At 41.8% G+C, this 115343-nt stretch carries 99 protein-coding genes, 1 riboswitch and 1 other annotated feature (2 of these 101 only partly in view); of the genes, 24 read left to right on the top strand and 75 right to left on the bottom strand.

Going from position 1 to position 115343, the window contains the following annotated elements:
- Positions 1-223 carry the 5' portion of a pyridoxal-phosphate dependent enzyme gene (locus IGJ01_RS06795; RefSeq protein WP_086332249.1) on the bottom strand. Its footprint begins 746 nt before the window's first position, so only the first 223 of its 969 coding nucleotides appear in the window; it begins with the start codon at positions 221-223; its stop codon lies off the left edge, out of view.
- A gap of 209 nt (positions 224-432) precedes the next feature.
- On the opposite strand from IGJ01_RS06795, the gene IGJ01_RS06790 reads away from it, so the two are divergent.
- The 3 genes from IGJ01_RS06790 (at position 433) to IGJ01_RS06780 (ending at position 3256) form a co-directional block, all read left to right on the top strand.
- Complete coding sequence (locus tag IGJ01_RS06790; RefSeq protein ID WP_244733476.1) at positions 433-1452, top strand: branched-chain amino acid aminotransferase; 1020 nt, start codon at positions 433-435, stop codon at positions 1450-1452.
- 149 nt (positions 1453-1601) lie between these two features.
- Positions 1602-1775 (top strand): hypothetical protein, encoded by a 174-nt coding sequence (locus IGJ01_RS06785; RefSeq protein WP_005236653.1) that lies wholly within the window; start codon positions 1602-1604, stop codon positions 1773-1775.
- A 185-nt stretch (positions 1776-1960) separates the two neighbouring features.
- Positions 1961-3256, top strand: coding sequence for an ISL3-like element ISEfa11 family transposase (locus IGJ01_RS06780; RefSeq protein ID WP_429972316.1), 1296 nt, complete (start codon positions 1961-1963; stop codon positions 3254-3256).
- A gap of 160 nt (positions 3257-3416) precedes the next feature.
- Here the strand turns inward: IGJ01_RS06780 and rplL are convergent, their stop codons facing one another.
- The 4 genes from rplL to rplK all read right to left on the bottom strand — a co-directional run bounded on the left by rplL (position 3417) and on the right by rplK (position 5817).
- On the bottom strand, positions 3417-3788 hold the full coding sequence (gene rplL / locus IGJ01_RS06775; protein WP_003127081.1) for a 50S ribosomal protein L7/L12: 372 nt from the start codon (positions 3786-3788) through the stop codon (positions 3417-3419).
- 60 nt (positions 3789-3848) lie between these two features.
- Positions 3849-4349, bottom strand: a complete 501-nt coding sequence (gene rplJ / locus IGJ01_RS06770) for a 50S ribosomal protein L10 (RefSeq protein ID WP_005236672.1) — start codon at positions 4347-4349, stop codon at positions 3849-3851.
- A 65-nt stretch (positions 4350-4414) separates the two neighbouring features.
- Positions 4415-4541, bottom strand: a sequence feature (ribosomal protein L10 leader region).
- Positions 4542-4604: 63 nt separating this feature from the next.
- Positions 4605-5294: a 50S ribosomal protein L1 gene (rplA, locus tag IGJ01_RS06765; protein WP_005229790.1), complete on the bottom strand. Its 690-nt coding sequence runs from the start codon at positions 5292-5294 to the stop codon at positions 4605-4607.
- Between the two features lie 100 nt (positions 5295-5394).
- On the bottom strand, positions 5395-5817 hold the full coding sequence (rplK, locus tag IGJ01_RS06760; protein WP_005229787.1) for a 50S ribosomal protein L11: 423 nt from the start codon (positions 5815-5817) through the stop codon (positions 5395-5397).
- 318 nt (positions 5818-6135) lie between these two features.
- Between rplK and sdaAB the strand changes: the two genes are divergently transcribed.
- A complete protein-coding gene (gene sdaAB, locus IGJ01_RS06755; protein ID WP_005229781.1) occupies positions 6136-6801 on the top strand; it encodes an L-serine ammonia-lyase, iron-sulfur-dependent subunit beta in 666 nt (221 codons plus the stop codon).
- Positions 6802-6814: 13 nt separating this feature from the next.
- Complete coding sequence (gene sdaAA, locus IGJ01_RS06750; RefSeq protein ID WP_244733409.1) at positions 6815-7687, top strand: L-serine ammonia-lyase, iron-sulfur-dependent, subunit alpha; 873 nt, start codon at positions 6815-6817, stop codon at positions 7685-7687.
- A 153-nt stretch (positions 7688-7840) separates the two neighbouring features.
- Here the strand turns inward: sdaAA and IGJ01_RS06745 are convergent, their stop codons facing one another.
- The 4 genes from IGJ01_RS06745 to rpmG all read right to left on the bottom strand — a co-directional run bounded on the left by IGJ01_RS06745 (position 7841) and on the right by rpmG (position 10457).
- A complete protein-coding gene (locus tag IGJ01_RS06745; protein ID WP_244733408.1) occupies positions 7841-9331 on the bottom strand; it encodes a DUF1576 domain-containing protein in 1491 nt (496 codons plus the stop codon).
- Positions 9332-9459: 128 nt separating this feature from the next.
- The gene (gene nusG / locus IGJ01_RS06740) at positions 9460-10002 is read right to left on the bottom strand and encodes a transcription termination/antitermination protein NusG (protein ID WP_005229769.1); all 543 of its coding nucleotides are present in this window, start codon (positions 10000-10002) and stop codon (positions 9460-9462) included.
- Between the two features lie 119 nt (positions 10003-10121).
- Positions 10122-10292, bottom strand: coding sequence for a preprotein translocase subunit SecE (gene secE / locus IGJ01_RS06735; RefSeq protein WP_005229766.1), 171 nt, complete (start codon positions 10290-10292; stop codon positions 10122-10124).
- 12 nt (positions 10293-10304) lie between these two features.
- A complete protein-coding gene (gene rpmG / locus IGJ01_RS06730; protein ID WP_005229764.1) occupies positions 10305-10457 on the bottom strand; it encodes a 50S ribosomal protein L33 in 153 nt (50 codons plus the stop codon).
- Between the two features lie 155 nt (positions 10458-10612).
- Between rpmG and cbpA the strand changes: the two genes are divergently transcribed.
- Positions 10613-11251, top strand: coding sequence for a cyclic di-AMP binding protein CbpA (gene cbpA / locus IGJ01_RS06725; RefSeq protein ID WP_008379786.1), 639 nt, complete (start codon positions 10613-10615; stop codon positions 11249-11251).
- Positions 11252-11334: 83 nt separating this feature from the next.
- On the opposite strand, the gene IGJ01_RS06720 is transcribed toward cbpA, so the two are convergent.
- Positions 11335-11844, bottom strand: a complete 510-nt coding sequence (locus IGJ01_RS06720; RefSeq protein WP_008379785.1) for a QueT transporter family protein — start codon at positions 11842-11844, stop codon at positions 11335-11337.
- A 388-nt stretch (positions 11845-12232) separates the two neighbouring features.
- Between IGJ01_RS06720 and IGJ01_RS06715 the strand changes: the two genes are divergently transcribed.
- Entirely contained in the window at positions 12233-12760 is a 528-nt protein-coding gene (locus IGJ01_RS06715; RefSeq protein WP_077452495.1) for an FUSC family protein, read from the top strand.
- Between the two features lie 59 nt (positions 12761-12819).
- On the opposite strand, the gene bsh is transcribed toward IGJ01_RS06715, so the two are convergent.
- Positions 12820-13794, bottom strand: a complete 975-nt coding sequence (gene bsh / locus IGJ01_RS06710; RefSeq protein ID WP_430601548.1) for a choloylglycine hydrolase — start codon at positions 13792-13794, stop codon at positions 12820-12822.
- A gap of 658 nt (positions 13795-14452) precedes the next feature.
- On the opposite strand from bsh, the gene IGJ01_RS06705 reads away from it, so the two are divergent.
- Positions 14453-15424, top strand: a complete 972-nt coding sequence (locus IGJ01_RS06705; protein ID WP_008379780.1) for a diacylglycerol/lipid kinase family protein — start codon at positions 14453-14455, stop codon at positions 15422-15424.
- A 52-nt stretch (positions 15425-15476) separates the two neighbouring features.
- Here the strand turns inward: IGJ01_RS06705 and IGJ01_RS06700 are convergent, their stop codons facing one another.
- Genes IGJ01_RS06700 through IGJ01_RS06690 form a run of 3 tightly spaced genes read right to left on the bottom strand, consistent with a single transcriptional unit; the run spans position 15477 to position 18727 of the window.
- Entirely contained in the window at positions 15477-16649 is a 1173-nt protein-coding gene (locus tag IGJ01_RS06700) for an ABC transporter permease (protein ID WP_430601547.1), read from the bottom strand.
- Positions 16636-17781, bottom strand: coding sequence for an ABC transporter permease (locus IGJ01_RS06695; RefSeq protein WP_034878640.1), 1146 nt, complete (start codon positions 17779-17781; stop codon positions 16636-16638). Before IGJ01_RS06695 ends, IGJ01_RS06700 begins: the two co-directional genes overlap by 14 nt.
- Positions 17782-17794: 13 nt before the next feature.
- On the bottom strand, positions 17795-18727 hold the full coding sequence (locus IGJ01_RS06690) for an ABC transporter ATP-binding protein (RefSeq protein ID WP_005236700.1): 933 nt from the start codon (positions 18725-18727) through the stop codon (positions 17795-17797).
- Positions 18728-18813: 86 nt separating this feature from the next.
- On the opposite strand from IGJ01_RS06690, the gene IGJ01_RS06685 reads away from it, so the two are divergent.
- The gene (locus IGJ01_RS06685) at positions 18814-19923 is read left to right on the top strand and encodes a sensor histidine kinase (protein WP_430601546.1); all 1110 of its coding nucleotides are present in this window, start codon (positions 18814-18816) and stop codon (positions 19921-19923) included.
- On the top strand, positions 19920-20543 hold the full coding sequence (locus IGJ01_RS06680; RefSeq protein WP_008379771.1) for a response regulator transcription factor: 624 nt from the start codon (positions 19920-19922) through the stop codon (positions 20541-20543). Before IGJ01_RS06685 ends, IGJ01_RS06680 begins: the two co-directional genes overlap by 4 nt.
- Positions 20544-20642: 99 nt before the next feature.
- On the opposite strand, the gene IGJ01_RS06675 is transcribed toward IGJ01_RS06680, so the two are convergent.
- The 5 genes from IGJ01_RS06675 to IGJ01_RS06655 all read right to left on the bottom strand — a co-directional run bounded on the left by IGJ01_RS06675 (position 20643) and on the right by IGJ01_RS06655 (position 26018).
- Positions 20643-20870 (bottom strand): hypothetical protein, encoded by a 228-nt coding sequence (locus IGJ01_RS06675; RefSeq protein WP_005236708.1) that lies wholly within the window; start codon positions 20868-20870, stop codon positions 20643-20645.
- 96 nt (positions 20871-20966) lie between these two features.
- Positions 20967-23627 (bottom strand): SF1B family DNA helicase RecD2, encoded by a 2661-nt coding sequence (recD2, locus tag IGJ01_RS06670; protein ID WP_430601545.1) that lies wholly within the window; start codon positions 23625-23627, stop codon positions 20967-20969.
- 20 nt (positions 23628-23647) lie between these two features.
- Entirely contained in the window at positions 23648-24301 is a 654-nt protein-coding gene (locus tag IGJ01_RS06665) for a histidine phosphatase family protein (protein WP_430601544.1), read from the bottom strand.
- Between the two features lie 17 nt (positions 24302-24318).
- Positions 24319-24822, bottom strand: coding sequence for a tRNA (uridine(34)/cytosine(34)/5-carboxymethylaminomethyluridine(34)-2'-O)-methyltransferase TrmL (gene trmL / locus IGJ01_RS06660; protein WP_008379765.1), 504 nt, complete (start codon positions 24820-24822; stop codon positions 24319-24321).
- 353 nt (positions 24823-25175) lie between these two features.
- Positions 25176-26018, bottom strand: a complete 843-nt coding sequence (locus IGJ01_RS06655; protein WP_016613256.1) for a methyltransferase domain-containing protein — start codon at positions 26016-26018, stop codon at positions 25176-25178.
- A gap of 102 nt (positions 26019-26120) precedes the next feature.
- Between IGJ01_RS06655 and IGJ01_RS06650 the strand changes: the two genes are divergently transcribed.
- A complete protein-coding gene (locus IGJ01_RS06650; RefSeq protein WP_086332246.1) occupies positions 26121-26762 on the top strand; it encodes a copper homeostasis protein CutC in 642 nt (213 codons plus the stop codon).
- Positions 26763-26837: 75 nt separating this feature from the next.
- Here the strand turns inward: IGJ01_RS06650 and IGJ01_RS06645 are convergent, their stop codons facing one another.
- Both IGJ01_RS06645 and IGJ01_RS06640 read right to left on the bottom strand, forming a co-directional pair.
- Positions 26838-28619 (bottom strand): ABC transporter ATP-binding protein, encoded by a 1782-nt coding sequence (locus tag IGJ01_RS06645; protein ID WP_016621320.1) that lies wholly within the window; start codon positions 28617-28619, stop codon positions 26838-26840.
- Entirely contained in the window at positions 28606-30357 is a 1752-nt protein-coding gene (locus tag IGJ01_RS06640) for an ABC transporter ATP-binding protein (RefSeq protein WP_077452510.1), read from the bottom strand. Before IGJ01_RS06640 ends, IGJ01_RS06645 begins: the two co-directional genes overlap by 14 nt.
- Positions 30358-30501: 144 nt before the next feature.
- Here IGJ01_RS06640 and IGJ01_RS06635 point away from each other — a divergent pair, with 144 nt between their 5' ends.
- Positions 30502-31338, top strand: coding sequence for an AraC family transcriptional regulator (locus IGJ01_RS06635; protein ID WP_005236722.1), 837 nt, complete (start codon positions 30502-30504; stop codon positions 31336-31338).
- A 59-nt stretch (positions 31339-31397) separates the two neighbouring features.
- On the opposite strand, the gene mgtE is transcribed toward IGJ01_RS06635, so the two are convergent.
- From mgtE to IGJ01_RS06615, 4 genes are read right to left on the bottom strand one after another with little or no spacing between them, the layout of a single operon-like run.
- The gene (mgtE, locus tag IGJ01_RS06630; RefSeq protein ID WP_005229714.1) at positions 31398-32762 is read right to left on the bottom strand and encodes a magnesium transporter; all 1365 of its coding nucleotides are present in this window, start codon (positions 32760-32762) and stop codon (positions 31398-31400) included.
- A gap of 17 nt (positions 32763-32779) precedes the next feature.
- The gene (locus IGJ01_RS06625; RefSeq protein ID WP_034872214.1) at positions 32780-33679 is read right to left on the bottom strand and encodes an RluA family pseudouridine synthase; all 900 of its coding nucleotides are present in this window, start codon (positions 33677-33679) and stop codon (positions 32780-32782) included.
- Between the two features lie 4 nt (positions 33680-33683).
- Positions 33684-34481: an NAD kinase gene (locus IGJ01_RS06620; protein WP_301280263.1), complete on the bottom strand. Its 798-nt coding sequence runs from the start codon at positions 34479-34481 to the stop codon at positions 33684-33686.
- Positions 34482-34486: 5 nt separating this feature from the next.
- Positions 34487-35155, bottom strand: coding sequence for a GTP pyrophosphokinase (locus tag IGJ01_RS06615; protein ID WP_005236729.1), 669 nt, complete (start codon positions 35153-35155; stop codon positions 34487-34489).
- Between the two features lie 196 nt (positions 35156-35351).
- Between IGJ01_RS06615 and IGJ01_RS06610 the strand changes: the two genes are divergently transcribed.
- Together IGJ01_RS06610 and IGJ01_RS06605 are read left to right on the top strand one after the other, a co-directional pair.
- On the top strand, positions 35352-35930 hold the full coding sequence (locus IGJ01_RS06610; protein WP_008379748.1) for a CYTH domain-containing protein: 579 nt from the start codon (positions 35352-35354) through the stop codon (positions 35928-35930).
- A 105-nt stretch (positions 35931-36035) separates the two neighbouring features.
- Positions 36036-36692, top strand: a complete 657-nt coding sequence (locus tag IGJ01_RS06605; protein WP_144330970.1) for a DsbA family protein — start codon at positions 36036-36038, stop codon at positions 36690-36692.
- 136 nt (positions 36693-36828) lie between these two features.
- Here the strand turns inward: IGJ01_RS06605 and pepF are convergent, their stop codons facing one another.
- From pepF to IGJ01_RS06580, 5 genes are all read right to left on the bottom strand, one after another.
- Positions 36829-38646: an oligoendopeptidase F gene (pepF, locus tag IGJ01_RS06600; protein ID WP_086372733.1), complete on the bottom strand. Its 1818-nt coding sequence runs from the start codon at positions 38644-38646 to the stop codon at positions 36829-36831.
- Between the two features lie 60 nt (positions 38647-38706).
- Positions 38707-39705, bottom strand: a complete 999-nt coding sequence (locus tag IGJ01_RS06595; protein WP_420657397.1) for a competence protein CoiA — start codon at positions 39703-39705, stop codon at positions 38707-38709.
- 100 nt (positions 39706-39805) lie between these two features.
- Positions 39806-40456 carry an adaptor protein MecA gene (locus IGJ01_RS06590; protein WP_016621314.1) on the bottom strand — a complete coding sequence of 217 codons (651 nt, stop codon included), beginning with the start codon at positions 40454-40456 and terminating at the stop codon, positions 39806-39808.
- A gap of 152 nt (positions 40457-40608) precedes the next feature.
- Positions 40609-41007, bottom strand: a complete 399-nt coding sequence (spxA, locus tag IGJ01_RS06585; RefSeq protein WP_003127030.1) for a transcriptional regulator SpxA — start codon at positions 41005-41007, stop codon at positions 40609-40611.
- Positions 41008-41713: 706 nt separating this feature from the next.
- Positions 41714-43450 carry an ABC transporter ATP-binding protein gene (locus IGJ01_RS06580; protein ID WP_086332240.1) on the bottom strand — a complete coding sequence of 579 codons (1737 nt, stop codon included), beginning with the start codon at positions 43448-43450 and terminating at the stop codon, positions 41714-41716.
- Between the two features lie 244 nt (positions 43451-43694).
- Here IGJ01_RS06580 and IGJ01_RS06575 point away from each other — a divergent pair, with 244 nt between their 5' ends.
- Positions 43695-44429, top strand: coding sequence for an HAD family hydrolase (locus IGJ01_RS06575; RefSeq protein ID WP_034878652.1), 735 nt, complete (start codon positions 43695-43697; stop codon positions 44427-44429).
- A 46-nt stretch (positions 44430-44475) separates the two neighbouring features.
- Here the strand turns inward: IGJ01_RS06575 and IGJ01_RS06570 are convergent, their stop codons facing one another.
- The 3 genes from IGJ01_RS06570 to IGJ01_RS06560 are packed head-to-tail and all read right to left on the bottom strand — an operon-like array spanning position 44476 to position 51909.
- On the bottom strand, positions 44476-47640 hold the full coding sequence (locus IGJ01_RS06570; RefSeq protein ID WP_430601543.1) for an SNF2 helicase associated domain-containing protein: 3165 nt from the start codon (positions 47638-47640) through the stop codon (positions 44476-44478).
- Positions 47641-47656: 16 nt separating this feature from the next.
- Positions 47657-50785, bottom strand: a complete 3129-nt coding sequence (locus IGJ01_RS06565) for an AAA family ATPase (protein WP_430601542.1) — start codon at positions 50783-50785, stop codon at positions 47657-47659.
- A 2-nt stretch (positions 50786-50787) separates the two neighbouring features.
- The gene (locus IGJ01_RS06560; RefSeq protein WP_430601541.1) at positions 50788-51909 is read right to left on the bottom strand and encodes an exonuclease SbcCD subunit D; all 1122 of its coding nucleotides are present in this window, start codon (positions 51907-51909) and stop codon (positions 50788-50790) included.
- Between the two features lie 254 nt (positions 51910-52163).
- Here IGJ01_RS06560 and anmK point away from each other — a divergent pair, with 254 nt between their 5' ends.
- The 3 genes from anmK to IGJ01_RS06545 all read left to right on the top strand — a co-directional run bounded on the left by anmK (position 52164) and on the right by IGJ01_RS06545 (position 55851).
- Complete coding sequence (anmK, locus tag IGJ01_RS06555) at positions 52164-53324, top strand: anhydro-N-acetylmuramic acid kinase AnmK (protein WP_194188025.1); 1161 nt, start codon at positions 52164-52166, stop codon at positions 53322-53324.
- Between the two features lie 21 nt (positions 53325-53345).
- Positions 53346-54641 carry a PTS sugar transporter subunit IIC gene (locus IGJ01_RS06550; protein ID WP_005236767.1) on the top strand — a complete coding sequence of 432 codons (1296 nt, stop codon included), beginning with the start codon at positions 53346-53348 and terminating at the stop codon, positions 54639-54641.
- A 118-nt stretch (positions 54642-54759) separates the two neighbouring features.
- Complete coding sequence (locus IGJ01_RS06545; RefSeq protein ID WP_430601540.1) at positions 54760-55851, top strand: DUF871 domain-containing protein; 1092 nt, start codon at positions 54760-54762, stop codon at positions 55849-55851.
- A gap of 53 nt (positions 55852-55904) precedes the next feature.
- Here IGJ01_RS06545 and IGJ01_RS06540 read toward each other — a convergent pair whose 3' ends face one another.
- Positions 55905-56540: a lysophospholipid acyltransferase family protein gene (locus IGJ01_RS06540; protein ID WP_005229679.1), complete on the bottom strand. Its 636-nt coding sequence runs from the start codon at positions 56538-56540 to the stop codon at positions 55905-55907.
- Between the two features lie 137 nt (positions 56541-56677).
- Here IGJ01_RS06540 and IGJ01_RS06535 point away from each other — a divergent pair, with 137 nt between their 5' ends.
- Both IGJ01_RS06535 and IGJ01_RS06530 read left to right on the top strand, forming a co-directional pair.
- Positions 56678-57412: a tRNA1(Val) (adenine(37)-N6)-methyltransferase gene (locus IGJ01_RS06535; protein WP_005236774.1), complete on the top strand. Its 735-nt coding sequence runs from the start codon at positions 56678-56680 to the stop codon at positions 57410-57412.
- On the top strand, positions 57402-57680 hold the full coding sequence (locus tag IGJ01_RS06530) for a GIY-YIG nuclease family protein (RefSeq protein WP_005236776.1): 279 nt from the start codon (positions 57402-57404) through the stop codon (positions 57678-57680). The genes IGJ01_RS06535 and IGJ01_RS06530 overlap by 11 nt, the downstream gene beginning before the upstream one ends.
- Before the next feature lie 83 nt (positions 57681-57763).
- Here the strand turns inward: IGJ01_RS06530 and IGJ01_RS06525 are convergent, their stop codons facing one another.
- Entirely contained in the window at positions 57764-58456 is a 693-nt protein-coding gene (locus tag IGJ01_RS06525; RefSeq protein WP_008379712.1) for a hypothetical protein, read from the bottom strand.
- Between the two features lie 231 nt (positions 58457-58687).
- Positions 58688-58760: riboswitch (Fluoride riboswitch) on the top strand.
- 94 nt (positions 58761-58854) lie between these two features.
- On the opposite strand from IGJ01_RS06525, the gene IGJ01_RS06520 reads away from it, so the two are divergent.
- Positions 58855-60066, top strand: coding sequence for a chloride channel protein (locus tag IGJ01_RS06520; protein ID WP_430601539.1), 1212 nt, complete (start codon positions 58855-58857; stop codon positions 60064-60066).
- Positions 60067-60128: 62 nt separating this feature from the next.
- On the opposite strand, the gene efp is transcribed toward IGJ01_RS06520, so the two are convergent.
- The 18 genes from efp to parE form a co-directional block, all read right to left on the bottom strand.
- Positions 60129-60689: an elongation factor P gene (gene efp, locus IGJ01_RS06515; protein WP_005229668.1), complete on the bottom strand. Its 561-nt coding sequence runs from the start codon at positions 60687-60689 to the stop codon at positions 60129-60131.
- Positions 60690-60763: 74 nt separating this feature from the next.
- Positions 60764-61702, bottom strand: a complete 939-nt coding sequence (locus IGJ01_RS06510) for a cation diffusion facilitator family transporter (RefSeq protein WP_034872243.1) — start codon at positions 61700-61702, stop codon at positions 60764-60766.
- 104 nt (positions 61703-61806) lie between these two features.
- Complete coding sequence (locus IGJ01_RS06505; protein WP_430601538.1) at positions 61807-62376, bottom strand: DUF2179 domain-containing protein; 570 nt, start codon at positions 62374-62376, stop codon at positions 61807-61809.
- A gap of 362 nt (positions 62377-62738) precedes the next feature.
- Positions 62739-65738, bottom strand: coding sequence for a WxL domain-containing protein (locus tag IGJ01_RS06500; protein WP_430601537.1), 3000 nt, complete (start codon positions 65736-65738; stop codon positions 62739-62741).
- Positions 65739-66147: 409 nt separating this feature from the next.
- A complete protein-coding gene (locus tag IGJ01_RS06495) occupies positions 66148-66909 on the bottom strand; it encodes a hypothetical protein (RefSeq protein ID WP_016613236.1) in 762 nt (253 codons plus the stop codon).
- An 81-nt stretch (positions 66910-66990) separates the two neighbouring features.
- Entirely contained in the window at positions 66991-69444 is a 2454-nt protein-coding gene (locus tag IGJ01_RS06490; RefSeq protein WP_016613235.1) for a glycogen/starch/alpha-glucan phosphorylase, read from the bottom strand.
- Between the two features lie 117 nt (positions 69445-69561).
- Entirely contained in the window at positions 69562-70995 is a 1434-nt protein-coding gene (gene glgA / locus IGJ01_RS06485) for a glycogen synthase GlgA (protein ID WP_016613234.1), read from the bottom strand.
- Complete coding sequence (glgD, locus tag IGJ01_RS06480; protein ID WP_016613233.1) at positions 70992-72143, bottom strand: glucose-1-phosphate adenylyltransferase subunit GlgD; 1152 nt, start codon at positions 72141-72143, stop codon at positions 70992-70994. Before glgD ends, glgA begins: the two co-directional genes overlap by 4 nt.
- The gene (locus tag IGJ01_RS06475) at positions 72133-73275 is read right to left on the bottom strand and encodes a glucose-1-phosphate adenylyltransferase (protein ID WP_016613232.1); all 1143 of its coding nucleotides are present in this window, start codon (positions 73273-73275) and stop codon (positions 72133-72135) included. Before IGJ01_RS06475 ends, glgD begins: the two co-directional genes overlap by 11 nt.
- A 42-nt stretch (positions 73276-73317) precedes the next feature.
- Complete coding sequence (gene glgB, locus IGJ01_RS06470) at positions 73318-75252, bottom strand: 1,4-alpha-glucan branching protein GlgB (protein ID WP_430601536.1); 1935 nt, start codon at positions 75250-75252, stop codon at positions 73318-73320.
- A 174-nt stretch (positions 75253-75426) separates the two neighbouring features.
- A complete protein-coding gene (locus IGJ01_RS06465) occupies positions 75427-75834 on the bottom strand; it encodes a hypothetical protein (RefSeq protein ID WP_005236791.1) in 408 nt (135 codons plus the stop codon).
- 94 nt (positions 75835-75928) lie between these two features.
- Entirely contained in the window at positions 75929-76375 is a 447-nt protein-coding gene (locus IGJ01_RS06460) for a hypothetical protein (RefSeq protein ID WP_005236794.1), read from the bottom strand.
- A gap of 197 nt (positions 76376-76572) precedes the next feature.
- Positions 76573-77382 (bottom strand): DUF1803 domain-containing protein, encoded by an 810-nt coding sequence (locus IGJ01_RS06455; RefSeq protein WP_430601535.1) that lies wholly within the window; start codon positions 77380-77382, stop codon positions 76573-76575.
- 88 nt (positions 77383-77470) lie between these two features.
- A complete protein-coding gene (locus IGJ01_RS06450) occupies positions 77471-78400 on the bottom strand; it encodes a manganese-dependent inorganic pyrophosphatase (protein ID WP_008379685.1) in 930 nt (309 codons plus the stop codon).
- 94 nt (positions 78401-78494) lie between these two features.
- Positions 78495-79250 (bottom strand): pyruvate formate-lyase-activating protein, encoded by a 756-nt coding sequence (gene pflA / locus IGJ01_RS06445; RefSeq protein WP_008379682.1) that lies wholly within the window; start codon positions 79248-79250, stop codon positions 78495-78497.
- A gap of 104 nt (positions 79251-79354) precedes the next feature.
- Positions 79355-81583, bottom strand: coding sequence for a formate C-acetyltransferase (gene pflB, locus IGJ01_RS06440; RefSeq protein ID WP_008379680.1), 2229 nt, complete (start codon positions 81581-81583; stop codon positions 79355-79357).
- A 270-nt stretch (positions 81584-81853) separates the two neighbouring features.
- Complete coding sequence (gene parC, locus IGJ01_RS06435) at positions 81854-84316, bottom strand: DNA topoisomerase IV subunit A (protein WP_005236805.1); 2463 nt, start codon at positions 84314-84316, stop codon at positions 81854-81856.
- 11 nt (positions 84317-84327) lie between these two features.
- Positions 84328-86355 carry a DNA topoisomerase IV subunit B gene (gene parE / locus IGJ01_RS06430; RefSeq protein ID WP_034872209.1) on the bottom strand — a complete coding sequence of 676 codons (2028 nt, stop codon included), beginning with the start codon at positions 86353-86355 and terminating at the stop codon, positions 84328-84330.
- 284 nt (positions 86356-86639) lie between these two features.
- Here parE and plsY point away from each other — a divergent pair, with 284 nt between their 5' ends.
- Entirely contained in the window at positions 86640-87278 is a 639-nt protein-coding gene (plsY, locus tag IGJ01_RS06425; RefSeq protein WP_008379676.1) for a glycerol-3-phosphate 1-O-acyltransferase PlsY, read from the top strand.
- 52 nt (positions 87279-87330) lie between these two features.
- On the opposite strand, the gene IGJ01_RS06420 is transcribed toward plsY, so the two are convergent.
- The 15 genes from IGJ01_RS06420 to IGJ01_RS06350 form a co-directional block, all read right to left on the bottom strand.
- Complete coding sequence (locus IGJ01_RS06420) at positions 87331-88206, bottom strand: aldose 1-epimerase family protein (RefSeq protein ID WP_008379674.1); 876 nt, start codon at positions 88204-88206, stop codon at positions 87331-87333.
- Between the two features lie 11 nt (positions 88207-88217).
- The gene (gene codY / locus IGJ01_RS06415; RefSeq protein ID WP_430601534.1) at positions 88218-89009 is read right to left on the bottom strand and encodes a GTP-sensing pleiotropic transcriptional regulator CodY; all 792 of its coding nucleotides are present in this window, start codon (positions 89007-89009) and stop codon (positions 88218-88220) included.
- 13 nt (positions 89010-89022) lie between these two features.
- Complete coding sequence (hslU, locus tag IGJ01_RS06410) at positions 89023-90420, bottom strand: ATP-dependent protease ATPase subunit HslU (protein ID WP_005236820.1); 1398 nt, start codon at positions 90418-90420, stop codon at positions 89023-89025.
- A gap of 14 nt (positions 90421-90434) precedes the next feature.
- Positions 90435-90977, bottom strand: a complete 543-nt coding sequence (hslV, locus tag IGJ01_RS06405; protein WP_005229630.1) for an ATP-dependent protease subunit HslV — start codon at positions 90975-90977, stop codon at positions 90435-90437.
- A gap of 22 nt (positions 90978-90999) precedes the next feature.
- Entirely contained in the window at positions 91000-91938 is a 939-nt protein-coding gene (xerC, locus tag IGJ01_RS06400) for a tyrosine recombinase XerC (RefSeq protein ID WP_005236822.1), read from the bottom strand.
- Positions 91939-92134: 196 nt separating this feature from the next.
- Positions 92135-93571: a flotillin family protein gene (locus IGJ01_RS06395; RefSeq protein ID WP_430601533.1), complete on the bottom strand. Its 1437-nt coding sequence runs from the start codon at positions 93569-93571 to the stop codon at positions 92135-92137.
- 13 nt (positions 93572-93584) lie between these two features.
- A complete protein-coding gene (locus IGJ01_RS06390) occupies positions 93585-94010 on the bottom strand; it encodes a hypothetical protein (protein ID WP_008379668.1) in 426 nt (141 codons plus the stop codon).
- A 119-nt stretch (positions 94011-94129) separates the two neighbouring features.
- Positions 94130-95431 (bottom strand): FADH(2)-oxidizing methylenetetrahydrofolate--tRNA-(uracil(54)-C(5))-methyltransferase TrmFO, encoded by a 1302-nt coding sequence (gene trmFO, locus IGJ01_RS06385; protein ID WP_430601532.1) that lies wholly within the window; start codon positions 95429-95431, stop codon positions 94130-94132.
- A gap of 152 nt (positions 95432-95583) precedes the next feature.
- Positions 95584-97662 (bottom strand): type I DNA topoisomerase, encoded by a 2079-nt coding sequence (topA, locus tag IGJ01_RS06380; protein ID WP_008379664.1) that lies wholly within the window; start codon positions 97660-97662, stop codon positions 95584-95586.
- 142 nt (positions 97663-97804) lie between these two features.
- Positions 97805-98683: a DNA-processing protein DprA gene (gene dprA / locus IGJ01_RS06375; protein ID WP_430601531.1), complete on the bottom strand. Its 879-nt coding sequence runs from the start codon at positions 98681-98683 to the stop codon at positions 97805-97807.
- Positions 98684-98751: 68 nt separating this feature from the next.
- Positions 98752-99516, bottom strand: coding sequence for a ribonuclease HII (locus tag IGJ01_RS06370; protein ID WP_005236834.1), 765 nt, complete (start codon positions 99514-99516; stop codon positions 98752-98754).
- On the bottom strand, positions 99500-100366 hold the full coding sequence (ylqF, locus tag IGJ01_RS06365; protein ID WP_005229614.1) for a ribosome biogenesis GTPase YlqF: 867 nt from the start codon (positions 100364-100366) through the stop codon (positions 99500-99502). The genes IGJ01_RS06370 and ylqF overlap by 17 nt, the downstream gene beginning before the upstream one ends.
- Positions 100367-100789: 423 nt before the next feature.
- Positions 100790-101695, bottom strand: coding sequence for a class C sortase (locus IGJ01_RS06360; RefSeq protein WP_086338076.1), 906 nt, complete (start codon positions 101693-101695; stop codon positions 100790-100792).
- A 22-nt stretch (positions 101696-101717) separates the two neighbouring features.
- A complete protein-coding gene (locus IGJ01_RS06355) occupies positions 101718-103589 on the bottom strand; it encodes a SpaH/EbpB family LPXTG-anchored major pilin (protein ID WP_034878666.1) in 1872 nt (623 codons plus the stop codon).
- 54 nt (positions 103590-103643) lie between these two features.
- Positions 103644-107219 (bottom strand): SpaA isopeptide-forming pilin-related protein, encoded by a 3576-nt coding sequence (locus IGJ01_RS06350; protein ID WP_430601530.1) that lies wholly within the window; start codon positions 107217-107219, stop codon positions 103644-103646.
- A gap of 343 nt (positions 107220-107562) precedes the next feature.
- Here IGJ01_RS06350 and IGJ01_RS06345 point away from each other — a divergent pair, with 343 nt between their 5' ends.
- Positions 107563-109056 carry a helix-turn-helix domain-containing protein gene (locus tag IGJ01_RS06345; protein ID WP_086372724.1) on the top strand — a complete coding sequence of 498 codons (1494 nt, stop codon included), beginning with the start codon at positions 107563-107565 and terminating at the stop codon, positions 109054-109056.
- Between the two features lie 134 nt (positions 109057-109190).
- On the opposite strand, the gene lepB is transcribed toward IGJ01_RS06345, so the two are convergent.
- From lepB to IGJ01_RS06310, 7 genes are all read right to left on the bottom strand, one after another.
- Entirely contained in the window at positions 109191-109739 is a 549-nt protein-coding gene (gene lepB, locus IGJ01_RS06340; RefSeq protein WP_086299602.1) for a signal peptidase I, read from the bottom strand.
- Positions 109740-109771: 32 nt separating this feature from the next.
- Positions 109772-111202: a S41 family peptidase gene (locus IGJ01_RS06335; protein WP_430601529.1), complete on the bottom strand. Its 1431-nt coding sequence runs from the start codon at positions 111200-111202 to the stop codon at positions 109772-109774.
- 76 nt (positions 111203-111278) lie between these two features.
- Positions 111279-111500 carry a YozE family protein gene (locus IGJ01_RS06330; protein ID WP_005236867.1) on the bottom strand — a complete coding sequence of 74 codons (222 nt, stop codon included), beginning with the start codon at positions 111498-111500 and terminating at the stop codon, positions 111279-111281.
- Complete coding sequence (gene msrA, locus IGJ01_RS06325; RefSeq protein ID WP_430601528.1) at positions 111493-112014, bottom strand: peptide-methionine (S)-S-oxide reductase MsrA; 522 nt, start codon at positions 112012-112014, stop codon at positions 111493-111495. The genes IGJ01_RS06330 and msrA overlap by 8 nt, the downstream gene beginning before the upstream one ends.
- Complete coding sequence (locus IGJ01_RS06320; RefSeq protein WP_005236869.1) at positions 112014-112664, bottom strand: YpmS family protein; 651 nt, start codon at positions 112662-112664, stop codon at positions 112014-112016. The genes msrA and IGJ01_RS06320 overlap by 1 nt, the downstream gene beginning before the upstream one ends.
- A complete protein-coding gene (locus IGJ01_RS06315) occupies positions 112661-113647 on the bottom strand; it encodes an SGNH/GDSL hydrolase family protein (protein ID WP_086317054.1) in 987 nt (328 codons plus the stop codon). The genes IGJ01_RS06320 and IGJ01_RS06315 overlap by 4 nt, the downstream gene beginning before the upstream one ends.
- Positions 113648-113861: 214 nt before the next feature.
- Positions 113862-114704: a DegV family protein gene (locus IGJ01_RS06310; RefSeq protein WP_034872242.1), complete on the bottom strand. Its 843-nt coding sequence runs from the start codon at positions 114702-114704 to the stop codon at positions 113862-113864.
- Between the two features lie 126 nt (positions 114705-114830).
- On the opposite strand from IGJ01_RS06310, the gene trhA reads away from it, so the two are divergent.
- A protein-coding gene (trhA, locus tag IGJ01_RS06305) for a PAQR family membrane homeostasis protein TrhA (RefSeq protein WP_005236874.1) crosses the window boundary here: on the top strand, positions 114831-115343 show its 5' portion. 141 nt of this gene lie beyond the right edge of the window; only the first 513 of its 654 coding nucleotides appear in the window; it begins with the start codon at positions 114831-114833; its stop codon lies beyond the right edge, outside the window.

Genomic DNA, 115343 nt, shown 5'->3' with positions numbered 1-115343 from the left:
CGCGAAGTTTTTCTGCATCAGTCAATGACGCGAGTTTGTTATACGCCCCCCGCGCTTTAAAGGAGCCGGTACGCTGTAGATTTTCTAATTTCAAAAATATCGTGCCCTCTTTTTCTTTGCCTAAAATATTACTTGGTGCAAGTGGTGTATGGATCATGATTGGTTTCAATCGTCGATACGCAGCAGCGATCCCCAGACTGTCCGTCAACACTTCCTCAATCACAAACGTTCCCCCTTTTTTGTTTTTTTATACTCTCATTGAAGCACAGAATTTGGAGAAAGACAAACTGATTCCCTCGCGTCGGTAAAAGATTTTCTCTGCTCCTTCACGCCCACGTGTTAGCTGATTTTTTACAGAAGAATTTTCAGAAAATAATGACATTTCTTTTCTGAAGTGCTATACTTAGAAAAATTAAAAAAGGGTGTGAACGAATGACAATCGATTGGTCAAATTTAGAGTTTTCTTATATCAAAACGCCATGGCGTTTTTTGGCAACATGGAAAGACGGTTCTTGGAATGAAGGCGAACTTACCGAGGATAATTATCTGCATATCCACGAGGGATCAACCGCTCTTCATTATGGACAGCAATGTTTTGAAGGACTAAAAGCCTACCGAAGAAAAGATGGCGGCATCAATTTGTTCCGTCCAGACGAAAATAGCAAACGGATGAACCGCAGTGCCTATCGCCTGCGTATGCCAGAGGTTCCTGAGGCCTTTTTCTTAGATGCGGTAAAACAAGTAGTAAAAGCAAATCAGGAATATGTTCCGCCTTATGGCAGCGGCGCCACCTTGTATATTCGTCCTCTATTGATTGGCGTCGGAGAAAATATCGGTGTCAGCCCAGCACCAGAGTATATTTTTACGGTTTTTTGTATGCCGGTCGGACCTTACTTTAAGGGCGGATTGACACCAACCAATTTCATTGTTTCTGATTATGATCGCGCGGCACCAAATGGTACTGGCGCAGCCAAAGTGGGTGGAAATTATGCGGCGAGTTTGTTACCTGGATACGAAGCCCATCAACGGAAATTTTCCGATTGCATCTACCTTGATCCAGAAACGCATACCAAAATCGAAGAAGTCGGTTCTGCCAACTTTTTCGGGATCACGGCTGCTAATGAATTTGTGACACCAAAATCTCCTTCTATTTTACCAAGTATCACAAAATATTCATTGCTGCATCTAGCGCAACATTCATTAGGATTGACCCCTGTGGAAGGTGATGTTTATCTCAATGAGCTGGATCGTTTTGTCGAAGCGGGTGCCTGCGGAACAGCTGCTGTTATTTCCCCGATCGGCGGGATCCAAAACGGCGAGGATTTCCATGTGTTCTATAGCGAAACGGAAGTTGGTCCACAAACAAAAGCATTGTATGACCAATTGACCGGCATTCAGTTCGGCGATATTTCGGCACCAACCGGTTGGATCTTTGATGTTCCATTGGATTAAGCGAACCGGGCTACATCCTCTTCAACCGAACGATCACTACGGACCGTTCGGTTTTTCTCTTTCTATCGATCAATTTATCATCACTGCATCAGAATTGATTGCCACAACTCTTTTGACTTGTTACAATCATAGCAAAGGGAGGCGTAATGATGGGCAAACGATTCGGCTATTCTTTGCTAGCAACAGCCTTGTATTTGGTGGTTTCCAATATTGGTAATCTCGTTTTTGGTATTAACCGCAGCTTTAGTTGGACCACAACGTTGTGGGAAGCATTTTTCTTTTTTATTTTCGTGTTCTTATTCCAACAATTTCGAAAAAAATAAGCAGCGATCCTCGCTCATAAAAAAACGAGGATCGCTGCTTATTACTTTTGGCTCTATAATTTATGGGACTGATGAATCAGAATTGATTCTTCAGTCCCATTTTCATTTTAGGTATTAAAAAACATATCGTTCTCTAGTATGATTAAATCACCACAAAATAAACAACTGAGAGGACGATATGCTATATGAATGATTCTATCAAAAAAATGCTGAGAATAATAGAGAAAGATTTGATGATTATAGAGGTCTCTTACGAGACCCTTCAGAAGAAAAAGACGTTGGTCGTCGATGCTGTTCTCTCGCCTACTCCTCGTGCTTGTAGAAGTTGTGGTTCTACTGTGGTAGATGGAAACGGGAAAGCAATTATAGTGAAAAATGGGAAGAAGGAAACGATTGTCCGTTTTGAACAATACAATCATATGCCTTTGGTTATGCGCCTAAAAAAGCAGCGCTATACCTGTAAAAACTGCCGAACCCATTGGACTGCTCAAAGTTATTTTGTCCAACCCAGACATTCAATCGCAAATCATGTTAGATATAAAATTGCTTCTTTACTGACTGAAAAAGTATCTTTATCTTTTATTGCGAAAAGCTGTCAGGTATCTTTGACCACCGTTATTCGTACATTGAAAGAGTTTAAAAGCTATTTACCAAAGCAATCTAAGAAGATTCTCCCCAGAGTATTGATGGTTGATGAATTTCGTTCGCATGCTTCCATAGAAGATAAAATGAGCTTTATTTGCGCAGATGGCGAAACAGGAAAATTAATAGATGTTTTGCCTACGCGTAAATTACCTCGATTAACAAGCTATTTCTTAGGTTGTACCAATCCAGAAGAAGTAGAATTCTTGGTGACAGACATGAACGCCGCCTACTTCCAGCTCACCAAACGTGTTCTGCCAAATGCGAAAGTAGTGATTGATCGGTTTCATATTGTCAAACACATGAATCAAGCGTTCAATGAGTTGCGTATCCGTGAAATGAATGAACTTCGTAAAGCGGGACAGAAAAGCCAGGCAGAAAAACTGAAAAAGAACTGGCGCTTTTTGCTAAAAAATCGTGCAAACATCAACCATTATGAATACAAAACATGGAAAAGTTTCCGAGCACCAAAATACCCATTTCTTACTGAAGCAATGATGATTGATCGATTGCTTGAGTTTTCTACGCCCCTGAAGGAGGCGTACCCCTTTTTTCATGAATTAGTTGAAGCCTTTCGAGACAAAGACCCTGACTTATTTTTCTGCATATTGGCAGAACTTCCCGAAACGTTAGATGACGGCTTTCGGGAGAAGCTTCAAAACCTTCTGACTTATGAAGAAGGCATCACCAACGCAATGATCTATCCTTATTCCAATGGAAAAATAGAAGCGAAGAATACCCACATAAAGACAATGAAACGAGTATCCTACGGATTTAAATCATTCGAGAACATGAGAATTAGAATCTTTTTGATCAATCAATTAATCAATGTAAGATAACAAAAAATCTGAGCCAGAATGTGGTTCATTCTGACCCAGATTTGATTTTGCACAACTCATCAGTCCTTATTGACAAAGAGCCTTACTTTTTAGGAATCTCAGCCTCTAACAAAAAAAGCGCCAAACCCCTTCATACGAAAGGATTTGACACTAAGAAAAATTATTTAACTGTTACTGAAGCGCCAACTTCTTCTAAAGCTGCTTTCAATGCTTCAGCTTCGTCTTTAGAGATGCCTTCTTTAACTGCTGAAGGAGCTCCGTCAACGACTGCTTTCGCTTCTTTCAAGCCTAAGCCAGTTGCTTCACGAACTGCTTTGATAACTTTAACTTTTTGATCGCCAGCTGCAGTCAATTCTACAGTGAATTCAGTTTGTTCTTCAGCAGCACCAGCATCGCCAGCTCCACCAGCTACAGCTACAGGAGCTGCAGCAGATACGCCAAATTCTTCTTCGATAGCTTTAATTAAATCGTTTAATTCTAAGATTGTCGCGCCTTTTAGCTCTTCGACAATGTTTTCAATGTTCAATGCCATTTTGTTTTCCTCCATTTAAGTAAGTAGTTTAGTTTTTAATACTGAAAAATTATGCGGCAATTATGCTGCATCTTCTTCTTTTTCTGCCACTGCTTTGACAGCGTAAGCCACGTTGCGGATAGGTGCTTGTAGCACAGATAGCAACATAGAAAGAAGTCCTTCGCGGTTTGGCAATTTCGCCAATGCAGTAATTTCTTCCAATGAAGAAACTTTGCCTTCGATGATACCGCCTTTGATTTCTAAAGCTTTTGCGTCTTTTGCGAAATCGTTAATGATTTTTGCAGGTGCAACAACGTCTTCGTTACTGAATGCTACGGCAGTAGGGCCAGTGAATACTTCACCTAAACCTTCTAGACCAGCTTTTTCAGCAGCACGAGAAAGAATTGAGTTTTTGATAACTTTCATCTCAACGTTTGCATCACGCAATTGTTTACGTAAGCGAGTTACTTCATCAACAGTTAGTCCACGGTAGTCAACAACGACTACAGATGCGGCTGCAGAGAATTTTGCACTCACTTCATCAACGATCGCGGATTTTTTAGCGATAGCTGCTTCACTCATTTATATTTCACCTCCTGATTTTGATGGAAGAGTTTCTTCGAAACAAACTGTTCCTTTGTCCTATAAAGGACAATAAAAAAACTCTATGCCACCGTAGACATAGAGGGACTATTGAAGATTCTCAATAAACGTCCTCGGTAGGAAATTAAGGCAAATGCCACCTACTGTCTTCGGTACAGTTAAACTTTTAACCTTGACTACCTTACCACAGATAAGGTAGTCAAGTCAATAAAAGTTTTGAATTTTTGTATTAAATTAGAAAGAAGCTTGTTCTACATGGATCCCAGGACCAAATGTTGTTGTAACTGAGATATTTTTCATGTATTGCCCTTTTGCTGCTGAAGGCTTAGCTTTCAACAATGTTTCATGGATCGTTTTGAAGTTTTCAATCAATTTGTCATCTTCAAAAGAAACTTTTCCGATTGGTACGTGGATGTTCCCAGCTTTGTCAACACGGTAAGTAACTTTACCAGCTTTTACTTCGTTAACTGCTTTTGTTACGTCCATTGTTACTGTACCAGTTTTAGGGTTAGGCATCAAACCTTTAGGGCCTAATACACGACCTAATTTACCAACAGTAGCCATCATGTCAGGCGTTGCAACAACAACGTCAAAATCGAACCAGCCACCTTGGATTTTTTGAACCATATCGTCGTCACCAACGAAATCAGCACCAGCTGCTTCTGCTTCTTTGGCTTTATCGCCTTTAGCAAAAACTAAAACTGTTTGTGTTTTACCAGTACCGTTTGGTAATACTACCGCGCCACGGATTTGTTGATCCGCTTTTTTAGGGTCTACGTTTAATTTGTAAGCAACTTCAACCGTTGCGTCGAATTTTGCAATATTTGTTTCTTTTGCCAAAGCTACTGCTTCTTCAACTGAATAAGCTTTTGTAGCATCAACTTTTTTCAATGCTTCTTGCATTTTTTTGCTTTTTTTAGCCATTTTGTTTCCTCCTTGATGTGGTTATAACGGTAGAACCTCCCACGTGTCCCATATTTTTCAATATGAAGCCGACTGAGAAGCTACTTCCTTAGGGCTGTAATTATTCTACAGTGATCCCCATGCTTCGTGCAGTTCCTTCAACCATGCGCATTGCTGCTTCAACGTCAGCTGCGTTTAGGTCTTCCATTTTCAATTCAGCGATTTCTTTTACTTGATCGCGTGAAACTTTTGCAACTTTTGTTTTGTTTGGTTCGCCTGAACCTTTTTCAACGTTTGCTGCTTTTTTCAACAATACTGCTGCTGGTGGTGTTTTTGTAACGAAAGTAAATGAACGGTCTTCGTATACAGAGATCACTACTGGAATGATCAAACCTGCTTGATCAGCTGTACGAGCATTGAATTCTTTAGTGAATCCCATGATGTTGATACCCGCTTGACCTAGCGCAGGACCTACCGGCGGAGCTGGTGTTGCTTTACCTGCAGGAATTTGCAATTTAACGATTTTTTCTACTTTTTTTGCCACGAGACATACCTCCTTGAGTCCGTGATGTGGTTAATTGGAGATCCAAATTTCTCCTCCCACTTTGGTGATTCATGTGCACACACAAAAAACGTGTGACGAAAGCACACTGGAATATTATAGCATCTTTATGGAATAATTCAAGGTTTTTCAGCTGATTTTTTTGAAAAAATGCTCACCAGCGCTTTTCGTTAGTCCATCGCTAAAAAAAGAAATAAAAATCACTTGCTTTTGGTCTGCTTTTTTCATTCTCTCATTTTTTTATGCTACACTACTACTGGAATTCTTCCCTATTCGTTTACTACTATCGAGGTGAAAAAAATGGAACAATTAAAATACCGCAGTGTATTTGACATAATCGGACCCATCATGGTGGGTCCCAGCAGTTCTCATACCGCCGGTGCTGCCCGGATCGGAAAAATCGTTCGCAGTATTTTTGGCGAACAGCCAGACAGTGTAGATATCCTGTTGTATGAATCGTTTGCTAAAACCTATCGCGGTCATGGAACCGATATTGCGTTAGTTGGCGGTCTCTTAGGCATGGAGCCAGATGATGCTCGCCTAGCGGACTCTTTAAAAATCGCTTATGAGAAAGGGATCGAAGTCTTATTCGTCCCTAAAAAAGAAAAAGCGGAACATCCGAATATGGTCAAGATGATTTTGACAAAAGGTAGCCACAAACTATCTGTCACTGGCATCTCGATCGGTGGTGGCAACATTCAAATCTCAGAGCTTAACGGCTTCAAAATTTCTCTGACACTGGGTACCCCTACTTATGTGATCGTCCATCAAGATGTTCCGGGAATGATTGCGAAAGTAACCAATTTACTATCAGAGGCTCAAATCAATATCGGTACGATGACCGTTACGAGAGAAGCTGTCGGTGATAAAGCAATCATGATCATCGAAGTCGATCAGCGCAATGATCAGCTGGCGCAACAAATCAAAGTTTTGCCGCACGTTTACAGCGCTGCGTATTTTGATTAAAGGAGATAAGCACATGTTCTATACAATAGAAGAGTTAGTCAAAGAGAGTAAAAATTATCCTTCCGTTGCAGAGATGATGATTGCGATCGAAGCAGAAAATACTGGTCGTAGTCGCGAACAGATCCTTGCAATCATGGAAAAGAATTTAGTTGTTATGGAACAATCAGTCGCTGAAGGTGTCGCTGGTGTAAAATCGGTGACGGGATTGACCGGCGGCGATGCGACTCGCATGAACGACTACCTTGCTGCCGGTGATTTTTTAAGCGGAGAAACCATTCTACAAGCGGTCCAAAATGCCATTGCAGTCAACGAAGTCAATGCGAAAATGGGATTGATCTGTGCAACACCGACTGCCGGTAGTGCGGGTGTTGTTTCTGGTGTATTAATGGCCGTACGTGAGCGTTTGGCACTGACTCGAGCGCAACAAGTCGACTTTTTGTTTACAGCCGGCGCCTTTGGTCTGGTGATTGCCAACAATGCCTCGATTTCCGGTGCCGAAGGCGGTTGTCAAGCAGAGATCGGTTCTGCTAGCGCAATGGCAGCGGCGGCTTTGGTTTGTGCAAAAGGTGGCACCCCCCACCAAGCGGCTCAAGCGGTGGCGATCACCCTCAAGAATATGATGGGCTTGATTTGTGACCCTGTCGCGGGCTTAGTCGAGGTCCCCTGCGTGAAGCGCAATGCCCTGGGATCTTCCCAGGCCTTTATCTCTGCCGACATGGCATTAGCAGGAATCGAAAGTGTCATCCCACCTGATGAAGTGGTCTTAGCGATGTATCAAGTAGGACGACAAATGCCTAGCATTTTCAAGGAAACGGCTGAAGGTGGTCTAGCCATGACGCCGACTGCCCAACGCCTACAGGCAGAAATCTTAGAAGCCAATCGTTGATGTTTTTTTAGAAATGAACACGAATAAAAACCAACCAAGAACAACCAATCGTTGCTTGTTCTTGGTTGGTTTTCATTTTCCCATGATTTCCAGCGACAAAAAGACAAGTACCCCCGTTTGTTAAACAAGTAACAAATGACATTGGCGGTTTTTCTACTCCCACTCGCCGACCCTATAGTGTTTCTTTGGGGCAACGGGTTTTAATACCTTCACAGGCTCGGAAAATTTAGGTTTTCCTTCTGTTTGATCCAATGGGACCAATGGCTGCTCGCTTTCTTGTGCTTTCAAGTCCATTTGTGGTTTTTCATCCTTGGTAGCTTGCGCCTGATCGGCTGATTTTTGCCAAAGCTGTTTGCTGAGATCCAATAAGGGAATGATCATCATGGCGACTAGCCCGCCAGAAAAACCATTGTTATACAGATTCAAACCTCCATGTAAGAAATCAATATTCAGTACCATTGAGGCGTGCACAAAACCGACCACCAAGCCGCCTTTCCAGCCATAGGCATTTGTTACTGCACAGAGCATCATCGCAAAAATCGCTGACGTGACTGTAACCGTCTCGTTGATGGTGTATACGCTCAATAGATTGGCAATCGTCACCCCTGCCAATAAAGGCAGCGAGTTAAAGACATGAGAGCCACAAGCAGAAAAGCCGATGACGCAAAAGATCGCACCGATAACTGGTCCATTTAAAACCGCACCAATACTGACGACATATGCCACAAGCAAAAACGTCATCAATCCCATGTTGATCATCGTATTATAAACGCCGGTATCACGTAAGATATCTCGTTCGATTTTGCCACTATGAGACCAAATCGCTCGCATATTCAATCGTTTTTTCTTGATTGCCATCAGCGACCCATAGCCTACGAACACACTTCCTAAAACCAGCATCATGAGAATCAAACGCGGCTGCTGTTCTTGCGACACCAATGTTCTTAGCTCAATCGTTAGGCCAAACATCCGACAGATAGCGGCGACTAATGTACACAACATTCCTGAAGTGAATCCAGCACTGTATAAACTGACGCTTTGAAAAAGTCCTTGAAAATATAAGGCCATGGGAACCATCAAAAAACCGGTAAAAATTCCAATACCGTACCCCATCACCAAGCTAAAATAAGGCGGTAGTGAGTCATTGAATGCAAAATAGCTGACGATTGGAGAAACCGACGATCCATACAAGGCAATCAACAGAAATTTTTTCAATGGTTCATTCATAAAATACGAATACAGACGGACGCCTAAAAATATCGGGATAAAATTTAGTAGATTTTTCCCAAAAAAACCATACCCAGTCACCATAAAGATAGCAGACACCGCGCCTCCTGTGATCGGCACCCGATAATGATAGCAAATCGAGATCGCTACAAACGTCATCAAACTGCTGTTTAATAAAGCCGACCCTACAGAAGTCATAGCAATATAATCTGTCACAAGATGACTTTCCGAAAATAAAATCAACTTGAGCTCTTCGACTGCCACCCTTGGATCGAAAAACAACATGGCAAAGAAAAACAGCAGCAAATTAAAAAGAAACAACAAGCTATACCCATTATGTACAGAGATCATCCCTTTAGTATGGGGATGAAAATCATTGTGAAACTTTACTCTAAAAAAAGCAAATAATTTTGACATAAGACCCCTTCCTCTTATAAAGCGCTTACTCATTTTGAGAAAAAAAGTGGGCCAACGAATTGGTCCACTTTATTCTCATTACTGTTATTTTACCGTAAATGAGCCGTTCATGCTAGTCTATCCAGCAGTTAAATTTTATCTACTTGCTCAAAATCAAGTTCTGTACTGGTTTCACGACCGAACATATCGATGTTCACTTTTAGTTTTTGTTTTTCTTCATCGATTTCTGCTACTTGTCCTTCTAGACCAGAAAACGCACCTTCGATGATTTTGACGGTTTCGCCAATTTCGACTTCCAGTTCAACTGTCCGAGTACTCATACCGATCGAACGTAAAATTGAATTGATTTCTTCTTGTAATAAAGGCGCTGGCTTGCTTCCTGCACCATGAGAGCCAACGAAACCTGTTACCCCAGGAGTATTACGTACAACGTACCAAGATTCATCCGTCATGACCATTTCAACTAATACATAGCCAGGAAATGTTTTATGAACGATTTCTTTGGTTTTGCCGTTTTTTTCTTCTGTTTCTACTTCTTCGGGAACGACGACACGGAAAATATAATCACCCATCCCCATGCTTTGTGCACGTGACTCTAGGTTCGCTTTTACTTTGTTTTCATAGCCAGAATACGTATGCAGTACATACCAATTTTTTTCAAAAGATTCCATTTTTTTCGGACTCCCCATCTTTTTTGTAAAATAAAAAAACCTCAGCTGCACCGAAGTTTTTCCTCAAAGCGATTATAGCACGATTTGTGATAAATGACTAGCGCTATCAGTAAGAAGTGTTACTTTAGGATCCAATTGAAGACCGTTTGAATCAGTGTGTCCATCACAAAGAACATCAATGCAAAAATAATGGTTGTTTGAATCACCACAAATGTATCTTTGCGTAATTGTTTTTTTGATGGCCAAGAAACGTTTTTCATTTCTTCAACAACATTTTTCAAAAATTTCATTCGATTCCCTCCTTACTTCGTTTCACGATGCAAAGTATATTGATTGCAATACTTGCAAAATTTGTTGATTTCAAGGCGTTCGCCTTTTTTACCTTCACTGACTGATTTTGAATAGTTGCGGGATCCGCAGACAGAACAAGCCAAAGCAGCTTTTTTCGTTGCCATCTTAGTGTCCTCCCCCTTTTTATAAAGTTTTCCAACACTAAAAATACCATTTATTTAAGATTGTGTCAATTTTTGATTTTCTGTCGTATAAATATAGTTTCTGCTGATTTTGTGGTATGATAATGGTGTTAAATGGGTATTTGGGAGGGAAAATTATGTTATTAAAAACAATGGTTTACAAAAAACGCGATTTAACAACGGTAAAGGAAACAGCTACCTTAGAAGAAGCGCTGGCAATTTTAGAAGAGTCTGGTTATCGTTGTGTGCCTATCCTAGATGAATCAGGAAAGATTTTTAGAGGAAATATTTATAAAATGCACATCTATCGCCATAAAGCAAATGGCGGTGACATGACTTTACCCGTCACCTATCTGCTAAAAAATGCGACGAAGTTCATTTATGTCAACTCTTCATTTTTTAAGGTTTTCTTTACAATCAAAGAGTTGCCTTATATTGCGGTACTAGATGAAAACAATCAATTTTACGGCATCTTGACTCATAGTTCCTTATTGAATATGTTGTCACAATCATGGAGCGTCGAACAAGGAAGCTATGTGTTGACGATCGCATCAACAGGTCAACAAGGCGACTTAGCGGTTATCTCAAAAATAATCGCAAAATACAGCAGTATCGCTAGCTGTATCACTCTCGACATCGGTAAAGACGAATTTATTCGTCGTACGATGATCACTTTACCAGCAAACACATCAAAAGAATTATGCGACAAGATCGTTGCGCAACTAGAAGCGAAAAACTTCAAAGTTGTGGAGATCGAAGACTTAAAAGCAGAATAAAATAAAAGATCATTCCTTCATTTCTTAGGAATGATCTTTTTTCTTGTTTTTTGAGAACCATCAAAGCAAAAAACAAGCTTTTTTTACACGCGCTTATCGAAGCGAACGGCACGATTGATGATATACATCACCGGTGCCGTAATCGTCATTACAATAAATTCACTCAATGCCGTTGTTGCAAATGTTGGCCAGAAAGGCAATGCTAAGGTGATATTTAGCATAATCGCAATCAGGAACATACTTAATGAAAAAACAATGGTATTAAATGCCAGTCTTACGAAAACATTTGGAATCTTCTTATATACCAATGCAGTTGCTCCTAAAGCCAAGAAGCTTCCGAAACCGCCGAATACGACATCCAAGATCCCCATTCCAAAGAACATGTTATACACTACAACCCCGCCAACGACACCCCACATCAATTTTCTGTTGAAAACGACCAAGTGATTCAATCCTTCAGATATCCTAAATTGAATCGCTCCTGAGGCAACGGGTGAGACTAGAACCGTTACAGCAACATAAAGTGCCATAATGATCCCATTGGCTGCGACGACACGCAAACGTTGATTGGTTAGATTTGTTGATTTTTCCATTTGATCCCTACTTTCTCCGAGTTTTGATTACGCGGGATGGTTGATGAACCGCGGTGCACTTCGCACAAGTACTTATTATACACAAAAATCGATGTATATCAATGATAAACCAAACTTTTACTCATTGAATCAATTCGAAGTCAAGTAACAAAAGTTTTTTTAAATGGATTGTTTGAATCAGTATTAATGCCATTTTCCATTTTGTATTACTTCAAACTCGAAGTTGAAAAATTCTTAGCATCAAACTAGCTATTCAACTACTGATAGAAGGTGCATCTTGACTTACGAAGAAAAATCAGTGTTCGTTTTTCTGAGAATCGAAACGAATGACCGCCTGCAATGTGGTATAATCTAATTCGTTGAAATTTATTTTGGAAGGATGTCATGATTGAACTTATTTGGATTGACCTTTGGCTTAAGAAATGTAAAAACGGGAATCAGTGTATTCCTATGTATTTTGATCAGTTTTCTTTTGAATCGAGAAACCTACGTCGTATCGACGATCACAGCTGTTTTCACATTAAGAGAAGATCATGAAAACACCGTCAAATACGGGAAACATCGGATTGCAGGTAATAGCTTTGGCGCAATTGCCTCCGTGTTTTGTATAGCAATTTTTAACTTTTTCGGACATTCGTCCTTTATACAAATGATTGCGATCCCTTTAGTGATCATGTTGATGATCGCTTTACTGGTCAAATTTGATTATTCCGAGGGAACAGTTGGTGCTTGTGCCACACTATTGACGATTTTATTTATGATTCCTCAAACTGAATCTTACTTGTATGCTTTTAATCGGATTGTTGATAGTTTCATCGGCATGACGATTGCAATATTGGTGAACCGCTTTTTTCCATTTCCGAATAAAAGTACCGCAGGGACGAAGACGACAACAAATGAGAGTGATTCATTTTAAAAATGAAAAAGAAAAAAAACCATCTCAAAACAGCTTTGAGATGGTTTTTTAAGAATGGATCAGTTACTGAAAAGAACTTGTTGGTCTTCAATTAATGGATAAGAAATCGGTACATTACCTTCCAAATCTTCTTTATTCATATCAACTGCAACGATTTGACTATTTTCATACGTACGATAGTAATAGATTCCTTTATCTGTATTGCAGCAAGAAGAATAAATCGTGTACTCATAGCGCTCATTGCCTATGTCACAAAGTCCTTTTTGTTGCTCAACCGAACCTAAAATATGGAAGAACTGACTAATGCTTTCGAATTCAGATTCTCCAGAAACGGAATTTAATCGGGTAAAAGCTACTTTGACAAAGCGAGACATCGAAGAAAGATCTCCTGGCAGACCTAAGCCTCCCATTCCACGACTATATTCATCAAAATCCAGCTTGTCAGAAAAATGGGTTTCCGGAGTTTTCGATGATAACACACGGTAGTTATTCAAATTGAACAATTGATAGTCAAATGGCGGATTATTTGTCAAAACTCCCACCGGATTTTCATGAATATGAAGGCCATCACTCATACTTTCCACAACGATGGCACTTTTTTTATCAGCAATCATCCAATGCAAAGGCGATAGAGGCAAATCTTCACTAAAATTGATCCGAACGAGATTGACATTGGCTAATAGCCCTTTTACCTCTTCGACAGTAGCGCATTGTCCTAAGAGCCATGGGATGAACTCAAAAGGCGTAACATTCTCTTTTCCTTCTTGAAATTCATTGTAGACAGCATTTTCTGGAAAATTCAATCCAGCGATACCTAAACCTTTTTCATTGACCGCATCATAATACAGTGGATACTCAGCGACACCAGCAGCAATCCCAATCATTGCGTAATGGTGATCTATTTCACTTACTTTGCGAAATTTGAATGGATAATTTCTCGGAGTAATGGTCACTACTTCTTTATAAGAAACATCATAATCAAAATTTCTGCCAAAATAATGATCTTTCGTTACATAAGTTAACGCAGTACACATAATACTTCCTCCTAAAATAAGTTTTTTTACACTTCTAATTTACTCCTATCGCTTTTTTTTAACAAGGAAAAAGCAATAAATAATAATAAAAATACAATTAAATGATTTAAAATCATTTTAATGTACCATATAAAGAAAGATGAATCTAGTTGGACTTTCCATGGCTATCCTTACCTTCTCACAGATTCATTTTGTTTACAACTCCTTCAGAAGAGCTTATCATGATCGGCGATGATCAAAATTTTCTCCTTTCTCCTTTATCTTTTATTTAAACTATTTAAATTTATCTAAAAGACAACTACCAAATCATGTAAGCGATTGCTAAAAGAGAAAAATGTGCTATACTATAAGTGTAAGGAGCAAGGATTCCCAGTAAAGCAGACGAAGCAGGTTCTGCAAGAAAAGAATTGTTGTCAACTTAGAATTAAAGACAAAGGATGTGGGAATTTGAGTTACTCCTTACTAATTGAATAGGATTCGGCGATGGGCATCATTACCTGAGGATCAAAGTGGACATAAGAACCTTTGAAAACCCAGAAAGCACAATCGTCGAATCTATTTTTTTGCTCTTTTTTCAGGCATCGTCTCCCCGCCTTCTGTCGAAACATGCTATAATTAACCGCATTGAACGAAAAAACGATATGGAGCTATTCATAAAATGAACTATTATTATCACTTCCTCGTAAACCCTGCTTCAGGTAGTGGACGAGGAAAAAAAGCGGCGGAACGTGTGCAAAGAATCGTAAAAAAACATCGTTTCCCCCATCAAATCTACCTAACCAAATCACCCGGCGACGAACGGAACATCACCAGAAAACTCTTAAAAGAACGCCTTTTGCCTTGGGATGATGTCTATTTAGAAAATGGCGAGATGCTTTATCCATTATTGGTGGTTATCGGCGGTGATGGAACGCTGCACCAAGTAGTATCAGAGTTACAACTTGAACAACAACAAATTCCCGTTGCTTACATCCCCGCTGGCTCGGGAAACGATTTTGCGCGAAGTATCGATCTGCCACGAGAGCCGGAAAAAGCGTTTTGGAAAATTGCCGGTACTACTAAGCCCCAAGAATTGGCCATTATCCGCTATGAAGAGCAGATCCAAGAGGAAAACGGCATCGCTCTTAATAATGTGGGTATTGGTCTTGATGCGGCAATCGTCTATACCACCAATCACTCTGTGGCAAAAAGCAGTCTTAATAAGTTCAACCTCGGCTCCTTTTCCTATATCGCTGCAATTATCCGCGTTTTGTTTCTTCAAAGAGGTTTTCCGATCTTAGTCGAGTGTAATGGGCAACAATTCAGTTATAAAAAAGCTTTTTTGTGCACCACGACCAATCATCCTTACTTTGGCGGCGGTGTTGCAATCGCCCCAACCGCTTCAGTCAGAGAGAAAAAGTTTGATTTCGTACTCGTTGAGCGTGTGTCGATTTTCAAGATTTTCTGGCTGATCGGTTTACTGATGCGTAAGAAACACATGAATTCACGCTACTTTCATCATCTCTCCACGTCGAAGCTGAGAATTATCTCTACCGTGCCCCAACATGGACAAGAAGATGGCGAAGAAATGGGCCAACGTCCCTTTGATATTACCTTTACTACTGCCAATCAATTATTTTGGTGCCCATAAAGAAAACGATACAAATCAGCAACGATTTGTATCGTTTTTTTCTGTGTACCTGTTAGTTTTTCGCTGAGTTGTACTGCCAACGAGGACTGCCTTCTTTTCCCAAAACAAAATGAATCATTGAAAATACTGCTGCAAATGCAACCAAGACAAAGCCATTGAACCAAAACGATTCAGTAAACCCTTGATTGTACGTGAGGGTCTCGCTAATCAAGGTATTGTTTTGAACAAACCAATACGTTGGTGTAAACGCCGCGATTTTATTGACGATATCTGGCAGGAAATTAGCTGATACAAAGACACCACCGATAAAACAGCTGCCGGTTATAAAGATATTGCTGATCCCGCCGATTGCTTCTGAATTTTTCACCAGGGAAGTGACACACGCCGAGAAGCTGATGACTGGTAATAAAAACAAGAACGTGTTCAAAATGTGGTACCAAGCTGCTGTATCCCAAGACGTGCGGATCACTAATAACACCATCAGTAATAAAAAGCCGAAAGTTAAGAGCAGCGAATAACTGATCAAGCTTAACAGGATTTTCCGCTGTAAGACACGTTTAGCAAGAGGGGCGCTCTGGTTTCGCTTGCTGATTGCTTTGCGATTAAAGGCCATATTGATCACGCCAAACCCGCTAAATATTGATAGAAAGAGACCATATGACAATAAGTTAAAGGTCATGCCTGTTAACATTTTTTTCATTCGTTGACTATATTCTGTACTGAGTTCAACTTGCCCAGTGACGGCTAACGCTGTTTGTGCTTGTTCTATCGCCTCACTAACTGTTTTACCTTCTTCTTTAAAAAGCAAAAGCGTCTGTAAGTACGTGTTCACTTGCTGGGTGACAATGGTTTTAGAGAAAGCATCTGGCCGGCTTTGAATCTCGATTGCTGGCATCTGGCCGGCCTCCACCTGTTCCGTGAAATCTACTGATAAATGCAAGACGATGTTTATGCGATTAAAATAAAGGGCATCATCAATTTCTTTTTGTGAGGTACCCTCCAAAGTGACCAAGGTCTGCTTCTCCTTCAAGTAGTCCCGAAGACCGTCAACGACTGGCGACTCCTCTTCACTGATCAAAGCAATGTTGGCTTCTTGTAAAGAGGTGTTTTCGACGTCGATGCTTTGTGCATAAAAGAATGTAACTCCCACAGTGATCAGTACTCCAATTAGTAAGTTCGACTTATTGGCCTTCAGTAAAGTCCAAATCGTTTTATAAAGCGTCATAGCGCACCCCTCTTTCGATCCAAGTATTTCCAATTGCGAAAAGGACGATAAAGCCAGTCAACCATAAAAGATTGGTATAAAAGCTAGCCAGATCTGTATAGTAGTATAATTGATAGAGACTTTCACTGATCAAATTGACGAGATTTATTTGCCCCAGTATCGGCACATGTAGATCAAGCCAATACTTGATTTGTTCCGAGCCCATCATCCCGGCAAAAAAGCTCATCGCCATCGTCACGGAAATCAAAATGCCATCCTTTTGCACCAGATTCATTTTTGGCGTCAGATTTCCAATCAATGTTCCTAGCAAAATCGCACACAATGATCCCAATGCGGCAACCAGTAGTAGCCACTGCCATCGTTCACCAAAGTCTACTTGATAGACAAAACGAAAAACCGCTAAAATAATGTAGACTTCTACTAACACAATCGTAAAACTCGCCGCTAAATTCGCACTTGAAACCAATGTGCGTTTTCTTGGTATCAAGGAAAGCCGAATCCCATTCGCGGATTGATTGGCTTGCTGATCCTGAACATTGCGAACACCCCACATCGTCCCATAGAGGATCGCCATCCCAATCAAAGTAAAGAAATAAAAACTTTTAACACTCATGTCACGATCAGCATTCACTTCTTGAAAAGTCGCTTCCTGTTCAAACGCGGCCATAATTGGTGCAAGATCAAGCGTTTCAAGTTCTGCTGCTTTACTAGAAATAATCGCTGTACGTTGTAAAAATTGATCCATTACATTTTTCATCAACGTCTGACTCATGCCCGCTTGCCCCACATGGAGTGAAATCGTTTCGTCAGCTATCAGATAAAACCCAGCTAAATCACCCGCATTCAGCTCTTCAACTGCCTCTGCTTCTGATAGTTCCTTAAGATCAAATAATGGTTTTTCATTGATTTCCACTTGTTCAAGGACCGCGGAAAAATTTTCCGAAAGCGCTGATTGATCCCCGTTTTTTACGATTCCCGTCGTGATTGTCTCTAAATTTCCTGCTTGATCGATCTCCCCAAAGGCCGCCATAAACATTAGGCCTAAGAGAATGGGAAACGCCAACGTCCAAAACAGCATGGATTTATTTCGCAACAGCACTTTTGTGCGATATTTGTAAAAATGCCAAAACATGTTTTCCCCTCCTTTAGTCTCTCAATTCCTTGCCCGTGATCTCTAAAAAGACATCATTTAAGGTCGCTTCTTTGGTTGCAATTTTTCCGTAACTGATTTTCTCTGCTTGTAAGAGCGTCAAAATGGGGAGCAAGACCGTATTGAGTTCCGTCGTTGTTACTTGGAGCTGTCCCTCTTTATAAACGATCCCGTCAGCAGTAATGGTGGTTTGAATTGTAGCCAATACATGGTCTGGCAGTAAGGGGATGTCGATGGTCAAACGATCTGCCGTGCGTACCATGTCTTTCAGAGATTCCTTGGTCCCTTTGGCAATCACCTGTCCCTGATCCATAATCACGATCTGGTCACAAAGAATTTCCACTTCTTCCATGTAATGGGTCGTATAAACGATCGTTGCTCCTTGGCGATTCAGCTCTTTGATGCTTTCCAAAATTTTATTACGACTTTGGGGATCGACGGCGACTGTTGGTTCATCTAAAAAAATCAAGCGTGGCTTATGAGCGATCCCACAGGCAATATTCAACCGTCGTTTCAAGCCACCACTCAGCTCACCTGGATGGAAAGTCACGAAATTTTCCAATCCCACTAATTGTATGACTTCTTCGATCAATGCTTGCCGTTTCTCTTTGTCAGCAACATATAAACCACAAAAATAATCGATATTTTCTTGTACACTTAGTTCTTCAAAGACGGCAACATCTTGAGGAACGACGCCGATCATTGCTTTAACGGCATAGTTTTCAGGGGTCATGGTTGATCCAAACAGTTTAATGGTGCCTTTGTCATAATTTAGCAAAGAGAGCATACAATTGATAGCAGTCGATTTCCCACTACCGTTTGGTCCCAATAATCCTAAAACTTCCCCTTCTTGTACTTGCAGATCAAAATGATTCAATGCCACAAAATCACCATAGCGTTTAACTAATTTATCAATTTCAATAATCATGATGAAAAACTCCTTCCAAATTTCTTGTTAATCTGACTATAATAAAGTTTAAGAAAAGAAACTAGTGACGATTGACCAAAACAACCATGACATTTGTCACAATGAAGGAGTCTGCCATGTCCAAATCTCGACTACTCAGCGAAGCTGGCTTTCTACTCGCTATCTCATTGCTTCTATTGGTAAATCAAGGATTTGTTGCCGTACAAGTCATTTTTTTGCTGATCGCTATTTTCTTCACTGGTGTCAGTTATTTATTGCCTAGGAAAGCAAGCTGGTTTTTTCAAGTTATTCTATTGCTTCTATGTACTTTTTGGCCAGAGCTTGCCCTCTTTCTGCCTGCAATGATGCGGGTGATCGCTCCTGAAGAAAGAAAAGATGACATTCTATCTTTATTAGGATTTTTATTGATCGCAACAGTTGGCAATCAATCCCCCTCCAAGATCGCCTTTGTCATCCTTTTGTTGCTTTTTGCTTTTTACTTACGTAAAAAAGAACAGCGAATGTCTGCTCTTGAGAAAAAGTACATCGCTTCAAAAGATACTCATTGGGAAAAACAGCAGCAATTATCGCATCAAAACAAAGTACTAGCCTTATCACAAGAAACAAAATTGGCCTTACAAATTGCCGAAGAACGAAATCGAATCGCGCGAGATATCCATGACAATGTTGGCCATCTGCTGTCGAGTGCCATTTTGCAGATTGGCGCACTTGAAATGATCAATCAAGAACCAAAACTGAATGAGCCCTTAGCAAATTTGAGTGCTACGGTTCACACTGGGATGGATCGTATCCGCCAAAGCGTTCATGATCTCCATGAGACATCGATTACTTTCCAACAGTCCTTAGAGTTTCTGATTGCTGATTTTCCATCTTCAGTCACGATTGAAGGAACCTTATTTGAAGGATTGAACGAAGCCCAGCAAAATTGTTTCTTAATGGTGATCAAAGAAGCCTTGACCAACAGCATCAAACACAGTCATGCCAAAACCGTTGTCTTGCATTTTCGGACACTGCCTGCTTTTTTCCGCTTGCAAATCACCAATGATGGCATCCGCGGATCTCAAATTGCTAAAACTGGAATCGGTCTGAAAACGATGCGTCAACGGGTCCAAGAACAACAAGGACAAGTTCATATCTTACAAGAAAACCAACGCTTTCAGTTGACGATCATTTTACCAAAGGAGGAACACCAATGATTACTGTAGTTATTATTGACGATGATCCGTTTGTGACGACCTCGTTGCAAACCATTTTAGAAAGCACAGAAGAAATTCGTGTATTAGGCATCGGTCATTGTGCCAAAGACGCCATTGACCTCTATGAAACTCATCGTCCTGACGTTTTGCTGACGGACATCCGCATGCCGGAACAAACTGGGATCGATGCTGCCAAAGAAATACTGGCTAAATTTCCCCACGCGATCCTTTTGCTATTGACTACCTTCAAAGATGAAGAATACATTCGAGAAGCCTTTTCCATCGGTGTGAAAGGTTATTTGATCAAACAGAATTTACAGGCAATCATCCCTTCTGTCAAAGCCTCTTATAATGGCCAAGTTGTCTTTGGGAATGAAATCGTTGAGACCTTCACACAGCTAATGAAGAACGAACCATCAATTGACAATCAAGCTTCCTTTAGCGAACGTGAATTTGCGATCATCAAAGAAGTAGCAGCGGGTAAAAACAATAAAGAAATCGCCGATGCCTTGTATTTGAGTGATGGAACCGTTCGTAATTACATCAGCCAATTACTAGAAAAGCTGGGGTTACGGGATCGCACGCAATTAGCAATCTATTTTTATCAGCATTTACAGTGAGTCTCGTTAGACACAAAAAACCTGAAGAAATGCGCCTTTGCATTCTTCAGGTTTCTTTCTATTCGATTATTCAACAGTTGGTTTCTTCTTGGTATAAAATCATGGATTTCCAGGACTGCCAGGATTCGTTGGGTTATTTGGTGTGTTAGGCGGGAAAATCGGCGCCTTATCTAACGTTTTTTCTAATCCTGATTCTTCCCGTTCGCCTCGTTCTGCATCAGGGCTTTCATCTAATTTAAATTCTTTTTCCATCTCATCCAATTTCTTAAAGTCGTTGCCAGATTCTTTTGCGAGTTTTGCTAATTTGTCTTCGGTTTCTTTCGCCATAATGTAACGCCTCCTTTTGATTTCAGCTTAGCATAAGAAGCTGAAAAACCAAAAGAAAGCGCTCACTAACAACCCATTTTTAGCATTTTCTCATCGTTATAATCCCTCGTTTTTTACGGGCATAAAGTCGTACGGAGAACAGTCCTTCATCCCAATCATTGGATCTACTAAATGCTTTTTGACCATCGTTAAGGTCAGCACACCATCGTTTTGCGTTTCTTCGATGAGTGCTTCTTCCCCCGTAGTCCCTTCACTTAGGACCTTATCCCCTGACAGAGGCTTGGCCGTTTCTGTCTGATTTGGTGCCGACGGCTCAGGCTCGGCAAAAGCAAACAAGTCCAACCCACTATCTGGTGACTTTTCTGTCGCTTGCTGGTTAGCAGTAGCTTCAGTGCTGGGATTTTCCTTTGGCTTCGAAGCTACCATTTTTGCCTTCGTGTTCTCAGAGGAATCATTATAAAACGGATCATCGGCTTCCTCAAACTGAGCCAATTTCGCCCGTTGCAGCGGCGTCATTTCTTCCGTGCCATTGATACGTTCTTTTAATGTCGTTAAGCGAGTGGCAGATTCGTGACTGACACAGGTTTGGTAGGCTTGCGGTTCACCAAGTAAAATCAGCATCTCTTTGCTGCGAGTCACAGCGGTATATAGCAAATTGCGCTGCAGCATACGCTGGTATTGATGAACCATCGGCAAAATAACCATTTGAAATTCACTACCTTGGGATTTATGGATCGAACAACAGTAGGATAATGTGATCTTGTTCCATTCATTACGCTTATAGGTCACTTCATTGGCATCAAATTGAATGACCAGTTCGTCAACCTTGTCTTCCGACTGTTTGGCTAGAGTGATCCCAACGATTTGGCCCATATCGCCATTAAACACGTTATCTTCAGGAGAGTTTACCAACTGCAAGACCTTATCGCCGATACGATACACCGTATCATTGAAGGTGACCTCTTTTTTGGTTCCATCGTTGGGGTTAAAAATCTCTTGCATCATTTTATTCAGAGCATCGATCCCAGCTGCCCCACGATACATCGGCGCCAACACTTGAATATCTTGCGGCGTATAACCTTTGTCTTTCGCCCGTTTCACGATCTGAGCGATCAACGGTTCGATCTTGTACGCATCACAAGCAAAGAAAGAACGATCTTTTTGGTTTTGTGTAAAATCAGCAGGCAGCTGCCCGTTTTTGATGGCGTGGGCCAGTGGAATAATACTTGATCCATCTCCTTGACGATAGATTTCCGTCAATTCTTGTTTCGGAATCGCATCGATCGCTAGCAAATCATGAAGGACTTGTCCTGGTCCCACAGAAGGAAGCTGATCTTTATCCCCCACAAAAATCACTTGCATGTTTGTAGGGATCGACTTAAAGAGCGTATTCGCCAACCACGTATCGACCATTGACATCTCATCGACGATCAGTAAACCGCCTTCTAACTCTTTGGGACTAATCGATGGTGCTTTTTCACGGCCATTCAATCCTAACAAACGATGGATCGTACCACTTGGCAAACCAGTCGTTTCGTTCATCCGTTTGGCGGCTCGACCAGTCGGTGCTGCCAAGAGAATCGGAAAGGTTTCGTCGCTGTATTTTGATGGTTCTAAGTCCAAATCGTTCAACTCAGCAAATAATTGTACGATCCCATTGATCACTGTTGTTTTCCCAGTACCTGGGCCACCTGTCAAAATAAACAATGGCGATCGGATTGCTTCTTTGATCGCTTCTTCTTGCGAGGAACCATAGGTGATGCCTAAGTGCTTTTCTATTTTACGTAACGTTTTACTGATTTTTTTCTCAGGATAGACGATTTCTTTTTTGCGGGAAAGCAAGCGTTCGATGGAACTGGCAATTCCCCATTCAGAAAAGTACAAACTATTTTCATATAAACGGGTTTCTTCTTGTTGGATCTTTCCTTCTTCCACTAGATGAATGATCGTTGATGCCAAATCGTCAGGCGCAATCTCAATGGGGCGGCTCGTTTCTAATAGGCGCAGTGTCTGCTCTAACAAATCTTGGGCGTGGATAAAGGTATTGCCCGTCTGCAAGGACTGGGCGAAGATTTGATGCAAGACCGCCGCTCGAAACCGTTGCGGTGACGAAGCTTCGATCCCCAGCTGTTCAGCGATGCCATCTGCGCGTTTAAAGCCAATGCCTTCAATGTCTTCCACCAGCTGATATGGATTCTCCTCAATAATGGATAGCGCCTCATTTTTGTAGGCTTGATAGATAGCAAAAGATAGCTGGCTACCAAAGCCATAGCGACTCAAGCCAACGATTACTTGATCCATCCCATGGTTTTGCCGAACGGTATCTAAAATCATTTTTTGCTTACTTTCATTTAACCCTGGAATCTGCTCCAACAATGCCGGTTCTTCCAGCATCCGGTCGATCGCTTCTTCTCCTAAAAGATCAACGATTTTTTCAGCGGTCTTCTTGCCGATCCCAGGAAATTTTTCTCCAGAAAGGTAGGCGATCAACCCTTGTTCAGAGGTCGGTTGTTCTTGTTGGTAGCTTTCGGCCTTCAACTGGACGCCATACTTGGGATGATTGACCAGCTCACCAAAAAACCGATACTTTTCCTCTTCTTGGATTTCGCCGAAACTACCAGTAACGACGATCTCCGAGTCTTTGTAGTCGGCATTATTCTCAGTGACTTTAACTAATAGTACTTTATAAAAATTGCTGGGATTCTGGAAAAAGATGGCGGCAACATGGCCGACAAAAAACGTTCTTTCTGGAATCATGGTGCCGCTCCTTTCATGGTTTACAATAAAGCGTCTAATCCTGCCTGATTGCTTAAAAAGCTTGCTTCATTCCAAACTTTTAGTTCAAAAGGCAATACTTTTTGTTCATTCGTCTCTAATAAGCTAACGCTGTTATTGACTAATCCACCTTGCTCTCTTAATTCGGCTAATGGTTTGCCTGCAAGCCACTGGATAGCAGTCGTAAAGGATGCCCCATGACCGACGAACAATAATGGGCCTTCATGCTGCATCACCGCATCCATGACGACGGTCTCGATCCGGCTCAATGTTTCTTGGATCGGCTCTCCCTTAAAGGCACTGGGATCGTAGCGATCAAGATGATTACGCAGATCAGTCAATTGTTGAGGATACTTCTCATGCATTTCATCGATAGAACGTCCTTCTAATTCACCAAGTCCGATCTCACGCAGGTTCTCATTATAAATAATTTCAACAGGGTGATGGAGCCTTGTTTGGATCTCTTGGGCAGTTACTTTTGCTCGTAAAGACGTGCTTGAATAAATCTTCTCAAAAGGAATAGCAGCCAGATGATCACCGAGCAGTTTGATCTCTTCATGACTTTCCGGCAATAACGGTGAATCCCCTAGCATCCCTTGAAAGCGGCGCGCTTGGTTCCACTCTGTTTTTCCGTGACGGGTAAAGTATAATTGCATCGAACAAGCCTCGTTTCTTAATCTAGTTTGTCGTTCTCATAATGGTGTGTCAATTCCAGCTGTGGGAAGCCTTGCTGCCGCAAAACTTCATAAATGATCAAAGCAGCCGTATTTGATAGATTTAGGGAACGAACATGCTCATCATTCATCGGAATGCGTAGGCATTTTTCGGCATGCTCACGCATAAAGCTTTCCGGAAGCCCCGTCGTTTCTTTCCCAAAAATAAAGAACTGATCATCATCCGCGGTATAATCGACGTCAGAATACACGCGATTGGCAAATTTCGAGATCAGGTACAACGGACGCTCTCCTAAAAAGTCCATAAAAGTAGCCAAATCTTTGTGATAGGTGATATTGACATCATGCCAATAATCAAGTCCTGCCCGCTTCAATTGCTTGTCATCCGTTGAAAAGCCTAGTGGCTCTATTAAGTGTAAATGAGTATTTGTTGCTGCACAAGTACGTGCAATGTTCCCCGTATTGGCCGGGATCTGAGGTTCAAAAAGAACGATGTGATTCATAGATAAAAACTCCTTTCGATCGGATATTGCCGATCGGTTCTCGCATTGATTTGTGTCTCTGTATCTTGCGTTTTACAATTGATTCTCAATAGCTTCTTCAATAACTTCTATAGTACCATATTTTGGCACGCTTGTTTTTTGAAAAAGACATTTTTTAAGTTGAATTTTGGGCATAAAAAAAAACGTACCAACTCGGTGTCGATCACTGCGAGTCGTTACGTTAGTGAAGCTCTTTTCACTAACTTTTATCAGAACAGGAACCTGATAAAAACCAATGAAAAATGACTTGAGAACAATATATCACTCCCATGGCATGATTGCAAGAGTAAATAACAAAAAAGTTCAAAATATTTTCAGGAAATTTTCGCAATCAACACCTCAACATCAACAGTTATCTGTGCCAAAGGGGTTTGACGCAGCTTTTCTTTCCTTTCCTCCGAAGCCCCCCACTCTAACGGCGACATGGCAAGTAAATCTTGCCGATTTTCTTCAGGAATCGCAAAAACATGCGTTACTCTTTGACGGGATGCGGTGGGATAGTGTTCAAAAAATTTGCTAACGACCCGTTCATTCGAATACTGCTGTTTTGTTTCGTCATCAGGATAAAAAGCGGCTCGTAGTTCTTTTAAATAATCCGCTGCTGGGACGACTTTGATCAACTGGCCACCCTTTTTTAGAATGCGGTTGAACTCCCCGTAATTTGACGGTGAAAACAGATTGAAAATCGTATCAAAGCTCGCTTCAGCAAACGGTAACTTAGTCAGATCCGCCACACACCAAAAAGCGGGTACGTTTTGATTGGTAGCTAGATAGACCCCGTCTTTGGCTATATCAAAACCGACAGCCGCTTGGGTCTTTTCATTGACCATCTGTGCAAGGAAACTGCCTTCACCGCAACCGACATCTAAAAGATACTCAGCATCCCCCAAAGCTGCTTTGATGGTCTCAAGGACTGGTGCATACATGCCGCTAGCGATCATACGTTGACGCGGCAAAAACAGTGCTTGATCATAATCTGCTTTAACTTGATGATCCAAAAAGAAAAGTGTGCCTTTCTTTGATAAGTCAAATCGATGACGATTTGGACAAACCAAGCCATTTTCGGTCGGGAAAAATGCTTGGCGGCACAACGGACATTCAAATAAGTGATAATGGGCGTTTAAAAAAAGGCGCCCGCGATCGATTTTTTTTAACATTCAACTTCCCTCATCTCTGCTCTACTTTAGCATATTCTTGTGGTAGAATGCTAGTGGATAGAATAACAAATCAATTGAACACCCATCTATTGGAGGTAAATCATGTTAAAAGAATTTTGTGCAGAAAATTATACCAATATTCCCTTAGCAATCGCCCGAGGTGCCCAACGCATCGAACTCTGTGATAATTTAGCAGTCGGCGGAACAACACCAAGTACCGGCGTGCAAGAAGAAGTCCTGCAATATGCTGGCGAAAAAGGAATACCCGTTATGACGATCATTCGACCTCGGGGCGGTGATTTTGTTTACAATGATACAGAATTGAAAATCATGCATACCGACTTGATCGAAGCAAAAAAATTAGGAACAGACGGCGTTGTTCTAGGTTGCTTAACTCCTAGCGGCTGGTTAGACGAAGAAGCATTGGAGCTATTGTTAGAAACCGCAGAAGGCTTGCAGGTTACTTTTCACATGGCCTTCGACGCGATTCCTGCAGCGCGCCAATTTAAAGCGATCGATTGGTTAGCTGAGCATGGCGTACAGCGGATTTTGACCCATGGTGGTGCTGCAGGGACTCCGATTGAAGACAACTTCGATCATCTGAAAGAATTGATCGCCTATGCTGGTGAGCGTTTAACGATTTTACCTGGCGGTGGCATTTCCTTTGAAAATGCCCAACAAGTTGCTGATACATTAGGTGTAAAAGAAGTTCATGGAACCAGAATCGTCGACTTTAATGATTGAGCTTGCGTGACACAAAAGAATCACGCAAAGAAATCCCCACAAACGATGAGAACGCATCGTTTGTGGGGATTCTTTTTAGATGGCTTGCAGTAAGTCGTATTGTGATTGATACAAATGGTGGTACAAGCCTTTTTGTGCCATTAGCTGATCATGGTTACCCGATTCAGCGATCGTGCCCCCTGCCACGTAAAAGATTCGATCAGAATTTTTGATCGTGGACAGCCGGTGAGCAATGATAAAAGAGGTTCTGCCTTCTAACAGCTTCAACAATCCTTCTTGCAGCAATTCTTCTGTCTTCGTATCGATACTTGAGGTCGCTTCATCTAAGATCAAAATTTTTGGATCAGCCAACAACGCTCGGGCAAAGGAAATCAGTTGTCGTTGCCCTGCAGATAAAGTGCTTCCTCGTTCTTCGACGACGGTTTGATAGCCGTCTTTCAACTCCGTGATAAAGTCGTGAGCACGGACGATTTTCGCTGCTTCGATGATCTCTTCTTCTGTCGCATCTAATTTTCCATAGCGAATATTCTCTATGATCGTTCCTGAGAAAATAAAGGTATCTTGCAGCATGACCCCCATTTGTGAACGCAGCGATTCCAGCGTCACGTCACGAACGTCCATCCCATCTACTTTAACACTGCCTTCATTGACATCATAAAAGCGGCTCAGCAAATTGATGATCGTGGTTTTCCCAGCACCAGTAGGGCCAACCAAGGCAATGCTTTCCCCGGGTTCGATGTGGAAGTTGACATCAGAAAGAATGTTTTTGCCTTCTTCGTATCGGAAGGTCACGTGTTCAAAATCAACGGTTCCTTTCATCGTCGGCAATACTTTTGCATCTGGTTTGTCTTCGATATCTGGCACTTCATCCATCGTTTCAAAAATCCGTTCAAGATAGGCTGTTGCTGTAATCAAAGAATTATAAAAATTCCCGATATTGATGACTGGATTCCAAAAATTATTGATATAACTGATAAAAGCGATCAACGTACCTGTGCTGACATCGACACCGATTTGGCGAATGCCGACAAAATAAATCAAGCAAGTCGTAATGACTGAAATGTTTTGCACCCCAGGCCACATGAGAAACTGAATTTTGACAGCTTTCATCCAGGAAGTCCGATAATCATTGCTGACTTCTTGGAAAATCTCTGCATTTTCTTCTTCCCGTGCGAAGGATTGGGTAATCTTGATGCCGGCAATACTTTCATGAATGTAAGCATTTAAATTGGACTGTTTATTACTCAACTCCTGATAGGCTTTGCGCTGGTTATTTTTGATTACCATCACCATGATGAACAAAATTGGCAGCAACGCAAGGGAATATAGGGTCAATTTGAAGTCGATCGCAAACATAAAGATCAAGGTGATGATGACGTTGAAAACATCGGAAATCAAATTGATCAGGCCATTACTCAACAGGTCACTCAGTGTATTGATGTAGTTTACGATGCGGATCAAGATCTTGCCATGGGGCCTTGTATCAAAATAAGAAAACGGCAGCCGCTGCAGATGTTCAAAAATATCAAAGCGCATATCCTTCAAAACATCTTGCCCAATATTCGTGATATGGTAAATACGATAACGCATGCAGACGCCAATAACGATCAAGGTCACTAAAAAGGCAGCTCCTAAAAGCAGCAATTGATTGACATTTTTTTCAGGAATCGATGAGTCGATGGCGATCTTCGTGAAAACGGGCGCCAGCATTCCTGCTAAGTTTGCCAGGATGATCGTAAATAGTACTTTTCCAATACTTTTTTTATACGGTACGACGTATTGGGACAAACGCTTGAAATCCTTCCAGCTAAATTCCTGGTCTAATTCCTCATCGACATCAAATTTATTTCTCGCCATCGTCTTCACCTCCTGACAAGCCTAATTGTTTTTGATACACTTCATAGTATTTTCCTCGCAGTTTGACGAGTTCTTCGTGGGTGCCTTGTTCAACGACCCGACCTTTTTCCATCATCAAAATCTGATCGGCTTCTCGAACAGAGGAGATCCGATGGGCAATGATGAACGTCGTTTTCTCTCCTGTTAATTTTGTCAGCTCTTGTTGGATCTTCGATTCTGTCTCCATATCGACGGCAGACGTCGTGTCATCCAAAATCAAGATCGATGGATCTTTGGCTAAGGCCCGCGCAAGAGAGATCCGTTGTTTTTGTCCGCCAGAAAGTCCGACGCCTCGTTCACCGACAATCGTCTCGTAGCCTTGAGGCATTCGAGAAATAAAGGTATCTGCATCGGCGACTACCGCCATTTGGCGAATAAAGCCTTCATCTGCTAAAGGATTTCCAAAGGCAATATTGTCAGAGATGGTATTAGAAAACAAGAAGACATCTTGCATCACCATTGAAATGTTTTCCCGCATTTGGCGCACAGGATACTCTTTGGCATTTTTTCCATCAATCAATACTTCCCCTTCAGTCGGGTCATAAAAACGTCCGACTAAATTCACCAAGGTCGTTTTTCCTGAGCCGGTTTCGCCTAAGATCCCTAACGTTTGTCCCGGCCCAATCTTGAAGTTGATGTTTTCCAGTACATTTTGCTCTGGATCATCTGAAAAGTGGAACGAAACATCTTTAAATTCCACAAATCCTTTGATCGGTTCTAATTTTTCTTGTTGGTGAACCGGTATTTTCGATTCTTGTGCCAGCATTTGTCGAATTTTGATACAGGCCGCAGAAAATCGCTGAACATCGTTGATCAACCAGCCGCTCATACGCATGGGGTTGTTCAACATCCATAGATAGCCATTAAACGCAACAAGATCTCCTAAGGTCATGTCCCCATTGATTACGAAAATTCCGCCTAAGACTAAGGCAATGACTGACAAACTTCCTGCTAAGCCATCAAGCCAGGGCAGATAAGTGCGGGAAACTTTGGCAGATGCCATGTTGCGGGTCTTAAAATCTTCGTTGTAGGAGCGAAATTTTTCGATCTCAAAATTTTCACGAGCAAAAGCTTTCACCACCCGATTGCCGCCAATATTTTCTTCTACCATTGAATTCAAGCGCGAAAAGCTCTCACGAATGTCAAAAAACAGTGGGTGTGCTTTTTTAGACATGCGGTTGGTCAACAGAAAAATGATCGGTGTGACAGCCACCAGTGCCAGCATCAATTTCCAATCAATAAAGCTCATCACAACCACCGCTGAAAAGAACCATAAGATACATTCAGCGATATTATAGGTCACCCAAGAAACAAAGTGGCGAATAGCATCGGTATCCCCGGTCATTCGTGCCATAATATCTCCCACACGAGTGTGATTGAAAAAGTCAAAATCCAATTCCTGCAGTTTCTGATACAAGTCTTCCCGTAAATCGTATAGCGTATTTTGTCCGACCCGTTCAAATAAAATTTGATAACTATAGCGGACAATGGTGCGAATGACGGTCGTTGCGATCATGATCAACAGTAATGGAATCAATAAGTGCGTTTTTTGCTGATTGATGACATCATCGATCACCATTCCTCCCAAGTACGGATTAACAATGATCAGCGCTGCATTGATCACTAAAAACAGGATCGCCAATATGATTTTTCCGCGGTTCTTTTTGGCATAGCGCCAGATCCATTGTGTATTACTCATCTAATTCCCCCTCTCGTTGTTAAGCTTAGCGTTTTGAAAAGCGATTTGAATGGTTTTTCTTACTCATTTTGATGTAAAATATTAGTAAGAAGCACCATTCCCTTTTTTTATCGGAGATGGGCACCCAATTGGAGTGAATCAGCCATGAATTTAGTTAACCCTCGGACCTTCAATCCCGAAATCATCTATCTCTTTGACCCATGGACGCAAGCAGAAAGTCATGGAGAAATGCATCATCATGACTTTTTAGAAATCAGCGTCTTGTTAGAAGGAGAAAGTACGTATTATTTTGAAAAAGAACCAGCGAAGAAAATTCGTGCTGGCAGTGTCATGCTTTTTAATCCTGGTGTCGACCACTGCGAATTACAGCCTAAAGGCACTCGCTCCCACCAGTTGCATATTGGACTGAAGAATATTTCCTTGGAAGGATTCAAGCGAAATTTTTTCCCCAACAAACACCCATTGTTAGAATTAGGCAAATACCATCATCAAGTTTTGGAAAAAGCGTGGCAGTTGGTGCGAGAAAGCAGTGAAGAGCGGGATGAGTTTCAGTTGATGCAAAAAGCTGTCTTGATGGAGATGCTCGTCTATATTTTACGCGGACTAAATGAAGACCACATCAATGTCGTTCCTTACCTTTCCAAAAGCCAAAGAAGACAACAACAAATCGTCAACTATACCGTCTATTATTTGGAAAATCATTATAAAGAAGAAATCACCTTGGAAAAACTGGCACAAGATCAATTTCTCAGTCCGACGTACCTTTCCAAGATTTTTAAAGAAGCGACAGGGGTCAGCCCCATTAACTATTTGATAGAAATCCGCCTAAAACGTGCCAAAGACATGCTAAAAAATGACAACCTCACGATCAAGGAAGTCGCCTCTGCAGTTGGCTATCAAGATGCCTATCACTTTAGCAAGTCTTTTAAAAAACTTTATGGCGTCTCTCCTTCTGGGGTGTTGCCAAAACCAAAAAATTAAAAAGCAAGCCAATGATTCTTCACTCGAAGAAAAATCATCGGCTTGCTTTTATTTTTTATTCATTGAATAAAATAGTTCATAAAAAGACTGGCAATATTGAAATAGATCAAAACACTGGTCAAATCACTGAGGGTCGTAATAAACGGACCGCTCGCCACTGCCGGATCAAACCCAAGCTTATCCATTAGCATCGGAATCAAACTTCCCGCTAAGTTGGCTACTGTGATGGCACACATCATAGCCATCCCGATCACAAACCCTAGAATCGGATTTTGTTTCCAGACAGCCACAATAGCAAAAATCGTCAATCCGGTAATAGCTCCTGTGAAAAGTCCTGTAAGCACCTCACCGACCACTGTTTTCATAAAGCTATTTTCTTTATCATCATTGATCGCCAAGCGGCGTACGGCTACCGCTAAAGATTGGGTACCGGCATTGCCGGCAGTTCCGGTGATCAGTGAGATAAAGACGGCGAGAATACTTGCTTCACTAACTAACTCTTCATAATGGCTGATTAAACTGGCGGTTGCCATTCCGAGAAAGAGTAAGGTGATGAGCCAAGGTAACCTTCTCGAAGAAGCTTTGATCGGGTTTTCACTGACTTCTTCTACATTGACCCCTGCCAAACCCGAGTAATCACTGGCTGCTTCATCATCGATAACGTCGATGATATCATCGACGGTCACGATCCCTAATAGGTGATCGTCATAATCGGTGACTGGCAATGCGAGAAAGTCATAATCCCGGAAGGTCTGAGCGACATCCTCTTGGTCATCTCCAACATGAACCGACATCACCCGCTCGTTCAAAATATCAGCAATCATGGTATCTTCATCATTGATGATCAAGTCTCTTAAAGAAATAACGCCCACAAGTTTGTTGTCGGTATCCACGACGTAAATATAATAAATCGTCTCAGCAACATCTGCGGCATTTTTTAAGACATACATCGCTGAACGAACCGTTTGGTTGGCAACAATGGAAACAAACTCGGTTGTCATCAATGATCCAGCTGTTTCATCTTCATAATGCAATAGTTCTTTGATCTCGCTAGCGGCTTCAGCAGTCATCAGACTCAAATATTTGGCCGTTTGTTTCTTGTCCAATGTATTCAGTAGATCGACAGCATTATCGGTATACATCTCTGCTAACATCGTTGCAGCATATGCCGGCCGCATTTCTGAAAGATAGTCCACCATGTTTTCATCGTCTTCTTCAATGACGTCAAACATGTCTGCCAATTCTTTCGGCGATAGATACGTATAGACGATTTGTCGATCGTCTGCTTCTAGAGATTGGTAGAATTGACCCTGCTCGTAGATATGCAGATCCAAGAATGCCTCACGAAATCCCTGGATATCATTGTCTTTTAGTGCTTGATTCAGTTGATCAAATCGTTCGGTTAATTCTTGATTTTCATCCAATCTCTTCACCTCATTTGTTATTGCTTATCGATAGCTGAACAAACAGCGGCCATGTCTGCAGGTAAAGGCAGTTCAAAAGCCAACGGTTCATTCGTAAAGGGATGCTGGAATTGCAGCTGACAGCAATGAAGTGCCTGTCGTCTGATCCCAAAAGCCATTGGTCCCCCATACATCTCGTCTCCTAGTAAGGGACAACCGATTGCAGAAAAATGGACCCTTATTTGATGTGTCCGGCCTGTGTGTAGTTGAATGTCGACTAATGCGCAATCTGAATTGCGCTGTTTTAGCCAATACTCCGTACGTGCCTCTTTTCCTTCTTCACTGACCTTGCGTTTCAAAAGCGAGGTCAGGTCCCTAGCGATAGGCAAATCGATCTCGCTATGGGCGGATAATGCGGAAAGATCTCCCGCAACGAGGGCTTGATATTTTTTAACAACTTGCTTCTTCCGTAACTGGCTATCCAGCTTCGCATGGGCAAAGCCGTGTTTTGCAAAAAGCATCAATCCTGATGTGTCACGGTCTAAGCGAGTCACTACATGGATCACTTGATCTTCATAGTGTTGCGCTTGATAGTAGGCCTTGACTCGATTGGCCATCGTGCCAGTCGGATGATATTGCGCAGGAATCGATGAGATGCCAGCCGGCTTATTCACGATTAACAGATGGGCATCTTCATACACAATCTCAATAGGTGTCGGATCAGCCAGCATCGTTTCATGTTCCCCTTCAGGAGGAATTACAATAGTTACCCTATCATTTTGCGCCAAAGAAAACAAGACGTTTTGCTCGTGGTCGTTCACAAATATCTTTCCGCCTTGAAATTTTATTTTCGCTAGCAGACCTTTGGATACTCCTTGTTCCTTCAAAAAATATTTGACTTGCTGCCCTTGTCCGGTATATTGATACGTAAATTCCATGAGTTTATTCTTCTCCAATAAAGGAATCTTTGACACGATTCCAAAAATGCATATGCCGATAAGACGCAAAATGAATCCGTTCATCGGCAATCCGGTAATAGATTGCGTCGATTTCTTCTTGCTCGATGGTAAATTGATCAATCGTCACTAAATAGTCGGTACTTTGTTGCAGTTGCACTTTGACCCACTCGTGATGACCCACGACGATCGGTGATCCAAGTGTCCGAAAGACGCGATTGTTCAAAGAAGCAATCTCTGCTAATTGAAACGCATTGATACTTGGGTGCAATACTGCCCCACCAACACTTTTGTTATAGGCAGTTGAGCCGGTTGGCGTTGAGATCGAGAGGCCATCCCCGCGAAACTTTTCAAAGAGGTCTTCTTTAATAGAAATATCGGCAACCATGGTGCGATTGCCGCGTTTGATCGTTGATTCGTTCAATGCCAGGAAATGCTTGTCTGGTTTGCCATTTGCATAAGTGATTCGGACATCCAATAAAGGATAACTGACACTCTTTTGATGGTCATTGCATAAAGACTCTACCAATTCATCCAATTCATAGTCACGCCAATCTGTATAAAAGCCGAGGTGTCCCGTATGGACCCCTAAAAATTGTACTTGGTCTAACTTATGGTTGAACAAGTGAAAAGCAGAAAGAAGCGTACCATCTCCACCAACAGAGATCACTAATTCAGGGTTCTCTTGATCGATCTTGTTTTCAGACTGCTCCAGGAGGACAGTTAAACGCTTCGTCACTTCTACTGACTTGCTTTCTTGATTATGGACGATTGCCACGCGGATGCCTTTCATTCTGATTCCTCCTTCGGCAACTTGGGCGTGTCATGTCCGCCGCGTTTGCCTTTCCCATGAGAAAACAACCGCTGTGCCTCTTGGATCTCTTCACGAATATTAGACATCTCTTCATCTAGCTGGTAGGCTGCTTCTGCCGAACGTCGTAGTCGCTCGCTAATTTCATCGGGAAATTCCCCTTGGTATTTGTAGTTCAATGAATGTTCAATCGTTGCCCAAAAGTTCATCGCCAGTGTACGAATTTGTACCTCTGCTAAGATAATTTTTTCTCCATCGATCAATTGAACTGGATACTCGATCACCAGATGATACGAGCGGTAACCACTGACTTTTTTATTGGTAATATAGTCACGTTCAATAATGACTTTCATGTCTTTACGTGTCCGCAACAGTTCAACGACTTGGTGAATGTCTTCCACAAACTGACACATGATTCGCAAACCGGCGATGTCAGACATTTCTTCTTCAAGACGATCCAGTGCGATTCCTCGTAATTTGCTTTTTGTTAAAATGCTATCTACTGGCTTGACACGCCCCGTGACAAATTCAATGGGAACATGTTTGTTTTGTTCCCGATATTGTTTTCTTATGCCTCTTAATTTTACTTTTAATTCTGAAACCGCCTGTTCATAAGGCGCTAAGAATTCTTCCCAATCTCGAATCATTCTTCTCCCTCGATTCTGTTCATAACATACCTCTTATTCTACCATACTCTTGGAATAAAACTGAATGGACAGAAGTGCAGAAACAAAAGATTTTTTTGTCTGCCCCAATCGTTTCCGCTTTTCTTTGTTTAGTTTCTTTGACGGAATAGCTGAAACAGCGTACACTATGTTTGCAATAGAAAGAGAGTGAAAATCAATGGTCGAACAAGTAGAGATTGAATATAAAACAATGTTGACGGAAAAAGAATACCACCAGTTGCTTGCTTATTACAAATTGTCAGAAAAAGCCTTCAAGACGCAAACCAATTATTACTTTGATACGCAAGACTTTAAACTGCGAGAAAAGCATTTTGGCTTACGCATTCGCACGACTCCTACCAATGCAGAATTAACGCTAAAGACCCCCATTGAACACGGTCTGTTAGAAACGACTGATCCTTTGACAATCGAAACCGCAGCGTCATTGATCGCGTCAGAAAAAATTTTAAAAACAGGTGTGGTTGCTCAACGCTTAAAAGCAGCGAATATCGAACCTGATTCATTACACATGATCGCAGCATTAAAAACGAAACGGGCGGAATTTCCGATCAATGAAGGATTACTTGCTTTGGATGAAAGCTGGTATGGTCAACAGCATGATTATGAGTTAGAGCTAGAAGTCAGTGAGCCAATTCAAGGAAAATTTGCCTTTCAATCGTTATTGCATTCTTTTGGTGTTCCTTACCGACCAGCAAAAAACAAGATCATTCGAGCCGTTGAAGAAAAATCATTGTAGGATGCCCTTTTGCTTACTTTTTTCGCGTTTTTTTGCTATATTTAATAAAACATACTTATTTTGTTTTTCAAGTTACTCAAGAATCTTAATTGGGGAGAGATTCAAATGATCGAACTTTTTTTATTTATTAATCCGATTGGGCCTATTTGTTATGATATCGAAAAGGAGATTCTCAACAAATTAAACACGAGCCGCAAAAAAATCCATTTGCAGATCCTGCCTTTCGTTAACTTGTTTTCCGTAGGTGTTTCAATGGACTATTTGTCCATGAATAAGGCGGATTTGGTCTTGCGAAATGAACAGACCAACCAAATCTATGCTGCGTCATTGGATTATAAAGCAGCCCAGTTGCAAGGAAAAAAAATTGCTCGGGATTTCTTATTGAAACTGCAACAACGGATAGGGATCGAAAAACAGGAATATTGCGACACCTTAGTGAAAGATCTATTTTCAGAAACGAACGGTGATTTAGAGATGTTCCTAGAAGATCGTACATCTGAGTTAGTGAAAAAGAACTTTGCCACCGATCAGAGGGTAGCGAAAGACATGGGCATCACGATCACACCTTCTGCTGTGGTGTATGATTTTTCAAGTGAAGAAGAATATGGGGTCCTTTTAGAAGGATCAGAGGAACTGAGAAGTCTTCCTCTCGTCTGTGGTACAGCAACAGAACTCGATACATTTACGCAAAAAGCTCAGTCTTTGAAAGCACCAAAACTTTCCACTATTCATGAAATTGATCGAGGGTTGATTCTTTTATGAAACCCTATTCAATAGCGACGCTGCGCAGCGAGCCAAACGATGATCTTGTGTTTGGCTCGCTGCGCAGCGTTTTTCATTGCAGGAGGAACAAAAAAAACAAACCAATCCTTTTCGGACTGGTTTGTACTCTTTTCAATTATGCTTCGATTTCTTTTACGAGTTCTTCCAATTCATTCAAGCGTTGCTCAAATACTTTCATTGCATCTTCAATATAATCTGCTTTCGTCATATCTACGCCTGCTTTTTTCATGACTTCGATTGGATAATCACTACGTCCGGCTTTCAAATAGTTCAAATAGTTAGTTAAGGCATCCGGTTCGCCAGCTAAGATTTTCTTCGCCAAAGCAGAAGCTGCCGAAAAACCAGTTGAATATTGGTAAACATAGTAATTGTAATAGAAATGCGGAATGCGTGACCACTCAAGACGAATCTCCGGATCTTTTTCAACTGATGGTCCGTAGTATTTTGCATTTAACTCGGCATAGTTCTCGCTTAAGAATTCACTGGTCAACGGCGTTCCTTTCGCATCTTCCACGTGCATGAAGTGTTCAAACTCGGCAAATTGCGTTTGACGGAAAATCGTTCCTTTGAATCCATCAAGAAAATGATTCAAGACATAGGCTTTGACCCGCGGATCAGTCTCAGTCCGAAGCATGTATTCCGTTAAAATATTTTCATTCGTGGTTGAAGCGATTTCTGCTAAGAAGATCGAGTAATCCCCATAGGCATAAGGCTGGTTATTCCGTGTGAAGTAACTATGCACACTGTGTCCCATTTCATGAACGAGGGTAAAGAGTTGATCCAATCGATCATTCCAGTTCATTAAGATATAAGGCAGTGTGTCATAAGCACCTGAAGAATAGGCACCACTGCGTTTGCCTTTGTTTTCAACGACATCGATCCACCGATTGCTGAAAGCTTCTTCAACTACAGCTAGATACTCTTCCCCTAATGGTTTTAGCGCTTCTTTCGCTTTTTCGACTGCTTCTTCATAGGTATAGCGAATCGGTGCTTCCCCTAAAATCGGCGTGTACACATCATACATATGAAGCGTGTCGACAGCCAACAGGCGTTTTCTTAATGCCATATATCGGTGTAATAATGGCAAATGCTGATTAACGACGTCCACTAAGGTATCATAGACACTTTCAGGAATATGATTGGCACTCAAAGCGGCTTGGCGTGCCGAGTCGTATTTACGGGCTTTGGCTTTAAAGTTGTGGGCTTTGATATTCGTACTTAAGGTTTGGGCAAAGGTATTGCGGAATTGCTCATAAACGCCATAGAGACCTTTAAAGGCCGCTTCCCGAACAGACCGATCCGTGCTTTCCATCAACTCACCGTATACACCATGAGATAGCTGTACTTTTTCCCCGTTTTCGTCTTCAACTACTGGAAAATCCAAATCAGCATTGTTTAAAACAGAAAAAATGTTGCCGGATGCTCCAAAAATTTCGCCTGCTCCGGCCAATAGCGCTTCTTGATCGGCAGGCAAAACATGGGGCCGCTCGTTAATAGTTTTTTCGATCATATGACGATAAACAGCTAGTTTCGGTTCTTGATCGAAATAGCCCCAAATCGTTTCATCGGACATCGTCAATAATTCGGGATCAAACCAAGCAACGGCTTCACTTACTTGCGCAACTAAACTGCTGGCTTTCGCATATAAGCCTTGATAAGTCGTATTAGCGGTATCTTGATCATTTTTCAAATGACTGTAAACATACAGTTTCTCTAAACGGCGAGAAAGATCTAAGACAAATTCTAAAGCGGATAGGAAGGCTTGTGGCCCATCTGCTAAAGTGCCTTGGTAACTGCTAGCTTCTTTAAGCTGTGCTTGGATTTCTTGAAATTCTATGTCAAAAGCCGCATCATCGGCATAGATTTTCGTTAAGTCCCACGTTTTTTCGACTGGAATCGATTCACGTGCTGGTAATTGTTTTGTTTCTGACATTCCCTTCACTCCTTGTTCATTGGTTAAAAATATCTTATCACACTTTTCAACGAAACCAAATCATTGGCTTGAAAAAGAAACCGAATTTTCTAAATATTGGCATTCTTGAAAGATTTCTCTCAATATTTCTCTTTGATCAAGCAAAGGAAAGCACCATTGCCAATGCAGCTTCCTCAACTGAATCAACCACTGTTCAAAACTAATGGGACATTCACTTAAATAGAGAAAGCGAAAAATCAGTATGTGGTGTTCAAATAAAAAGCCAAACCGACTTTCACAATAGCACCAAAGAGGCAACTGTGAGACATTCCCATTCAACGGGTATACTATTTCTTGAATCTCTCTGATTTTAGGCAGTCTGTTTCGCAGTTTTCGAATCACCCACAAACGATAATCGACTGCTACCCATTCAATAGAATGATGGGTATCTGATTCATCTGCTTCGTACAAAGGTCGAAGTGTCTCTTTCCTGTATGGCTCCCCTTTTTGTATAACGCTTCGTCGACTGATTACCCCTTCTTGATAGTGCCATTTGATTTGGTGCAGCCGCACCAAGGCCTGATTTCGCGTATCAATGAGCCACAAGCAAAAGCCAGTAGACGGATAAGTACAGCAGGCTTTTGCCAAAAGTGACCAATGGCGTTTCGGATACAATTTGGTCCCTAGGATCCACCAAGGCTGATAACCATTTGCTAAATAAGTGCTGGTTCGTTCCAGAAATCGTGAAAACTTGAGTGAAGAACACTGGACTTCAACGGCAATATTTTTGTAACAGAGATCAGGTCGCTGCTGAAGTTGCGGCAAGTAGGCTTCAAGTTCAATATCCATCTCTTGATACCATTCAAACAAAAGTTGTTTTGCTTCCAAGTGCTCCTTCGTCTCCCCTTCACTGTATGTCTGACAATCAGTAATGGCTTGATGGGCAAAGTGGGACTGTCGCTTAAGTCCTTGCCTCAAAATCACTTCTTTCTGACAGCCTGGGCAATAAAAAGGGCCCGAGGATTTCTTTGCCCCTTTCGCTAGGATGACTTCTTTTCTTTGGTTCAACGCTTTCAACATCTGGCTCACCTCAATAAGAGGTACGCCAGATTCGTCAAACACAATCAAAAAAGCCAAAAACATTGTCAAAATGTCCTTGGCTGGAAATGATTTTCATCCATTAATCATTCTTGAAATAGAAACGAGTCAATTCAAGTGCATCGTTTTCCATGATCAACTCACCGTATTCTGATAAAACTTCGGGCGTCACTGAAGTCCTTTGGGCAAATTCCATCAAATAAGAAAGTGCATTTTCCACTTCAATATCAGTAATATCTACATCCATAAATCGAATTTCAATATAATAATGATTGCCCATTTGGTAAAGATTGGTTGCAACGGAATCCAAATATACTTCGGATGCCAATTGAATCATATCTTCGAATCGCAACAACTCAAATACAAAACGATTGCCGATTTCTTCTGCTTGCTCTGACTCTTGTAATTGAGCCGCTACATGTTTTTTCAACATATCGGTAATGTCTTCATTCGCTTCATCGTTCATCTCATCAAAATTTTCCATTCCTTCTGGTGGAAGATTTTTGCTAATAAACAATTCTAACCCATCGCCTTTAGGCAAGACTTGGAAAGTTACAGCTTCACTGCCTTTAAATTCTTCGTCAATATCAACTTCTTCAAGAATACTGTAAAAGAAGTTTTCAATTTCATTGTGATTTCCTAGAAGGTCAAGAAAAGTGATGCCTCTCGCAGCTAAGTCTTCACTTTTGATCAATACACGAATGGTGTTCTCATTGATATGTTCCATTTCCATATTAGCTACACCTCACTTTTGCTACTCACTATAGGTTCATTGTATCGAAACCTGATAAAAAGTAAAGAGAAAACGAATATCCTCTTAAGAAAAACGTAAAAACTAAAAAAAAGACTCACTTTCTACGAGAAAGCGAGTCGATGAAGTCAAATTTATAAGCCTGCCATTAATTGCGCTTGTCTTAGTTCCAGTTGGCGAACATCCCTAGGTAAGAACCGACGAATTTCATCTTCGTTAAACCCAACTTGCAATCGTTTTTCATCAATCATAATTGGCCGACGCAATAATCCTGGATTTTCTTGAACAAGTGTCAATAAATCTTTTAGGGGCAGGTCATCTAGATCCATATTCAACTTTTGGAATACTTTGGATCTGGTGGAAATAATTTCTTCTGTGCCATCTTCTGTCATTTGTAGAATTGCCTTAAGCTCAGAAATATTTAACGGTTCTGAAAAAATATTTCTTTCAACAAAAGGGATTTCGTGCTCTTGTAACCACGCACGAGCTTTGCGACAAGATGTGCAACTTGGGGAAGTGTATAGTGTCAACAACGTGCATCTCTCCTTTTTAATTTTCAATCAAGCAAGTCCTGTTCCCTCGCTTGATTTCAATTATACAGGTTTAACTAAAAAAAATCTAGTCTAAATCTCATATTTTTTAATAAAACTCGAAAGTTATATTAAAAGCGAAACCTTTTAGGCAAAAGGTTTCACTCAAAAAGTTTATTTTTAAATGAGAAAAATCAAATTTTTTTTTAATATTACTTCTTTTATACAACAGTGTGTCAAAGGTGTATCAAAAAGATGTCAGAATATTAAAATACTCTTTTAGTTGAATCCCGCGTTTTTTAATTTCCCCTCTGTAATTACATGTGTAATCAAAAAAAATGGAGAAAAAAACCAAGTCCATGGCTCAATCGTTTTCAAAGGAAAAATTTCACGATCCCTTGTTGCCTTGGAAACGACAGGGCTACAATAAAAATATATGTTATTTTTTCCAGAGAAGATTCTCAACCAATGTCTTCATTCTTGATTCCATTGTATCACATTCCTTTTTAATCAGAAAACCATACAAGCATTTCTGTCATAATCGACAATAAAACAGTAGGAGAAATGAATATCTGCTTATAAATGAAAAGGGTTTCTCACAAAAATTTAGTGAAAAACGATCAACCTAAGAAACCCGTCTTTTATGCTTTTTCCTGACAAAGTATAAAAAGACTAGTGTTTTCTTGGATTGATCGTTCATTTCTTTCTTCTAAGGGAGAGAAGGTTCTCCATCACGAGCGAATTGCGCATCATGCAATGCGCGATAATGTCCCTTTTTCGCCATCAAATCTTCATGGGTCCCCTCTTCTAAGATGCCTTTATCACTAACGACAATGATGCGTGTCGCATGTTTGATCGTTGCGAGGCGATGGGCAATGATCAAGGTTGTACGGCCATCTGCCAAAGAATTCAATGACTCTTGAATCACTTGCTCGGTTTCTGTATCCAACGCTGATGTTGCTTCATCCAATATCAAAATCGGCGGGTTTTTTAAGAACATCCGAGCAATCGCTACCCGCTGCTTTTGACCACCGGATAATTTGACTCCTCGTTCACCGATGACCGTATCTAACCCATCCGTCATTTGATCGATGACCTTTTCTAAGTGTGCTAATTTGACTGCCTTTAAAATCTCTTCTTCTGTTGCATCAAGTTTGCCATAAGCAATATTTTCTCGAATCGTTCCCGGGAAAAGAAAGACATCTTGCTGCACAGTCCCAATCTGCTGACGTAAAGAAGCCAGGGTCATCTCCTGAATATTGATGCCGTCAATCGTAATGGCGCCTTCAGTGACTTCATAAAAACGCGGCAACAAGTTGCATAACGTGGTTTTCCCTGAGCCACTTTGCCCGACGAAGGCGATCGTCTCGCCAGCTTTGATCGATAAATCGATGTGATTCAAGACTTTCGTCGCATCCGCATAGGAAAAAGAAACATCTTGGTAGACGATATCCCCTTTTAATGATTGAACAGCCCGTGCCCCTGGTTTGTCTTTGATCGTCGGTTCTTTATCCAATTCTTCGGTCAATCGTTTGAAGCCAGCGATGCCTTTCGGATAGCTTTCAATCATCGTATTGACCTTCTCAATTGGTCTAACAAAGACATTCGATAATAAAATAAACCCAACAAACTGGCCATTCGTCAGTTCACCACGAATCACGTAGTAAGCACCAAAAATCAGAGCAAACAAGTTGATCAAGCGAATCAGAAAGTAATTATACGCTGAACTGATCGCCATTACCTTATAAAAAAGGATCTTCGATTGCCGATAGATTTCGCTCAATCCATCAAAGCGTTTATGTTCGAACGTTTCATTAGCAAACGATTGGGTCACTCGAATGCCGCTAACAGATGCTTCCACTCCGGCGTTGAACTCACCGAGGTTGTCATAGATCTGTGTATTGACTTTGGTCATTTTCTTATTGAAAAAAACCAAGGCAATCGTAATCAATGGAATCAACGCAAATGTCGCTATCGCTAATTGAACGTGCATATTCAACATCAATAGGAATGCCCCCACCAAAGTCATGATGGTAATAAAAACATCTTCTGGCCCATGGTGAGCGACTTCAGAGATTTCAAAGAGATCCGTGGTCAAGCGACTGATCAGCTTGCCGGTCTTTTGATTGTCATAATATTCAAAAGATTGGGTCTGCAGATGTCGAAACAGTTCTTGACGCATATCTGTCTCAATATTGACCCCAAGTTTATGACCATAAAAAACCACGATATATTGCAACACAGTATTGATCACATAAAACAAGAACAAGCCTAAGCAAGCCAATAGTATCAAGCGAAAGTTGTTCTGGGGCATGATCTTATCGATTACTTGGTTGACGGCAACGGGAAAGGCCAGTTCTAATAAACCAGCAAATACCGCACAAGTAAAATCTAGCATAAATAGTGACCGATACGGTCGATAATAACGAAAAAACCTTTTTAACACATTTCCCCCTCCTCAATAGCTTTCATTATAAGCAACTCTTTGAAGAAATGCAAAATGAGAAACATGTGAAAATGGGTAAAATTCACTATAATTTTGAAAACCTATCAAGACGCGGATTTCTAAAAACAGTAAATAAAACCTTTATTTCACAAGGCTTTCCCTCTTTTTTTTAGAGTCATAATGGCTTATGATTGATTCGAAAACAAACTGAAAATTTTCACTAACTCTGAAAGGCGTGTCTCTTTTGATCACTAGTATTCTTTTTGATGTCGATGATACCTTATATGACCAGCAACAACCATTTCGTAATGCCATAACCTCATGCTTTCCACAAATTGCCCGCAAGGACCTAACCGCTCTTTATTTGCGTTTTCGCGTACATAGCGATGAACAGTTTGGAAGGGTATTGGCGAATGAATGGACGCTGGAGCATTTTCGTTATTACCGGCTGACTCATTCTCTAACGGACTTAGGTTATTTCCCTATTACTATGGAAGAAAGCTGCCAGTTTCAGCTGTGCTATGAACAAGAACTAGATGCTATCACGCTACATCCAGAAGTTGAGTCAACCTTGAGTTATTTGTCCAAATTGCCAATCAAATTAGGAATTATTACTAACGGTCCCACCGACCACCAACAAAAGAAGTTGAATCAGTTGCAACTGACTCGATGGATCAAACCAGAGCATATGATCATTTCACAAGCAACCGGTTATCAGAAACCAGAGCTAGAAATTTTCCAATTGGCAGAAACCGCCTTTGCTCTTGATCCAGAAACAACACTGTACGTAGGTGACAACTTTGATAATGATGTAGTGGGCTGCAAAAAAGCCGGTTGGCAAGCCTTGTGGTTCAATCATCGTCTTCGTCAGGCGCCTAATGGATTGGAAGATTTGCCCGATGTGTCGATCACTGCTTTCTCGCAGCTCCAAGAAAGTATTGACGCCCTCTTGCAGCTTCCTGCATACGCCTATAACTAAAAAACATGGACCTTCGCTTCAAGCGGGTCCATGTTTTTTTGAATGCTTAATGTTCTTCGCCGATACTCAAAATTAAGCGAATATCTTCTTCGGTCATTTGTTGAAGCTGGGTTTCATTGCCTTGAATCACTTTTTGGAAAAGCTCACGTTTTTCTTGTTGCAATGCATCCATTCGTTCTTCAATGGTTCCTTCGGCGATCATTCGCCAGACTTCGACTACATTTTTTTGACCGATCCGATGGGCTCGTCCAGCGGCTTGTTCTTCCACTGCCGGGTTCCACCATAAATCGTATAAAATCACTGTATCTGCACCAGTCAGATTTAGTCCAGTTCCTCCTGCTTTTAATGAGATCAAGAAGACATCTTTTTCGCCACTATTAAAAGCATTGACCATCGTCAAACGATCTTGCGGCGGTGTGCTGCCACGCAAATAGAAGGATTCAAACCCTTCCTGGGCTAATTCTTCTTCAATGATCGAAAGCATACTGGTGAACTGAGAAAATAGCAGGACACGACGGCCATTTTCTTTGGCTGCTAAGAGTAAATCTTTGACCTGTTCAAGTTTCCCAGAAGCCCCTTCGTAGTCCTCCACGAATAATCGAGGGTCACAGCAGATTTGCCGTAGACGAGTCAAGCCAGCCAAAATACTGATCCGATTTTTGCGGAAAGACGTAGAATCCATTTGCGCGATTTCTTCTCGCATTTGTCGCAAATACGCCAAATAAATTTTCTTTTGTTCCTCTGTTAGGACACTGTAATAATTTGTTTCCAGCTTTTGCGGCAAATCATGTAACACAGATTTTTTATCTCTTCGCAAAATGAAGGGTTTGATCATTTTTGCAATTTCTTGTGTAGACAGTTCCTTAAATTTCTGCTTGTTGGGGAAAAAGCCTGGCATAATCATTTGGAACAAGGACCACAATTCTTCTAAATTGTTCTCGATCGGTGTGCCACTGAGGGCGAACCGCTGCGGAACTTCCAAGGATCGCAATGCCTGTGCCGTTTTGGTCGCGCTGTTTTTGACCATCTGTGCTTCATCTAAAATCAAACACGATAGCTCTAGTGCTTGATAGGCATCAATGTCCTGACGCAAGCTTGCATACGAAGTAATTCGGACGTCCGCTGATTGCGCCATCTGCGCTTCTCGCTCTTCTTTCGTTCCACTGATGACAGTCGCTGAAATTGAAGGTGCGAACCGTTTGATTTCTTGCTGCCAGTTGAATGTTAGACTGGCTGGCGCCACGATCAACGCATTCAATTTTTGATGCTCTTGTTTCTCAGAAAGCAAATAGCTAATGGTTTGGACGGTCTTCCCTAACCCCATTTCATCAGCAAGAATGCCGCCAAATTGATAATGGCTCAACATTTTTAGCCAACGAAAGCCAACTTCTTGGTACTGCCGCAACTCAGCATGCAAGTTGTCTGGCAACTGTGCCTCAAAGTTTTCTGGATGGATCAAATCTTTCGTCATTTGCTGAAAGCCTGTGCTAAAACTCGCTTGATCGGCAAACTGTTCTTGCAGTAATAGCCCTTGATTCAATGGGACTTGGATTGCCCCGTTTTTCGTATCTAACGAGAGCCGCAATTTTTTGAGGGCAGCACTTGCTTCTTGAAACTCTTCCGACTCCAACGAAAGAACTTGCCCATTTTCTGTGGTATAAAATTGCGCAGATTGCAACAGACTCCGCAAAACATCGTTGATCTCTGATTCTTGAATGCCGCTAACATCAAACTTGATATCCAACCAAGAACCATTCTCTTCAATCACGATTTCTGGTCGATGATGCTGGGCATCAAGGTAGAGTTCCCGCAGCTTCTTGCCGATCCGCACTTCCCCTAATTGTCTCAAGACCGGGATCTCTCTCGTAAAAAAGGTATAGAGTTGCTCACCTAGTGGTAGATTTTTTTGCCAATTTTTGCTGCTGGCTTGATAGCCAAAGGTTTCAATAATGGCTTCGATCCGTGCTTCTTGTTGGAAATCACGTAAAATCTCTGGATGATTTTCTGGCATGTATTGATGTTTTTCATCACTTGAAAAAACGACTTCTCCATAAGTAAAATCAACTTGTAGATCTACTTGACCTTTGATTTTCCGCAAGGAGAAAACTGCTTTCAATTCAGATTCTTCGATGTCATTTTGAACCTCAGGAGCCACTTGGACACGCCCAATTTTTCGCAAATAAGGCAAAACTTTCATAAAGAGATTCGCCAGCTCTTCTTTTGGATAATCAATGATTGGCTGTTCAAAACGTTTAAACAGCTGCTGCATCGTGACATAGATCTCCTTTTGCTCGACAGTCAGTTCATAAAATGTTCCGTCCAACAGCCCCCAGTTATAATAACTAAGTAAGTGGTCGAAGTCTTTTACGAACTGCAGCGGAAAATGATCCGTTTCTTTTGTAACTGAAAACGTCAATGGTTCCCCCGATTGGAAGTCTACTTGGCTGACCTTGGTTTCACCAATGGTGATTTGCGTGTAGACATCATTGAATTGCAATAGCAGTTCCTTGCCGAATTCAACGGGCAGAAGCAAGTATTTTTTATCAAGTTTGCCATTGATTTGAATGCCCGCTTGCCCCATTAATTGTTGGGTTTGCGCGATTCCTGTCAATCGATTCAATAAAGCTCGATTTTTCTCATCAAAGGCATCCGCAGAAAGCAAAAAGGTCTGTTGCTTATTGGCCGCATATTGCTTGTTCTCTTGATACATCTGTAAAAATTTATAAATGTTTTTGACGACATAGGTCCTGGCCGTGCCGCGATGCCCGACCTTCAAAGAGACCCCTAAAATATCCATCTCTTGGTGATAAGGATTTGTCGCAATCGTATCTACCCGAAATTCAATCTGTAATGGTTTACTCGCTTCCTTTTCGCTGTCTAAGCGAGCAAAACCATTGGAAAACATCTCTGAAGCAGAAAAGGCTTTTTTGATGGGGGTTTGTTCATTGATTTTTCGTGTTTTTCCTTGTTGGCGTAAATAGAGTTCGACGGCCACCGTATGTTTGCAATAATGATGTTCTTCCCAATAGGGACATTGGCAATAATCCACTTCTTTGGCAGTAGCATCCAAAGTAACTAAATACAATTCTGTTCCGAGTACTTCTGCATGCCACACATTTTTTTCTTTATCCGGGGTGACAGACAGGACACGGCCTTCATTAAGATACGTTCTCCCCCGCTCGATTACTTTTTCTGGAATACTCCACTTCATAAGAGCCCTCCTCTCCTTATTCTTTTATTCGGATCCGGCTTTGCCCGCTGCCGTTGGTTTCTACGAACACTTGCTGCAGGATCCTTGCCCGCAGTTCTCGAACATGACTGATGATCCCAATCATGCGCCCTTCATTTTCGATCATTTCTAATGCTTCCATCGCCATTTCCAATGATTCTTCATCAAGCGAGCCAAACCCTTCATCGATGAAAAGTGCTTCGATCTCAATCCCGCCAGCTCGTTGCTGGATCACATCTGCTAAAGAGATTGCTAACGCTAAGGCTGCAATAAAGCTTTCACCGCCTGACAGTGTATGTGCTCTTCTGACTTGACCGGCATTATCGTCATAGATGTCAATTTCTAAGCCTGTTGAGCTTCGATAGCTCCCAACTTTATCCGCTAATTCAAATTGATAGCGGCCACGGGTCAAACGGGACAAGCGTTCATTGGCGACTTCTAAGATCTCCGTCAAAAATTGTTGCAACACATACCGTTCCAAGCTGGTTTTCTTCGTGTTTTCGCCATTGATGGTTTCTGCCAACTGTTGAAGTTGGCCTAATTGGGCAAGTTCTTCTACATTTTTCTGATAAATGACTTGCAACTCGTCAAATAACCGTTGATTGCTGTTGACCTTCTCCTGTTTGCGAACCGTTTCTTGCTGTAATTCCTCCATCACAGTCTGCAACTGAAGGTAGGTCGTTTCCAATTGGATTAAATCCATTGTCGCCTGCTCTTTTAATTGGGTATCTAGCAATATCAGACGCTGTTGAACAAACGCCGTTTCTTGCTCATAGGTTTTGATTTCTTCTGTCAGAAGGGTTGTTTGAGGAGCTTGGGCAATCAATTCCCGCATTGCTTCTTCAGTCATCGCTGCTTCTTGCAATCGTTGCATCAGCCGTTGTTCTGCTTTCGCCTTGGCGGCTTGCTTTTCTTCGAAAAATTGTTGTACATTCTTCAACTTCTCTGAAAGGATCGCTTGCTGCTCTTTGATCTGTGCTTCTTGCCGGGCATCCGCCTCGATTTGTTGCGTATATTCCCTTAGTAAAAGATGAATTGACGCTAAATCGGCTTGTAGTTGTTGGTAAGTAGCACCACCAAGTTGTTCTTGCAAAGAGGCCAATTTTCCTGCCGCAAGTTGACGCGCTTCTTCGGCCTTTTTTGCTTGCTCACTGACTTGCTGATAGGATTCATCTAACTTTGTCAATTGCCCCTTTACTGCCTGATATGTTTTTTGCGCTGCTTCGTAAGAGGAGGCTTTTTGCTGATTGAGAGATTGTCGTTTTTTTAATTCCTGTGCAATCGTTTCTTCAGTAAGCTTCTCTTGCGTTTCGAAAGGCTGTAACCTAGCGTATGCCTGCTGAACGTCGTTCCAAGCAGCAGCCGCTTGCTTTTCCGCCGAAACGCTTGTCGCTTGCCATTCATTGATCCGCAATAACGCTTGTTCTTGAAGCGTTTGATTTGCCGATACCTGCTGTTGGACTATCGTCAATTTTTCTTGCATTTGCTCAAGTCTTTGCTCACTCGCAAGAATGTCCTCAATGGGATAGGTCGTATGCTCCTGTGCATTCGGATGATCCAATGATCCACACACGGGACAAGGTTCATTTTCTTCCAATAAAAGACGAAGCCGCGCAATTTGCATCCGAGCATTTTGACTGGTTTCTTGTTTTAGCGTTTTTTGCAGCTCTAGCAAAGATGTTTCTAGTTGCTGTTTTTCAAGGACCAAATCCGAATGAATTTGTTGTTGTTCCCCTGTTTTTTGCTCTGCTTCACGAACCAGTGCCTTTGCTTGCTGCCATTTTTCAATTAGCAATTGTGTTTCAGCTAGTTTTAATGCTTCTGTTTGAAATGTTCTTAACGTTTCAATTTTTTCTACCAGTTGCTGCTCTTGTGTTTTGGTGTTAGCAAGCACTTGAGTAATTTTGGTCAATTTGCCCGTTTGCTGCTGTGCTGCTTTTTCCTGCTGTGCCACTTCTTCTCGCTGCTTTTCTGTGCGTTGCGCCAATGGAATCTGCTGCTGGATCTGTTGGCTTCTTTGATTGGCAGCTTCATGCTTTTTCTTAGTCTCTTCGATCAACGGTCTTTGTTCTTGCCAGCTTACTTGTTGCCGCTGAACATCTTGCAACAGCTGCTTCGTTTCGTCGATTTGCTGTGCTGCTTGCTGCGCTTCATTTACGCGTTCTTCTTTTTGCTGCATGATTTCTTGATGTTCAAGCGCCCACACAAGTTGGGTCAATCGTGCTTTTTTTTGATCGATCTCGTTTTTTTGGGCATTCAACAGTTGTGCTTTTTCTTGTAGTTCTTGCCATTCGATCCGAGCATTTTCGATTTCTTTTGCACGGTAAAAGGCATCTTGCGCAGCTTTCATTTCTTGCGTTGCCTGGTCTTTTCTCTGCAATAACTTTTGAAGTTGAATCTGTTGTTTCTCTAAATCTTGCGCCCATAAAGTCAGACATTCCGCAACCGTTAAAACTTCTTGCACTTCTTCCCATTCAAAACGCTCCATGATCTGCGAAGCGACTAGTTGCTGATGTTCAAGCTTTCTACTTTGTGCTTTGACTTGCTCTTTTAGCCATTCATTAAATTGCTGGTACATTTCTGTACCAAATAGATTTCGTAAAACCCGTTCTTTCTCGTTACTACTGGCAATCAGAAAATTACGAAATTCTCCTTGCGGCAACATCATGATTTGAAAAAACTGTTTTGCATCCAGCTGCAGCAGATCCTTGATAAACGCATCAACTTCTGTCCGTTTACTGATCTGCTTTTTCTCTTTGCCATCGGCGTCAAAAATCGTCAATTGAACTTTTGCCGTTTGGTTAGTGACACCGTCACCACGTTTTTTTGCTAACGTCTGTTCCGGTTTCCGTTGGATCTGGTAGGTAAAACGCTGATGTTCAAAAGTAAACGTGACGCTGGTCTCTTCGGTTGGTGAAGCAAACATCGATCGCATTTCTTTGCCTGAGCGCAGATTCCCTGATGTTTCACCGAACAAGGCAAACGTCATTCCATCGAAAATCGTCGTTTTTCCTGCACCAGTTTTGCCGCTGATCAAAAACAACCCGCCAGCTTGCAGCTGACTAAAATCCAATTTTTCATCAATGAATGGACCAAAATTTTTCATTTGTAAAGACTTCGGTTGCATGACTATTCCCTCTTTTCCACGACAAATGCTTCATTTAATCCTTGTTCGATCCATTTGGTTTGTGAATCGAGCAATGAATCACCCGTCATTTCTTGAAAAAAATGACTGATCAAGGTCTGCGGATCGGTTTCTCGTGTCGTTAATTGTCTTTTTTTCGTCTGTTCTCGTCCATTCAACCGTTCGACAGACAAAATAAATGGATAGATTTTTCGCAACTGATTCATCATATTTGGAATCACAGCACGATCCGTCAGCAGAAAATGCCAAAACGCCTCACGATCAAGATCACGATAAAAACCCGGATCGATCAACTCCTCAAAGGACGCCGTCAGCTGCTGGATATCCCTTTTTGGTGTCAATGGAATAAATTCATTGGTATCTTTTACGGTATCAATAAGATAGATTCCTTTTTGGTTCGTCCGTTCAGAAAGGGAAAATTTCAGTGGTGAGCCGCTGTACCCGATCTTTGGGTGTTTGAGAGCCGTATTGGCATGTAAATGGCCTAAAACAACCCGATCAAAAGGCGCAAAAGCGGTGGTCGGTACGCTGTCCAATCCGCCAACTTGAATTTTTGTTTCTGAATCTGTTTGGCTAGAACCCGCCACAAAAAAATGGGTCACTAGCACTTGCTTTTTGGACGAGTCAAAGTTCTTGGTCATCTCCTCAATGACTCTTTGGACACTATCAGAAATCTTCATTAATGGTTCATCAAAAAACAAGCGGGCCTCGATGGGTTCGAAATACGGTAGTAAAAAGAATTGTGTATCGTCAAACTCAACCGGGTGCAAACTTTGTTCGATGCTAGTGGACAGGTAAAAGCGTGTTTGTTGAAACCACTGACTGCCGGTTTCTAAACGAGTTGGACTATCATGGTTTCCTGAGATAGCCAATAATGGCAGTTCATTCGTTAAATTGATTTCAGCGATTTTTTCATTTAGTAATTTGACTGCATCAACAGCAGGAACCGAACGATCATAAAGGTCCCCCGCAATGACGATGGCATCGACCTTTTCTGCTCTTGCTAGCGCTATGATTTGATCAATGATTGCTCGTTGGTCTTCCAGCAGATCATAGCCATGTAGTTTTTTTCCGATGTGCCAATCAGCTGTATGTATAAAGCGCATTTCTTCACCTTCTTAAAAAATATCCTTCCAATCATTATACCACTTTCCCTGATCGTTAGACATCTCTCTTCCAGCGAAATTTCATTTACCACCCATTTTTGATAAAAATAGCGAACACCTAACATCATTATGTTGAAATGTTTTTTCAATTATAAATTTATATCTTGAAATATAATTACACTTCATTTACAATGAGTGTGAAATCGAATTCAACAATCGCTTTCATCACTATTCTAAAAGAAAGGAGAAACGATATGCTTGCAATAGGACTCATGTCAGGAACCAGTTTGGATGGAATCGACGCTGCTTTAGTAAAAATCAACGGCTGCGGTACCGAAACTGACGTCCAGCTGATGGAAATGCTCACACTGCCCATTGGTGAAGAATTGAAGGAACGAATAAAAACTGCTTGTGATCCGGTGGAATCAAATGTTCCCCTCATCTGCCAATTAAATACTGAATTAGGGTATCAATTTTTGAAAGCGTGTCAAATCCTCTGCCAAAAAGCCGGTATTGAAGAAAAAAGCATTGATTTTGTTGCCAGCCACGGACAAACGATCTGGCACTCCCCCGATGCTGATCCAGCGAAAAACAGCACCTTGCAAATTGGCGAACCTTCGATTATTGCTTATGGCTTACAAACGAAAGTCGTCGCCGATTTCCGAGTGATGGATATGGCTGCTGGCGGGCAAGGAGCGCCCCTTGTACCTTATACGGACTATCTGCTTTATCAATCAGACGATAAAAATCGCTTATTGCAAAATATTGGCGGCATCGGCAACGTTACGGTTCTGCCTAAAAATGGTGGCTTAAGCGAATTATATGCTTTTGATACAGGTCCAGGAAACATGGTCATCGATGAACTAATGGTTCAGCTATTCGGTCAGCCTTATGATGCGTTTGGTGAAACAGCCCGAGCGGGAGCAATTATACCCACCTTGCAAAAGGAATTAAGAACTCATTTTTATTTGTCCCAGCAACCGCCGAAAAGCACTGGACGTGAACAATTTGGCAAACATTTTGTGCAGCAGCTAATGACCGAATATCCCCAAGTAGCATCGGAAGACTTGGTGAGGACTTTAACCGATTTCACCGCATTTTCCATTGCTGACAGTTACCAAAGGTTCATTTTCCCTCAGTTGGGAACAAATGATATTGAAGTGATTCTTTCAGGTGGTGGCGCCCATAACCATCTGCTGATTGAGATGATCAAAGGCTATTTACCCGAAACAGTAGCCGTTGTAACACAAGATGACATTGGCGGTTCGAACGATGCCAAAGAAGCGGTGGCTTTCGCCATCTTAGGAAATGAAACCCTTCACAGCCGTGTCAACAATGCCCCTGCAGCAACCGGGGCAGCCCAAGGCGTGATTTTAGGAAAAATCATTCCGAATCCATGGGAAACAATAATGTAAAACATCTTAGGAGGATAAACCATGTTAGATAAATTCACTCAGTTCATCGAACGCCATCTGGCAGGACCGATGGAAAAACTTGGCAGCCAGCGTCATTTGCGAGCGGTTCGTGACGGGATCGTTTCAACATTGCCATTGATTATCGTCAGTTCGTTCTTTATGATTTTAGCCTTTCCACCGCTGCCTCAAAGTTGGGGCATCTATCAATTCTTGTCTAGCAATGCCACAACGATCTTATTGCCTTATCGAATGACGATGTACATTATGAGCTTGTATGCTGCATTCGGGATCGGATACAGTCTTTCTCGCTCTTATAAGCTTGATGGTCTTTCAGGTGGGATCTTAGCTACGACCGCCTTCTTACTGACCTTCACCCCGGTCAATATCCCAGCAGAAGCGTTGGATGCAGCTGGAACGGTCGGTTTTGTCTTGCCAATGGCCAATTTAGGGAGTGCTGGTATGTTCGTGGCGATCATCACCTCGATTCTTGCCGTTGAAATCTATCGGTTAACGGACAAATCGAAATTCAAAATCACGATGCCAGAACAAGTCCCACCTGCAGTCGCTCGCTCTTTTGAAGCCTTGACTCCCACTTTAGTGATCATTTTAGGAATGGGCGCAATCACTTACTATATCGGTTTTGACTGGCACACGATCGTGGCAAAAGTCGTCGATCCTTTAGTCAGTGCCGCAGATACCTTGCCAAGTGTGCTTTTGATCACCTTCTTGACGACCTTCTTCTGGTCATTCGGGATCCATGGTGCTTCTATCGTTGGTTCACTGGCTCGTCCATTATGGTTACAGTTGTTAGAAGGAAATACAACAGCGCTTGCATCGGGAGATATGATTCCCAATATTGCAGCCGAACCATTTTATCAATGGTTCATCTGGATTGGTGGGGCTGGTTCAACGATTGGTTTGGCTATTTTGTTAGCTTTTCGCACAAAATCGGAATTCGGTTCAAAACTAGGAAAAACAGCCTTAATTCCAGCTATTTTCAACATCAACGAACCACTGATTTTCGGTACACCGATTGTCTTGAATCCAATCTTGATCCCACCATTCATCATTGCGCCTTTAATCAATGGTATCATTGCATGGGTCGCCACCTCAGCAGGTTTAGTCAATGCCGTCACGGTCAATGCCCCTTGGACATTGCCTGGACCAATTGGTGCTTTCTTAGCGACTGGCGGCGATTGGCGTGCGATCGTGCTGAATGTTCTTTTGATTCTTTTATCGATTCTGATCTATTACCCATTCGTAAAAATCTATGACAAAAACGAATTGGAAAAGGAAAATCAACCAGTCACACAATAATTTGTTGATAAAGGTCGGACGAAGCACCCATCAAGACAATCGGAAGAAGCGCTCCACAGCAGCATTTTTCGATACTAAGAGGTGCTTCGTACGATTTTTTTAGAAAGAGGGAAAACCATTGAAACGAGAAATTGGCCTTTCGATTTACCCCGACCATAGCGATCCTTTACTGGATCAAGACTATTTAAAAAAAGCTGCTGCCCTTGGTTACTCTCGCTTATTTATGAGTATGCTAGAAGTCAGTGAAGGCAAAGAGACCGTCAGAAAAAAATTCTCTTCGATTATCGGGTTTGCCAAGAACCTTGGGTTTGAAACGATTTTAGATATTTCCCCAGCTGTTTTTAGTGATCTGGCGATCTCTTATGACGATCTAAGCTTCTTTGCAGAATTAGGTGCGGACGGTATCCGCTTGGATCAAGGGTTTGATGGCAGCAAAGAAGCCCAACTGACCTTCAATCCATTCGGCTTGGCGATTGAATTAAATATGAGTAATGATGTGAACTATTTAGAAAATATCCTTTCTTATCAAGCCAATGAACCTTTTTTATATGGCTGCCACAATTTTTACCCCCAACGAGGCACAGGCTTAACGGAGGCTTTTTTCCGCAACTGCAGTCAACGTTTTAAAAAATATGGGTTGAAAACAGCCGCCTTCATCACTAGCCAATCAGCCAAAATTGGCCCTTGGGAAGTCAATGATGGCCTGCCAACCTTAGAATCTTGTCGCGATTTACCATTGGCGCTACAAGGAAAGCTGCTTTTTGCTTCTGGGTTGATCGATACGGTGATTATTGGCAATGTCTATGCGTCGGATGCAGAACTGAAAGCTCTGGCAACGATCGATCGCTACAAACTGACCTTTGGCGTTTCCGTAGAAGCAGAAGCCAGCGAAATCGAACGGAGGATATTAGCTGAAACCAATCATTTTCGTCGCGGTGACAGTAATGCGTTAGTCGCTCGGTCCACACAATCACGGGTGAAATACCGTCCCATCGAAAACCTCCCTCATACAAACCAAGAACCGTTTGCTTATGGGGACATCGTTATCGGCAATGATACCTTTGGTCAGTACAAAAACGAATTGCAGATCGTTTTGACCCCTCACCAAGACGCCCGAAAAAACAAAGTCGGTGCTATCCCAAAAGATGAGTTGCCTTTGTTGGAATATTTGAAACCATGGACCAAATTTGCTTTCGAATTGTTGGATTAAATCATTAGAAAAAAGCCGCTGATCACAAAAGGATCAACGGCTTTTCTTAGGTATTAATCTTCTCTTTTGGACTCATCGATTTGATAAACAAATGACGGATCGATCGCTTGATCCAGTGTGTCAAATGCACCTTGGATGCGCCGTTCCACTTCCGCCAAGCCCTCTTTGTCCATCTTTTTGATGTCACTGATATCGATTGGCTCCCCAAAACGGACAGTCACTCGCTTGCGTTTAAATAAATCCTTTAATGTCAGCGGTCCTTGATAAACAGAGGGAACGATCTTGACTTTGGCCATTTTCGCGATCAACGCCATGCCACCTTTTAAGGCCGTTGCATGTCTCGTACCACTTGGGAACATGATCAAGCTAAGATCGGTTTCCTTCAAGATTTTGACTGGCGTCTTTACCGCGCTCGGTCCTGGTTTGTCCCGTTTGACTGGAAAAGCATTGGCATGAATCAAAATGAACCGTAAAATCGGGTTTTTGAACAGCTCTTCTTTCGCCATAAAACTGAATTTCTTTGGCCGAGCAGCCACTGCTAGGTACAATGGATCCCACCAGGTTCGGTGAGGAGCCACTAAAATATAGTTTTCATTTTTAGGTAAAACCTCTTTGTTTTGATAACGAGCATTGCCGTTGATCAAAAATAATACTACGCGAACCACACCGCGCATAAAGCGAAAAAACATACTCATTTTCCTTTCTATTTCTCTCCTATTCAAGTATGCAAAAAAACGGTTTAAATGACAAGCCTTTTTTAGCGTTTCCCATTATTCTTAATCGTAGTATAATACATTGAAATGAATTTAGAACAGGAGTATGCTTCATGTTGCAACCGAACGAACGCATTGACCAATTGTATGCCGATGACATCAAGATTATTCAGAGTTCCGAAGTTTTTTCTTTTTCATTAGATGCTGTCTTATTAGCCAATTACGCTAGAGTACCAAAAAGAGGTGTGATCGTTGACCTTTGTGCAGGGAATGGCGCAGTCGGTTTATTTATCAGCAGAAAAACGACTGCTCATATTTATCAGGTCGAATTGCAGGAACGCTTAGCGGATATGGCGCAGCGCAGTATCGAATTAAATGACTTGCAAGAACAGCTGACGGTCTATCCTATGGATTTGAAGAATCTCTTTCAAAAAATCAAACCTGATTCCGTCGATCTTTTGGTCTGCAATCCGCCTTACTTTAAAAATATACCGACGGCGATCAAAAACCCGAATCCCTATTTAGCGATCGCCCGGCACGAGATCACCACAAATTTAGATGAAGTGATCCAAACCGCCAGTAAAGCGTTAAAAATGAATGGAAGGTTTGCGATGGTTCATCGCCCGGATCGCTTTCTCGATATTTTGGACCATATGCGCACCCATCGAATCGCGCCAAAACGAGTCCGCTTCGTCTATCCGAAAGTAGGCAAAGAGGCCAATATTTTATTGATTGAAGGAATCAAGGATGGTAAGGCGGAAGGGTTTAAAATTGATTCTCCTCTCATTACCTATGATGAAACGGGCTCTTATAGTCCAGAAGTGAAGGCGATGCTCTATGGCTGCTGACAACCATTACTTTTATGTCTTACGTTGCAACGACCAATCCTTTTACGGCGGCTATACTACCGATTTGAGTCGCCGCTTATTAGAGCATAACAAAGGGATCGGGGCAAAATATACCCGTCCCGCTAGTCGCAGACCCTTGCAAATGATCCATGCGGAAAGCTTTTCCACTCGTAGTAAAGCCACTCAAGCAGAAGCCGCCTTCAAAAAATTGCCTCGAAAAAAGAAAGAGGACTACCTGATCAGTCATAGGAAAAGCAATGTTCTCTGACCAAGCATGCAAAAAACTACCTGCGCACGGAAGTTTCCTTCTTGAGGGAGCTTTCTTTCGTGACTTAGGTAGTTTTTTTATCATTATTCATTCCTATTCGGTAACGCCCATTGGGTTTGACTTTTCCCAAATTCTTTCGGGATCACAGAATCAACGGATTGATATTCGAGGGTTTCTTGGGACTTTGGAATCGTGATTGCCGTTAAATAGTTGTTGGTTTCGGAATAGAAACCAATTGTTTCAAAGGAAGGATCAGTCAAATGATATTGAACCCCCTGCAGTTTAGCAGTTGTTTCCTCATCCACAAAAGTCGGTTGATAGCGAGCATAGTAAACCTGGGCGCCCATTTTAAAATATACGGAGTTATGAGCAGAACCAAGAAATTCAATCTCCCGTTCCACCGGTATTGCTTGATAGATTCCTAAAGTTTCAATCGCTTCATTGCTTTGGATGCGCTGATAAATTGCTGTAGTATCAGATTCGTAATATTTATAGCCTAGAAACATCTTTTCGCGATCTCGGATATTCGGTGTGATCAGCGCATTATACGTTTTGAATTCACCATACACTTGATCCCCAATAAAAAAACCTAATAGACACGTAACGACTATGCCGCCAAGCAATAGCGTCACTTTTGGGTTGCGGTTTTCTCGATAAAGCAGAACCATCAGGAACCCTAATAACGCAATCAGACCAACTACCATGAGAATTGGTAGGATCACATAATAAAAACGCTCACTTTGCAGCCATTTTTCGCTCGTCATAAATGCAACCATTTTTTATTCCTCTTCGATTCCTCACTACTCACTGTCTTACCCTTGGTCAAACAGTAGAAGGATCGTCCTTTCATCCCTTTTCATGCCAATTATCCTCAAGGCGCTCAATTCCCATATAAGTTCTTATGAGATTAATTTTACCATAACTATGTAGAAAAGATAAGTGTTAGATGAATTGCTTTTCACAACAAACATCCATTGACAAAAGGAGGGTTTTATCAGATAATATTGATGCTAATCGGGAATGAATGTCTCCCTCAGTTCTTACTGAAACCGCAATTTTGCTAATGACTTCTACCACTTTTTTTAGTGTGTAGCAGTCATTTTTTTATTTTCACTAGGTCGTCGTATTTGCAGGAGCATTGTTCCTATATTCTTTTTAAAGGATCGTGATAGAAATGATGAAACAAAAAACAACTAATTGGGAACTGACTGCTTTAGGTGTGGTCAGTCTGGTTATTGGCGTATTCGCTGGAGCCGTCGACACCTTCTTTGGGAAGATCCTACTTTCCTTAAGCGCCTTTCGTGATAGTCATTTTTTGCCCTTGATTCTCTTTTTACCCATTATCGGCATTTGTTTTACTTACCTGTTCCAAAAGTACGGTGACCGAAGTCCTCAGGGAATGAATTTAGTGTTTTTAGTCGGACATGAAGAAGAAAAAGACATTCCGTTGCGCTTGATTCCTTTTGTAATGGTGGGAACCTGGCTGACGCATTTATTTGGAGGAAGCGCTGGCAGAGAAGGGGTTGCGGTTCAGTTAGGTGCCACCATCGCCAATCGCTTAGGAAAATGGCTGCGACTAGAAAAGTACGCCAGCACCCTGATCATGATTGGGATGGCTGCGGGATTTGCTGGTTTATTTGAAACCCCGATCGCTGCGACGTTCTTCGCACTGGAGGTACTTGTCATCGGTAAATTCAGTCATCATGCACTCTTACCAACTTTGCTGGCTGCTTTCACCGCTAGTACGACTTCTCAATTGTTAGGATTAGAAAAATTTAGTTTTGCTTTGTCACCGTCCCCCGATTTGACTTTGGCTGTTTTTCTGAAATTACTTTTGATTGGCTTACTATTTGGTATTGTTGGTGGCAGCTTTGCGGGATTATTAGAAACGATGAAACGGATCATGAAACGACTCTTTCCTCATCCTCTCTGGCGCATTGGCATCGGTTCACTCGTGCTAGTCTTACTTTTTGTCCTTTTGTATCATGGTCGTTATTCAGGTTTAGGAACGAATTTGATCAGCGCTAGTTTCACGAATCAACCAATCTATTCTTATGACTGGCTGCTTAAGATGGTGTTAACTGTACTGACTATCAGTATTGGTTTTTTGGGCGGAGAAGTCACCCCTTTGTTTGCGATCGGCGCCTCTTTGGGCGTCGTGCTGGCACCGCTCTTCGGACTGCCTATCGAACTGGTGGCAGCCCTAGGCTATGCCAGTGTCTTTGGCAGTGCTACTAGCACTTTATTTGCACCGATCTTTATCGGTGGGGAAGTCTTTGGCTTTGAAAATCTGCCCTTGTTTGTGATCGTCTGCTCCGTCGCCTACTTTATCAGTAAACCCTATAGTATTTATCCCTTACAAAAATCATTGGCAGACGGGAAATGATTCACTTTTGATCCCTCCTCCAGAGCAAAAGAAAAAACCGCGAACAAGTCGCGGTTTTTTTCTTATTTCGCACGTTTTAAGTAGGTACCTTCAGCTGTATTGATTTCTAGCATTTCGCCTTCTTCAACAAAGTCAGGAACATTGACAACTAAGCCAGTTTCCATCGTTGCTGGCTTGCCTGAACCAGTCACAGTCGCCCCTTTGATCGACGGCTGTGTTTCAACAACCTTTAAGATTACGCTTGATGGTAGTTGAACGCCGATTACTTCGCTGCCGAAGAATTGGATTTTTACTTCCATGTTTTCAAGAATAAATTTCATTTCTTCTTCTACCACTTCAACTGGAATTTCATATTGTTCATACGTTTCCAGATCCATGAAGAATGCTGTATCATCCATTGTGTATAGATATTGTACAGCTTTCGTATCAATATGCGCTTTTTCAAATTTTTCTTCTGGACGGAAGGTTGTATCATAAGTCGAACCAGTCCGAACGTCCCGTAATTTCATACGCATAACCGTATTTCCCTTACCTGGTTTGTGATGGCTAGCATCTAATACTTTGATAAGTTTGCCGTCTTGAACGAATGTCATTCCAGCTCTTAAGTCACTTGCATTGATCATAATTTTGAAATCTCCTTCACTATGTGATAATCCTTGTCTATTGTATCAAAAAAAGCTGCTTTATTCTAGCTAAATCAGTGGGAAGGTCGCACAAGTTTACGGCGTTTCTCCATATAGTGAGGGTCATACTCATCTGTCTCAATATAAATATAGACTTTTTTATCTGCCATCTGGTGTCGAATCTCGGCTTCAATCTCATTAATGATCTCATAGCCGACCTCTTCTTGTTTCGAGGCAATATCAACTTTTGCCGCAATCAAAATTTCTGATGGTCCTAAATGCACCGTTTTAACATCAATCAAGCGATCAACATCTGGCCGTTCAAATGCTCTTTTGATCACTGCTAGATCCCGTTTTGTGACACTTTCGCCAATCAGTAGACTGTAAAATTCGCGGGCTAAGAAAATGGCTGCTACCATCAATAAAAGACCAATCAATAAACCACTGAAGGCATCAAAAAATGCGTTACCCGTAATCATGGTTAAAATCGTACCAAATAGTGCGATCATTAGGCCGATCATTGCACAAAAGTCTTCTGTGAAAATGATCAGAATCTCACTATGCCGACTTTCTTTCAAAAAACGATAGATTGGTTGACGTTCCACATTCAGTTCGCGGATCTCCTTGATCGCGATCCACAACGAACTTCCTTCAACGATCATCCCGAAAATCAAAATAGCGATCACCAACCAAGCGTTACCAACTTCATGGGCAGGATGCAGCAGCTTTTCTACCGCTTCCATCACACCGAGTGCGCCCCCACCAAAGAAGAGCATCATCGCAACGATCGTGCTAAAAAAATATTTCGCCCGACCTTCTCCAAACTGATGCAGTTCACTTTGGCCCTTTGTTGCCCGTTTATCCCCTATCAATAAAAAGATTTGATTACTACAATCCACGACACTATGAATGCTTTCATTCAACATGGCTGCACTGCCACTTAGTGCATAACCGACAAACTTACTAATAGCCACCAAAATATTTGAGATCAGGGCAGCGATGACCGCCATCATACCATTTGCTTTCTTTTCCACACCTTACGCTTCCTCTCATCAATAAATTCCCTGTCTTTTACTCTGCTATTCTTCTCGAATGAATCACGGCTGACTGAGTCTCTTCAATCAACAGGTGCTTGTTTTTTCAACTTTGCTTCTCGGCGGCTGATTTTTTTGGTCCAAAATCCACCTGAGATATACTTGGGTTCATAGCTGATGATAAACGCTCGTTCTTCCACCGCTTTGATGGTTTGATAGAGCTTTTTCTCACTTTTTCTTTGGGAAAGAATCTCTAAAATCAGTCGTAGCCCTTCTAAGCCTTCTCCATAACTTTGTGTAACTCCATAGCCTTCTTGTCGTAAGATCTTTGGCAAACTCTTTTCCTCATCCGTATTACTAGGTAGGATCACTGTGACCATTGTATAGCCCAGAGCCAGCTTATCTTCGATTTTGATACCAATACTGACTCCTGCAGCATAACCTAATGCATAGAACAAGAGATTCAGCGGGTTATCCAAACGATCCAATACCATAGATAAGCCTAAAATATAGATCGTGATTTCGATCATACTCACTAATGGGGCAATCACGCGATACCCTTTCATTGTCAATAAAAATCGCAGTGTGTTCAATGTAACATAGGCGAGATTGATAAAGAAAATCATCGCCAGCATTTGTAGATCAACTTCCATCTTTGATTCCCCCTTGTTCTTAGCATATCAAAAGGCAAGAGAAAATTAAAATATTTGAGCAGGATTTAATTACTAAAATAGCTAAATAAAATTTATACTGGTGAAGATATAGTGCTTAAGTGATTTCATTGATCACTACCATGTCATGATTTTGCTCATTGGTCCATTGCCTGTGGTTTCACTCTCTTCTATTGATCGAAAAGCATATCCACCAAAGTGGGAAAAGTAGTTTAAACCACCGCTCGTCTGTTTCAGACAAAAAAGAAGTCCAATGGCAACTGGACTTCTTTTTGTCTGAGCAACTTTTACAGTGTTCGATCATATTCACGATTGCAGAACATGCTTACTTGTTTTCCAAGGGGTTATTCGTCAGCACCAGGTACGAAACTCAGCTCCCAACGAAGGGTTCCTTGATAACTTGTTGCTTGCGGCCTCGCGCCAATAGGGATTTCCAGCTCGACACTTTTTTGCATGGTATGCTCGTTTCCATAGCGTTGAATCCAAGTACCCGTCCCTTGATTTTCATTGGCACGTGCAATCACTTGGTTCTGCGGTCCTAGCTCAATTGCTTCAACGTAGTCTGGTGCTTCAGAGGGATTTTCTCTAGAGGTAACCATTTCAATATTCGTCAAATGCACACTCGCTCCTTTTAAGTGGTGCTTAAACGCTTCCGTGCTAACGAACCCTTCCTCAGATAATCGGGCACTCAAGGTCCAGCCCTTTTGAAGAAATCGACGATCGGAAACCTGAATGTAGTTTGGTCGTTCGGTTGATTCATGATCATCCACTAAAGAAATTCGTTGCGGACGCGCCGGATAGCGGCTTGTCGACGAGCGAATCGGTACTGTACCAAAATCGAATTGTGAAACAAAGTCTAAACTGATAAACCCGCGATTTTCTGGTATCAATGGTGGATTTTCAGGTAGAATCGGTTGATCAGGATCAAGGGGATCTTTTGGGTCAACGTCACCAATGGGTTCCACAGTGGTTGATGCTTCTGCCCATTTACCATCAAGAAATGCCTGAGCGGTGACCACCTCACCTTGTGTAAAATACTGGAAAGGTTCTAAATCAGATAGATCAAGTAAATAGTGCCCATTTTCACCCGCTTGTGTGTGAAAGTACTCGCTATTGCCGGCACTATCGACTGGCGTTTCAAGCGTCGGTTCTGGCATCAGCCCCTCTCTTTGAAATCGAAGGTAGCTACCAGGATTGGCGGTTCCCGAAATCGTATAGGCATTAGGTAAGGTTCTATCTTCTGTCAAAGGATCGATGGTCACCGTGATGTCTGGGATTCTCTCAAATAATAGACGTTGTGAACGAGAAGCAAACTGCGAGGCAAACCCTCGACTTGTTTCCTCATTCAGTGAAGATACATTGGTCACATTGGTGTTGGTTCCGGAAATCGCCGCAGTCATGGACAGAATCGGTTGCCACTGAAAATCAGATGGATCTCCTGTATTTCCATGCCGCCACTGGCGAATCGCCTGATTCTTTGCAGTGATTCCTCCCCCTTCAATTAGACCATTTGTTGTGGTCGTTATCGGGCGGGTTCTTTGCAAATTGACACGCTTGGCATCGTCGATCGTCAATCTTGCGGGATTGTTGGCACCGCTAAAGAAAAGTAGGCGTTGGACAGGTTGTGGGCTGTCTGAACGAATATCTAAGGTAGCATCTTTGCCTACGTTGAGATTGCCAGTCGTGCCAGAGAAGTGGAAGATATTTGCGGTTGTATTTTGATTTGTTGCTTCAACCTCTAAGGTGCTGCTGTCTTCTAAGGTTACATGAGTATTGGCACTCAACCAGAAAATATGACTATACAACGTTCGGTTTGTAGCAGTAACTGACAAGCGACTTTTTTCCATTAAGCGAATATCATGGGGCGTGCCTGATGTGATGACTGCCGGACTGTTGTTTTGTGTATTTAATGCCAATTCCGCACCTTTTCCTAACTCAATGCGTCCATTGCCAGCGACAAAGCGAATATTGGCACCGCCTGCTTCGCCAGCTGAACCGTTGGCATTTAATGATAGTCGGGCATTATTCCCTAGTATGAGACGCGCGTTCGTATTATAAAAATCAAGATTTCCTGAGCTGATCGTCGACATTTCGACGTTTGCTCCCTCACGAAGCTCTATTTGGTTGATTTCAAAATTCGCTTGGGTGTTCGAGTGAATCATCCAAGAAGCATTGAAGTCTGATGTATATCTAGGCGTTTGGTGTGAAACCGAATGTCCAGAAAAGCTGGCTCGAGAGTGCAAACCGTAAAACAACTGATTGCCAGTATGGTTGAGATTGTGGTACCGAATGATTGAACGCTGCTGATTTGACATGTTCAAATCATGATATTCAATTGCCCCCCAAAAGTTTCCATGGTAAAGTTCCAAATTTTGCAAGGTAATGTCCCATGGGGAATCAGGATTGACACTGGAATCGCGGAAACAGATCGCTACGGCTCTAAGATCCATCTGAAAGGTGTCGAGACCATCGATGATTAACGTTCTTGAAACTCTCGAGGCATTGATATAAACATAGGCTAATCCGCCATTAGGATTGGCGCTGCTGCTCCAGCCGTCAATTCCCGTAATGCCTAAACGAGGATTATCGTTCGTTTGAAAACTGGCTGTCAAATAAATATAATTGACCGTCGGATCGACCATTGCAGCCATAAATTCGACCCAGTTAGCAACCCCTCTCTTTTTTACGTCGTCGCCTAACAGATATAGATTGCCAGGATCTGACTCTGATTCGTCAGGAATCTGGCTTTCTATTTCCTTCTCTTTTGGTAATTGATCCTCTTTGTCCTCTTGATCGAATTGGTCAGTGGAGTCACTCGAATCGGTTAGCGCATCCTCTTGTGTATCCGTAGGGTTTGTCTCCCGTGCTTCCTTTATTTCAAGTCTTATCATTGATTCTGCTACTTCAAATGGAAACGCCCCTGCTGTATCAACTACCAATGGAACCAAAAAATCACTTCTAGGGATATCAGTCGTTAGTTTCCAACCATTCTCTTCAGTGGTTGACATAATTTTGACTCCCTTTGGCAACTCCTCTTCAACAAAAACCGCAGATTGCGGCAACCGGATCGCTATTTCACTAATGGGACGGCCCGTATGAAACGCAACTAGTAACATGTCTCCTACAGTCCCGGCTTTCGTTGATTCATCAAAATAAATGGCAACTTTTCCCTCAGCCTCTTTCTCTCGTATCGGTTCGAATGGGTCACTCGCAACCGTTTCTTCCTCCAGCTGTGCAGCAAAGAAAATGTTTGAAGAAAACACACTCATGGTTGAAAAAAAGTAGAGTCCTCCAAGTAAGCCAATAATGACGGTGAAATATACCTTTCTCTTTTTCTTGTTCATTTGTTGATGCCCCACCTTTCAGCGTATCTTTCCCTTGAAATCGATCATGGATCAGTCCTTCCCAAAGAGCAGCTTTAACCATCAGGACGCTTGCTTCCTTTTTTCAATTACGGCTGATCAGAAAACCACAATCCTGCCATCGATTTTAAATGACAAAAGAAATCGCCAATTAAAATAACAAACATTATAAATAACGATGGTTTTGATCGTTTCACTTTATTCTATAGCCCACGCTATTGCTTAGTAAAATCAGAATATTCCTCAGTCGGTGAAAAATGTAATTCGACTAAGTATTTTGTGAAATCGGCAGTTTCAGCACACAAAAAAAACAGCTAGATGTTCGCCATCTAGCTGAAATCATTCATCGTTATGATCAAAGGACTACTTCTATTAAGAGTAACTGTCTCTACTATTTAGAACGAAAATAGCCATTTGAAGATTCTTCTTGTTGATCGTCTTCAATCATTCCTTTTAATGATCGATCTAAAACGGACCGTTTTTTCTCACCATTTTTTTTATTGTTGGCTCGAAACTCGCTGCGTGTCATCCCAACAGAGGGGTGGCGATTGAATTTTTTGACGGTTGGATCGCTTTCTTCTTTGACTTGATAAGCTGCTGGTTCAGTATCAAATAACAAATAACTTTCTTGTTTTTTTGCCATTGCATCCATCAAATCGTTCGGCGTAATTTCAGGTTTTTGCTCATCTGGAATAATTGATGCAGGAATATATTTAGGCACGAAGTAAGAGCGTCCCGAATATTCTTTTTTCGAAGAAACAGGAACCTCAGCTTTTTCCTTCTTACTAGTCACTTGATAAGAAGAATGGTTCGCTTCTTTGCCAAAAAAATTGGTTTTTCCTGTCGGCATCTGCTCTTTCACCGGACGTTTTCCGTACTGAGGCAAGTTGGCACGGTGATTGGCAAGCTCTTCTTTTTGACGAACATTGTGCCCTCGATCGCGTTGGCTGGAATGCACTTTACGCTGCAAAGATTGATTTTCTTCCTTGTGAGAATGACTCACGGGATCTTTGATTTCGGTTAAAATCCAATCATCTGCTTTACTGAATGCGGGGCGATGCTCGGATTGAAGCTTCACACCGTCTGTATCATCATAAGCAGGAAAACGGAAGTGTTTTCGTTTCACATCTAAATAATTTGCCACTGTACTCATCCTCTTACATGCATTTTTTTCATCATACCACAAATAAAAGAGAATTTCACGAAAGACTGCGCCGTTTCAACCGAAGTCGCTTCAATTGTCTCCCCTTGGAGGCACTGACTCCGTCAAGCTTGCCGCATTTGGTTCTTTGATATGGGCAAATAATGGATCGATCTGCCAAATATCTGCTGCATAATTTCGCACCGTTTCATCCGCCGAAAACTTCCCAGCATTCGCAATATTCATTAGACTGATTTTTTGCCAGCGATGAGTATCTTGATAAGCAATATCCACCCGATGCTGTGCATCACAATAGGCGTGGAAATCTCTTAATAAAAAGTACTCATCATTGTATTTCAAAAGTGAATCAAAAATCTCGCGGCCTTCTACTTGAATATTGGGGATTGTCCCGTCAATAAAGGCATTGACTACACGTTGCAATAGTGGATCTGACTCATAATACGCATAGGCAGAATAATTACGCTGGGCGTAATACTGATACACTTCTTCTTCGGTTAGCCCAAAGATCGCGATGTTTTCATCACCGATTGCATCTCGAATCTCAATATTGGCACCATCTAAAGTGGCGATCGTTACTGCCCCATTTAGCATCAACTTCATATTACTTGTCCCTGAAGCTTCTTTGGAGGCCAATGATATTTGTTCACTGACATCCGCTGCTGGGATAATTTTTTCTGCTAAAGAAACGTTGTAATTTTCTAAAAAAACAACCTTGATTTTATCATTGATGGTTTCATCATGATTGATCAGATTCGCCACTTCATTGATGACTTTAATGATCGATTTTGCGTAGTGATAACTTGGTGCGGCTTTGGCACCAAAGAGAAAGACTCTTGGATGAAACGCAGCAGTTGGATCGTCTTTGACCTCAAAGTAGAGCTTTAGAATATGCATAAGATTTAGTAATTGTCGTTTGTATGCATGCAGACGCTTGATCTGCACATCAAATATTGCCGTCGGATCTACTGTGATGCCCGTTGCTTTTTGAATGTACTGTGCCAGTGCACGCTTGTTACTCATTTTTGCGTCGGCAATTTGTTGGAGAACAGTTTCGTCCTCATAATAGTTTTTGAGTAGTTGCAGGTCTAATGGATCATTGCGCCAGCTTGTACCGATGGACTGATCCAATACTTTGGCTAACGGTTGATTGGCTAGCTGAAGCCAACGCCGTTGCGCGATGCCGTTGGTCTTATTGTTGAAACGGGCAGGATAAATAAGATAAAAGTCATGGAGTACCACTGATTTTAGTAAATCAGAATGGAGCTTGGCTACGCCATTGACACTGTGGCTGCCGATGATCGCGAGATGTGCCATATGGACTTGATCATCAATAATGATTCGCGTCCGTTCCAGTAAGGCTTGCGGATGGACCCCTTGCATCGTTTCCACAAAACGGCGATCAATTTCTTTGATGATCTGATCCATTCTCGGCAAAACTTCTTCAATCATGCGCACGGGCCATTTTTCTAAGGCTTCCGCCATGATCGTATGGTTCGTATAACTCATGACTTTCACGGTGATCGACCACGCTTGTTCCCAAGCAAGACCTTCTTCATCAACTAAAATGCGCATCAGTTCTGGGACGCAAAGGGCTGGGTGCGTATCATTGATGTGGATCGCTACTCGTTCACTCATCATGGCCAAAGGTAAATTCAATTTTTTATAATAACGGACGATACTTTGGATCCCTGCAGACACAAAAAAGTATTCTTGCATCAGCCGGGTCCGTTTGCCTGTCTCATTGGAATCATCGGGATACAAGACCGCTGTCAGATTTTCCAATGCTTGCCGCGATTCTAGTGTCGCGTAGTGCGCCTCATCTTCGGCAGGAACCTCGACACTCCATAAACGCAAGGTATTGAGATGGTGATTTTGGTAGCCAACCATTGCTGTATCATAAGGAACCGCCCGCCAGGTAAAGCCACCTTCATAGACTGGGGCTAATTTCCCGTCCTCTCCGGTAACGAGATAGACATGGCCCCCGAAACGAATAGGCACCGCCTTGCTTTCTTTGCGGACTTCCCAAACATTCCCCGAACGCAACCAGTCATCGGGCAACTCTACTTGATGACCGTCAATAAATTTTTGTTTAAATAATCCGTAGCGATAGCGGATCCCATTGCCATTTCCCGGCAAACCTAAAGAAGCCAATGAATCCATAAAACAAGACGCTAAGCGACCGAGTCCCCCGTTGCCTAAAGCCATGTCTTTTTCCGTCTCTGCAACATCGTCAAGTGAAACCCCTAACTCTTCAAAAACGGCTTCCGCTTGCTCCAACAGCTGCATATTTAACAGATTACTCTTTAACATTTTGCCGGGTAAAAATTCGATTGAAAAATAATACGCTTGTTTCTGATCCTCCAACAAGAGATTTTTTCTGGTCTGACGCCAGTCTTCTGAATACATTTGCTTCACGACATTGGCTAGCGCCTGAAACAATTCCTGCGGTGATGCTTCATCGATCTCTATCGCAAACAGTTCGTGCACGTTGGTTTCTAACAGATCACGCAATCGTTCTTTTGTCATAGGGTTACACTCCTTTATGCTAACCGTTTATAAAAAAGAAGAATTCTTGCCGCCAGAATGGCTAGTCATACAACTAGCCGTTCTGTTGCAGACAAGGATTCTTCTGTCTTAAAACAATCAAACTTTGATATTATTATACAACTCAACATAAAGATCTGAGCTTTGATTCCAGCTAAAATCTTTTTGCATTGCTTGCTTGACTAATGCCGTCCATGTTGTCGGATCCGATTCATATAATTCAATCCCCTGTTTTAAGGCATTCATCAAGTAAAAAGGTGAAAACTCTTGGAAGCCAAAGCCGGTTCCTTGTTTCGTGATCGGATTATAGGAATCCACCGTATCTTTCAAGCCACCGATTTCATGAACGATCGGTAATGTACCATAACGCATCGCGATCATCTGCGATAGTCCACATGGTTCAAAAGCCGAAGGCATCAAGAAGAGATCCGCTGCTGCGTATAACTTTTGCGCCAGTGCAATATCAAAAGAAATCGCGGCAGCACATTTGTCAGGATATTTCTGCGCAAAGTAGCGAAAGCCTTCTTCAAAATCATGTTCGCCAGTCCCTAGTAAGATGAACTGAACATCAAACTGCAAGAGGTTTTCCATTTCTTCAAGAACTAAATGGAACCCCTTTTGAGTGGTCAAACGACTAACAACGGAAATCAGCGGAACCTCTTTACGAGTTGGCAAGCCAAACTGTTCTTGTAGCGCTCGCTTGTTTTTAGCTTTTCCTGATAAATCCTCGACACTGAAAGGATAGTCCAAATGAGGATCGGTTTCTGGATCATTCATTTCATAATCAATTCCATTCAAGATACCGCTTAGCTTGCCACTTTCCATGCGTAAAATGACTTCAAGACCACAACCAAACTCAGCTGTTTTGATTTCTTCACTATAGGAAGGACTGACGGTCGTGATGCGGTCCGCATACAAGATTCCTGCTTTCATAAAGTTCAAGCAATCGTTTAAACGCAAGGTTCCATCATCATATCTTTCCGTACCCATCCCAAAAAGATCCGGTAAAATATCGCGACTATACCACCCTTGAAACCCAATGTTATGGATCGTCAAAACGGTGCGTATGTTTTGATACGCTTGGATCCAATGATATTTTTCTTTGATCAAGAACGGAATCATCGCCGTATGGTAATCATTGACATGTACGATGTCTGGAATAAATTCAATGCGTTCCATCATTTCGATCACGGCTAATTGGAAGAAAGCAAAGCGTTCCCCATCATCATAAAAATCATAGAGCCGTTCGCGACCAAAATAGTAGAGATTGTCTATGAAATAATAAGTCACAGCGCCTAGAACTAATTTTTTGATTCCACAATATTGCTTGCGCCAGCCGACCGCCACTTCAAAGGAAAAACAATCTTCCATTTGGTCTTGGTATTCGGCAGGCATTTTCGTGAAATAAGGTAAGACGACAACTGTCTCGACGCCTTTTTTGACCAACTCTTTTGGCAATGCACCTGCAACATCCCCTAACCCGCCTGTTTTAAAAAACGGAGCGCACTCTGCTGCTGTAAACAAAACCTTCATGCGCTTGCTCCTCCGATTACATCTTCTGTCACATGAGAATTCTTCTTAATGACAATCGGCGTTTCTTTGGTTCCCTGCACTTTTACACCTTCTGCGATGGTTACATTTTTATCTAAGATCGCATAAGAGACTTCGGCACCTGCTTTGATTTCGTTATTTCCGAAAATGATCGCGCCTTTGACTTTTGCCTCAGGATGGATTTTCGTACGGCGAGCAACCAGTGACTGCTCGACAGAGCCTTCAACGATGCAACCAGAAGCAAAGTGGCTATTTTTCACCTCAGACGTTTCCGAGTAATAGGTTGGTACTTCATTCTTCAATTTGGTATAGATTTTTTGATTCGAATAAAGCAATGAAGTGAATTTATGCACATCTAGCATGTCCATATTTGTTTGATAATAAGAAGAGATATCATAAATGTTACTTAAGTAACCAGTGTACTCATATAGGCCAGTGTTCTCCACAGAGATCATCTCTCGTAAAAATTGACCGAGATCTGCCGTTGCGCCAACTTTTTGCCCTTCTTTAAGAGCCGCGATCAGACGATCCGTTTGAATGATAAAAATATCCGTACACAAGTTGACTAGGGAGCCAACTTCCCCTTTTTTCGCTTGGATCGCTTCTTCTAAGTGTCCTTCACTGTCAACATTAAACAACAAGTCACTTTCAGAAACATTGTCACTGCCGATGCGTTTATACACCACAGTCATTTCATTGCCTTGTAGTTGATGAATTTTCAGCAAAGCACGCAAATCGATGTTGCATAAGATTTTGCTGCCCATAAATACAGTGTGATCTGATTTTGATTTTTCCAAATAGTCAATGACGTTATAGTAGTACTCTTGCCCTTCGGCTTGCTTTTTCAATGAGTCTTGAAATAAGTGAATAAAGAACCGGTTTTGAACACCGTCCAAGTTCCACTCTTTTCCACCGCCGATATGATCAAAGACCGACTGAGTCTCTCCTTCATTGAAAATCATGTAGACTTGTTTGATGTTGGCATTTTCAATACTTGAAAGATTGAAATCCAGCAAGCGATATTTGCAGTCAAACAACAAGGTCGACAGCGGACGATTCTCCGTTAATGGCATCAAGTCTTGGTATCGCTGTAGGTTCCCTAAAATTGCACACATTTTATTAGTTCTCATCAATCGTCACCCCTAAAATTTCAGAATAGCCGACTACGGCAATTTCGTCTGTTCCATCGATCTCTGCGTCGTCACCAATCACTGCATTTTCCCCAACAATCACTCGATTTAATTTGACATTTCTGCCAATCACCGCTCCAGGCATGATCACGCTATCTTTGATAGTCGAGCCTTCTTTCACTTGCACGTTCTCTGATAAAATACTGTGCTCGATCTCCCCAGCAACATAGCAGCCGTCCATCACAAGCGAATTTTTAGCAGCACCGGTTTCAGTTACAAAGTGCGGCGGTGCGATTGGGTTTTTGGAGAACACTTGCCAGCTTTTATCCCGGATATTCAACTCCATGGCTGGATCAATAAATTCCATGTTGGCTTCCCATAAGGAATCGATCGTTCCTACGTCTTTCCAATAGCCAGAGAAGCGATAGGCAAAAACGTTGTCGCCGCTTTCTAGATAAGAAGGAATGACATGTTTCCCAAAATCGACCATTTCGCCGTCTTTTGTGTAGTTACTCAATAGCATACTGCGTAGACGACTCCAATCAAATATATAGATCCCCATCGAAGCAAGATTGCTTTTTGGTTCGGCTGGTTTTTCATCAAATTCGATGATGCGGTCATTTTTATCAGTATTCATGATTCCGAAACGAGAAGCATCTTTCATCGGAACTTCGAGAACTGCAACCGTCAATGAAGCATCATTTTCTTTGTGTTTTTCCAGCATTTCTTCGTAATCCATTTTGTAGATATGGTCGCCGGACAAAATCAAGACGTATTGCGGGTCCATCTCATCGATATAGGCGATGTTTTGATAGATGGCATGGGCAGTTCCCTCAAACCATTTTTCGCCTTCTGAATTTGAATATGGCTGTAAAATCGTCACACCGGTACTGATTCCATCCAATCCCCAACTGGCGCCATTGCCGATATGGTTGTTCAGTGCTAAAGGTTGGTACTGCGTGACTACACCCACATTTTTGATTCCAGAATTGACACAATTACTCAACGTGAAATCGATGATCCGATACCTGCCGCCAAACGGAACTGCTGGCTTGGCAATATTTTTTGTTAGTTTCCCTAAACGAGTCCCTTGTCCTCCTGCGAGGATCATTGCTAACATTTCTGTTTTCATTTTGTTTGGTGATCTACTCACCGTTCCCCCTCTACTCTTTTTTTATGCTTTCTTTACTGCTTTTTTACGAGTCATTTTGATTTTTTCTGGTTTGATAATCAAAGCCCCAAGTGCAGGCAAAATTGTTTTGATTTGATAGTCGTATTGTTTAAAAGGGGCATTACTGGTCTGGCAGTCTTGGTTATTAGCCACCCAAGTTCCACCAAATACATCCCGTTCAGTGTTTAAAATCTCTCGATACGTTCCTTCGTATGGCACGCCGATCGCAAAATCGTGACGCTCCACTGGTGTCAGATTGACAACAACGATCAAGAAATCTTTTTTCGTTTTTCCTTGTCGTAAGAAAGTCAATGTCGTTTCATCTAAGTTGTCTGCATCGATCACCATCAATGAATCTTCTTGATCATCCAATTCCCAAAGGGCTCGTTCTTCTTTGTATAGTTCATTCAAGGTCTGGGTGAAGAACTGCATTTTTGCATTTAATGTGTCGTTTAAATCGACCCATTCAAGCCCATGATCATATTTCCATTCTAAAAACTGTCCCCATTCACTACCCATGAATAACAATTTTTTCCCTGGATGCATCATCATGTACGTATAGAGATTTCGTAGTTGTGAAAACTGTTTGTAGCGGTCCCCCCACATTTTATGCATCAAACTTTTTTTACCATGAACGACTTCATCATGAGAAAGTGGCAAGATATAATTTTCTTGCATCCGATACATGAAAGAGAAAGAAAGCAGATTTAAATGATCTTTACGGAAAATCGGGTCCATTTCATAAAAACGCAGGACATCGTTCATCCAGCCCATATTCCATTTATAATCAAATCCTAACGCGCCTTCTTCGACCATTCCTGTTATTTTGGTTTCAGACGTACTTTCTTCTGCAATCATGACCACTTCTGGATGGGCTAACTTGATAACAGAATTAAGCTTCTGTAAAAAGTAATAGCCTTCAAAGTTGCGATTGCCCCCTTCGTGATTTGGTTCCCATGGACCTTCATCATAATCGCGATAGATCATGTTGGAAACGGCATCTACCCGAATACCATCAATGTGGTAAAATTCGATCCAGAACAAGGCACTTGAGATCAGAAAGCTTTGGACTTGTGGTTTGCCGAGATCAAAGTTGATCGCACCCCAGCGAACATTTTTGGCACGGTTTTCATCCATGTATTCAAATGTCGGCGTGCCGTCATAATAAGCTAAGCTGTCATCATTGACACAAAAATGTCCTGGTACCCAATCAACAAAGACACCAATATTTTCTAAATGGCATGCCTCTACAAAGTCTTGAAATTCTTCTGGTGTCCCATAATAGGAACTGAGCGCAAAATAACCTGTCAGCTGATAGCCCCACGAGGTACCTAATGGATGTTCCATCAAAGGCATAAATTCGATATGGGTATAACCCATTTTTTTCACATAAGGAATAAGTTCATCTTTTAATTCAGAGAAGCGATAAGGGGTGCCGTCTTCGTGGTGCTTCCACGAGCTGGCATGAACTTCATAAATATTTAGAGGTCGATTAAATGTTTTCTGTCTTTTTTTGCGGCCTTGCCATAGTCCATCCCGCCATTTTTTTTGTGGGATCGAATGCAACACGGCAGCAGTTCCTGGTCGAGCTTCGAAATGGACAGCAAAAGGATCAATCTTCAATACTTCTCGTCCATTTGCTTGTTTGACTTTGTATTTGTAAAGCTGTCCTTCTTTTACTTGGTTGGTCTCAATCTCCCAGACCCCAGATTCTGCCCTTTTATTCATTGGCAAAGTGTCTGTCCATTGGTTGAAATCACCAACCAGCCAAACTTGTTGAGCGTTTGGTGCCCAAACACGAAACACATAGCCATCATCCGCTTGATGGGCTCCTAAGAAATGTTGGACATAAAAATTTTCACCGCTCAGAAAGTCCTTTTCTGCAGTCAGTACCTGTTGTTTGGTAACCACTCTCTCATCAGTCCTCCTTCGACTCATCTTGATCGCTTATTCTTTAACGATCGATCATTGTCCCATTTTTTCATAGAGAAGCATTTGCAATCAAACGATCTCTACTGTTAGCATAGCATAAAATAAAATTCTAGTAACCTAATAACCCTATGATACGAACGAATTATTCAGGACAGAAAAAAACAGCTTGAACGTATCTGTTCAACCTGTTTCAGCTCTACTTTTTAGCTTTTGGAAAATGAAGTATGTGACTACACTTAACTGAAACAAACTTGCCAAAACCAGGATGAAAACAACCATCACCGGAAATGTCTCAGTTAATTCAACATATGCCAGCAGTGTCCCAAATGCAGAAGAGGCGGAGCAAAAACACCAGAATCGAAACCCGTAAAAACTCGTCACTACGGTATAAAGACTAATAATCCCCAATAAGAAAAGCTGAGTAAATCGGTCAAATACCGTATCGGTATAATAAATTTCACCTAACATGACTTGGATCGTACCAAAACTAGTTGGTACTTTATAAAGCGTCAGCAATGCACCGATCAAACTGAATGCACCAATCAAAAGATGACTGCCAGCTAAGCTGATTCGAATGTTTAGTTTCACGCGTCCTTCACAACCTTCAATCTTCGATCCTTTTACGAAAACAACTGCTTCTACAGCCGTTTCCCTTCTTCGCTAGAGCCGAAATCACCTTCAATTATTTTGCTTGCCAAAGCTCTTTTACTTGCCCATCGGTGTAAACTTTATAGGCTTTATTTACTGCCAAGGACTTGTCTGCGTGACCAATTAAGTAATAATTGCCATCACAGTCAAACTCTCCCTCACTCAATAATTTATAACTCGTTAATGGACCATCTGCCATTTTTTTTGCCAAATAACGAAGGGCATTCGCGGGATTCACTAAATAGTTTTGATTCACTAGCCAATCAATAACCACTGAAACGATCGTATTTGCCCCAAATCGTTCCTTTTGCTTTAATGCGAGAATGAGATCTCCATCAGAAAAACGCGTTTCATCGATCCCCGCATTTGTAATTGCTTGCCGTGCCGCTTCTATCTCTGACATTGATACGAATGTAATCATTTCTGCTTTCGTTTTATTCCGTTCCAACTGTTCAAAATCAACCGTTTTATATCCTTCCATTTTTATATCCCCTTTCAACGTTCTAAAATCATCATATCATCAAGAAATCAAATCTCCAAACAAAACGATCGTTATATTTTAATTTTTATTCATCAAATTATCATTTTAGTGAACAAGAAAAAAAGCTATTAGAATAACATCTAACAGCTTTGTAATATTCAGAAAATTTAAAACAAATAACATAATTATTAGAAATCTCAATTATCATTGAAAAAAAACGTGTTGTATGAACCTGCTTTTTTCACTAAGTGAGCGAGCACTGATCGTTGCAAGAAAATATCCTTTTCAGCAGATGGATAACGGCCGTTTTTTAGATTATCACAATTTATTTCTTCCAGCAAGAAATCTAGCTCGGAACTAACGATTTTCAACTGTTGAAGCGATTCTAGAAAAATACTCGGACGCACTTTTTTGTTTTTACGGATACGTTCAAAGATGACACTTACTTGATCTAAGTAATAGACCGGATCGACATCGCCGATCAAATCCATTAGTTCGTCATAAACCGATAGATTTTGCAGCTGGCGATTTGCTTCAAAAAAAGCCGGCAGCGTTGGTGGCCATGGCGCTTCTGCGTATGAGATCATCTGAAAACTTTCATGGGCCAAGGAATAAACAATCCCCTGCTCCACCTCCTGCAAACAACCATAGAAGTATTTATTTTCACTACTTAATGTCGCAAAGTTTTTGAGAAAACCAGCGATTTCTTGTGTTGACCAATCAAGGGCATCTTGATAAAAACCGTCACTTTCTTGCAGCTGCTTTTGATCTTCTTCAGTATAAACAGGAAAACCTAAAAAATAGCGTCGATTTTGGCGGATGATCAAAGCTGATGCGATCAGACGGTCAAGGGTTTTATCAATTGACACCTCTGGAAACTTCGCTTTTAGCTCTCGTAGTGTCGGCGGTTCTTGACAGCTTAAAAGCACATGAACCAAATCATGGAATTCAGAAGATGCCAGGATCGGTTGCAACGAACGATAATGGGGACTATAAAAAAATTTCACTGTGTGTACTCCTTATTAAAAAAATCATGAAAAATGCTGGCTTGATCTACCAAAACAGATCTCACCAGCACTCTGACATTTATCCTAATTATCCTTCGAAAACCGCTGTTAATTGAGGAACGATTTGTTTTTTACGAGAAACAACGCCAGGTAAAAAGGCACGATGGTTCGTTAATGTCGTTTCAAACGCTGCTTCTACTGGGGCAATTGGTTCACCAACAACTAATAGCTCAGAATTACTGTCTAAGATATCAGTAGCAACAAGCAAGAACAAATCATAGCCATTTGCTGACATTGATTCTTTCATGGCAGCTTCCAATTCTGCTTGACGGTCAAAGACCTCTTTTAGGTCGACTGTATTGACTTGTCCGATACGGATGTTTTTCCCGCCCATTGGGAAGCTTTTTGCATCAAGATCCAGCAATTCTGCGGCTGATTTCGTCCCAAGATTTGTGCCGGCTTTCAACATATCCAATCCGTATGCTTCCAGTTCAACACCTGCTAAAACCGCTAATTCTTTTGCTGCCGCTACATCTTCATCGGTACATGTTGGCGATTTGAACAACAATGTATCGGAGATGATCGCTGAAAGCATGATTCCTGCGATCGCTTTTGGAATTTCCACTTGATTTTCTTTGTATAACTTCAATACGATCGTACTGGTACAACCAACAGGTTCTGCACGATAATACAACGGATTGGCTGTCTCAAAGTTAGCAATACGGTGATGATCAACCACTGCCAACACTGTAACATCCGCAATATCTGCCGCACTTTGCTGAAACTCATTGTGATCCACCAGCATTACTTCTTGTGTTTCCTTAGTTACTGAATCGATTACACGAGGAGCAGCCAGGCTAAAGGTGTCTAGTGCAAATTGTGTTTCTTCATTCGGTGTACCTAGCGCCACCGCTTCACAGTCTTTCCCAAGTTGATTTTGTAAGTTTGCAAAGGCAATCGCTGCACCAATAGCGTCGGTATCAGGATTTTGGTGACCGAATACTAATATTTTCGACATTTCTTCATCGCTCCTATTTCAATTGATATTCACTTTCTAATCATAGTAAAAAAACAGGAAAGAAGCAATAGCAATCTCTTCTTTCCTGTTTTGATCAACGGGTTAAGTAGCCTTTATAGTCATCTACATGGAGCAAACGTTTGGCATTTTTCACCCGATCTTCGGTTGGTGGTTCGATCCCTTCAAGGGGATATTTCAAGCCTAGCTCATCCCACTTGTATTTCCCCATCGTGTGATAAGGTAAGATCTCAACTTTATCGACATTCTTCAACGTCTTGATAAATTCATCCAAACGGATCAAGAAGTCATCATAATCGCTTCTAAAAGGAACCAGCACATGACGAATCCAGACGGGCTGATTGATCTCTGAAAGATAATTTGCCATATCCAAAATATTATCATTGGATTGGGTGGTCAGCTCTTTATGGGCTTTGTTATCGATATGTTTGATATCAAACAACAGCAAATCAGTCACAGTCATCAACTCTTGAAACTTACTGAAAAAAGGCTCTTCTCGTGTAAATGGTTTTCCGCAAGTGTCCAGTGTTGTGCTGACCCCTTCTGCTTTGGCTTTGCGAAACAGATCGATCAGAAAGTCCATTTGAAGTAACGGTTCCCCACCACTAACGGTGATCCCACCTTTTTGTCCCCAGAATTCGCGATATTTCAACGCCTCTTCTAAGACGTCATCGGTCGTTCGTTCGATACCCGTGCCAATCTTCCAAGTATCTGGATTATGACAAAACTGGCAACGCATGCGGCATCCTTGCATGAATACAATAAAACGGATACCTGGTCCATCTACTGATCCAAAACTTTCTGTTGAATGTACTTGTCCTGTTACTGCCATAATGCTCTTCCTTTCTTCGAAACGACGGATAACCATGCTCCGTCTGATACTCTCAAAACAAGAGGCGGCGGATTTTCCCGTCCGCCGCCTGAAGTTGTTGCTTATTACATTGCTTCGTGCATTGTACGAGCAATGACATCATCTTGTTGTTCTTTGGTTAATTTAATGAAATTAACCGCATAACCAGAAACCCGAATCGTTAATTGTGGGTATTTTTCTGGGTGAGCTTGCGCATCAAGTAATGTATCACGGTTAAATACGTTGATATTTAAGTGGTGACCACCTTTTGCTGCATAGCCATCTAGCATTGTTGCTAGGTTTTCTTGTTGTGTCTCATCGTCACGACCTAATGCTTTAGGTACGATTGAGAAGGTGTTTGAAATACCATCTAATGAGTAATCATATGGTAATTTCGCAACTGACGAAAGACTTGCTAATGCACCATGCGTATCGCGGCCATGCATTGGGTTTGCACCTGGAGCAAATGGTGCACCTGCACGACGTCCATCAGGCGTGTTCCCTGTTTTCTTCCCATAAACCACATTAGAAGTGATTGTAAGGATCGAAGTTGTATGTTTTGCATCACGATATGTTTTTGTGCGTTTTACTTTCTTCATGAAAGCTTTCAACAAGTTGACTGCGATATCATCTACACGGTCATCATTGTTTCCGTATTTAGGATAATCGCCTTCGATTTCGTAATCTTCAACAATGCCGTTTTCATCACGAATCGTACGAACTTTGGCATATTTAATCGCTGATAATGAATCAACTGCAACAGAGAAACCAGCGATACCAGTAGCCATCGTACGTAGAATATCTGTATCTTGGAGCGCCATTTCAATGCGTTCATAAGAATATTTGTCATGCATGTAATGAATGATGTTCAATGTGTTCACATACAGATCACAAATCCAGTCCATCATTGTGTCATATTTTTCCATTACTTCGTTGTAATCCAAGTATTCAGAAGTAATTGGTTGGAATTTTGGTCCAACTTGTGCTTTTGATTTTTCATCGACCCCACCGTTGATTGCATACAACAATGTTTTCGCTAAGTTGGCACGAGCACCAAAGAATTGCATTTGTTTCCCGATGCGCATTGCGGATACACAACAAGCGATTCCGTAATCATCGCCCCAATGTCCACGCATCACATCATCGTTTTCATATTGAATCGCTGATGTTTGGATCGACATTTTCGCACAGAATGTTTTGAAGTTATGAGGCAAACGTGTTGACCATAAAACAGTCAAGTTTGGTTCTGGTGCTGGACCTAAGTTTGCTAGCGTGTGTAAGAAACGGAAGCTGTTTTTTGTTACCATGTGGCGTCCATCTTCACCCATACCAGCGATTGACTCAGTTACCCAAGTTGGGTCACCAGAGAACAATGCGTTGTAATCAGGCGTCCGAGCAAATTTCACAAGACGTAGTTTCATGACAAAATGGTCAACGATTTCTTGTGCTTCTTCTTCAGTGATCACGCCATTTTTTAAATCGCGTTCAACATAAATATCAAGGAAAGTTGACGTACGTCCCAATGACATTGCCGCACCATTTTGCTCTTTGATGGCTGCTAAGTAACCAAGATATAACCATTGGAATGCTTCTTTCGCCGTTTGAGCTGGTTTAGAAATATCAAATCCGTAAATGTTTCCTAATTCTTTCAATTCGCTTAAAGCGCGAATTTGTTCACTTAATTCTTCACGTTGGCGGATAATGTCTTCAGACATGGTTCCGTTTCCGCAATACAATAGGTCTTGTTGTTTTTCTTTGATCAAGAAATCCACTCCGTATAATGCAACACGACGGTAGTCACCAATGATCCGGCCACGGCCGTATGCATCAGGAAGACCTGTGATTACACCAGAACGACGAGCTGCTCTGATTTCAGGTGTATAGGCATCAAATACCCCTTGGTTATGTGTTTTACGGTAGTCGCGGAAAATGTGAGAAACTTCCGCATCGATTTCATAGCCGTAAGATTCTGCTGCTTGTTCTGACATGCGGATGCCGCCAAATGGTTGCAAGCTGCGTTTAAATGGTTTTTCCGTTTGGAAACCAACAACTGTTTCTAAGTTTTTGTCTAAGTAGCCAGGTCCATGAGAAGTAATCGTTGAAACGACTTTTGTATCCATATCCAATACGCCGCCAGCTTCACGCTCTTGCTTGTTCAGTTCCATGACTTGATCCCATAGCTTCGTCGTTGCTTCAGTAGCATCTGCTAGGAATTCATCTGTTCCGTCATAAGGTGTGTAGTTTTCTTGGATGAAGTCGCGTACGTTTACTTCTTCTTTCCAAGTTTTTCCTTTAAATCCATTCCATTGTTCCATCTGATGGACCTCCTTAAATTTTCTGTTCACTAATGTAACAGCTTTACGTGAACAGTATAACACACACCCTAATGATTGCAAGTGTTTTCAAGAATTATTTTGAACAATTTAGTTTTTTTTAAGATTTTTATTATTAAAAACGTTGATTTATAAGCATTTATCAAATGTGAATCTTTTATTAAAGTGCGTTTTTTATCAATGTGAAAGATTAATTAAGGGGCAAAAAAGCAACCATTCTGTACTGGTACAGAATGGTTGCTTTGTTATAATTTATAGTACAGAATCCTCTGCGATTGCAGGACTGATTTGTGTTTTCACTTCGTAGATTTGCCCCCCTGTTTTCTCATCCATGATAAATGAGCCGTTGGAGGTCCGATCATTGATCGGGATTTGATTCGTGATGACTTCAAAGGCTTGTCCTTTTTGGTTGGTTACCAGTAGCTGCTGGTTCTCTCCATTCCCCATATAGACTACGCGATGAGGGTTTTTCTTCAATTCCCGTAAGACCATCAATCCACGCTTCGCCCGTCCTAATTGGGTGATCTCTTGGGCTAGCATGCGTTTTGCTGCGCCACGTTGGGTAATCAGAACGATCGGTGTATCCCCTTCTGAATAAACTAACAACCCATTGATAAGATAATCATCCGCTTTAAGGTTCATCGCTTTGACCCCAGCTGCTTTTGGTCCCACAACGGGCACTTCATTAAGCGAATACCGTAAGCCAAAGGCAAGATGACTGACTAAAAAGACATCCATTTCTTCTGTTTGATCAGTCAAAAAGACATTGACTAATTCATCTGATTCATCTTTCAGCTTCATGATCGTCATTGGCCGTGTCTTATAGGTGCGCCAAGGTTCAAATTCCGTCATTCGTGTTTGTTTAATCATGCCGTTTTTACTGATCAGCACAAAGTTTTTCAACGGATCGATCTCTTTGTAGGCAAAGACCCCAATGATCATTTCATCTTGCGCCAGTGTCATAACCGTTTGCGAAATATGTTCGCCTAGATCTTTCCATTTTAAATCAGGCAATTCATGAACCGGACGATAGATCGTGTTTCCTTTATTGGTTACCAATAACAGATGATCCAACGTATTCATTTGGTTGCTGTAAAGTAAAGAGTCGCCTTCTTTCATGCCGATCTCTTCTGGTTTTGAGGCACCGTAAGAACGCAAACTGCTGCGTTTGACATAACCGTCTCTTGTGACTGTCACGACGACTTCTTCTTGCGCGACTAAAACTTGTGTTTCGATCTTGATTTCTTGAATTTCGGCTTCGATCTCAGTCAATCGCGGTGTCGAATATTTTTTCTTGATCTCCCGCAATTCCTTTTTGATCACTTTCAGTAATTCACTTTCCTCATTTAAAATCGTTGTCAATTCAGCGATCGTTTCAGCAAGTTCTTTCGCCTCTGCTTGCAATTGTGTGATATCCGTATTGGTCAAGCGGTACAACTGTAAGTTCACAATGGCTTCTGCTTGCTCTTCCGTAAAACCGTGCTGAACAACCAGATTGTTTTTGGCATCTTTTTTGTCTTTACTGCCGCGAATGGTGGCGATCACTTCATCAAGAATCGATAAAGCTTTGATTAACCCATCGACGATATGCTGTCTCTTTTGGGCTTTTTGCAGTTCAAAACGACTGCGTTTTTCGATCACTTCACGCCGATGCTTGATGTAGCTTTCTAAAATCCGTTTCAAACCGACTTGTTGGGGGCGCATATTGTCGATAGCCACCATGTTGAAGTTGTAGTTGATCTGCAATTCGGTATTTTTAAATAAATAATTTAAAATTCCTTGTGCATTTGCTTCTTTTTTCAGCTCGACAACGATCTGCAAACCAGTACGGTCAGTTTCATCACGCACTTCAGCAATCCCGTCGATCCGTTTATTCAAACGAATCTCATCCATTTTTTTGACTAGATTGGCTTTATTGACCTCATAGGGAATCTCATTGATAACGATTTGCTGCTTGCCACCTTTGATGTCTTCGATCTTGGTTTTCGAACGCAGGATCACTTTGCCTTTGCCTGTTTCATAGGCTTTTTTGATTTCTTCTTTCCCTTGTAAAATCCCTCCTGTTGGAAAATCAGGGCCGGGAATATACTTCATCAGCTGATCCAAAGAAGCTTGCGGATGGTCGATCAAATAGACCGTTCCATCAATGATTTCCCCTAAATTATGGGTGGGAATTTCCGTTGCATACCCAGCTGAGATCCCAGTTGAGCCATTGACTAACAGATTTGGGTATTTTGCTGGTAAGACCGTTGGTTCTTTTTCGGTATCATCAAAATTCCACACCAATTCGACGGTGTTTTTTTCGATATCTTTTAACAGCTCACCGCTTAATTCTGAAAGTCGTGCTTCGGTATAACGCATGGCAGCTGGCGGATCACCATCCATACTCCCGTTGTTTCCGTGCATTTCAATCAAAATCTGACGCAATTTCCAGTCTTGGCTCATGCGGACCATTGCTTCATAAATACTCGAGTCACCATGGGGATGAAAGTTCCCCATGATATTCCCGACTGATTTCGCTGATTTGCGGAAGCCTTTGTCATACGTATTGCCGTCTTGGTTCATGGCGAACAAGATGCGCCGCTGAACCGGTTTTAACCCATCACGAATATCTGGCAATGCCCGTTCTTGAATAATGTATTTGGAATATCGACCGAAGCGATCTCCCATCACTTCTTCCAATGTCAATTCTTGTATATTGCTTCTGTGTTCCAAGAGACCACCTCCTATTCCTTAACTAAATGTTTGCTTTCTGCTTGTTCGGTATCCATTAACTTTTCATCAACTAATTCCGGTACCGTATCTTCTTTTTTATCCAAAATACTGCCATCTTCTTCTAAACTGAATTGAACATGGCTTTCGATCCACTTCCGACGAGGTTCTACCTTGTCCCCCATCAGTGTGGTGACACGGCGTTCTGCTTGGGCCGCATCATCGATTCTTACCCGAATCAGCGTCCGCGTTTCTGGGTCCATCGTCGTTTCCCACAATTGATCGGCATTCATTTCCCCCAACCCTTTGTAGCGCTGAAGCATATAGCCTTTACCGATTTTTTGGGTCAGTTTGCTTAGTTCATCATCCGTCCAAGCATATTCGACTACTGCCTTTTTCCCTAACCCTTTAGACACTTTATACAAAGGTGGCAAAGCAATGTATACTTTTCCCGCTTCGATCAAAGGTTTCATATACCGGTAGAAAAACGTTAAAAGCAGCACTTGGATGTGCGCCCCATCGGTATCCGCATCGGTCATGATAATGACTTTGTCATAATTGCAGTCTTCAATCGAAAACTCTGGGCCAACACCGGCACCGATAGTATAGATCATGGTATTGATCTCTTCATTTTTCAAAATATCCTGCATCTTGGCTTTTTCTGTATTGATAACTTTGCCTCGTAACGGTAAAATCGCTTGGAACTTGCGGTCACGGCCTTGCTTCGCTGACCCGCCGGCTGAGTCCCCCTCCACCAAATACAATTCATTTTTCTTAGGATTACGAGACTGAGCAGGCGTTAATTTTCCAGAAAGCAGTGACTCACCTTTTTTGCGTTTCTTTCCTGTGCGGCTTTCTTCTCTCGCCTTTCTGGCAGCTTCACGGGCCTCTCTTGCTTTGATCGCTTTACGAACCAGCATTTGACTCATTTCACTGTTTTCTTGCAGGTAATAGCCTAGTTGCTCGCCAATCACATTGTCTACAGCATTTCTTGCTAAGGGTGTTCCTAATTTCCCTTTGGTCTGCCCTTCAAATTGCAAAAGATTTTCTGGAACACGGATCGACAACACGGCCGCTAAGCCTTCACGAAAATCACTACCTTCAAGGTTCTTATCTTTTTCCTTCAACAAATTGACCTTGCGGGCATATTCATTGAAAGCTTTCGTCATTGACGTTTTCATCCCCACTTCATGGGTACCACCATCTTTGGTACGTACATTGTTGACAAAGGACAAGACATTTTCCGAATAGCCATCATTGTATTGAAAGGCAAGTTCTACCTCGATTGCTTCTTTGGTACCGGAAAAATACACCACCTGGGTCAAGGTATCTTTTTCTTCATTTAAATAATCAACGAATTCTTTGATGCCTTCTTCATATAAAAAAACTTCATGAATTGGTTCTTCCCCACGTTCATCCGTCAGGGAGATTTTGACCCCTTTTAGCAAGAAAGCCGATTCTCTTAAACGTTCTGCGAGAATTTCATAGGAGAATTTGGTTGTTGAAAAGATCGTGTCGTCAGGTTTAAAGGTGACTGTGGTTCCAGTTGGTTTACGAGTTTTGCCGATTTTTTTCAAAGTACCCGCTGGTTTCCCACCGTCTTTGAAGCTCTGTTTGTATTCGATGCCATCACGAACGATGACTACTTCCAGCCAGCTGGATAGAGCATTTACAACACTGGCACCAACCCCATGAAGGCCGCCAGAAGTTTTGTAGCCTCCTTGGCCAAACTTCCCGCCGGCATGTAGCACTGTGAAGATCACTTCAACAGTAGGGATTCCCGATGCATGTGTCCCGACCGGCATTCCTCGCCCGTTGTCTCGAACACTGATACTATTGTCTTTGTGGATCGTAACATCGATTTCATTGCCGTATCCTGAGAGTGCCTCATCAACCGCATTATCGACGATTTCATACACTAAGTGATGTAAGCCGCGGCTATCGGTCGAGCCGATATACATTCCTGGCCGTTTTCTTACTGCTTCTAGGCCCTCTAAGACCTGAATGGAAGCATCATTATATTCTGTGGTTTTCTTTGCCAAACCCACCGCTCCTTTAATCTTGATCAGTCCTTTTTTACTGCTGAAAGGACTGCAAAAAAAATCTTAACACAAAATACGCTTTTTTCAAGCGAACATTTTTCTAAACTATCTTATCCTTTTTCCTTTGTTTGCACAAGCTAGAGTCACAAAATGGCTTGTTTGTGTTTCACAGCTCCGAGGAAAGCTGTTTTTCTTCTTTCCCTGACTAGCGAAAGATTTTCTTATTGTTGGAAAGGCGTTTTCATGCTAAAATTGCCCTAGCCTTGCAAAGAAAGTTGGTTATTATGAATACGATTCTTTTATTTATTGTTGCTTACCTTTTAGGTTCGATCCCCTCGGGTGTTTGGATTGGCCAATTGTTTTTCAAAAAAGATATTCGCCAATTCGGCAGCGGCAATACGGGAACGACCAATACATTTCGCGTTTTAGGAAAGAAAGCCGGGATCGTTGTTTTATTGATGGATATCTTAAAAGGAACTTTGGCAACCAGTTTGCCTGTCCTCTTTGGTCTCCATACCGTCAATCCGCTCTGGTTTGGGGTCTGCGCGATCTTAGGTCATACCTTTCCGATCTTTGCCAAGTTTAAAGGCGGCAAAGCGGTGGCGACAAGTGCTGGGATGCTCTTAGGATACAATCCGCTCTTTTTCATTTATTCTTCATTGATTTTTGTTATCTGTCTTTATGTGACAAGTATGGTAAGCCTGACCAGTATGATCGCGGCGTGTTTGATCACCTTATCGACGGTCGTTTTGCCTTTTATCGCCCCTGCGATATTGCCTGAGCAAAACTGGTTGCTGACCTTCATCGCGATCGGCGTAACGATTTTTATCTTTATTCGCCATCGCGAAAATATTTCACGTATTAAAGACGGGACTGAAAGTCGGGTACCGTTTGGTCTGAATAAGCGTCAAGCGAACAAATAAGCAGAAGCTGAGAAAAGTGCAATGACTTTTCTCAGCTTCTTTTTGCCTGCTTTTATTTGACTGTGATCGAGTACTTTGTTTCAAATAACTCCTCAGGCGAAAGTGCTTGAATACCCAATTTTTCTGAAAGCTCACCGGAAGCTTCCAGTGTATCTGCGATACCGCACCATGGTTCTATACATAGAAACGGCGATTTTACGGGATACGTGGACCAAAAACCGACATACGGCATATTATTGTAGCTTAACGTAACACTATGAGGCGATTTCTCACTGCGAATCGAGTAGGAATGTAATCCTTTCGTTTCATAAACCAGCGCATCATTTGCAAACATATCGTGGGTCAAGCGCAAATCCGTATTCGTTTGACCGAGTGTGCGTTGTTCATAATCAATATAATTGCCTTTTAATGGCAATTTCACTCGTGATTTTTTTGGAGAAAAAGAAAGGTAGTAGTCTTCAAATGTCAGCCCTTTTTCAAGTGGGACGTTGAATGCAGGGTGTCCTCCAATGGAGAAGAATAGTTCTTTTTGACCGCTATTCTTTACTTGGTATTTGACGACTAAGCCATCACCGCCTAATTCGTAACTGACATACAGCTGAAAATCAAACGGATACTTCACTTTGGTTTCAGTTGAACTTTCTAATAGAAACAAGGCATAGTCTGTACGTTTTTCAACGACAGTAAACACCATGTCTCTGGCAAACCCATGACGGGGCAAATGATAACTTTTGCCCTCATGCTGATAGGTGTCCTCTTTTAAGGCGCCAACAATCGGAAATAAGATTGGCGCATGCTTTCCCCAGTGGTTTGGATCAGCTTGCCAAATATATTCAAGGTCATTGCTTGTATCAACTAAGCTTTGTAGCTCAGCCCCTTTTTCTGCAATTTTTGCTTGCAGATGACCCGCCGTGATGGTAACTGTCATGGTCTCATCTCCTAATATTGATGTTTCGTCAATCCCTCTTTAAAGCGGCTGTTAAGCACTTTTAAATAGGTGCCTTTCATCCCCAAAGAGCGGGATTCTATAATGCCGGCAGACTCTAGTTTACGCAAAGCATTTACGATCACCGACCGTGTAATTCCAATGCGATCAGCGATACTTGACGCGGTCAGACGACCTTCGTCGCCTTCTAATGCCTCAAAGATCGCTTGAACAGCTTTCAACTCACTATAAGAAAGGGTGTTGATTGCCATTTGAACAGCTGTGGTACTGCGAACATCTTCTTCGATACTGCGGGATTTTTGGTACAAGAATTGCATACCAACAACTGTCGCACTGTATTCCGCTAATACCAAATCGTCGTCATCAAAGGACTTATCGATTCTGGAAAGAATGATCGTACCTAAACGTTCTCCTGCACCGTAAATCGGTACGATGGTCGTTAGTCCGTTGGGATACAACTCACGGCCTTCTACAGGAAAAGCGGTCATATCATCACTGATTGGCACATTAGCTTCTGTGGAAGTCAGGTGATCGACTAAATCTGTATAATTTTTAGGAAACTGTTTTTCAACAAACATTTTTTTGATGCGTTCATTATTGACATCATGGTTCTCAACAAAACCTAACACGCTACCGTCAATGCTAATAATATACGCATTGCTGTCTAGGATGTTTCCTAAAATGACAGCCATCTTGTCGTAAGGCAAATCAGAAGCTAAATTAAAGGTGTTTTTTTGCTGCAATAATTCGTTGATTTGTCTTGTCTTTTCTAATAATGTTTTCATTGGTCCGCTCCCTTTATAAAATATACCGGCTTAAGTCTTCATCTTTTGCGATGGACGCAAGTTTTTCTTCCACATACGCTTCTGTGATGGTGATTTCACCCATTTGCATCTCAGATGCTTCAAATAATAAGTCTTCAAGTAGTTTCTCTAGAATCGTATGCAAACGACGAGCACCAATATTGTCGGTATCGCGATTCACTTGATAAGCAATTTCGGCAATTTTCTCGATAGCTTCCATCGTAAAGACTACTTTGACATTTTCGGTTCCTAACAAGGCAATGTATTGCTTGACTAAGGCATTGTTGGGCTCCGTTAAAATTTTAACAAAGTCTTCTTTTGTCAAATCATCTAGTTCCACACGAATCGGGAAACGCCCTTGCAATTCAGGGATCAGATCGCTTGGTTTCGACAGGTGGAATGCCCCAGAAGCAATAAAAAGGATATGGTCTGTTTGTAGGGTTCCGTATTTCGTATTGACTTGCGATCCTTCAACGATCGGCAAGATATCTCTTTGCACCCCTTCACGAGAAACTTCTCCTGACTGCTGTGATTTCGAAGATACTTTGTCGATTTCATCTAGAAAAATGATGCCACTAGATTCTGCTAAACGTAATGCTTCACTATGAATATCCGCGTCGTTGACCAGTTTTGAGGATTCTTCTTGAATCAGCAATTCTCGTGCTTCTTTTACGGTTACTGTGCGTTCAATTTTCTTTTGCGGTTTCAATGCTCCTAAGGTTTCATTCAAATCGATCCCCATTTGTTCTAAGCCATTGTTCATCATCGGTGCTTGATTTTTCGGCTCATCGACTTGGATCGTCACTTCCCGGTTGTCTAAAAGGCCCTTTTCTAATTGCTCAAAAATGGCTTGACGGTTGCTGCGAATCTCATCCGTCAATTCTTCTTTTGGCTCTTCTGGTTGTTGTGCGGCGTTGAACATATTCATCATTTGTTCATAAGGATTGGTATTCTTTTTCTGTTCCTTTTTAATACCAGGAACTAAGACTTTTACTAAACGACGGTTGGCTTTTTTCTCTGCTTGGATCCGCACGTTTTTATATTGTTCTTTTTTCACGATTTGGATCGCATTCTCAACGAGGTCACGTACCATCGATTCTACGTCTCGACCGACATAGCCGACTTCCGTGAATTTCGTCGCTTCTAACTTAACGAAAGGTGCATCAACGATCTTTGCTAAGCGTCGCGCAATTTCCGTTTTACCAACCCCTGTTGGTCCGATCATCAAAATATTTTTTGGTGTGACATCTTGTTGCATCTTTTCATCTAATTGCAGCCGGCGGTAGCGATTTCTCAAAGCAACAGCCACTGATTTTTTGGCGTTGGTTTGTCCAACGATGTATTCATCTAACTCTTTCACGATTTCTCGTGGTGATTTGTTTTGGTTTGTCATATCGTCATCCCTCTTTAAAACTCTTCTACAATGATATTGTGATTCGTAAAGACACAAATGTCTGCGGCAATATTCAAGGCACCTTCAGCAATTTCTTTGGCAGATAGTTCACCGCCATAACGTTTCATCGCACGGGCTGCTGCCAAGGCATAGTTTCCACCTGAACCGATGGCTAAGATTCCTTCATCTGGCGAAATGACTTCGCCTGTCCCAGAGACCAAAAGCATCTCCTTATCATTCATGACGATCAGCATCGCCTCTAATTTTTGCATCGACTGCTGAGTCCGCCATTCTTGTGCCAATTCTACTGCAGCTCGTTGCAAATTTCCGTTGTATTCATTTAGTTTTCCTTCAAATTTTTCTTCCAAGGTAAAGGCATCTGCCACACTGCCGGCAAAACCAACGATCACTTCACCGTTGTAAATTCGACGGACTTTCCGAGCGGTTCCTTTCATAACGACCTGTTCTCCCATCGTTACTTGTCCGTCACCGGCCATGGCAAATTTCCCATCTTTTTCAACCGCACAGATGGTGGTTGAATGAAATTCTGACTTCATTTATGTTCCTCCTGTACCAATTTTACGCGCGTGGATGAAATTGGCGATAATTTTTTTGTAAACTGTCTTTGGTGACATGCGCATAAATCTGTGTCGTCGATAGATTGGCATGCCCCAACAATTCTTGAACGGTCCGCATATCGGCGCCGTTGTTTAATAAATGGGTTGCAAACGTATGCCGAAGCATATGAGGATGGATTTTACTGTCTAAACTGCTTTTTCGAATGATTTGATTCAAAACATATTCGATCCCAGTTGCAGTGATCCCGTCACCAAGATGATTCACGAAAAGGATCTCGTGTTCCTTGTTCTGCTTTTCCATCAGCTGTTTGCGTCCTGAGGAAAGATAGCGTTTGACTGCTGCTTGTGCGTAACTACCGAAAGGAACATAGCGATCCTTATTCCCCTTCCCATGGATCAGTAATACGCCACTTTCCCAATCGATTGCCCCCAGTGTGAGACTGCTGCACTCACTGACCCGCAAACCTGAACCATAAAGGACTTCTAACAATGCTTGATTGCGCTGTTGTAGTGGCTCATCGCCAGCAACACTTTGAAAGAGAGCATCCATTTCCTTCTCATAAAAAAAACGCGGCAATTTGGCGTTTTTCTTTTTTAAATGAATGTAGGCGAAAGGATTCTCTTTGACGATCTCATGCTTGGTTAGAAACTGATAAAAAGATCGCAAACTAGCCATTTTACGACTGATGGAATTACGGCTGTACTCTCGTTCCGTCAAATAGCTTAAATAGACGCGAACATCGCGGTATTCCACTGCTAATGGGTCTTCATTGCCAGACTCTTTTAAGAAGTGAAAAAAATCGCCCATATCTTCTTGATACGCTTTTTTTGTCTTTTCCGAATACCCTCTTTCAACAATAAGATAACGAAAAAACTCTTCTTGAAACTGATCTGTTTGCAAATTAACCCCCCTTTTCATGATTCGAAATAACTTTAGCATAGACCACAAAAAAAAACAAATGAATTGTCAGAATTTAATCAATATTTCAAAGTTTAGACATAATTGTGAAAACTTTCTAAGAATCTACGTAAGATTCTTATCTTTGTTCAGAAAGATCCGTTAAATGCGCCAGAAAAACGTACCAGTCCCTCTCCTCAAAAGAAAGAGGGACTGATACGTTTCCACTTATTTGCTTTTATTCGATTGGATCAGTTGTTGGCTGATGCGAACTAGTGCTTTCAGATACAACCTGAACTAGCTCTTTGTTTCCTTGTTTTGTGGACATCGTGTCATTGATTAACCCAACTAAGTCTAATCCGGTTGTCTCTTTGATCGTATCAAAGGTTCGCGCTAAACCAGCTTCCCCCATTGATTGAAGACCATCATTGCCGCCAAAGCTAACCACTTTATCAATATTGCTCAGTGGCGCATTGACCTCTTTCGCGATTTCAGGCAGCACTTTGATGAACTCCATCAAAATACCAGCTTCGTTCAGTTTGGTCAAAGCAATCGCCATCTTTTCACGGCTTTCCGCTTCGGCTTGACCGACTTTTGCGATCCGTTCCGCGTCGGCACTACCTAGTTTTTCAATTCGTTCGGCTTCTGCTTGGGCAGCTAATTTGACTTTTTCCGCTTCCGCTTGTGCTCGTGCGATTTCTCTTGCTTTGTCTGCTAAAGCGTTTTGTTCAACCACATATTTATCCGCTTCGGCTTTTTTACGGACAGTTGCATTCAATTCTTTTTCCGTCAATTCCGCTTGTTTTTCTTGAATCTCGATATTTTTTTCTTGTTCGATCAATTGAACTTTCATTTGTTCGCCGACCGCGATCTGTTCCGCTTTCGCATCCGCAACTTCGCGTTCTTGTTTGTATTGTGCTTGTTTCAATGCCATATCTTTTGTCGCTTCTGCAATTTCTGTTTGGCGACGGATCTCTTCATGCTGTGCCAATTGCTCATTCTCAGCTTGCTTGATTCGAGTTTCTCTTAAGGCATTGGATTCCGCTACTTCGGCATTTTTTTTCACTTCAGCAATCTGAGGGCGTCCTAACGCATCCAAGTAGCCATTGCTGTCGCTGACATCTTTGATCGTAAACGAAACGATCTCCAACCCCATTTTCTTCAAATCCGTAGAGGCAACTTCTTGCACTTGTTCCGCAAAATCATCGCGGTTTTTATAGATGGCTTCTACCGTCATCGTTCCTAGAATCGCCCGTAAGTGACCTTCTAAGACTTCTTGGGCTTCATCTTCCAATTCACCTGTGGATTTGCCTAAGTATTGCTCAGCAGCTGTCTTGATCGACTCGGTACTGTTGCCGACCTTTACAAGCACCGTCGCACTGGCTTTGATCGGTACGCCTTGTTCCGTATAAACTTCTGGTGTCCCAATCTCTAACTTGTGGGTCAATAAACTTAATTTATGGGCTTTTTGAACAATAGGAATCACAAACGTCCCACTGTTTTTTAAGATTTTGATGCCTTCTTTTCCTAAAAACGACCCCGTAACGATCAATGCTTCATCGGGTTTCCCAATGCGATAGCGTATCATCAAAAAAGCGATCAATAAAACAACGAGGACAACACCCCATAAAATCGGATTACTTAAAAAATCTACTGCTGATCCTGTATCCACCATAACGTAACACTTCCTATTCTATAAAATTTTTACTTTCCACCACCAACGCGATCCCTTTTTTATCAAAATCGACAATGATGACTTTGGTTCCGACTGGCAATCGAACATTGTTTTCACGATCTTCTTCCCGAAAAAAACGTGCAGGATAAACAGAACGTGCACCTTGACTCCCTATCTCCATGACTTCGCCGATTGTATCTCCGACAATCTTTTCCGTCAGTTCACCGATCACAAAATCATTGCGACTAATGACATTGCTGCGGTTTTTGTCTGTGATGCGATTGTAAAGCCACATAATGGGACCTAACAGCAAACTAAATAAAACAAAGACAACGAAAATGACCCCGACCAACAGGATCAGCCATCCTAAAAATTGAATTACTGTAGGAAAACGCTGTAAATAGTTTTGAATCAAATGAATCCATTCTCCAATCACCATCTTCACCACCTTCTGTCATTGTTACTGTCTATCATAAGTCACCTTGATTAAAGTTTCAAGACAAATTAAAAAAAAACCTTCTTACCATTTATTAGTAAGAAGGTGATGACTCATCGCTCTTATAGTTGTTCTTTGGCTTCTCCTAAGGCAGCTAATGCCCGGTTTGCCAATGCTTCATAACGAGATTTTTTATCTCTGATTCGTTCTGGAAGTTCTGGCAGCAAACCAAAGTTGGCATTCATCGGTTGGAAGTGTTTGCCTTCTGCATGAGTGATATAATACGCCATACTGCCAATTGTCGTCTCTTGTGGCATAATGATCGGCGCTTCCCCTTTTGCAAGTTTGGCAGCGTTGATCCCGGCCATCAATCCACTGGCTGCACTTTCAACATACCCTTCAACGCCTGTCATCTGACCAGCAAAAAAGAGGTCTTCACGTTTTTTCGATTGGTACGTTTGTTGTAACAACTCTGGTGAATTCATAAAACTATTCCGATGCATCACGCCGTAGCGCACAAATTCTGCCTCTTCCAAACCAGGGATCATCCGGAATACCCGCTTTTGCTCGCCCCATTTCAAATGTGTTTGAAAACCAACGATGTTGTACAGAGAAGCAGCTGCATTGTCTTGCCGCAGCTGAATCACTGCATAAGGACGCTTGCCGGTTTTCGGATCTTCCAAACCAACGGGTTTCATCGGACCAAACAACATAGTTTTCGGTCCACGGCCAGCCATAACTTCGATTGGCATACATCCTTCAAAGAATTTTTCTTTTTCGAATTCTTTCAAAGGGGCCACTTCCGCATTGACTAAAGCTTCACGAAACGCATAAAACTCCTCTTCGTTCATTGGACAGTTCAGATAGGCTGCTTCGCCTTTGTCGTAGCGTGATTTCAAATAAACTTTATCCATATTGATGGTGGATTTATCGACGATCGGTGCTGCTGCGTCATAGAAATAAAATCCTTCTGATCCGTTAAAAGCTTGGATCGCTTTTGATAAAGGTTCAGAAGTCAAAGGTCCAGTTGCAATCACGGTAATCCCTTCTGGAATTTCAGTGATCTCCTCTTCGATGACAGTGACTAAAGGATGTTCTTTTACACGTTTGGTTACTAACTCTGAGAAATCATCACGATCCACAGCTAAAGCACCCCCTGCTGGAACAGCTGTTTTGTCTGCAGAGGTAATAATGACTGAATCTAAGCGGCGCATTTCTTCTTTCAAAACACCGACCGCATTCGTTAAATTGTTGCCCCGAAGTGAATTCGTACAAACAAGTTCAGCAAAATTATTTGTGTGATGGGCTTCTGTCGATTTCTTAGGACGCATTTCATAAAGCTTTACTGCGACACCTGCTTGCGCTGCTTGCCAAGCAGCTTCGCTTCCGGCTAAACCGGCACCAATAACATTGATTTCTTTCATAGTGCTCTCCTTTTATTTCAAAAGCTCGCCTCTTCTCATAAGAAACTGCTTGTATTAATCAAAAGGACCGGCACTTTCTTTTGTCAGCCAACATCGAGGCTGACCGTTCAAAAGAATGCGCCGATTCTTTTTTTAACAGGGAATCCTGCTAGTTATTTTTGCACATTTTCTTCATAGTCCCCATTGATACACACGACTTGCTTGCCGCCTTTGACTTTCTTCTCGACTAAGTAATTATCACATTTCGGACAATTACGGCCTACAGGTTTGTCCCAAGAAGTAAAGTCACAGTCCGGATAACGGGTACATCCATAAAACAACCGATTTTTTTTCGATTTTCGTTCAACAACTTGGCCTTGGTGACAGACCGGGCACTCAACGCCGATTTCTTTGACGATTGGTTTCGTGTTGCGACAGTCAGGGAAATTACTACAGGCATAAAATTTTCCGTAGCGACCTAATTTGATCACCATTGGATGTCCACAAAGATCACAGTCAAAGCCTGCAGGTTCGTCTTTGATTTGGATTTTTTCGATACTTTCTTCTGCGGTCGTCAATTCTTTTTCAAAGGGACGGTAGAATTGATCGACGACTTTGACCCATTCTTCTTTCCCAGCTTCAATGCTATCCAAGCTATTTTCCATTTCAGCAGTAAAATGCATATCAACGATTTGCGGGAAGAATTCCTCGATCAATGAATTGACGATCTCACCAAGTTCAGTTGGCTCAAAACGTTTTTGTGTCAATTTCACATAATAACGTCGTTGGATTGTTTCCAACGTTGGTGCATAAGTTGAAGGACGACCCACACCGTTCTCTTCAAGGGTTTTGATCAAGGTGGCCTCACTGTAGCGGGCAGGTGGTTGAGTGAAATGCTGTTTTGGTTCGATCGATACGGATTGGACCACATCTCCTTCAACTAACTCTGGCAAAATGTTCTCTTTGTCTTCTTTGCCATCATCGCGCCCTTCCACATAGACCTGCATAAACCCTTTAAATTTGATCTTTGAACCATTGGCAATAAAGATGACACCATTTTGATCCAAGGTAACTTTCATTGTATCCAAAATCGCCGGCGTCATTTGACTAGCCACAAAGCGAGACCAGATCAAGCGATACAGTTTCAGTTGGTCTTTGTCTAAGAATTTCTCCATGGCTTCTGGCGTACGCATCACACTTGTTGGTCTTACCGCTTCATGGGCATCTTGTGCCCCTTGTGCATTCGCGCGTTTTTTGCCACCGTGCGCCGAGAACTCTGAACCATAAGTACTTTCAATAAATTCGGCCGCTTCGCCTTTGGCTGTGTCTGCGATTCGGGTCGAATCGGTACGCATATAGGTGATCAAACCAACGGTTCCTTGTTTACCAAGAGCGATCCCTTCATAGAGCTGCTGTGCGACCATCATGGTTTTCCGCGTTCGAAAGTTCAGTTTACGGGCTGCTTCTTGTTGCAAGCTACTGGTGGTAAACGGTGCCGCCGGGTTGCGTTTGCGTTCTTTCTTTTCAACCTTCGTCACTTGAAACTCTTTACTAGAAAGACGATCGGTGATTTCTTTTATGCTTTCAGCATTCGGTAATTTTTTCTTTTTGCCATCTAGGCCCCAAAAATTGGCTTTGAATTTTTTCGTGGCTTTTTTAAAGTTCCCATCGATGCTCCAATATTCTTCAGGAACAAACTCACGGATCTCTTTTTCACGATCTATAATAATCTTAAGCGCCACCGATTGAACACGGCCAGCACTCAAGCCTTTTTTCACTTTACGCCAAAGGATCGGGCTCAATGAATACCCCACCAATCGATCTAAAATCCGGCGCGCTTGTTGAGCGTCAACGAGATCTACATCGATCGTTCTTGGTTCTTTGAAAGCTGCCTTGACCGCATCCTTAGTGATCTCATTAAAGACGACTCGGTTTTTATCTTTTAAATCTAACCCTAGTAGAAAAGCTAAATGCCACGCAATAGCTTCTCCTTCTCTATCCGGGTCACTTGCGAGGTAGACTTTTTCGGCTTTTTTCGCAGCTGAGCGGAGACTTTTGATCACATCGCCCTTGCCACGGATCGAAATGTAATGCGGTTCGTAGTCATTTTCGACATCAATTCCCATTTTACTTTTAGGAAGATCACGAATATGACCGACACTTGCGACGACTTTGTAATTTCGTCCAAGGTATTTTTCAATGGTTTTCGCCTTTGCCGGCGATTCCACGATTACTAAATATTTATATGCCATATAAAGAATGGCTCCTTCCTGAATTTTTCCTACTATTATATTCTATCAATCAGTGAACCTATCGTATGCAGATGAAACATACAAATCGTAGCTTATCATAGCTTTCAAGAAAAGGTTTGTCAAGGAAGGTTGATTGGAAAAATCAAAAAAAGGCTAACTCCTGTAAAATATCTGACACACTAATCGTACATTTTGCGCCATCTTGAATCAAGTGGTGACAACCTTTTGACTGATCGGAAATCATTTCACCAGGCACTGCAAAAACTTCTCGGCCATTTTCCATTGCTAATTGTGCCGTAATCAAAGAACCGCTTCTTTCTTTAGCTTCAATCACACAGATTGCTTTTGAAATACCGGCAATGATGCGATTGCGTAAGGGGAAGTGATGTCTTTGCGGTTTGGTGTCCTGAGAATATTCACTCAGTACTAGATGTTCTTGACGAATCTGCTGGAACAACGGATACGCAGAAGTAGGATAACAATGTTCCAAACCAGAAGCAATCACGGCAATGGTTTGTCCCCGATTTCTGATGGCTGATTCATGGGCAAAACTGTCGACGCCATTTGCTAATCCACTGACGATCGTATAGTTTTCTGTCACTAAAGGCGGGATCAGCTTTTCGCAAACTTTACGCGCGTAGCGAGAAGCTGTTCTTGCGCCGACAAATCCAATCATGGGCGTTTGCAACAATTGCAGATTTCCTTCGTAAAATAGTAATAATGGTGGGTCCGCAATTTGTCTTAAAAGCATCGGATACTCCGCTGAAAAGAAGGTGAGGTAGTTTTGTCCCCCCATCTTTTGTGTGATATGCTCTTCTGTCATTTGCTCCCACGATCGGCGAAAGACCGTCCTATGCTGTGGAAGGACGCCGATGGCAATCATCTCTTCCAACGAACAACGCATTTCTTTTGTTTCCAGCCAATGCCAAATAATCTTCCAGCAACCTTGCAGACCGATTCCCTGACAGTAGTACAGTTTTATCAACTGTTTTTCAAAATCTGTTGCTTGTTGATATTTCATAAACAAAGCCCTCTTTTCTTAGTGATCTTACTTATAAGATTCGCTAAAAAAAGAGGGATGGATGAAATTTATAGGTATTGTTTAACTGGGGCAAAGGTTTTTCGATGAATAGGGCAAATTCCATGGGCAGCTAACCCTTCTAAATGAACTTTGGTCCCATACCCAGCATTTTGATCAAACCCATAAAAAGGATACACATCATGAAAATCTTTCATTAAATTGTCACGATAGACTTTGGCAATGATACTTGCTGCGGCAATCGAAATGGAGCGGGCATCGCCTTTGATCAAGCTTTGTTGAGGGATGTCGGTCTCGATGGTCATCGCATCAATGAGCAAATGTTCCGGCTTGACCGCTAAGTCGATCAAAGCTTCTTTCATCGCCAGGCGGCTCGCTTGATAGATATTTATCCGATCGATTTCTTCAGGACTAACCACACCGATACCGACAGCCACGGCTTTATTTTGAATTTCGATAAACAGTTCTTCTCTTTTCTTCGCAGAAAGCTGTTTTGAATCATTCAGACCTAAGATCTGACATTCTTTAGGCAGAATGACCGCAGCTGACACCACGGGTCCTGCTAATGGTCCACGCCCCACTTCATCTAAACCGGCGATAAAACGGGCACCTTGTTGAAATGCTTCGTTTTCAAAACGCATCATTTCTTCGTATTTCTCCTGCAAAAGCTGCTGTTTAACTAATTGTTTCTCATATTGTTGCAGTAGCTTTTGGACCCCCGCGCGTTCATCTGCCTGCAATTCCTGTAAAAATGCCAGGTCATTAAATGTTGGATCAAATAATCGCTCTTTGATTGACTTAATCGGTTGTTTCATCTTGGCTTTCCATTTCCTCCACTCGATCTAGTGTATAACGGCCTAATTTTCCTTGCCGAATGTCAAAGACAACAAGCTCGCTTCCTCGATCATAGTTATCTTTATACCCACGTTTTTCAGTGATTTTCATCAACAGGTCTGGCGCTAACAACGCCTCTTCCTCCGCCTTTAGTTGGTAACGATTGGCGATTCTTTCAGGATAATAGCGGGCAAAAAAATCAAGTCCATACAATGCGATATCATCCAAATGGATCAGCTGATCTTTAATAGCCCCCGTCAATGCCAATTTTTTACCAATCTCAGGATCTTCAAATTTTGGCCATAAGATCCCAGGCGTATCTAGCAGCTCTAGATCAGTCCCAAAACGCAGCCATTGCTGTCCTTTGGTCACGCCGGGTTTATTACCCGTCTGAGCAATTTTCTTCCCTACTAAACGGTTCATCAAGGTTGATTTTCCGACATTCGGAATGCCAATCACCATCGCTCGAATCGCACGGGGCTTCAATCCTCTGGCTTTGTCACGAGCGATTTTTTCCTTCAAGACTTGCTTAGCCGTCGGGACAATGGCTTTGACGCCTTGATTGTCTTGGGCGTTGATCGCCAAGGCTAAATAGCCTTGTGCTTGGAAATAATGCTCCCATTTTTTGGTTTGAACGGGATCTGCTAAATCCGCTTTATTGATCAAGATCAATCGTGGTTTTTGCTGTAATAATTGGTCCAGCATGGGGTTGCGGGATGAGATCGGCAAGCGTGCGTCCACGAGTTCAAAAACGATATCCACGAATTTTAATTTCTCACTTACTTCACGTCTGGCTTTCGCCATATGGCCTGGAAACCATTGAATGGTCATTTGAACGTTTTCCTCCTTGGTACTTCTTCGAATTGGTAAAAAGACAGTAGTGTCTAAATCCATGCAGTATATACCTAACAAGAACGAGGACTATTTGCTCTAAAACCATCAGAGAAACTAGTCACACTGGGCATTTTGCTAAAATTGCTTTAGGACAATGTTCTTGTTCCAACCTCGTGCATAGGTAAAGCTTTCAGCGCGATTCTCATGCGTCATACGCGCTTTCTCGCTTTTTAATTTTGGGGAAGTGGTTGGAAAAAGCTTGTCTACCCACTCATTCTTCCTTTTTTCTGACACCTTTACCATTAGACCGACTGCTTTTTACTACCTTTTATCTTCGTTATTGTACCATATTTCAAACGACATGTTTCGTTCTGAGTAAGGTTAACAAGTCATTTTCTAGTGGATCTAGAGGAAAACCTGCTATCTTTGCTTCTTATCACTGGGAGTGATCAAATCATGCTGTTTTTTTCTTTTGATTTTGCTAATCACCAGCAGGAGTAGTAATAGTGTGGTGCTTACAACTAGCAGCACCCACAAATCCTGCTGGTTTGCTTTTTTTGCGGCATTTGTTTCATTTTCTTCATTGTAAGGAACCCTTTTGCCGCGAACCAATAAACGATGGCTATTGACCATATAGGGTGTGCAGGTTAGTAAGGTGACATAATCACTGCCTTTGACAATTTTTAGTGCTTCGGTATCATCAGGGGCGACCGTTTTAATCTGATCTATTTGATACGCCAACGTATCATCAAACGTTTCGATATAAAACTCATCGCCGATCTGCAGCTTAGGCAGATCCGTAAAGAGGGTTGCACTCGTTAACCCACGGTGTCCGCACAAAACTGCATGGGTATCTTCACCACCTATTGGATACGAAGCGCCCTCCAATAATGTTGCTCCTCTTTTTAACAACGTATCGGTGGTTTGATCAAAAATCGGGAGAGCGACACCAATCACGGGGATCTTTAAAACGCCGATCGTATGTCGTTCATAGTAATCAGGTGTATCGCCTGATTCTGAGTCCCTTGTTTCTGATAAATCTTGCGTTTCTTTGATTCCAGGATTGCTGGGATGCTGTGCCAGCTCTTGATTTACTCGTTCCAACTGGTTCCTTTTTTGTTGTTTTTCTATTTCACTCATTTTTTTAGCTTGGCTTTGGTAGTAGCTGATCAACTGTTGATCCAAAAAGGTGTTGAGCTGATTACTTACAAAAGGATAACTGATGATCAGAACACCTAGCAGCAGCAGAATACCCATTAGAACATCCAACAAAGTCACTTTTTGAGTAGGTACTTTCGTGCCATTTCTTTTCCTTTTGATTGTCATCGTGCATTTTCATCTCATTTACTTACCCTTTTTTCCGTTTAACAAAATAACACCCAGCTAAACCAACGATCACCACTCCGATGGCGCCCATTAAATACGTGCCGGCACCACCAGTTGCCGGTAAGGTTCCTTTGCGGCGGTTAGGGACTTTTTCTGGATCTCCCAATTGCTCTTTCGTTCCATAAGACGTTTCATGTACTTCAAAAGCGATGCGATTTGTTAGCAGTACATAATTTTTTGGTGCTTTTACTTCTTCCAAATAGTAGGTGCCAAATTTTAACCCGATGATATCAACTAATCCATCTGTCCCTGTGGTAAATTTCGTCGCTTCATCCGCTGTTTGCACCCAAGATACCTGTTTGGTTCCTTCTTCGATTTTCAGGTAGTTGGCATCATCACGGTCTTGATCCCGTACAACAAAAACTGCATCTGCCAATGCTTCGGTAGCGGTCACAGCCCCATCGACTTTTAAGAACCGTTTGCCCCCTGTCAAAACTTCCACGCTTGGAGGCGTTTGATCCGTCATGAAATCCGTTTCTACATTTGCTTTATTCGTAAAGCCATTAATAGGCATAGCCTGTTCATTTAAATACATATAATACACAAAGCGCAATTGATTTCCCGGCGTTAATTGCGGCACGAATTCTGGATTGATAGTTACCGTAAAGCCATGCTCTTTTTCCGTTACTTGGTAATTCGTCGCATCGATTTTCTGCTCTCCATCATACAACGCATAGCCCGTTTCTCCTTCAGCTGTATTTTCAAAAGTTAATGCTGGATCATGGGCATCGATCAATTGAAAATGTTTGTATTTGTTTTCTGATCCTACTTTATCTTGAATACCTGATGGGATATTGACCGTTAGGTGATATTGGATTCTTTCGCCGATCTCCACGTCTTTGCCGTCTAATTGTGGTGTTGTTTTTGTAACATTTGTTGTGTCATTCTTGATTGTTAGCTCAACAGTAACGTTACTTCCTGAATCAATCGAGAAATCCTTGATTCTTTCTTCCTCGATTAAGGCGGCTTGACTTGGGGCTTTCGTTTCCTCTAATTGATAGGCGCCTGTTTCTAGTTGCGCAATCTTTAGCTGTCCTTTTTGGTTCTCACTCACATCGATACCAGCGTCTCCAGCAGCATATTGTTTGCCTGTCAAAAAACGGTACGCTGCCTGTTTGTCAGTTGTCCATGTATAAAGTCCATCGGCTGCACTTAAAATGTATTTCTTGGTATTTTCGCGTCCTTCTTGCTTTGAAACAACAAATTCCGCATCATTCAGTGGTTCGTTTTCCCCCGTTCCTCGCTTATTCACAAGGAGCGTTCCTTCATTTGTGACGATATTTTTCGGATAAAGATGGATCGTGTCTAGCTCTTCTTCTCCATAAACATATGAGCCATCAGCTTGTTGGATCATTTCATATACGGGAAAGGCGATCACCATATTCTCAGCAGTTGTAACGCCGTCTTTAGGGGCTTCTACAATGGTGTAAACTGCATCCCGATCGGCTTGTTTTTTCGGCAATTCAAAAACCAAATCACCGGCTGCATCTGTTTTTCCGCTAGCTATAGGGGAACCAGACGTCAAGGTTTGAACTTGACGCTTGGCTTCTTCAACGGATGCCCCTGCAGATCGTTTTTCATAAAATGCTGCTGTCACATCATAGACAGAAAAAGTGACATCGGCTAAGCCTTGGTATTGATCAAACTCTTCCATCTCAGTCCCACTATTTTGAATCAATGAACCTGGCAGATTGACCATTTTCTTTTTATGGAGATGGATCTGTGCCAAATTGCTCTCTGCAGACACTTGCTGATTTTTTGTTCCAAAAAAGACAAATGGCAAAAGTAAAAATAGGAGACAAACCATTTTCGTATGATTAAAAATCTTTTTCATTGTTCTTTCCTCTCTTCTAAATTTTTTTTCGTTTTTCATTCGCTAATGGAAAAATTACTTTAATGAAGGCTTATCTTTGCGCTTAACGTGCAAATAGCTACCAGCTAAAAGGACTAGCAGACTTGCTGAAAGAATGACCATCCATCCATGCCAATTCCCTCCGGTTTCAGGAAGAGACACTTTCACTTGATTGGTTACGATCAATTCTATTTGATTGTTCTTTTCTCCAGAAACAAGAAGATTCGGTAGTCGTTCTTCATCGATAAAGACCTGACCATCCTCTTCAATCTTGATTTGGACAGGTGCTGTTAAACCTGCATAGCCTGCGGGTGTACCAGTTTCTTCCAAGGTATAGCTGCCGGGTGTGAGATCTTGGAAGTGAAATACCGCTAGTGCTTCTCCGTTTTCAGGCAGTTCGACAGTCCGTCCGTTTCCACTTAGCCGGAATTTTGCCCCCTCAAGTGCTTGTCCCAGTTCATCCTGTTTATTGACCACCAAATCAAAAGGTTTTAACTGATTGCCATGGGTAAGGGTCCAACAGTTGGCATCCCCGTCGACATTTTCCCCTTGATACTGGATTTTTCCGTCTGTACCAACGACAAATTCATAGTCACCGGCAACCGTATCATATCCGAGCGGACCGGCTGTTTCTGAGATACGATAAGCGCCAGGCTCAAGGATCGTAAATTCAGCCATCCCAACATCATCCGACGTTTCTGAGGCGATTTCTTGATAATCCCCTCCTGCTGTTTTTTGTTGCAGAGAAAAGACAGCGCCTGCTAACAATACTTGCTGCTCATTTTGCAACGTATATTTTCGAATAGCGACTGGAATTTCTGTAAACGGATTGGTAATCTCCAGGATAATCGTATGCTCGACCAGTGTGACAGGTTGTCCATCAATCGTCGCATGCCCTTGCTCATCAATATGGATCAGCCACTCTGTTTGCTTAGCCAAATGATGTCCCGCCGGTGCAGTGACTTCCTTTAAACGATACGTCTGACTTTTTTGCAACGTAGTATCTGCTGGCAGCCCGTACGTTCCATCCCCTTGATCCACAAGGGTTACTGTCTTTCCAGCGCCCGTCAATTCAAAAACAGCACCTGTCAGCTTCACCTCTCCTACAGCGGATTTTTTGATCAGATTTAATGCGAGGGGCACAAACGTCTTTGTGTTTTTCCATGTAGAAACGTCCACTCTTGTCGACTCGTAGCCTGATACTGCCAGTTCATTTGTGACTTGATAATTAAACGTTTCTCCTTGATTGTTATAAAGCGGCAGTAGACGGGTTTCTTCGTAATCCGTTCCATCCTTTTCAGAAACCGCGGAAACCTTGCTTCGTTCCCAACTTGTCTGATCTTGTGCATCGGTCTCAGTAAGTTTGAGATATCCTGTTTGCCAGCTCTCCTTGCTAGTAACTGGGCTTCTGCTTATTTCAAAATAGACAGATTCTGGGCGACTTGACGTATCGCCATCGTATTCCTCCCAGACTTTTTTGATCGTCAACTCTTTCCCAGGTGCTTTGGCAGAAGGCACACCAAACAATGCCTTTTGATCGGACTGATGATTCGGATAAAACACCGTTTCTCCATTCATTTGATACCAAGTATCTGGTTTAAAATCCGCTGCTTCCGTTTGAATCCGCACTTGATAATGAATTTGCAGTTCCTGTCCTTCGCCTAAATAAAGACCAGAAGCATTGAGTGTATTGTCAGATATCGTGACCTCAGGCTGCACCGTTAGAGCAGCAGAACCGACACTTTTGATGGACAAGCTATTTTCTTCGTATAAAAATGGTTGCGAAATGGGGTCAGTAATCTCTCCATCAGTGACTGTCGCCGAAATATGAAGGGCTTTTTTCTCGAGATAGTCGGCAATATCCGCTGCTTCATTGGCTGACTCATAATAAAGATGCCCCTCTTCATCAGCAGAAACCATCTGTCTCATTTTGTTCTCAACATCGGCCTTTGTATACCCAGCTGTTTGATCCCCTTGCAGTTGAATCCCCAATCCGTGAATCTCAATCCCGCGCTCTTTTAACGCCATCGCCTCACCGATCGTGGCGACAAACGTATTGTTGATCCATTTAGAGTTACCGTACTGATCAGATGCAAAATACCCGTTGTAGAGATGTGAAGTATTCATCGGCTGGTCTTGAGAAAGAGAAAAGGCGGTTCCATAATAACTACCATCTGCTTGTGTATGCACTTTGGACACATGATAACTGTAGGTCGGCACGCCATCTGTTAGCAAAACGATGACTTTCTTATGTCCATTTTGCGTTGATAGCATATCCCCAGCTTGGCGCAGCCCTCTTTGGGTAAAGGTCCCCCCAGCTGCTGTTTCTGGCGTCATCGTTCGGATCGTCTCTTTGACTTCAGAAAATTTTCCTAACTGGCAGGTTTTGTTTTGGTAATTGTTACCATCACTGGAATAACCGACATAGCCCATGTAAACACTGTCTTGAATGCCGCTTCCTTCAATTTGATTCAAAAAGCGATCCACACCTTTTTTTACTTCAGTGATGCGTCCCATCTCATTCATACTCCCTGACCAATCCACTACCAACACAACATCGATCGGATCAATTTGGCGTTGAACATTCCCTCGTACATTTAGGTAGACATCAAACAGTCCTGGAGTATTCGTCTCTTTTGCAAATTTCCGTAAAGCAAAATCCGCTTCATCTCCCACACCACCATACTCAATATACGAGTTGATCAAATTTTCTGGATCACCATTCCATGTAGCTACGCCATCCCAGGTTTCGCCTGCATCTTTGTTCCCCTGATGATTTAAGACATTGCTCTTTTCATCAATTGTCCAATTAGCCGAAGGATACGTCCCGCTTTGGTCTGTCGTATAATCTGGTTCAATCGAAGCAAAAGCCTGTGAAACGGTCGATTTTTGATAAAGACGTTCTTGTTTAAACGGTTCAATGAGTGTTTCGTCTTCAGAAGAACTTGTCGTTGTTCCTGTTTCCTTTGTCTCTTCCTGCGTTTCTTCATTCGAAACACCTTTTGAGTCTTCATTCGACACTTGTTCCGAAGTTGACTCCGTGCCGGTTTCTGCAGCTTGTGAATCAGTTGAGCTGACTTCCACCCTATCTGAGGAAGCAGATTCTGTCGCAAGCGGAATGTCAACTATCAATTCATCCAAAGACGCCAATTTGTGCGATTCTTGATTTTCGTGATCATATTCTTCAATCTGAATCGCCAACTTCAGTTTTTTTGTTTCACTAGGTAGTTGAAACGTTACTTCTTGTTCACAGGGTGTTTGCAAGAAGTCTTGTGTTGTTAGCCAAGACTGCGCGGATTCATCCTCAATAAAAACCATCTCTTTGTTGTTCGTTTTCGTTAGCGGTTGTTCTTTTGTTTCATCAAGTGCATATAATTGTAGCCAGATGCGTTGCTGTTTGTTTTTTTGTGATAGCTGATATCGTAAAGTAAATTGATTGCCCTCCCGTTGACCTGTCAGCTTGATCTGCTCCGTTTCGGTAATAGCGATCGTATTTTCTTCTTGTGCACTTGCTGTCCCATTTGTTTGCAAACTCGAATAAATGAAAAATAATATCCCCCCTAACATACAGAAAATGAAAGAGAACCAGTGGTGTCTCTTTGTCAAAAACATAAAAAGACCTCCTTTCAAAGAATCAAAAATTACAAGCTGATGATACAAGAAAGAAGCGAAAGACACCTCTTTTTTTTATTTTCTGAAAAACAGGAAAAATTTACGCATCTGTAGTTATTCATAAATAAAAAAAGTTTTTTATTTCAAAGCGTAACCAATTAACCAACGTTATTTAATAACTAAAAAAAACTAGCGTTTTTCACATGCGATTTCTATTTTTGTTCTTTATGAGACAGCTCTGGCAAAAATTTGTCTCAGTTTTTCTAAAAAAAAGCAAAAGTTTTGAGACGTGTCTTTACACAGTAATATAAATAAGTTATTAATAAAATAAGAAGGTGATCATTTGATTGAAAAAATACTCTTAGATACCCGAGCATTAGACAAAATCGGACTCTACGGAAAACTACTATCAATTGCTCCGGGTGAATACAACATAGAGTTCGTGAAAAATCTGACCCATTTAAGTGCAACGAGATTGAAAAGTTTACTTTCCTCGATCCAAGAGGACCTGCAAAACCTCTCCCCAGTAAATCTTTCATTACATAAAAACACCCTTAGTCTCCCTAAAAATTTGATTGAATACAATCAATATCAGCAGTTTTTAGCCCAAGAAAGTATTTCTTATAAAATGTTGTTAAGTATCTTGACCAATCAAGATGAAAGTTTGCTGGCATTTTGCCAAAGAAACTATATCAGTCGTTCGACTTGTTTCCGACAAACGAAAAAGCTTCAGGATCATTTAAAGGAATTTAACGTAACCTTAAATCAATCCGCCATGACGCTTATCGGTTCAGAGATGGTGATTCGCATCTTATTGTTTAATTTTATCTGGCACATTTCTTTAGGGGATAGTTTGGTGAAGGCCTTTGACCAAGAGATCGAAGAGCTTTTTGTTACCTATGAAGGAACGAAATACAAAAGCAAGTATGAAATTGGCAAAAAAGAAGCCTTACTTCATTGCAAGATTTGTCTGTTTCGTTTAAAGGATGGTCACAAGACAAATCTTTATCAGTTAACGAACCGATCATTTATCCCCAGTGGTGAAAAGCTTGATTTCTTCTCTGCTTTCTTTATGATCATTGATTCAGCAATAGACATTCTTGAGATCAATTCTTTGTTCTTTCTTTTTTATTACTGGCCGATGCTGACTTCTGCCAAAGATGTGCGTCTTCCGATTGTAACGGATTGTTACAATCACGAAAAGCTAGAATTAAAAGAGCTGATGACTGAGTTTGAAGAACATTGCCAAAAATTTCTCTGTGATTTTGACTTCGACCATCAGTCGTTCCTTTATATGAATACATATCTTACGTTGTTGAAGTTCTGTATATTTAAGCAAAAAGTCCCCCTTTCGAATTTTTTCGAAGCAAATGTCATTAAGGATAAATACCCATTACATACGATTTTGACAAATACCATTCAAAGTTTTTGGCGTAAAATAGCAAATCGTAAAGGTTATGAGTGGTTAAAAACCTGTTATACCGATCTTGCTTTTTATCAAGCCTGTTTGCTTTATCCCATTTACATTGAAAAGGAACAAAAATATAAACTTAAAGTTGCTTTTGTCTATGTATCTAACTACTTGGTTTCCATGGAAGTTTTTAATATATGTGAACGGTTGCCCTACGTTGAAATTGAACGGATCACGCTGCCAACTGAAGAACCTTTTGACTTTTATATTTTGAGCTCACCACAGCTTTTACCCCCTTTTACAACCGAAGAAAACTCGGCGATCATTGATTTTTGTCGCTATCGTGATTTTGAAACGAATTTATGTCAGAAACTATCGAATGCTTTTAATGAAAAAATAAAAAAATTAACAGCAATTAGTGACTAAACAAACGCTTTTTTCGATGCTAACCATTTCCCTTTGGAAAAAGAATAAAAAGCTAGACAAAATCCCCCCTTGGAATCAACGGATAATTCCAAGGGGGGGATTCATTATTTAATTATTTATTGATTTTACACAAACTAAATCAATCGAATATGAGTCAATGGATAATAAACAAAACGAGCATTGCCTAAAATGGCCTCTCCTGATATTGGTCCAAAGGAACGGCTATCTTTGGAGGCACGTCGATTGTCTCCAATGACAAAGTAACTATCTTTCCCTAACTTCTCAACACCTAATAAAGATTCCAAATCAAAGTCATTGGTGTAAGAGACAGACTCGTGATCATTGCTGCGGTTCTTCACTAGAAAATCTTCATCTACCGGTTCATCATCAATGTAAAGCTGATCATTGACATATTTTACTGACTCACCCGGTAAGCCAATCACCCGCTTGATATAGGTCGAACCATCCGGCAACTGGAAAACAACGACATCAAAACGTTGGATGGGCGAAATCTTCTCAATGACCACCATGTCTCCTTGTTTTAAGGTTCCTTCCATCGAATTTCCTTCAACAGGAACTGGGATCAACAAGAATGCCCGAATCAAGAATGCTGTTGCAAAAGCGATCAACGCATATTTCACTACTAGCCAAAAACGATCAACCCAGAATTTTTTCGCCTCCACACGTCTGCCTCCTCTCCAATTTTTCACTTAGTTTATTCTTCAGAAAGCAAGGACAGTGCTTTTAAATATGCTGGGTCCTCTGCTTTGAGTTTCTCCGTTACTTCTTTTTCGATCGCTTGGGCAGTGTCTGCATCGACTTCCCCAGTCACTTTTAAATCATTAGCCTCTTGAAAAGTCTTCACTGCTGCTGTCGTCTCATCATTGAAGGTATCACCACTAGTGGCATACCCTAACGCTTTAAGAAATTGATTTAGGTTATTGACTGCCGTTGATGATTGTCCAGTTTTTAAGGCATTGTCCCGTGGTAATGGCGGGAAATACGCATACTCTGGATAGTCCTCTTCATAATCCGGCATCACACCTTGATCATTGACCCAATTTTCATCCGGTGTCAGCCATTTCATGACCGTCATTTTTAATTCACTATTATCCCCCAGATCCTTCACGTTCTGAACAGTTCCCTTGCCGAAGGTTTCTGTACCAACAACTGGGATATCCGCTGATTCTTGCAAGGCTGCGGCAAAAATCTCCGATGCAGAGGCACTGCCGCCATCGACTAAAACAACGACCGGCTCTGTGACTTTGAATCCTTCATCCAATGCTTCGCTCGCTTTGGTCTCACTGACCACCCCTTGATTGTTGGCAAACTTCACGATCGTTTGGCCGTTTTCTAAAAACATACTTGCCATGATCTGTACTTGGTCCAGCAATCCGCCAGGATTTTGTCTTAAATCCAAAACAAACGACTTTGCGCCGGCTTCTCGCAGTTCGGTGATGGTTTCTTTCAACTCAGCTGCTGTGTTTTCACCAAAGGAAGTAATATCGATACGACCGATTGTGTCATTATTTTCAGCAATTTCTCCATGGACTGTTTCGATTGGGATCACATCACGAGTGATCTCCACATCAAAGGTGTCCTGATCACGTTGAATCGTTAAGGTGACTTTCGTCCCTTTTTCACCACGAATCTTTCCCACAACTTCAGATAATTCCTGTCCCTGCGTATCTTCACCGTCTACCTTGACGATTCGGTCATTGATCCGCAGACCACTTTTTTCAGCAGGCGTATTTTTTATCGGCGCTTGTGCGACTTCTGGATAGTCTTCAACGATCGACAAGGTAGCACCAATCCCTTCAAAACTTCCAGAAAGTGATTGTTCTAAGTTATCCGCATCTGATTGGTTCAAATACGTCGTATAAGGATCATCTAGCGCATCAGTCATCCCTTGAAGGGCACCTTCTATCAAGGCATCCTCATCAACTTCTTGGTAATAATTCGCAAGGATTTGGTCATATAGCGACTGGATTTTCTCCATTCCGCTGGCTTCTGTGGTCGTTTCTGTCACCGGTTGCGTCGTCTGCTGATTTTGCTGAGCCGTTTGCCATAAATAGACACCGCCTCCTGACAAAATTGCGACACAAACGAGAGAAACGATATATCGGCTCGTCGTTAAACCTTTCATTCACAACACCTCTCTGAGAAAAAACAGCTCCGTTCTGCGGATTTTATGCAACCATACAAAACGAAGAATCGTTTTTTTATTTGTTATTTTCGAGATACTCTGCCCAGATACGATCAAAAATATCCATGGATGGCAAATAATCAACATTTAGTTCCAGATAAGAAGAGACTTCATCATAGTCATCGCTGTGCTTCGGAAACTGGATATCATGACTTGCATGAGTAGCAAAGATCTGGGCCTCATCTGTATGACTCGGTCCTTTGACTGCCATTAAATAGGTATAAAAACTTTTACGCATGTTCTTGCTCCCAATGATTTTCTAAAAAGGATGCTCTACGTGCATGATTGCGAGCAAAATTCTCAGGATTCTTTTTGTAATACTCTTGGTGCTCTTCTTCCGCTAAATAAAAGGGTTGGGCTGGTTCGATCGTGGTCACGATCGGATCGGTAAATCGACCGGAAGCCTGAAGCGCCTCTTTGCTGGCTTCGGCTTTTTTCCGCTGCTCTTCATTAAAATAGAAGATAGCCGGACGATAATTGTCGCCGCGATCTTCAAATTGACCAAAAGCATCTGTCGGATCCGTTTGCTGCCAATAGATCGTCAAAAGGTCTTCATAACTGATTTTTTCAGGATCAAAAATGATTTCCACTGCTTCTGTATGCCCGGTTTGATGGCTTTTGACCTCTTCATAAGACGGATTTTCGGTATGTCCTGCGGTATAGCCGGAAAAAATTGAATGCACCCCTTCTAATTCATCAAAGGGTTGGATCATACACCAAAAGCACCCACCGGCAAAAATTGCTCGTTCCATTATTCATCCTCCGTTTCAGCTGGTAAATATAAACTCATTTGAATTTCATCATCCACAAGATTGATTTTGTTGGCTTTGATAAACAAGCCATTTTGCATACGGAATTGATCCAAACGTATCAAAATGATTTGTTCATCGGCATTGACATCGATCCAATCAGGAAATTTAAAACTACGTTTGATCATTTTCATTACTTCACTGGTGGGCAGATCCAAGGTGCCGATTGATAAGCTTTTGGCTTTCAATTGAACGTTACCTTCTTCGGTCACGTAAGGATCAAAATAGAGATAGAAGGTGATAGGAAATCCTAATACTTGAAACTCTCCCGTCAACAATGCCTCATTTCTTAGCTCAAAATTATACTTGACCTCTTGATCTTTTTGAAAATCTGACAGATAAAAATCAATCAATTGGTTGACCTGGCTCTTGTTGCTGTTAACGGTCAGAACAGGACTGCCCTCCCGTTGAACAAGTTCAGCACTTTCATTTAAGCCGGTTTCTCGCTGTTGAAAAATTCTTGAAGCAAAGAAAACCGTTGTGCCTAAAAGGATACCGACCAACACTAGAAAAGCAATTTTCCAGTAGTTGATCGATTTTTTTTTCGTTGCAGCTGTTTTTTCCGGCTGCTTCGTTGATTCGCTTGGTTTCATTTTGCTTCCTCCTCTAGCAACCAATAATTTTGCGTTTTGATCACTTCATCGCGAACGGCATTCGCCATCAGTTGATACCCAAGATTATTGGGATGGAAGCGATCGCCTTCATACAAAACATTGTTTGTGATATTATTCCCGACAGTTTGCGATGAGTCAGTTGTCGTTGAAGTACTGCTTTGTGATTCATCCGAAGCTGTCGTCGATGAATCAGATAAGCGTTCTGTGTCCGATGATTCGGCAGTTTTCTCTGATTCTCCTTCTTCTGTATCAGCAATACCGACCTCATCACTTAACCCTTTATAGAGCAAATCGTTGATAGGAATAAAAAAGGCATTGTCTTGCTGATTGACGAACGTTTCCGTTTGTTTATTCCAGTTATCAATGATCGTCTGCATATCCGTGATTTCTGGGAAATTCAGATAAAATGGATTGTAGATGCCCAAGACATAGATTGGTGCATCACTATTCAAATCGCGGATTTGAGCAAACAAGTCTTTTAAACGTTCCTGGTAATCTTCCATCGGTTCCGTAAACGTCTCAATGCTCAAGCCGAAGAAATTGCTCTGAATCACTTTTAGTACGTCGTTACCGCCGACAGTCAAGGTAATCAAATCCGCTTGACTAAGATCTTGGCGTAAGTCTTCATCGTTTTTCACTCGCTTTAAAATCTGATCGCTTCTTTCACCAGCGACCCCATAATTTTTAGTTACCAAATTGCTCAAATCATAGCGATCCTCTAGATCCCCAGCCAAAATTGGCACAAAGCCACCACGAGCTGTTTCATCACCAACCCCTTCTGTCAAGGAATCCCCAAGAGCGAGATATTCAATGGCGGATTTTTTCGAATCATTGGCTGCTAGCTTGTCCACAGGGGTCAGCAATGGTTGGGCTTTGGGAACAGTAAAATGAAACAGTAAGCCAGTTCCAATAGCTATCAATCCCACAACGAGTAGATAAGTTACTAATTTCTTCCATTTCACAGGTATTCAAACTCCTTTGTAATCTTTGCTATTTTAACAAAATTCTCATAAAATTCCTAGTCGCAATCCTTCAAACTTAAGAAAGAAAACAGCTACCTGCCAAAGAGTCGACAAGCAAAGGCAGCTTCTTTTTTTGTTTTTTCTTCCTGACAGCTTGTCATACGCCAAAAAGCGATTCGTCATTAAACGAATCGCTGAAAGAAAACATGCTTTTTTATTCCGTACTATAAGTAATCGCAAAGGCACCTTTACCTGTGTGAGTGGCGATGATCGGTGTCGTGTGCAACAAGGGGATATCCAACTCGGGGAATAGTTCCGCTAATTCCTTTTGGAAACGTTCTGTGATTTCTAACCCTTCAGCATGAGAAATACCAATTTTCGTCACTTTAGGCATACTCTTCAGTTCAGCTTTTAACTCTTCAAACCATTTATTGAAGGTCTTGACACCACGTCCTTTGACGACTGGAATCAGTTCTGAATGATCAAAATCCATAATCACTTTCATGTTCAGCAAACTCGATAAAAGACCTTTGGCACGACTGATACGACCGCCTTTTACTAAGTTTTCTAACGTTGAAACGCCGATAAATAATTTCGTATGCTCCCGCACCAAATCCACCTCTGGTAAAACTTCTTCTAGTGTCTTACCGGCTTTAGCCAATTCTGCTGCCCTAATCACTTGAAAAGCCAACGCTTGGTCTGTCGTGTCACTATCGATCACGGTGACTTTGGCTTTTGATAAATGACTGGCTTGACGAGCCGCTTCCACGGTTCCGCTAAGCCCTTTGGTCATATGAATCGATAGTATTTCACTGCCATCTTTGCCTAATTCATCATATAGTTCTACAAAATGACCGATTGGCGGCTGGCTAGTTTTAGGTAATTCTTTGGCTTGCGCCATCATTTGCATAAATTTTTCTCCCGGCAGCGTTTCATCATCTGGATAAACGACACCATCGATCATTACAGATAAAGGCACGACATGGATAGCCAAAGCATCACGGACACTTGGTTCCATCGTACTGGAAGAATCTGTCACAATTTTAAGATTTGCCATCATATATTCACTCTCTCTTTAAATCAAGTCTTTTTTCGTGGTAAAATAACCACAGACCATTTATACTAAGTATAACAGAGAGAAAATTTTTTTTCATCTAATTTCGATTCGAAAGGACGGTGCCGAATGCAGCACATGAAGTTTAGTCGCAGATATTTGATCGTCAATGAAGTATTAAATGCAGTAACCCACGGGATCGGATTAGGACTGAGTATCGCAGGACTGGTCATCCTCTTAATCAAGGGGGCAAATCTAGGGTCACCTATCCATATCGTTTCCTATGCCATTTATGGGTCGATGATGATTTTGCTCTTCCTCTTTTCTACCTTATTTCACAGTTTGATTTTTACCAAAGCAAAAAAGGTCTTCCAAGTCTTTGATCATGCCTCCATTTTCTTGCTGATCGCCGGAAGCTATACACCTTTTTGCTTGCTTAGTATCCAAGGCTGGCTTGGCTGGTCACTCTTTGTCTTGATTTGGCTACTAGCAATTAGCGGCATCGTTTATAAGTCACTGACTCTTCATAAAAAAGAGACTGTCTCAAAAATCTCCACCCTGATCTACATCATCATGGGCTGGCTATGTGTCGTCGCCTTTAAACCTCTGATCGAACATTTAGGCTACTGGGGAACATTTTTA

The sequence above is a fragment of the Enterococcus sp. AZ089 genome, from assembly GCF_050547225.1.
GTDB lineage: Bacteria > Bacillota > Bacilli > Lactobacillales > Enterococcaceae > Enterococcus_D > Enterococcus_D entomosocium.
This window is presented reverse-complemented; position numbering and strand designations above follow the sequence as displayed.

What these genes read in the sequence shown, in the direction of transcription:
- IGJ01_RS06790 (WP_244733476.1), top strand. Translation starts at nt 433, where the DNA reads ATGACAATCGATTGGTCAAATTTAGAGTTTTCTTATATCAAAACGCCA.
- IGJ01_RS06785 (WP_005236653.1), top strand. Translation starts at nt 1,602, where the DNA reads ATGGGCAAACGATTCGGCTATTCTTTGCTAGCAACAGCCTTGTATTTG.
- IGJ01_RS06780 (WP_429972316.1), top strand. Translation starts at nt 1,961, where the DNA reads ATGAATGATTCTATCAAAAAAATGCTGAGAATAATAGAGAAAGATTTG.
- rplL (WP_003127081.1), bottom strand. Translation starts at nt 3,788, where the DNA reads ATGGCATTGAACATTGAAAACATTGTCGAAGAGCTAAAAGGCGCGACA.
- rplJ (WP_005236672.1), bottom strand. Translation starts at nt 4,349, where the DNA reads ATGAGTGAAGCAGCTATCGCTAAAAAATCCGCGATCGTTGATGAAGTG.
- rplA (WP_005229790.1), bottom strand. Translation starts at nt 5,294, where the DNA reads ATGGCTAAAAAAAGCAAAAAAATGCAAGAAGCATTGAAAAAAGTTGAT.
- sdaAB (WP_005229781.1), top strand. Translation starts at nt 6,136, where the DNA reads ATGGAACAATTAAAATACCGCAGTGTATTTGACATAATCGGACCCATC.
- sdaAA (WP_244733409.1), top strand. Translation starts at nt 6,815, where the DNA reads ATGTTCTATACAATAGAAGAGTTAGTCAAAGAGAGTAAAAATTATCCT.
- IGJ01_RS06745 (WP_244733408.1), bottom strand. Translation starts at nt 9,331, where the DNA reads ATGTCAAAATTATTTGCTTTTTTTAGAGTAAAGTTTCACAATGATTTT.
- nusG (WP_005229769.1), bottom strand. Translation starts at nt 10,002, where the DNA reads ATGGAATCTTTTGAAAAAAATTGGTATGTACTGCATACGTATTCTGGC.
- secE (WP_005229766.1), bottom strand. Translation starts at nt 10,292, where the DNA reads ATGAAATTTTTGAAAAATGTTGTTGAAGAAATGAAAAACGTTTCTTGG.
- rpmG (WP_005229764.1), bottom strand. Translation starts at nt 10,457, where the DNA reads ATGGCAACGAAAAAAGCTGCTTTGGCTTGTTCTGTCTGCGGATCCCGC.
- cbpA (WP_008379786.1), top strand. Translation starts at nt 10,613, where the DNA reads ATGTTATTAAAAACAATGGTTTACAAAAAACGCGATTTAACAACGGTA.
- IGJ01_RS06720 (WP_008379785.1), bottom strand. Translation starts at nt 11,844, where the DNA reads ATGGAAAAATCAACAAATCTAACCAATCAACGTTTGCGTGTCGTCGCA.
- bsh (WP_430601548.1), bottom strand. Translation starts at nt 13,794, where the DNA reads ATGTGTACTGCGTTAACTTATGTAACGAAAGATCATTATTTTGGCAGA.
- IGJ01_RS06705 (WP_008379780.1), top strand. Translation starts at nt 14,453, where the DNA reads ATGAACTATTATTATCACTTCCTCGTAAACCCTGCTTCAGGTAGTGGA.
- IGJ01_RS06700 (WP_430601547.1), bottom strand. Translation starts at nt 16,649, where the DNA reads ATGACGCTTTATAAAACGATTTGGACTTTACTGAAGGCCAATAAGTCG.
- IGJ01_RS06695 (WP_034878640.1), bottom strand. Translation starts at nt 17,781, where the DNA reads ATGTTTTGGCATTTTTACAAATATCGCACAAAAGTGCTGTTGCGAAAT.
- IGJ01_RS06690 (WP_005236700.1), bottom strand. Translation starts at nt 18,727, where the DNA reads ATGATTATTGAAATTGATAAATTAGTTAAACGCTATGGTGATTTTGTG.
- IGJ01_RS06685 (WP_430601546.1), top strand. Translation starts at nt 18,814, where the DNA reads ATGACATTTGTCACAATGAAGGAGTCTGCCATGTCCAAATCTCGACTA.
- IGJ01_RS06680 (WP_008379771.1), top strand. Translation starts at nt 19,920, where the DNA reads ATGATTACTGTAGTTATTATTGACGATGATCCGTTTGTGACGACCTCG.
- IGJ01_RS06675 (WP_005236708.1), bottom strand. Translation starts at nt 20,870, where the DNA reads ATGGCGAAAGAAACCGAAGACAAATTAGCAAAACTCGCAAAAGAATCT.
- recD2 (WP_430601545.1), bottom strand. Translation starts at nt 23,627, where the DNA reads ATGATTCCAGAAAGAACGTTTTTTGTCGGCCATGTTGCCGCCATCTTT.
- IGJ01_RS06665 (WP_430601544.1), bottom strand. Translation starts at nt 24,301, where the DNA reads ATGCAATTATACTTTACCCGTCACGGAAAAACAGAGTGGAACCAAGCG.
- trmL (WP_008379765.1), bottom strand. Translation starts at nt 24,822, where the DNA reads ATGAATCACATCGTTCTTTTTGAACCTCAGATCCCGGCCAATACGGGG.
- IGJ01_RS06655 (WP_016613256.1), bottom strand. Translation starts at nt 26,018, where the DNA reads ATGTTAAAAAAAATCGATCGCGGGCGCCTTTTTTTAAACGCCCATTAT.
- IGJ01_RS06650 (WP_086332246.1), top strand. Translation starts at nt 26,121, where the DNA reads ATGTTAAAAGAATTTTGTGCAGAAAATTATACCAATATTCCCTTAGCA.
- IGJ01_RS06645 (WP_016621320.1), bottom strand. Translation starts at nt 28,619, where the DNA reads ATGGCGAGAAATAAATTTGATGTCGATGAGGAATTAGACCAGGAATTT.
- IGJ01_RS06640 (WP_077452510.1), bottom strand. Translation starts at nt 30,357, where the DNA reads ATGAGTAATACACAATGGATCTGGCGCTATGCCAAAAAGAACCGCGGA.
- IGJ01_RS06635 (WP_005236722.1), top strand. Translation starts at nt 30,502, where the DNA reads ATGAATTTAGTTAACCCTCGGACCTTCAATCCCGAAATCATCTATCTC.
- IGJ01_RS06625 (WP_034872214.1), bottom strand. Translation starts at nt 33,679, where the DNA reads ATGGAATTTACGTATCAATATACCGGACAAGGGCAGCAAGTCAAATAT.
- IGJ01_RS06615 (WP_005236729.1), bottom strand. Translation starts at nt 35,155, where the DNA reads ATGATTCGAGATTGGGAAGAATTCTTAGCGCCTTATGAACAGGCGGTT.
- IGJ01_RS06610 (WP_008379748.1), top strand. Translation starts at nt 35,352, where the DNA reads ATGGTCGAACAAGTAGAGATTGAATATAAAACAATGTTGACGGAAAAA.
- IGJ01_RS06605 (WP_144330970.1), top strand. Translation starts at nt 36,036, where the DNA reads ATGATCGAACTTTTTTTATTTATTAATCCGATTGGGCCTATTTGTTAT.
- pepF (WP_086372733.1), bottom strand. Translation starts at nt 38,646, where the DNA reads ATGTCAGAAACAAAACAATTACCAGCACGTGAATCGATTCCAGTCGAA.
- IGJ01_RS06595 (WP_420657397.1), bottom strand. Translation starts at nt 39,705, where the DNA reads ATGTTGAAAGCGTTGAACCAAAGAAAAGAAGTCATCCTAGCGAAAGGG.
- IGJ01_RS06590 (WP_016621314.1), bottom strand. Translation starts at nt 40,456, where the DNA reads ATGGAAATGGAACATATCAATGAGAACACCATTCGTGTATTGATCAAA.
- IGJ01_RS06570 (WP_430601543.1), bottom strand. Translation starts at nt 47,640, where the DNA reads ATGAAGTGGAGTATTCCAGAAAAAGTAATCGAGCGGGGGAGAACGTAT.
- IGJ01_RS06565 (WP_430601542.1), bottom strand. Translation starts at nt 50,785, where the DNA reads ATGCAACCGAAGTCTTTACAAATGAAAAATTTTGGTCCATTCATTGAT.
- IGJ01_RS06560 (WP_430601541.1), bottom strand. Translation starts at nt 51,909, where the DNA reads ATGCGCTTTATACATACAGCTGATTGGCACATCGGAAAAAAACTACAT.
- anmK (WP_194188025.1), top strand. Translation starts at nt 52,164, where the DNA reads ATGCTTGCAATAGGACTCATGTCAGGAACCAGTTTGGATGGAATCGAC.
- IGJ01_RS06550 (WP_005236767.1), top strand. Translation starts at nt 53,346, where the DNA reads ATGTTAGATAAATTCACTCAGTTCATCGAACGCCATCTGGCAGGACCG.
- IGJ01_RS06540 (WP_005229679.1), bottom strand. Translation starts at nt 56,540, where the DNA reads ATGTTTTTTCGCTTTATGCGCGGTGTGGTTCGCGTAGTATTATTTTTG.
- IGJ01_RS06535 (WP_005236774.1), top strand. Translation starts at nt 56,678, where the DNA reads ATGTTGCAACCGAACGAACGCATTGACCAATTGTATGCCGATGACATC.
- IGJ01_RS06530 (WP_005236776.1), top strand. Translation starts at nt 57,402, where the DNA reads ATGGCTGCTGACAACCATTACTTTTATGTCTTACGTTGCAACGACCAA.
- IGJ01_RS06525 (WP_008379712.1), bottom strand. Translation starts at nt 58,456, where the DNA reads ATGGTTGCATTTATGACGAGCGAAAAATGGCTGCAAAGTGAGCGTTTT.
- IGJ01_RS06520 (WP_430601539.1), top strand. Translation starts at nt 58,855, where the DNA reads ATGATGAAACAAAAAACAACTAATTGGGAACTGACTGCTTTAGGTGTG.
- efp (WP_005229668.1), bottom strand. Translation starts at nt 60,689, where the DNA reads ATGATCAATGCAAGTGACTTAAGAGCTGGAATGACATTCGTTCAAGAC.
- IGJ01_RS06510 (WP_034872243.1), bottom strand. Translation starts at nt 61,702, where the DNA reads ATGATGGCGGTCATCGCTGCCCTGATCTCAAATATTTTGGTGGCTATT.
- IGJ01_RS06505 (WP_430601538.1), bottom strand. Translation starts at nt 62,376, where the DNA reads ATGGAAGTTGATCTACAAATGCTGGCGATGATTTTCTTTATCAATCTC.
- IGJ01_RS06500 (WP_430601537.1), bottom strand. Translation starts at nt 65,738, where the DNA reads ATGAACAAGAAAAAGAGAAAGGTATATTTCACCGTCATTATTGGCTTA.
- IGJ01_RS06495 (WP_016613236.1), bottom strand. Translation starts at nt 66,909, where the DNA reads ATGAGTACAGTGGCAAATTATTTAGATGTGAAACGAAAACACTTCCGT.
- IGJ01_RS06490 (WP_016613235.1), bottom strand. Translation starts at nt 69,444, where the DNA reads ATGACAAAAGAACGATTGCGTGATCTGTTAGAAACCAACGTGCACGAA.
- glgA (WP_016613234.1), bottom strand. Translation starts at nt 70,995, where the DNA reads ATGAAGGTTTTGTTTACAGCAGCAGAGTGCGCTCCGTTTTTTAAAACA.
- glgD (WP_016613233.1), bottom strand. Translation starts at nt 72,143, where the DNA reads ATGAGAACTAATAAAATGTGTGCAATTTTAGGGAACCTACAGCGATAC.
- IGJ01_RS06475 (WP_016613232.1), bottom strand. Translation starts at nt 73,275, where the DNA reads ATGAAAACAGAAATGTTAGCAATGATCCTCGCAGGAGGACAAGGGACT.
- glgB (WP_430601536.1), bottom strand. Translation starts at nt 75,252, where the DNA reads ATGAGTCGAAGGAGGACTGATGAGAGAGTGGTTACCAAACAACAGGTA.
- IGJ01_RS06460 (WP_005236794.1), bottom strand. Translation starts at nt 76,375, where the DNA reads ATGGAAGGATATAAAACGGTTGATTTTGAACAGTTGGAACGGAATAAA.
- IGJ01_RS06450 (WP_008379685.1), bottom strand. Translation starts at nt 78,400, where the DNA reads ATGTCGAAAATATTAGTATTCGGTCACCAAAATCCTGATACCGACGCT.
- pflA (WP_008379682.1), bottom strand. Translation starts at nt 79,250, where the DNA reads ATGGCAGTAACAGGACAAGTACATTCAACAGAAAGTTTTGGATCAGTA.
- pflB (WP_008379680.1), bottom strand. Translation starts at nt 81,583, where the DNA reads ATGGAACAATGGAATGGATTTAAAGGAAAAACTTGGAAAGAAGAAGTA.
- plsY (WP_008379676.1), top strand. Translation starts at nt 86,640, where the DNA reads ATGAATACGATTCTTTTATTTATTGTTGCTTACCTTTTAGGTTCGATC.
- IGJ01_RS06420 (WP_008379674.1), bottom strand. Translation starts at nt 88,206, where the DNA reads ATGACAGTTACCATCACGGCGGGTCATCTGCAAGCAAAAATTGCAGAA.
- codY (WP_430601534.1), bottom strand. Translation starts at nt 89,009, where the DNA reads ATGAAAACATTATTAGAAAAGACAAGACAAATCAACGAATTATTGCAG.
- hslU (WP_005236820.1), bottom strand. Translation starts at nt 90,420, where the DNA reads ATGACAAACCAAAACAAATCACCACGAGAAATCGTGAAAGAGTTAGAT.
- hslV (WP_005229630.1), bottom strand. Translation starts at nt 90,977, where the DNA reads ATGAAGTCAGAATTTCATTCAACCACCATCTGTGCGGTTGAAAAAGAT.
- xerC (WP_005236822.1), bottom strand. Translation starts at nt 91,938, where the DNA reads ATGCTAAAGTTATTTCGAATCATGAAAAGGGGGGTTAATTTGCAAACA.
- IGJ01_RS06395 (WP_430601533.1), bottom strand. Translation starts at nt 93,571, where the DNA reads ATGGTGGATACAGGATCAGCAGTAGATTTTTTAAGTAATCCGATTTTA.
- IGJ01_RS06390 (WP_008379668.1), bottom strand. Translation starts at nt 94,010, where the DNA reads ATGGTGATTGGAGAATGGATTCATTTGATTCAAAACTATTTACAGCGT.
- trmFO (WP_430601532.1), bottom strand. Translation starts at nt 95,431, where the DNA reads ATGAAAGAAATCAATGTTATTGGTGCCGGTTTAGCCGGAAGCGAAGCT.
- topA (WP_008379664.1), bottom strand. Translation starts at nt 97,662, where the DNA reads ATGGCATATAAATATTTAGTAATCGTGGAATCGCCGGCAAAGGCGAAA.
- dprA (WP_430601531.1), bottom strand. Translation starts at nt 98,683, where the DNA reads ATGAAATATCAACAAGCAACAGATTTTGAAAAACAGTTGATAAAACTG.
- IGJ01_RS06370 (WP_005236834.1), bottom strand. Translation starts at nt 99,516, where the DNA reads ATGAAACAACCGATTAAGTCAATCAAAGAGCGATTATTTGATCCAACA.
- ylqF (WP_005229614.1), bottom strand. Translation starts at nt 100,366, where the DNA reads ATGACCATTCAATGGTTTCCAGGCCATATGGCGAAAGCCAGACGTGAA.
- IGJ01_RS06360 (WP_086338076.1), bottom strand. Translation starts at nt 101,695, where the DNA reads ATGACAATCAAAAGGAAAAGAAATGGCACGAAAGTACCTACTCAAAAA.
- IGJ01_RS06355 (WP_034878666.1), bottom strand. Translation starts at nt 103,589, where the DNA reads ATGAAAAAGATTTTTAATCATACGAAAATGGTTTGTCTCCTATTTTTA.
- IGJ01_RS06350 (WP_430601530.1), bottom strand. Translation starts at nt 107,219, where the DNA reads ATGTTTTTGACAAAGAGACACCACTGGTTCTCTTTCATTTTCTGTATG.
- IGJ01_RS06335 (WP_430601529.1), bottom strand. Translation starts at nt 111,202, where the DNA reads ATGAAAGGTTTAACGACGAGCCGATATATCGTTTCTCTCGTTTGTGTC.
- IGJ01_RS06330 (WP_005236867.1), bottom strand. Translation starts at nt 111,500, where the DNA reads ATGCGTAAAAGTTTTTATACCTATTTAATGGCAGTCAAAGGACCGAGT.
- msrA (WP_430601528.1), bottom strand. Translation starts at nt 112,014, where the DNA reads ATGGAACGAGCAATTTTTGCCGGTGGGTGCTTTTGGTGTATGATCCAA.
- IGJ01_RS06320 (WP_005236869.1), bottom strand. Translation starts at nt 112,664, where the DNA reads ATGAAACCAAGCGAATCAACGAAGCAGCCGGAAAAAACAGCTGCAACG.
- IGJ01_RS06310 (WP_034872242.1), bottom strand. Translation starts at nt 114,704, where the DNA reads ATGGCAAATCTTAAAATTGTGACAGATTCTTCCAGTACGATGGAACCA.